At 72.4% G+C, this 108,785-nt stretch carries 117 protein-coding genes (1 of these 117 running past the window's edge); 73 read left to right on the forward strand and 44 right to left on the reverse strand.

Annotated features, from left to right (window positions below):
- From DEI81_RS10140 to DEI81_RS10155, 4 genes are all read left to right on the forward strand, one after another.
- A protein-coding gene (locus DEI81_RS10140; protein WP_181434736.1) for a BLUF domain-containing protein crosses the window boundary here: on the forward strand, nucleotides 1-215 show its 3' portion. The gene continues 211 nt to the left of window position 1, outside the view; 215 of the gene's 426 nt are visible here — the last part of the coding sequence; its start codon lies off the left edge, out of view; it ends in the stop codon at nucleotides 213-215.
- Between the two features lie 106 nt (nucleotides 216-321).
- Nucleotides 322-936 (forward strand): hypothetical protein, encoded by a 615-nt coding sequence (locus tag DEI81_RS10145; RefSeq protein WP_111010606.1) that lies wholly within the window; start codon nucleotides 322-324, stop codon nucleotides 934-936.
- 75 nt (nucleotides 937-1,011) lie between these two features.
- Nucleotides 1,012-1,440: a hypothetical protein gene (locus tag DEI81_RS10150; RefSeq protein ID WP_111010607.1), complete on the forward strand. Its 429-nt coding sequence runs from the start codon at nucleotides 1,012-1,014 to the stop codon at nucleotides 1,438-1,440.
- A gap of 158 nt (nucleotides 1,441-1,598) precedes the next feature.
- Nucleotides 1,599-1,952, forward strand: coding sequence for a hypothetical protein (locus tag DEI81_RS10155; protein ID WP_111010608.1), 354 nt, complete (start codon nucleotides 1,599-1,601; stop codon nucleotides 1,950-1,952).
- Nucleotides 1,953-1,988: 36 nt separating this feature from the next.
- On the opposite strand, the gene mgrA is transcribed toward DEI81_RS10155, so the two are convergent.
- Together mgrA and DEI81_RS16760 are read right to left on the reverse strand one after the other, a co-directional pair.
- Nucleotides 1,989-3,029 (reverse strand): L-glyceraldehyde 3-phosphate reductase, encoded by a 1,041-nt coding sequence (gene mgrA / locus DEI81_RS10160; protein WP_111010609.1) that lies wholly within the window; start codon nucleotides 3,027-3,029, stop codon nucleotides 1,989-1,991.
- The gene (locus DEI81_RS16760; RefSeq protein ID WP_111010610.1) at nucleotides 3,026-3,355 is read right to left on the reverse strand and encodes a helix-turn-helix domain-containing protein; all 330 of its coding nucleotides are present in this window, start codon (nucleotides 3,353-3,355) and stop codon (nucleotides 3,026-3,028) included. The genes mgrA and DEI81_RS16760 overlap by 4 nt, the downstream gene beginning before the upstream one ends.
- A 207-nt stretch (nucleotides 3,356-3,562) precedes the next feature.
- On the opposite strand from DEI81_RS16760, the gene DEI81_RS10170 reads away from it, so the two are divergent.
- Nucleotides 3,563-4,195, forward strand: a complete 633-nt coding sequence (locus DEI81_RS10170; RefSeq protein WP_181435380.1) for a DNA alkylation repair protein — start codon at nucleotides 3,563-3,565, stop codon at nucleotides 4,193-4,195.
- On the opposite strand, the gene DEI81_RS10175 is transcribed toward DEI81_RS10170, so the two are convergent.
- Nucleotides 4,140-4,736 (reverse strand): hypothetical protein, encoded by a 597-nt coding sequence (locus tag DEI81_RS10175; protein WP_111010612.1) that lies wholly within the window; start codon nucleotides 4,734-4,736, stop codon nucleotides 4,140-4,142. The genes DEI81_RS10170 and DEI81_RS10175 overlap by 56 nt on opposite strands.
- Nucleotides 4,737-5,000: 264 nt before the next feature.
- Here DEI81_RS10175 and DEI81_RS10180 point away from each other — a divergent pair, with 264 nt between their 5' ends.
- The 4 genes from DEI81_RS10180 to DEI81_RS10195 all read left to right on the forward strand — a co-directional run bounded on the left by DEI81_RS10180 (nucleotide 5,001) and on the right by DEI81_RS10195 (nucleotide 8,829).
- On the forward strand, nucleotides 5,001-6,188 hold the full coding sequence (locus DEI81_RS10180) for a zinc-dependent alcohol dehydrogenase (RefSeq protein WP_111010613.1): 1,188 nt from the start codon (nucleotides 5,001-5,003) through the stop codon (nucleotides 6,186-6,188).
- Nucleotides 6,185-7,207 carry an NAD-dependent epimerase/dehydratase family protein gene (locus tag DEI81_RS10185; protein ID WP_111010614.1) on the forward strand — a complete coding sequence of 341 codons (1,023 nt, stop codon included), beginning with the start codon at nucleotides 6,185-6,187 and terminating at the stop codon, nucleotides 7,205-7,207. The genes DEI81_RS10180 and DEI81_RS10185 overlap by 4 nt, the downstream gene beginning before the upstream one ends.
- Before the next feature lie 158 nt (nucleotides 7,208-7,365).
- On the forward strand, nucleotides 7,366-8,145 hold the full coding sequence (locus tag DEI81_RS16235; protein WP_181435381.1) for a hypothetical protein: 780 nt from the start codon (nucleotides 7,366-7,368) through the stop codon (nucleotides 8,143-8,145).
- Between the two features lie 27 nt (nucleotides 8,146-8,172).
- Nucleotides 8,173-8,829, forward strand: a complete 657-nt coding sequence (locus DEI81_RS10195) for a pentapeptide repeat-containing protein (RefSeq protein WP_111010615.1) — start codon at nucleotides 8,173-8,175, stop codon at nucleotides 8,827-8,829.
- Here the strand turns inward: DEI81_RS10195 and DEI81_RS10200 are convergent.
- The gene (locus tag DEI81_RS10200) at nucleotides 8,772-9,533 is read right to left on the reverse strand and encodes a TetR/AcrR family transcriptional regulator (protein WP_111012988.1); all 762 of its coding nucleotides are present in this window, start codon (nucleotides 9,531-9,533) and stop codon (nucleotides 8,772-8,774) included. The two genes, DEI81_RS10195 and DEI81_RS10200, sit on opposite strands and share 58 nt — an antisense overlap.
- Nucleotides 9,534-9,887: 354 nt before the next feature.
- On the opposite strand from DEI81_RS10200, the gene DEI81_RS10205 reads away from it, so the two are divergent.
- Nucleotides 9,888-12,080, forward strand: a complete 2,193-nt coding sequence (locus DEI81_RS10205; RefSeq protein WP_111010617.1) for an acyltransferase family protein — start codon at nucleotides 9,888-9,890, stop codon at nucleotides 12,078-12,080.
- Nucleotides 12,081-12,286: 206 nt separating this feature from the next.
- Nucleotides 12,287-12,604 carry a hypothetical protein gene (locus tag DEI81_RS10210; RefSeq protein WP_111010618.1) on the forward strand — a complete coding sequence of 106 codons (318 nt, stop codon included), beginning with the start codon at nucleotides 12,287-12,289 and terminating at the stop codon, nucleotides 12,602-12,604.
- 51 nt (nucleotides 12,605-12,655) lie between these two features.
- Here DEI81_RS10210 and DEI81_RS10215 read toward each other — a convergent pair whose 3' ends face one another.
- Genes DEI81_RS10215 through DEI81_RS10230 form a run of 4 tightly spaced genes read right to left on the reverse strand, consistent with a single transcriptional unit; the run spans nucleotide 12,656 to nucleotide 16,162 of the window.
- A complete protein-coding gene (locus DEI81_RS10215) occupies nucleotides 12,656-13,459 on the reverse strand; it encodes a metal ABC transporter permease (RefSeq protein ID WP_111010619.1) in 804 nt (267 codons plus the stop codon).
- Nucleotides 13,459-14,391 carry a metal ABC transporter permease gene (locus DEI81_RS10220; RefSeq protein ID WP_111010620.1) on the reverse strand — a complete coding sequence of 311 codons (933 nt, stop codon included), beginning with the start codon at nucleotides 14,389-14,391 and terminating at the stop codon, nucleotides 13,459-13,461. The genes DEI81_RS10215 and DEI81_RS10220 overlap by 1 nt, the downstream gene beginning before the upstream one ends.
- Nucleotides 14,388-15,239: a metal ABC transporter ATP-binding protein gene (locus DEI81_RS10225; RefSeq protein WP_220035672.1), complete on the reverse strand. Its 852-nt coding sequence runs from the start codon at nucleotides 15,237-15,239 to the stop codon at nucleotides 14,388-14,390. Before DEI81_RS10225 ends, DEI81_RS10220 begins: the two co-directional genes overlap by 4 nt.
- Nucleotides 15,236-16,162, reverse strand: a complete 927-nt coding sequence (locus tag DEI81_RS10230) for a metal ABC transporter solute-binding protein, Zn/Mn family (RefSeq protein ID WP_220035673.1) — start codon at nucleotides 16,160-16,162, stop codon at nucleotides 15,236-15,238. The genes DEI81_RS10225 and DEI81_RS10230 overlap by 4 nt, the downstream gene beginning before the upstream one ends.
- Nucleotides 16,163-16,221: 59 nt before the next feature.
- Here DEI81_RS10230 and DEI81_RS16765 point away from each other — a divergent pair, with 59 nt between their 5' ends.
- Nucleotides 16,222-16,683: a Fur family transcriptional regulator gene (locus tag DEI81_RS16765; RefSeq protein ID WP_111010622.1), complete on the forward strand. Its 462-nt coding sequence runs from the start codon at nucleotides 16,222-16,224 to the stop codon at nucleotides 16,681-16,683.
- Between the two features lie 27 nt (nucleotides 16,684-16,710).
- Here DEI81_RS16765 and DEI81_RS10240 read toward each other — a convergent pair whose 3' ends face one another.
- From DEI81_RS10240 to ykgO, 4 genes are all read right to left on the reverse strand, one after another.
- The gene (locus tag DEI81_RS10240) at nucleotides 16,711-17,130 is read right to left on the reverse strand and encodes a Fur family transcriptional regulator (protein ID WP_111010623.1); all 420 of its coding nucleotides are present in this window, start codon (nucleotides 17,128-17,130) and stop codon (nucleotides 16,711-16,713) included.
- A gap of 71 nt (nucleotides 17,131-17,201) precedes the next feature.
- Nucleotides 17,202-17,492 carry a helix-turn-helix transcriptional regulator gene (locus tag DEI81_RS10245; protein WP_258368623.1) on the reverse strand — a complete coding sequence of 97 codons (291 nt, stop codon included), beginning with the start codon at nucleotides 17,490-17,492 and terminating at the stop codon, nucleotides 17,202-17,204.
- Between the two features lie 81 nt (nucleotides 17,493-17,573).
- Nucleotides 17,574-17,729 (reverse strand): zinc transporter permease, encoded by a 156-nt coding sequence (locus tag DEI81_RS10250; protein WP_111010625.1) that lies wholly within the window; start codon nucleotides 17,727-17,729, stop codon nucleotides 17,574-17,576.
- A 96-nt stretch (nucleotides 17,730-17,825) separates the two neighbouring features.
- Nucleotides 17,826-17,948, reverse strand: a complete 123-nt coding sequence (gene ykgO, locus DEI81_RS16005) for a type B 50S ribosomal protein L36 (protein ID WP_071274734.1) — start codon at nucleotides 17,946-17,948, stop codon at nucleotides 17,826-17,828.
- Nucleotides 17,949-17,988: 40 nt separating this feature from the next.
- Here ykgO and DEI81_RS10255 point away from each other — a divergent pair, with 40 nt between their 5' ends.
- On the forward strand, nucleotides 17,989-19,059 hold the full coding sequence (locus DEI81_RS10255; protein ID WP_181435382.1) for a GTP-binding protein: 1,071 nt from the start codon (nucleotides 17,989-17,991) through the stop codon (nucleotides 19,057-19,059).
- An 8-nt stretch (nucleotides 19,060-19,067) separates the two neighbouring features.
- Nucleotides 19,068-19,385, forward strand: coding sequence for a hypothetical protein (locus tag DEI81_RS10260; protein WP_111010627.1), 318 nt, complete (start codon nucleotides 19,068-19,070; stop codon nucleotides 19,383-19,385).
- A gap of 10 nt (nucleotides 19,386-19,395) precedes the next feature.
- Here DEI81_RS10260 and DEI81_RS10265 read toward each other — a convergent pair whose 3' ends face one another.
- The 4 genes from DEI81_RS10265 to DEI81_RS10280 form a co-directional block, all read right to left on the reverse strand.
- Entirely contained in the window at nucleotides 19,396-20,805 is a 1,410-nt protein-coding gene (locus tag DEI81_RS10265) for a hypothetical protein (RefSeq protein WP_146244072.1), read from the reverse strand.
- Complete coding sequence (locus DEI81_RS10270) at nucleotides 20,795-21,607, reverse strand: TIGR03943 family putative permease subunit (RefSeq protein WP_111010629.1); 813 nt, start codon at nucleotides 21,605-21,607, stop codon at nucleotides 20,795-20,797. Before DEI81_RS10270 ends, DEI81_RS10265 begins: the two co-directional genes overlap by 11 nt.
- Nucleotides 21,594-22,619 carry a permease gene (locus DEI81_RS10275; protein WP_111010630.1) on the reverse strand — a complete coding sequence of 342 codons (1,026 nt, stop codon included), beginning with the start codon at nucleotides 22,617-22,619 and terminating at the stop codon, nucleotides 21,594-21,596. Before DEI81_RS10275 ends, DEI81_RS10270 begins: the two co-directional genes overlap by 14 nt.
- A 74-nt stretch (nucleotides 22,620-22,693) precedes the next feature.
- Complete coding sequence (locus DEI81_RS10280) at nucleotides 22,694-23,431, reverse strand: TetR/AcrR family transcriptional regulator (RefSeq protein WP_258368624.1); 738 nt, start codon at nucleotides 23,429-23,431, stop codon at nucleotides 22,694-22,696.
- A gap of 107 nt (nucleotides 23,432-23,538) precedes the next feature.
- On the opposite strand from DEI81_RS10280, the gene DEI81_RS10285 reads away from it, so the two are divergent.
- The 3 genes from DEI81_RS10285 to DEI81_RS10295 all read left to right on the forward strand — a co-directional run bounded on the left by DEI81_RS10285 (nucleotide 23,539) and on the right by DEI81_RS10295 (nucleotide 25,905).
- Nucleotides 23,539-24,402: an NAD(P)H-binding protein gene (locus tag DEI81_RS10285; RefSeq protein ID WP_111010632.1), complete on the forward strand. Its 864-nt coding sequence runs from the start codon at nucleotides 23,539-23,541 to the stop codon at nucleotides 24,400-24,402.
- Nucleotides 24,403-24,566: 164 nt separating this feature from the next.
- The gene (locus DEI81_RS10290) at nucleotides 24,567-25,103 is read left to right on the forward strand and encodes a CHAP domain-containing protein (protein WP_111010633.1); all 537 of its coding nucleotides are present in this window, start codon (nucleotides 24,567-24,569) and stop codon (nucleotides 25,101-25,103) included.
- A 94-nt stretch (nucleotides 25,104-25,197) separates the two neighbouring features.
- Nucleotides 25,198-25,905: a ThuA domain-containing protein gene (locus DEI81_RS10295; protein ID WP_111010705.1), complete on the forward strand. Its 708-nt coding sequence runs from the start codon at nucleotides 25,198-25,200 to the stop codon at nucleotides 25,903-25,905.
- Nucleotides 25,906-25,929: 24 nt separating this feature from the next.
- On the opposite strand, the gene DEI81_RS10300 is transcribed toward DEI81_RS10295, so the two are convergent.
- Nucleotides 25,930-26,106 carry a twin-arginine translocase TatA/TatE family subunit gene (locus DEI81_RS10300; RefSeq protein ID WP_258368642.1) on the reverse strand — a complete coding sequence of 59 codons (177 nt, stop codon included), beginning with the start codon at nucleotides 26,104-26,106 and terminating at the stop codon, nucleotides 25,930-25,932.
- Between the two features lie 329 nt (nucleotides 26,107-26,435).
- On the opposite strand from DEI81_RS10300, the gene DEI81_RS10305 reads away from it, so the two are divergent.
- From DEI81_RS10305 to DEI81_RS10320, 4 genes are all read left to right on the forward strand, one after another.
- Entirely contained in the window at nucleotides 26,436-27,314 is an 879-nt protein-coding gene (locus DEI81_RS10305; RefSeq protein WP_111010635.1) for an aldo/keto reductase, read from the forward strand.
- Nucleotides 27,315-27,566: 252 nt separating this feature from the next.
- Entirely contained in the window at nucleotides 27,567-28,442 is an 876-nt protein-coding gene (locus DEI81_RS10310; RefSeq protein ID WP_111010636.1) for a hypothetical protein, read from the forward strand.
- A gap of 114 nt (nucleotides 28,443-28,556) precedes the next feature.
- Nucleotides 28,557-29,498: a sugar phosphate isomerase/epimerase gene (locus DEI81_RS10315; protein ID WP_111010637.1), complete on the forward strand. Its 942-nt coding sequence runs from the start codon at nucleotides 28,557-28,559 to the stop codon at nucleotides 29,496-29,498.
- A gap of 104 nt (nucleotides 29,499-29,602) precedes the next feature.
- Nucleotides 29,603-29,797 carry a hypothetical protein gene (locus DEI81_RS10320; RefSeq protein WP_111010638.1) on the forward strand — a complete coding sequence of 65 codons (195 nt, stop codon included), beginning with the start codon at nucleotides 29,603-29,605 and terminating at the stop codon, nucleotides 29,795-29,797.
- Between the two features lie 4 nt (nucleotides 29,798-29,801).
- On the opposite strand, the gene DEI81_RS10325 is transcribed toward DEI81_RS10320, so the two are convergent.
- Complete coding sequence (locus DEI81_RS10325; RefSeq protein ID WP_111010639.1) at nucleotides 29,802-32,348, reverse strand: ATP-dependent DNA ligase; 2,547 nt, start codon at nucleotides 32,346-32,348, stop codon at nucleotides 29,802-29,804.
- 2 nt (nucleotides 32,349-32,350) lie between these two features.
- Nucleotides 32,351-33,241, reverse strand: a complete 891-nt coding sequence (locus tag DEI81_RS10330; protein ID WP_111010640.1) for an SDR family oxidoreductase — start codon at nucleotides 33,239-33,241, stop codon at nucleotides 32,351-32,353.
- Between the two features lie 135 nt (nucleotides 33,242-33,376).
- Here DEI81_RS10330 and DEI81_RS10335 point away from each other — a divergent pair, with 135 nt between their 5' ends.
- The 3 genes from DEI81_RS10335 to DEI81_RS10345 all read left to right on the forward strand — a co-directional run bounded on the left by DEI81_RS10335 (nucleotide 33,377) and on the right by DEI81_RS10345 (nucleotide 34,707).
- A complete protein-coding gene (locus DEI81_RS10335; protein ID WP_146244073.1) occupies nucleotides 33,377-34,117 on the forward strand; it encodes a S9 family peptidase in 741 nt (246 codons plus the stop codon).
- A 133-nt stretch (nucleotides 34,118-34,250) separates the two neighbouring features.
- Entirely contained in the window at nucleotides 34,251-34,433 is a 183-nt protein-coding gene (locus DEI81_RS10340) for a type II toxin-antitoxin system HicA family toxin (protein ID WP_258368626.1), read from the forward strand.
- A 19-nt stretch (nucleotides 34,434-34,452) separates the two neighbouring features.
- Nucleotides 34,453-34,707 carry a hypothetical protein gene (locus DEI81_RS10345; RefSeq protein WP_111010643.1) on the forward strand — a complete coding sequence of 85 codons (255 nt, stop codon included), beginning with the start codon at nucleotides 34,453-34,455 and terminating at the stop codon, nucleotides 34,705-34,707.
- Nucleotides 34,708-34,720: 13 nt separating this feature from the next.
- On the opposite strand, the gene DEI81_RS10350 is transcribed toward DEI81_RS10345, so the two are convergent.
- Together DEI81_RS10350 and DEI81_RS10355 are read right to left on the reverse strand one after the other, a co-directional pair.
- Nucleotides 34,721-36,082, reverse strand: coding sequence for an MFS transporter (locus tag DEI81_RS10350; protein WP_111010644.1), 1,362 nt, complete (start codon nucleotides 36,080-36,082; stop codon nucleotides 34,721-34,723).
- Nucleotides 36,079-36,702, reverse strand: coding sequence for a helix-turn-helix domain-containing protein (locus DEI81_RS10355; protein ID WP_220035674.1), 624 nt, complete (start codon nucleotides 36,700-36,702; stop codon nucleotides 36,079-36,081). The genes DEI81_RS10350 and DEI81_RS10355 overlap by 4 nt, the downstream gene beginning before the upstream one ends.
- Before the next feature lie 141 nt (nucleotides 36,703-36,843).
- Here DEI81_RS10355 and DEI81_RS10360 point away from each other — a divergent pair, with 141 nt between their 5' ends.
- Nucleotides 36,844-37,839: a Ku protein gene (locus DEI81_RS10360; RefSeq protein WP_111010646.1), complete on the forward strand. Its 996-nt coding sequence runs from the start codon at nucleotides 36,844-36,846 to the stop codon at nucleotides 37,837-37,839.
- Between the two features lie 116 nt (nucleotides 37,840-37,955).
- The gene (locus DEI81_RS10365) at nucleotides 37,956-38,723 is read left to right on the forward strand and encodes an SDR family NAD(P)-dependent oxidoreductase (protein ID WP_111010647.1); all 768 of its coding nucleotides are present in this window, start codon (nucleotides 37,956-37,958) and stop codon (nucleotides 38,721-38,723) included.
- Nucleotides 38,724-38,782: 59 nt separating this feature from the next.
- Here DEI81_RS10365 and DEI81_RS10370 read toward each other — a convergent pair whose 3' ends face one another.
- Together DEI81_RS10370 and DEI81_RS10375 are read right to left on the reverse strand one after the other, a co-directional pair.
- Nucleotides 38,783-39,304, reverse strand: a complete 522-nt coding sequence (locus DEI81_RS10370; protein ID WP_111010648.1) for a DUF6328 family protein — start codon at nucleotides 39,302-39,304, stop codon at nucleotides 38,783-38,785.
- 66 nt (nucleotides 39,305-39,370) lie between these two features.
- On the reverse strand, nucleotides 39,371-40,339 hold the full coding sequence (locus DEI81_RS10375) for a glycosyltransferase family 9 protein (RefSeq protein WP_111010649.1): 969 nt from the start codon (nucleotides 40,337-40,339) through the stop codon (nucleotides 39,371-39,373).
- 103 nt (nucleotides 40,340-40,442) lie between these two features.
- Here DEI81_RS10375 and DEI81_RS10380 point away from each other — a divergent pair, with 103 nt between their 5' ends.
- The 9 genes from DEI81_RS10380 (at nucleotide 40,443) to DEI81_RS10420 (ending at nucleotide 49,256) form a co-directional block, all read left to right on the forward strand.
- Nucleotides 40,443-41,450, forward strand: a complete 1,008-nt coding sequence (locus DEI81_RS10380; RefSeq protein ID WP_111010650.1) for a hypothetical protein — start codon at nucleotides 40,443-40,445, stop codon at nucleotides 41,448-41,450.
- Nucleotides 41,447-42,220, forward strand: a complete 774-nt coding sequence (locus DEI81_RS10385; RefSeq protein ID WP_111010651.1) for a hypothetical protein — start codon at nucleotides 41,447-41,449, stop codon at nucleotides 42,218-42,220. The genes DEI81_RS10380 and DEI81_RS10385 overlap by 4 nt, the downstream gene beginning before the upstream one ends.
- 33 nt (nucleotides 42,221-42,253) lie before the next feature.
- Complete coding sequence (locus DEI81_RS10390; RefSeq protein ID WP_111010652.1) at nucleotides 42,254-42,907, forward strand: HAD-IIIA family hydrolase; 654 nt, start codon at nucleotides 42,254-42,256, stop codon at nucleotides 42,905-42,907.
- Entirely contained in the window at nucleotides 42,904-43,962 is a 1,059-nt protein-coding gene (locus DEI81_RS10395) for a glycosyltransferase family 9 protein (protein WP_111010653.1), read from the forward strand. The genes DEI81_RS10390 and DEI81_RS10395 overlap by 4 nt, the downstream gene beginning before the upstream one ends.
- 97 nt (nucleotides 43,963-44,059) lie before the next feature.
- A complete protein-coding gene (locus DEI81_RS10400; RefSeq protein WP_111010654.1) occupies nucleotides 44,060-45,127 on the forward strand; it encodes a glycosyltransferase in 1,068 nt (355 codons plus the stop codon).
- On the forward strand, nucleotides 45,124-46,434 hold the full coding sequence (locus DEI81_RS10405; RefSeq protein WP_111010655.1) for a glycosyltransferase: 1,311 nt from the start codon (nucleotides 45,124-45,126) through the stop codon (nucleotides 46,432-46,434). Before DEI81_RS10400 ends, DEI81_RS10405 begins: the two co-directional genes overlap by 4 nt.
- Complete coding sequence (locus tag DEI81_RS10410) at nucleotides 46,431-47,069, forward strand: SIS domain-containing protein (protein WP_111010656.1); 639 nt, start codon at nucleotides 46,431-46,433, stop codon at nucleotides 47,067-47,069. Before DEI81_RS10405 ends, DEI81_RS10410 begins: the two co-directional genes overlap by 4 nt.
- Nucleotides 47,066-48,454 carry a PfkB family carbohydrate kinase gene (locus DEI81_RS10415; protein WP_111010657.1) on the forward strand — a complete coding sequence of 463 codons (1,389 nt, stop codon included), beginning with the start codon at nucleotides 47,066-47,068 and terminating at the stop codon, nucleotides 48,452-48,454. Before DEI81_RS10410 ends, DEI81_RS10415 begins: the two co-directional genes overlap by 4 nt.
- A gap of 97 nt (nucleotides 48,455-48,551) precedes the next feature.
- The gene (locus tag DEI81_RS10420) at nucleotides 48,552-49,256 is read left to right on the forward strand and encodes an SDR family oxidoreductase (protein WP_111010658.1); all 705 of its coding nucleotides are present in this window, start codon (nucleotides 48,552-48,554) and stop codon (nucleotides 49,254-49,256) included.
- A 137-nt stretch (nucleotides 49,257-49,393) separates the two neighbouring features.
- Here DEI81_RS10420 and DEI81_RS10425 read toward each other — a convergent pair whose 3' ends face one another.
- Nucleotides 49,394-49,720, reverse strand: a complete 327-nt coding sequence (locus DEI81_RS10425) for a hypothetical protein (protein ID WP_146244074.1) — start codon at nucleotides 49,718-49,720, stop codon at nucleotides 49,394-49,396.
- A gap of 139 nt (nucleotides 49,721-49,859) precedes the next feature.
- Between DEI81_RS10425 and DEI81_RS16580 the strand changes: the two genes are divergently transcribed.
- From DEI81_RS16580 to DEI81_RS10435, 3 genes are read left to right on the forward strand one after another with little or no spacing between them, the layout of a single operon-like run.
- The gene (locus tag DEI81_RS16580) at nucleotides 49,860-50,978 is read left to right on the forward strand and encodes a hypothetical protein (protein WP_258368627.1); all 1,119 of its coding nucleotides are present in this window, start codon (nucleotides 49,860-49,862) and stop codon (nucleotides 50,976-50,978) included.
- Nucleotides 50,971-51,774 carry a nucleotidyltransferase domain-containing protein gene (locus DEI81_RS10430; protein ID WP_258368628.1) on the forward strand — a complete coding sequence of 268 codons (804 nt, stop codon included), beginning with the start codon at nucleotides 50,971-50,973 and terminating at the stop codon, nucleotides 51,772-51,774. The genes DEI81_RS16580 and DEI81_RS10430 overlap by 8 nt, the downstream gene beginning before the upstream one ends.
- Nucleotides 51,775-51,833: 59 nt before the next feature.
- Nucleotides 51,834-52,433, forward strand: coding sequence for an antibiotic biosynthesis monooxygenase (locus DEI81_RS10435; protein ID WP_111010706.1), 600 nt, complete (start codon nucleotides 51,834-51,836; stop codon nucleotides 52,431-52,433).
- On the opposite strand, the gene DEI81_RS10440 is transcribed toward DEI81_RS10435, so the two are convergent.
- Nucleotides 52,399-53,580: a glycosyltransferase family 9 protein gene (locus DEI81_RS10440; RefSeq protein WP_258368630.1), complete on the reverse strand. Its 1,182-nt coding sequence runs from the start codon at nucleotides 53,578-53,580 to the stop codon at nucleotides 52,399-52,401. The two genes, DEI81_RS10435 and DEI81_RS10440, sit on opposite strands and share 35 nt — an antisense overlap.
- 199 nt (nucleotides 53,581-53,779) lie before the next feature.
- Entirely contained in the window at nucleotides 53,780-54,352 is a 573-nt protein-coding gene (locus DEI81_RS10445) for a TetR/AcrR family transcriptional regulator (protein ID WP_111010661.1), read from the reverse strand.
- Nucleotides 54,353-54,430: 78 nt separating this feature from the next.
- Here DEI81_RS10445 and DEI81_RS10450 point away from each other — a divergent pair, with 78 nt between their 5' ends.
- The gene (locus DEI81_RS10450) at nucleotides 54,431-55,333 is read left to right on the forward strand and encodes an aldo/keto reductase (RefSeq protein ID WP_111010708.1); all 903 of its coding nucleotides are present in this window, start codon (nucleotides 54,431-54,433) and stop codon (nucleotides 55,331-55,333) included.
- A 47-nt stretch (nucleotides 55,334-55,380) separates the two neighbouring features.
- Here DEI81_RS10450 and DEI81_RS10455 read toward each other — a convergent pair whose 3' ends face one another.
- Nucleotides 55,381-56,835: a cation:proton antiporter gene (locus DEI81_RS10455; protein WP_111010662.1), complete on the reverse strand. Its 1,455-nt coding sequence runs from the start codon at nucleotides 56,833-56,835 to the stop codon at nucleotides 55,381-55,383.
- A 324-nt stretch (nucleotides 56,836-57,159) separates the two neighbouring features.
- Between DEI81_RS10455 and DEI81_RS10460 the strand changes: the two genes are divergently transcribed.
- From DEI81_RS10460 to DEI81_RS10475, 4 genes are all read left to right on the forward strand, one after another.
- On the forward strand, nucleotides 57,160-58,587 hold the full coding sequence (locus DEI81_RS10460) for an aldehyde dehydrogenase family protein (RefSeq protein ID WP_375334770.1): 1,428 nt from the start codon (nucleotides 57,160-57,162) through the stop codon (nucleotides 58,585-58,587).
- Nucleotides 58,584-60,137, forward strand: a complete 1,554-nt coding sequence (rfaE2, locus tag DEI81_RS10465) for a D-glycero-beta-D-manno-heptose 1-phosphate adenylyltransferase (protein WP_111010663.1) — start codon at nucleotides 58,584-58,586, stop codon at nucleotides 60,135-60,137. Before DEI81_RS10460 ends, rfaE2 begins: the two co-directional genes overlap by 4 nt.
- Nucleotides 60,134-61,039, forward strand: a complete 906-nt coding sequence (locus DEI81_RS10470) for a glycosyltransferase family 2 protein (protein WP_111010664.1) — start codon at nucleotides 60,134-60,136, stop codon at nucleotides 61,037-61,039. The genes rfaE2 and DEI81_RS10470 overlap by 4 nt, the downstream gene beginning before the upstream one ends.
- 77 nt (nucleotides 61,040-61,116) lie before the next feature.
- On the forward strand, nucleotides 61,117-61,311 hold the full coding sequence (locus DEI81_RS10475; RefSeq protein WP_111010710.1) for a DUF2795 domain-containing protein: 195 nt from the start codon (nucleotides 61,117-61,119) through the stop codon (nucleotides 61,309-61,311).
- Between the two features lie 144 nt (nucleotides 61,312-61,455).
- Here DEI81_RS10475 and DEI81_RS10480 read toward each other — a convergent pair whose 3' ends face one another.
- The 3 genes from DEI81_RS10480 to DEI81_RS10490 are packed head-to-tail and all read right to left on the reverse strand — an operon-like array spanning nucleotide 61,456 to nucleotide 64,201.
- Nucleotides 61,456-62,457, reverse strand: coding sequence for a hypothetical protein (locus DEI81_RS10480; RefSeq protein ID WP_111010665.1), 1,002 nt, complete (start codon nucleotides 62,455-62,457; stop codon nucleotides 61,456-61,458).
- Nucleotides 62,454-63,029 (reverse strand): hypothetical protein, encoded by a 576-nt coding sequence (locus DEI81_RS10485; protein ID WP_111010666.1) that lies wholly within the window; start codon nucleotides 63,027-63,029, stop codon nucleotides 62,454-62,456. Before DEI81_RS10485 ends, DEI81_RS10480 begins: the two co-directional genes overlap by 4 nt.
- The gene (locus DEI81_RS10490; RefSeq protein WP_111010667.1) at nucleotides 63,026-64,201 is read right to left on the reverse strand and encodes a phosphotransferase family protein; all 1,176 of its coding nucleotides are present in this window, start codon (nucleotides 64,199-64,201) and stop codon (nucleotides 63,026-63,028) included. The genes DEI81_RS10485 and DEI81_RS10490 overlap by 4 nt, the downstream gene beginning before the upstream one ends.
- Nucleotides 64,202-64,327: 126 nt before the next feature.
- Between DEI81_RS10490 and DEI81_RS10495 the strand changes: the two genes are divergently transcribed.
- From DEI81_RS10495 to DEI81_RS10540, 11 genes are all read left to right on the forward strand, one after another.
- Entirely contained in the window at nucleotides 64,328-64,768 is a 441-nt protein-coding gene (locus DEI81_RS10495; RefSeq protein WP_111010668.1) for a MarR family winged helix-turn-helix transcriptional regulator, read from the forward strand.
- A 142-nt stretch (nucleotides 64,769-64,910) separates the two neighbouring features.
- Complete coding sequence (locus DEI81_RS10500) at nucleotides 64,911-65,555, forward strand: MBL fold metallo-hydrolase (protein ID WP_111010669.1); 645 nt, start codon at nucleotides 64,911-64,913, stop codon at nucleotides 65,553-65,555.
- A gap of 64 nt (nucleotides 65,556-65,619) precedes the next feature.
- A complete protein-coding gene (locus DEI81_RS10505; protein ID WP_111010670.1) occupies nucleotides 65,620-66,297 on the forward strand; it encodes an HAD family hydrolase in 678 nt (225 codons plus the stop codon).
- Nucleotides 66,298-66,301: 4 nt separating this feature from the next.
- The gene (locus DEI81_RS10510) at nucleotides 66,302-66,784 is read left to right on the forward strand and encodes a DUF2382 domain-containing protein (RefSeq protein WP_181435383.1); all 483 of its coding nucleotides are present in this window, start codon (nucleotides 66,302-66,304) and stop codon (nucleotides 66,782-66,784) included.
- Nucleotides 66,785-66,833: 49 nt separating this feature from the next.
- Nucleotides 66,834-67,322 (forward strand): GNAT family N-acetyltransferase, encoded by a 489-nt coding sequence (locus DEI81_RS10515; RefSeq protein WP_258368634.1) that lies wholly within the window; start codon nucleotides 66,834-66,836, stop codon nucleotides 67,320-67,322.
- 8 nt (nucleotides 67,323-67,330) lie between these two features.
- On the forward strand, nucleotides 67,331-68,320 hold the full coding sequence (locus DEI81_RS10520; protein ID WP_111010672.1) for a nucleoside hydrolase: 990 nt from the start codon (nucleotides 67,331-67,333) through the stop codon (nucleotides 68,318-68,320).
- 59 nt (nucleotides 68,321-68,379) lie between these two features.
- Entirely contained in the window at nucleotides 68,380-69,354 is a 975-nt protein-coding gene (locus tag DEI81_RS10525; protein ID WP_111010712.1) for a ribokinase, read from the forward strand.
- Between the two features lie 58 nt (nucleotides 69,355-69,412).
- A complete protein-coding gene (locus tag DEI81_RS10530) occupies nucleotides 69,413-70,375 on the forward strand; it encodes an SDR family oxidoreductase (protein ID WP_111010673.1) in 963 nt (320 codons plus the stop codon).
- 166 nt (nucleotides 70,376-70,541) lie between these two features.
- Complete coding sequence (locus DEI81_RS10535; protein ID WP_146244075.1) at nucleotides 70,542-74,978, forward strand: RHS repeat-associated core domain-containing protein; 4,437 nt, start codon at nucleotides 70,542-70,544, stop codon at nucleotides 74,976-74,978.
- Between the two features lie 1,251 nt (nucleotides 74,979-76,229).
- A complete protein-coding gene (locus DEI81_RS16240) occupies nucleotides 76,230-76,406 on the forward strand; it encodes a hypothetical protein (protein ID WP_181435384.1) in 177 nt (58 codons plus the stop codon).
- 183 nt (nucleotides 76,407-76,589) lie between these two features.
- Entirely contained in the window at nucleotides 76,590-76,838 is a 249-nt protein-coding gene (locus DEI81_RS10540; protein ID WP_111010675.1) for a hypothetical protein, read from the forward strand.
- A gap of 121 nt (nucleotides 76,839-76,959) precedes the next feature.
- Here DEI81_RS10540 and DEI81_RS16010 read toward each other — a convergent pair whose 3' ends face one another.
- From DEI81_RS16010 to DEI81_RS10555, 4 genes are all read right to left on the reverse strand, one after another.
- The gene (locus DEI81_RS16010) at nucleotides 76,960-77,175 is read right to left on the reverse strand and encodes a hypothetical protein (protein ID WP_111071846.1); all 216 of its coding nucleotides are present in this window, start codon (nucleotides 77,173-77,175) and stop codon (nucleotides 76,960-76,962) included.
- 1,628 nt (nucleotides 77,176-78,803) lie between these two features.
- On the reverse strand, nucleotides 78,804-78,926 hold the full coding sequence (locus DEI81_RS16585) for a hypothetical protein (protein WP_258368635.1): 123 nt from the start codon (nucleotides 78,924-78,926) through the stop codon (nucleotides 78,804-78,806).
- A 42-nt stretch (nucleotides 78,927-78,968) separates the two neighbouring features.
- Nucleotides 78,969-79,844: a glycosyltransferase family 2 protein gene (locus DEI81_RS10550; protein WP_258368643.1), complete on the reverse strand. Its 876-nt coding sequence runs from the start codon at nucleotides 79,842-79,844 to the stop codon at nucleotides 78,969-78,971.
- Between the two features lie 59 nt (nucleotides 79,845-79,903).
- Complete coding sequence (locus DEI81_RS10555) at nucleotides 79,904-80,785, reverse strand: manganese catalase family protein (RefSeq protein ID WP_111010678.1); 882 nt, start codon at nucleotides 80,783-80,785, stop codon at nucleotides 79,904-79,906.
- A 373-nt stretch (nucleotides 80,786-81,158) separates the two neighbouring features.
- Between DEI81_RS10555 and DEI81_RS10560 the strand changes: the two genes are divergently transcribed.
- From DEI81_RS10560 to DEI81_RS10570, 3 genes are read left to right on the forward strand one after another with little or no spacing between them, the layout of a single operon-like run.
- A complete protein-coding gene (locus tag DEI81_RS10560; RefSeq protein ID WP_111010679.1) occupies nucleotides 81,159-82,010 on the forward strand; it encodes a hypothetical protein in 852 nt (283 codons plus the stop codon).
- Nucleotides 82,007-82,501, forward strand: a complete 495-nt coding sequence (locus DEI81_RS10565) for a phage holin family protein (RefSeq protein ID WP_111010680.1) — start codon at nucleotides 82,007-82,009, stop codon at nucleotides 82,499-82,501. Before DEI81_RS10560 ends, DEI81_RS10565 begins: the two co-directional genes overlap by 4 nt.
- On the forward strand, nucleotides 82,498-83,091 hold the full coding sequence (locus DEI81_RS10570) for a DUF3618 domain-containing protein (RefSeq protein WP_111010681.1): 594 nt from the start codon (nucleotides 82,498-82,500) through the stop codon (nucleotides 83,089-83,091). Before DEI81_RS10565 ends, DEI81_RS10570 begins: the two co-directional genes overlap by 4 nt.
- On the opposite strand, the gene DEI81_RS10575 is transcribed toward DEI81_RS10570, so the two are convergent.
- Nucleotides 83,045-83,491: a PqqD family protein gene (locus tag DEI81_RS10575; RefSeq protein ID WP_111010682.1), complete on the reverse strand. Its 447-nt coding sequence runs from the start codon at nucleotides 83,489-83,491 to the stop codon at nucleotides 83,045-83,047. The two genes, DEI81_RS10570 and DEI81_RS10575, sit on opposite strands and share 47 nt — an antisense overlap.
- A 260-nt stretch (nucleotides 83,492-83,751) precedes the next feature.
- Between DEI81_RS10575 and DEI81_RS10580 the strand changes: the two genes are divergently transcribed.
- The 9 genes from DEI81_RS10580 to DEI81_RS10620 all read left to right on the forward strand — a co-directional run bounded on the left by DEI81_RS10580 (nucleotide 83,752) and on the right by DEI81_RS10620 (nucleotide 97,730).
- Nucleotides 83,752-84,375, forward strand: a complete 624-nt coding sequence (locus DEI81_RS10580; RefSeq protein WP_111010683.1) for a protein-tyrosine-phosphatase — start codon at nucleotides 83,752-83,754, stop codon at nucleotides 84,373-84,375.
- Nucleotides 84,368-85,363: an LCP family protein gene (locus DEI81_RS10585; RefSeq protein ID WP_258368636.1), complete on the forward strand. Its 996-nt coding sequence runs from the start codon at nucleotides 84,368-84,370 to the stop codon at nucleotides 85,361-85,363. The genes DEI81_RS10580 and DEI81_RS10585 overlap by 8 nt, the downstream gene beginning before the upstream one ends.
- Before the next feature lies 1 nt (nucleotide 85,364).
- Nucleotides 85,365-86,831 carry a sugar transferase gene (locus DEI81_RS10590; protein WP_111010684.1) on the forward strand — a complete coding sequence of 489 codons (1,467 nt, stop codon included), beginning with the start codon at nucleotides 85,365-85,367 and terminating at the stop codon, nucleotides 86,829-86,831.
- Nucleotides 86,831-87,625, forward strand: coding sequence for a WecB/TagA/CpsF family glycosyltransferase (locus DEI81_RS10595; protein WP_111010685.1), 795 nt, complete (start codon nucleotides 86,831-86,833; stop codon nucleotides 87,623-87,625). Before DEI81_RS10590 ends, DEI81_RS10595 begins: the two co-directional genes overlap by 1 nt.
- Nucleotides 87,622-88,674, forward strand: a complete 1,053-nt coding sequence (locus DEI81_RS10600; protein ID WP_111010686.1) for a glycosyltransferase — start codon at nucleotides 87,622-87,624, stop codon at nucleotides 88,672-88,674. Before DEI81_RS10595 ends, DEI81_RS10600 begins: the two co-directional genes overlap by 4 nt.
- A 141-nt stretch (nucleotides 88,675-88,815) precedes the next feature.
- Nucleotides 88,816-90,492, forward strand: a complete 1,677-nt coding sequence (locus tag DEI81_RS10605; protein ID WP_111010687.1) for a polysaccharide biosynthesis tyrosine autokinase — start codon at nucleotides 88,816-88,818, stop codon at nucleotides 90,490-90,492.
- Complete coding sequence (locus tag DEI81_RS10610) at nucleotides 90,489-91,400, forward strand: nucleotidyltransferase family protein (protein ID WP_111010688.1); 912 nt, start codon at nucleotides 90,489-90,491, stop codon at nucleotides 91,398-91,400. The genes DEI81_RS10605 and DEI81_RS10610 overlap by 4 nt, the downstream gene beginning before the upstream one ends.
- Before the next feature lie 1,615 nt (nucleotides 91,401-93,015).
- Nucleotides 93,016-96,486 (forward strand): acyltransferase family protein, encoded by a 3,471-nt coding sequence (locus tag DEI81_RS10615; RefSeq protein WP_146244076.1) that lies wholly within the window; start codon nucleotides 93,016-93,018, stop codon nucleotides 96,484-96,486.
- Complete coding sequence (locus tag DEI81_RS10620; protein ID WP_111010690.1) at nucleotides 96,483-97,730, forward strand: PqqD family protein; 1,248 nt, start codon at nucleotides 96,483-96,485, stop codon at nucleotides 97,728-97,730. Before DEI81_RS10615 ends, DEI81_RS10620 begins: the two co-directional genes overlap by 4 nt.
- Here DEI81_RS10620 and DEI81_RS10625 read toward each other — a convergent pair.
- On the reverse strand, nucleotides 97,690-98,568 hold the full coding sequence (locus DEI81_RS10625; RefSeq protein ID WP_111010691.1) for an NAD(P)H-hydrate dehydratase: 879 nt from the start codon (nucleotides 98,566-98,568) through the stop codon (nucleotides 97,690-97,692). The genes DEI81_RS10620 and DEI81_RS10625 overlap by 41 nt on opposite strands.
- Nucleotides 98,555-99,316, reverse strand: a complete 762-nt coding sequence (locus DEI81_RS10630) for a histidine phosphatase family protein (RefSeq protein ID WP_111010692.1) — start codon at nucleotides 99,314-99,316, stop codon at nucleotides 98,555-98,557. The genes DEI81_RS10625 and DEI81_RS10630 overlap by 14 nt, the downstream gene beginning before the upstream one ends.
- Before the next feature lie 130 nt (nucleotides 99,317-99,446).
- Between DEI81_RS10630 and DEI81_RS10635 the strand changes: the two genes are divergently transcribed.
- Genes DEI81_RS10635 through DEI81_RS10645 form a run of 3 tightly spaced genes read left to right on the forward strand, consistent with a single transcriptional unit; the run spans nucleotide 99,447 to nucleotide 100,962 of the window.
- Nucleotides 99,447-100,031 carry an RNA polymerase sigma factor gene (locus tag DEI81_RS10635; protein WP_111010693.1) on the forward strand — a complete coding sequence of 195 codons (585 nt, stop codon included), beginning with the start codon at nucleotides 99,447-99,449 and terminating at the stop codon, nucleotides 100,029-100,031.
- Nucleotides 100,028-100,651, forward strand: a complete 624-nt coding sequence (locus tag DEI81_RS10640; RefSeq protein WP_146244077.1) for a hypothetical protein — start codon at nucleotides 100,028-100,030, stop codon at nucleotides 100,649-100,651. The genes DEI81_RS10635 and DEI81_RS10640 overlap by 4 nt, the downstream gene beginning before the upstream one ends.
- Nucleotides 100,648-100,962 carry a hypothetical protein gene (locus DEI81_RS10645; RefSeq protein WP_111010695.1) on the forward strand — a complete coding sequence of 105 codons (315 nt, stop codon included), beginning with the start codon at nucleotides 100,648-100,650 and terminating at the stop codon, nucleotides 100,960-100,962. The genes DEI81_RS10640 and DEI81_RS10645 overlap by 4 nt, the downstream gene beginning before the upstream one ends.
- Before the next feature lie 19 nt (nucleotides 100,963-100,981).
- Here DEI81_RS10645 and DEI81_RS16590 read toward each other — a convergent pair whose 3' ends face one another.
- From DEI81_RS16590 to DEI81_RS10675, 7 genes are all read right to left on the reverse strand, one after another.
- Nucleotides 100,982-101,113: a hypothetical protein gene (locus DEI81_RS16590; RefSeq protein WP_258368637.1), complete on the reverse strand. Its 132-nt coding sequence runs from the start codon at nucleotides 101,111-101,113 to the stop codon at nucleotides 100,982-100,984.
- Between the two features lie 19 nt (nucleotides 101,114-101,132).
- Nucleotides 101,133-101,759 (reverse strand): hypothetical protein, encoded by a 627-nt coding sequence (locus DEI81_RS10650; protein ID WP_111010696.1) that lies wholly within the window; start codon nucleotides 101,757-101,759, stop codon nucleotides 101,133-101,135.
- The gene (locus DEI81_RS10655) at nucleotides 101,756-102,334 is read right to left on the reverse strand and encodes a DUF6286 domain-containing protein (RefSeq protein WP_111010697.1); all 579 of its coding nucleotides are present in this window, start codon (nucleotides 102,332-102,334) and stop codon (nucleotides 101,756-101,758) included. Before DEI81_RS10655 ends, DEI81_RS10650 begins: the two co-directional genes overlap by 4 nt.
- A complete protein-coding gene (locus DEI81_RS16015; protein ID WP_146244078.1) occupies nucleotides 102,331-102,720 on the reverse strand; it encodes a hypothetical protein in 390 nt (129 codons plus the stop codon). Before DEI81_RS16015 ends, DEI81_RS10655 begins: the two co-directional genes overlap by 4 nt.
- On the reverse strand, nucleotides 102,717-102,908 hold the full coding sequence (locus DEI81_RS10665) for a hypothetical protein (protein WP_111010714.1): 192 nt from the start codon (nucleotides 102,906-102,908) through the stop codon (nucleotides 102,717-102,719). The genes DEI81_RS16015 and DEI81_RS10665 overlap by 4 nt, the downstream gene beginning before the upstream one ends.
- Before the next feature lie 2 nt (nucleotides 102,909-102,910).
- Nucleotides 102,911-103,351 carry an Asp23/Gls24 family envelope stress response protein gene (locus DEI81_RS10670; protein WP_111010698.1) on the reverse strand — a complete coding sequence of 147 codons (441 nt, stop codon included), beginning with the start codon at nucleotides 103,349-103,351 and terminating at the stop codon, nucleotides 102,911-102,913.
- Nucleotides 103,352-103,506: 155 nt separating this feature from the next.
- A complete protein-coding gene (locus tag DEI81_RS10675) occupies nucleotides 103,507-104,211 on the reverse strand; it encodes a phosphonatase-like hydrolase (protein ID WP_258368639.1) in 705 nt (234 codons plus the stop codon).
- A 142-nt stretch (nucleotides 104,212-104,353) separates the two neighbouring features.
- Between DEI81_RS10675 and DEI81_RS10680 the strand changes: the two genes are divergently transcribed.
- The 4 genes from DEI81_RS10680 to DEI81_RS10695 all read left to right on the forward strand — a co-directional run bounded on the left by DEI81_RS10680 (nucleotide 104,354) and on the right by DEI81_RS10695 (nucleotide 108,769).
- The gene (locus DEI81_RS10680; protein ID WP_258368640.1) at nucleotides 104,354-105,538 is read left to right on the forward strand and encodes a TIGR03364 family FAD-dependent oxidoreductase; all 1,185 of its coding nucleotides are present in this window, start codon (nucleotides 104,354-104,356) and stop codon (nucleotides 105,536-105,538) included.
- A 172-nt stretch (nucleotides 105,539-105,710) separates the two neighbouring features.
- The gene (locus tag DEI81_RS10685; protein ID WP_111010699.1) at nucleotides 105,711-106,871 is read left to right on the forward strand and encodes an ABC transporter substrate-binding protein; all 1,161 of its coding nucleotides are present in this window, start codon (nucleotides 105,711-105,713) and stop codon (nucleotides 106,869-106,871) included.
- Between the two features lie 3 nt (nucleotides 106,872-106,874).
- The gene (locus tag DEI81_RS10690; RefSeq protein ID WP_111010700.1) at nucleotides 106,875-107,825 is read left to right on the forward strand and encodes an ABC transporter permease subunit; all 951 of its coding nucleotides are present in this window, start codon (nucleotides 106,875-106,877) and stop codon (nucleotides 107,823-107,825) included.
- Nucleotides 107,822-108,769 carry an ABC transporter permease gene (locus tag DEI81_RS10695; protein ID WP_111010717.1) on the forward strand — a complete coding sequence of 316 codons (948 nt, stop codon included), beginning with the start codon at nucleotides 107,822-107,824 and terminating at the stop codon, nucleotides 108,767-108,769. The genes DEI81_RS10690 and DEI81_RS10695 overlap by 4 nt, the downstream gene beginning before the upstream one ends.
- Nucleotides 108,770-108,785 lie beyond the last annotated feature (16 nt).

A 108,785-nucleotide genomic window follows, 5' to 3' on the forward strand; every position in this document is an offset into this window, starting at 1 on the left:
GTGCGGTCCAGCTCGTCGCGCAGGAGTCGATCGCCGAGCGTCGGTTCCCGGCGTGGACCATGGGGTACCGCGCGGTCGTCGACACCGGCGCCGACGACCTGCCCGGGTTCGACGACTTCTTCAGCGCCCCCGCGGCCGGTCGGACGTCGGAGACCGCGGCGCGGGTGCAGGACCTCGTCGCGCAGCTCGGTGACGAGGACCCGACCGCGGCCTGAGCCCCGGCGCAGGAGGCGGATGTCGGCGATCCTCGGCGCGCCGTCCGCGGGACGACGATGATGAACGGGTCCGTTCCGGGCCTCGGGGCCCACGCGAGGAGGCCCCATGCAGCTGTACGCCACCGATCCCGTCCGTCGTGTGCGGCAGCTGGTCGCCGACGTGGTCGCCCTCGTCGCGATCGTCCTGGCGGTCCTGCTCGGGCGCGCGGTCGGGGCGTCGATCGCCGCACTCGGTGACGTCGGTCGGCGCGTGCAGGACGCGGGTGAGGGTTTGCGCAGCACCATGTCGCGGGCGGCGGACCGCATCGCCGACCTGCCGTTCGCGGGCCGTGCCGTGAGCGCGCCGTTCCGGAACGCGAGTGACGCCGCACGGACCCTCGTCGCCGCGGGGCGCGACCAGCAGGAGGCAGCCCACCACGTCGCGGTCCTCGTCGGCGTCGTCGTGGCGGGCCTGCCCGTCCTCCTCGTCGTCGTCCTGTGGCTGCGCCGGCGGGGCGGCTTCGTGCGGCGGGCGGCCGCGGTCCGGGCGTTGCTGCGCACACCGCTCGGACTGGAAGCCCTCGCGGCACAGGCGTTGGCGCACGCGCACCCCCGCACGCTGCGTGCCGTGGAACCCACCGTGGTCGAGCGGTGGCGGGACGGGGAGCCCGACGCGGTCCGGGTCCTCGCCACACTCGCGCTCCGCGACGCCGGGGTGCCGCTCCGGCTCCTGCCGCGCTGACGTCGACCGGAGACGCAGGGAGTCAGTGCGATCCTGGTGTGTCCACAGGAAACGCACCGAGTCCCAGAAGGATCAATGCACCAGCTCCACAGCACCACCCGTTCCACCCGATTCGTGGTCGGCGCCGCGACCGCACTCGCAGCGGCCGCACTGCTCGCCGGCTGCAGCTCGAGCACCTCCGCCGGTTCCTCCGGCTCCACGTCGGCCTCCTCCGCATCGGGGTCGTCGTCCTCGTCGAAGCTGCCGGCGAACTTCCCGAAGGCCGTGCCCGTCGTCAAGGGCGACGTGATCGTCGCCCGCGGCAACGCCAGCGACGGCTGGAGCGCCACCGTCTCGCCGAAGGGCGGGAAGGGCTTCGCACAGGCGGGCCAGGCACTCGCGTCTGCCGGCTTCACCAAGCAGGGCGGCGGCACCGCCACGCAGGCGACCTACACCAGCGACCGCTACACCGTGAGCATCAGCACGCCCGGCTCGTCCGTGACGTACATCATCTCGACGCGCTGACGCGCTGACGCGCTGACGCGCTGACGCGCTGACGCGCTGACGCGCTGACGCGCTGACGCTCGATCGCGCCGACCGGATGGAGGCCCGGAGTGGCCTCCATCCGGTCCGCTTTGCGCAACCCCCCGGACGGAGATCGCTAGACCGTCTAGCTTCATGTCATGTTGATCCCCAGCGTGTTCGACTTCGAGCCGGACCGCCTCCGTAGCTACTCGGCGTCGCGCATCGACCGGCTCCTGCAGGACCGGCCCGTCGAGTACCTGGCGCACCTGTCGGTGGCGCGGCAACTCGACACGTGGATCGCGCAGACGCTGGCGGACCCCGACCCGGACGACGAACGGTTCGACGCCGGGTTCGTTGCGGCCCTCCGCGCGGTCCGTGACTGCCTGCGCCAAGGGGACTTCACGCCGGGTGGCCTCCACGGCAGCCGCCCGAGGGACGGGGCCGGAACAGGCCCCGACCCCGACCCCGACCCCGACCCGGGCGCGGCGGCGGGCGGCACCCCCGGGACCTGAACCGCCCCCGCAGCTGAGCGCAGTGACCGACGGCGCTCAGACCTCGCCGGCCCGAGCCCCCGCCCACAGGTCGATGCCGGCCGAGTCCACCGCGTGCTCGTCGATGGCGCGCAGCTCGTCCTCCGTGAAGGACAGGTGGTCGAGCGCCGCGACGTTCTGTTCGACCTGCTCGACCCGCGAGGCGCCGATCACGAGCGAGGTCACCCGCTCGTCGCGGAGGGCCCACGCGAGTGCGAGCTGGGCGAGGGACTGCCCCCGAGCGGCCGCGATGTCGTGCAGCGCCCGGAGGTGACCGACGACCTCGGGCGTGATGACCGAGGGGTCGAACGAGGTGCCGGCGGCGGCGCGGGTCCCCTCGGGCACGCCGTCGAGGTACTTGCCCGTGAGCAGGCCCTGCGCGAGCGCCGTGAACCCGATGACCCCGAACCCGAGCTCGTCCGCGGCGTCGAGGAGGCCCTCGGTCTCGATCCAGCGGTTGAGCATCGAGTACGACGGCTGGTGGATGAGCAGCGGGGTGCCGAGGTCGCGGAGGATCGCCGCCGCCTGGCGGGTCCGCTCCGTGTCGTACGAGGAGATCCCGACGTAGAGCGCCTTGCCCTGTCGGACAGCCGTGTCGAGCGCGGTCATGGTCTCCTCGAGCGGCGTGGAGGCGTCGAGGCGGTGCGAGTAGAAGACGTCCACGTAGTCGAGGCCCATGCGCTGCAGCGACTGGTCGAGCGATGCGAGCACGTACTTCCGACTCCCGCCGCCCTGCCCGTACGGACCCGGCCACATGTCCCAACCGGCCTTGGTCGAGATGACCAGCTCGTCCCGGTACGGGTGGAGGTCCTCCCGCATGATGCGGCCGAAGTTGATCTCCGCGGCGCCGTAGGGCGGCCCGTAGTTGTTCGCGAGGTCATGGTGCGTGATCCCGAGGTCGAACGCCCGCCGGCTGATCGCGCGCTGGGTCTCGAACGGTCGGTCGTCACCGAAGTTGTGCCAGTACCCGAGTGAGAGCAGCGGCAGGTCGAGGCCGGACCGGCCGGTCCGGCGGAACGGCATCGAGTCGTAGCGGTCGTCACGGGCGACGTAGGTCATGGGGATGTGCCTCCGAGCGGGGTGGGGATCAGGGGTCCAGCCTCGCACGGCGGACGGAGGGGTGGGTCTCCCCACGGATCGACGCCGGCGCAGCGGTGGACCGGACCCGGCTCGGTCCCGACGCCCTGCGTGAGCGCGGCGAGTTCTCGGAGCGCCGAGCGACGCTCGTCCTGCTCGTGCTCCTGGTCCGCGACGAGGTCACTCAGGGGTACCCGACGGTGTCGACCTGGCTTCTGGAACGGGATCGCACCCGCTTCGAGGAGCCTGACCAGGGTGGGCCGGGAAACGCCGAGCTGGTCGGCGCCTTCGTGTGTCGTCAGCTGCATCCGCGACGGGATCACGGCCACCCCGTTGCCCGCGGCCAGGGTGTTCGCGACCTGTTCCACGACATCGAAGATCTCGGCCGGTATGAGGCGTTCGCGGCCGTGTCGAACGACGCGCGGCGGGCCACACGTAGCCTGGATCGGTGCCGTCCTCCTCCCGGTCCTGTCCGTCCGTCACGCGCCCCGTCGCGATCGGTTCGGCGGACTGACGTGGCCGTCGACACCGCCGAGGACGTCCTCGGCGCACTCGCCCGCACCCCGGGCGACCTCGCCGCCGCTCGACGCGTCGCGCGCCGGTACGCGACCCTCGGTGACGGCGAGGTGGGGGCGCTGCTCTGGAGCGAGGTCGAGGACGCACGGCTCGTGGCGGTGCTGCTGCTCGTCCAGCGGTTCCGGGACGGTGACGACGCGACCAGGTCGGTCGTGGTGGAGGACTACATGGCAGCGGCCCACAGCGAGCGCGTCGACAGCGACCTCCTCGTCGAGGTCAGTGCGGAACACATCGTGGGCGCGTGGCTCGCGGACCGTCCGCGTGGCCCGCTGTTCGCGCTCGCCAAGAGCGACGTCGTCTGGGAGCGGTGCATCGCGGTCAGCGCGACCCTGGCGTTCGTGAAGCGCGGTGAGGCCGCCACCGCGCTCGACATCGTCGGCAGGCTCGTGCGGGAGCGGAACGAGCACGTGCGGCGTGCCGTGGCGCTCGTCCTGCGCGGGGTCGGCAAGTGGGCCTCGCACGAGGAGCTCGTCGCGTTCCTCGAGTCGAACGCGAGCGGGATGGACCGTGCGCTGCTCAGTGCGGCGACGGAGCACCTGTCTGCGGCTGCGCAGGTGCGGTTCCGCCGGTAGGAGCGTCGGCGGGGTAGGTCCACGAACTGCCGCGCTGCTGGAGGGTCCCGAGCACCCGGCGGATCTTCGGCAGGCGGTCGTGCACCTGCCAGGTGCTCCACGCACCGATCCCGACGAAGACCGCCGCGAACAGGATGCCGAGCGCGACCTGCCCGGTCACGACCATCGTCACGGCGAGGACGGCGAAGGCGCCGAACACCACGGGGTTCAACCAGCGGTCGCGGCGGAACTGTCGGTCCCACCGCTCGAACTGCGGGGTCCAGTGGCGTGGGTCCGCGTCGTCAGGCACGCTCCCGGTCTTCAGCGACCGCTGCATCTCGAGGAGCTGTTCCGTCCCGCCCGCTCGCCGTCGTCGAACCGCCACGCTCACGGTCACGAACACGGACATGGGGACGGCGTAGAACAACGCGGACACGAGCTGGTCGTCGGGGTTCCGGTGCGGGTGCTGGAGCGAGCTGAGCCCGTACCACAGCACGAACAGGACCACGAACGCCATCGGTGCGTAGGCCCAGAGTGGCCATCGTCGGAACAACGGCAGCATCGGTGTCTCCTTTGGGTCGGATCGACCCGATCCTGCTCTGCACTGAGGATGCGTCATCCTGCTCGTACCCCGGTTGCTCGGCCGGGCGTCAGGAGCACGGGGCCGTGCCTGAGCAGACGACCGGGAAGGGGGACGCGAGTGCTGGATGTGCCCTGCACGCACCGGGCGGCACCCGTGCTGGACGCGTACCGATGAAGTCGGCGCGGGAGGGGCCTCCCGGCCGACCGCTGCGGCACCGCCGCAGCCCGACGAGCTGGAGGAACCATGCGCGCACTCACCTGGCAGGGGACCGAGAAGGTCTCGGTCGAGACCGTCCCCGATCCCACGATCCAGGAGCCCACCGACGCGATCATCCGGATCACGTCGACGGCGATCTGCGGGTCCGACCTCCACCTGTACCGCGTGCTCGGGCCGTACATCGACAAGGGCGACGTGCTCGGCCACGAGCCCATGGGGATCGTCGAGGAGGTCGGTTCGGGCGTGACGAACCTCGCTCCGGGTGACCGCGTCGTGATCCCGTTCAACATCTCGTGCGGGCACTGCTGGATGTGCACGCACGGGCTGCAGTCGCAGTGCGAGACGACGCAGGTGAAGCAGTACGGCAGCGGTGCCGCGCTGTTCGGCTACACGAAGATGTACGGCCAGGTGCCGGGTGGGCAGGCGGAGTACCTCCGGGTGCCGCACGCCGACTACGGGCCGATCAAGGTCCCCGCGACCGGCCCCGACGACCAGTACCTGTTCCTCAGCGACATCCTCCCGACCGCGTGGCAGGGCGTGGCGTACGCCGACGTGCCCGAGGGCGGGACGCTCGCGGTGCTCGGGCTCGGCCCCGTCGGGCAGTTCGCGGCCCGGATCGGCAAGCACCTCGGGTACCGCGTGCTCGCCGTCGAGCCGGAGCTCGTCCGCCGCGAGATGGCGGCGAAGTACGGTGTCGAGACGTTCGACATGTCGGACGACGTGGTGGAGCACCTCGTGGATCTCACCGACGGACGCGGGCCGGACGGCGTCGTCGACGCCGTCGGTATGGAGGCCCACGGTGACGCCGTCGCCGGGTTCGCCCAGCGGGCGGCCGGGCTGCTGCCCGACAAGCTCGCGCAGAAGGCCATCGAGACCGCGGGCGTCGACCGGCTCGTCGCGGTGCACGCGGCGATCGACCTGGTCCGGCGCGGCGGCACGGTCTCGCTCAGCGGTGTCTACGGCGGAACGGCCGACCCGATGCCGATGATGACGCTGTTCGACAAGCAGATCACGGTCCGTGAGGGACAGTGCAACGTCCGCCGCTGGCTCGACGACCTCATGCCGCTCGTCGAGGACCCGTCCGACCCGCTCGGCACGCTCGACCTGACGACGCACCGCGTGTCCCTCGAGGACGCCCCGCACATGTACGAGGTGTTCCAGAAGAAGGAGGACGGCTGCGTCAAGGTCGTCCTGACCCCCGGCGCTCCGGCATGACCCGCGTCGCCGTCGTCGGCGCCACCGGCAACGTCGGCACGGCGCTGCTGCGCCGCCTGCAGGCCGAGGAGGCCGTGACCGGCATCGTCGGCATCGCCCGACGGATCCCGGACCGGTCGGCCGACCCGTACGCCGGGGTCGAGTGGCACAGCGTCGACGTCGGCGCCGACGGTGCCGTGGCGGCCCTGACGCCGCTCCTCGAGCACGTCGACGCCGTCGTCCACCTGGCTTGGGCGCTGCAGCCGACGCACGACATCCCGACGCAGTACCGCGTCAACGTCGAGGGGACGGCCGCTGTGCTCGAAGCGGCCGCCGCCGCGGGCGTGGGGCAGGTCGTCGTGGCGTCGTCGGTCGGCACCTACCGGGCTGCGGACAAGCGGCTGCGCGTGGACGAGTCCTGGCCGGTCGACGGCATGGCCACGGCGACGTACAGCATCCACAAGGCGCTCAACGAGGCGGCCCTCGACGAGTTCGCCGACACCCACCCCGACATCGTGGTCACCCGCCTGCGCCCGGGGTTGGTCTTCCAGCAGCCGGCGGCAGCGGAGATCCGGGGGCTGTTCCTCGGGCACCTCGTCCCCATGCGCGTCGTCCGCGCGGCCCGGTGGGCGGTGCTCCCGCTCCCGGGACCGTTCGTGTTCCAGGCGGTGCATGCCGACGATCTCGCCGACGCGTACTGGCGGACGATCGACCAGCGGGCGGCCGGCGCGTTCAACATCGCCGCCGGGCCGGTGCTCACGCCACCGCGGCTCGCCGCGGTGCTCGGCATGCGTCGCGCCGTCCGGATCCCGCTCCGACTGCTCCGCGCCGTCGTCACCCTGACGTGGCACCTGCGGATCCAGCCGACCGACGCCGGTTGGATCGACATCGCGGCGAACGTGCCGATCATGCGGACCGACAAGGCGCGCGAGGAACTGGGGTGGGAGCCACAGCACACCGCGGTCGAGGCCTTCGCCGACCTCGTCGAGGGGTTCCGGCAGGGCTCGTCCGTGCCCGCGTCGGGGCCGCTCCGCGGCTGAGGGACAGCGCGGGTGCCGCGACCGGTGACGCCTGGGAGGGGCTGTCCCCCGTTCCCAGGAGTCATGACGCACCGGGTGTGGTGCGAGCACACTGTGGGCCGGACGACGCACACCGCGTCCGACCCGGGACGGCCCGGACGGGCCCCGAGGAGGAACCCATGAGCAACGCCGATGACGGCCGCCAGACGACACCGGCGGTCCCACTCACCAACCCGAACGACGGCGAGCACGTCCCCGAGCACCGGGCGCCGGTGGACGACCGGGGTCCCGCCGACGACGGGGCCGACCTGCACGACCGTCCCGTGGCGCACGAGGACCGGGACCGTGCCGTGGCGCACGAGGACCGGGACCGTGCGCCCTTGACCCGGCAAGAGGTCGTCGGACGCCAGAAGGAGGAGTTCGGCGGCTTCAAGTTCGGATCGGCCTTCTTCGGGTGGCTCACCGCGATGGGCACGGCCGTCATCCTCACGGCGATCCTCGGTGCGATCGGCGCCGGACTCGGCCTCGGCATCACCGGCGGGAACGCGAACCAGGTCGGCAAGGCCGCCACGTCGAACGCCGGCACCGTCGGACTCATCGGCGCCATCGCGCTCGCCGTGATCCTGTTCGTCGCCTACTACTGCGGCGGGTACGTCGCAGGGCGCATGGCACGGTTCGACGGCGTCAAGCAGGGCCTCGCGGTCTGGTTCTGGGCCGTCGCCATCGCGATCGTCGCTGCGATCGTGGTCGCGATCGCTGGCACGCAGGCGAACTTCCTCCAGCAGGTGAACGCGTTCCCGCGGATCCCCGTAGACGAGGGCAGCCTCACCGTCACCGGGATCATCACCGTCGTGGTCGCCCTCGTCCTCAGCCTGGTCGGCGCGATCGTCGGCGGTCTCGCCGGGATGCACTACCACCGCAAGGTCGACCGCGTCGGGCTGGAGCGCCCCGTCGACTGACCGGTGACCGGGTGCGATGATCGGGGCATGCCCGAGCACCGCACCCGGCCGCCCCGACACGAGGACGTCGCCCCCGTCGAGCTCGAGCCCGGCGGGGGCGACGTCCTGCTCCCCGGCGATCTCCTCGAGGGGCGGGACATCCGTGACCTCGACGTCGTGGACCGTGCACTGACCGGACTCGTCGTCGAGGAGTGTCGCATCGGCACGATGCGAGCCGGCGACGCGGACCTCGGCATGCTGCGTGTCCGGGACACCGTGGTGGACGTGCTCGACGCGCCCGTGTTCCGCACGCCACGGTCCACCTGGCGGTCTGTCGTGATCCGGTCCGGCCGGATCGGGTCGGCCGAGTGGTACGACTCGACGTTCGACGACGTCCGCGTCATCGGCACCAAGCTCGGGTTCGTCAACCTGCGTGCCGCGACCCTCCGTGACGTCACGTTCGAGGACTGCACGATCGAGGAACTCGACCTCGGCGGCGTCGTGGCCGACCGCGTCGCGTTCCCGGGCTGTCGGATCCACGAGCTCTCCGCAGCGGGGTCCCGCCTCCGGGACGTCGACCTCCGAGGCGCCGACGTCGCGGTCGTCGCGGACGCGGCGGCGCTCCGCGGTGCGACCGTGTCCGAGGTTCAGTCCGCGTTGCTGGCGACCTCGTTCGCTCGCGCCCTCGGGGTCGTCGTGGACTGACCCGAGCGCCCCTGCCCGCTGCCCACGTGTTCGTACCGGCTGGCGACGCGGTCCGCACCGGTGAGCCCGGCCTCCCGGATCGCGCTGGCGGAACGACCCGCTGCCCGCAGGAGCGCGTCGGCCGACGCGCCCATCGTCGCGAAGCGGTCCAGGGTCCCGACGGCCGCGCTCGCGGCGAAACCCTCGTGGTCGCCGAGCGCGGTCGTGACCTCGCGCACGCCCGCGAACTGCGCGACGAGCATGCGGGCCTCGAACGGCACGTCGGTGCACGCCGGGAGCTGCCCGAGCGCGATCGCGCGGGTCAGGGCGTTCCGGCAGCGCCCGACCCAGCCGAGGTAGGGCGGGGGCATCCGTGTCGGGATGAGCGGCGCCTCACGTTGCAGGCGCATGGCCGCCCGTGCGATCACGTTCGACTCCTCCTGGATCGCGACGTGGACCGTCGACCGCGCCAGTTCGTCGAGGGGTGCGTCGAGGTCGACCGGGGCCGCGGCGAACACGCCGTTCTCGTACGCGATCGCGAACAGGTCGTCGACCAGGTCGGTCTTCGACGCGAAGTGGTAGCTCACGAGGCTCTTCGCGACGTCGGCGCGGGCGGCGACGGATGCGTACGAGGTGGCCTCGTACCCCCGTTCCTCGAACTCGGCGGCCGCCGCGAGCAGGATCGTCCACCGGGTGCGGCGTCGCTGGTCCTCGCGGATGCCCATGGGCAGAACGGTAGCGCGGCGACGGCCGCCGCGGCAGGGTCCCCCCGAACTGGGTGGGCGCTCGGACGGGATCATCCCCACGGAGGATTGCCCTGGACGACCGTCCTGTGGAATCCTTCCAGGACACGCAGCGGCTCGACCCGAGAGCTGCGGGACCGCGTGGACGTACCAGTGGGGGGACGTCCACGGCGGTCGTGGTGCCCCGCCCCGCGCGCGCCGTCCGAGTGTTCGGTACGCGCGGGGACGGGTGTCGAGCGCGCCGGGTGAACCGTGGGGTGACGCCCCCGTCCTCGGGACGCGCGATGCGTGGCGGAGCCGCGCCGGGCCTCCCGGTCGTGACGGAGCATCGCTGCCGTGCGTCGTGCTGTGGATCCCTCCGGGCACGTCGGCGCCGCGCCGTTCCGTCCGGACATCGAGGGGCTCCGGGGCATCGCGGTCGCACTCGTCGTCGCGGCCCACGTGCTGGATCGACCGGTCGGCGGGTTCGTCGGGGTCGACGTGTTCTTCGTCGTCTCCGGGTTCGTCATCACGACGGGGTTGCTCCGGGAGGCCCGTGCGACCGGCACGGTCGACCTCGCCGCGTTCGCGCTCCGGCGGGCACGGCGCGTGCTGCCGGCCGCGGTGCTCACCGTGCTCGTCACGGTCGCCCTGGCCTGGGCCGTCGACCACCTGGCGCGGGCGAGCGCGGTCACGTGGGACGGCGTCGCCTCGATGCTCATGGTCCAGAACTGGCATCTCATCCGCGCCGCCACGGACTACTTCGGGGACAGCGGGGCGGCCTCGCCGCTGCAGCACTTCTGGTCTCTCGCGGTCGAGGAGCAGTTCTACGTGTTCTGGCCGTGGGTCGTCGTCGGCGCGGTCGCCCTCGGACGCCGCCGGTCCCGGCGTCCCGGCGCCCTCGCCGATCGCGGCACCAGCGAGCGGATCGTCCACCGAGTGCTGTCGATCGCACTCGGGGTGGGCTGCGCCGTGTCGTTCGCGATCGCCTGCTGGGAGACCCGGGCGAAGCCCGAGTGGTCGTACTTCTCGTTCGAGTCACGCGCCTGGGAACTCGGTGTGGGAGCCGCCGCGGCGGTGGCCGAGCCGCGCGTCGCCGCTCGGCTCGGTGTCGGCGCGGCGAGCGTGGTGACCGCGGCGGGGCTGGCCGCCGTGCTCCTGGCCGGGGCCGTCGACACCCCCAGCATGCCGTTCCCCGGACCGGCCGCCGCGCTCCCGGTCCTCGGCGCCGCGGGGGTGGTCCTCTGCGGCGCGACCGCAGCGCCGCGGGTGCTCGCGGCGCTCACCAACCCGGTCAGCCGAGCGGTCGGCCGTTGGTCCTACGCGCTCTACCTCTGGCACCTGCCGGTGTGGTCGTTCCTGCACGCCGTCGCACCACGCAGCCGAGCCGTCGTGCCCACGGTCGCCCTCGGGATCACCCTGGTGCTCGCCGTCCTCACCGTCCGGTTCGTCGAGCGGCCCTTCCGGTACGGGCGCACACGCCCCAGCCCCCGTCCCGGCACGCCCGGGAGGCCCGTGCGCGCCCAGCCGGGTCGGCTGCGGACCACCCGTGGCACGCTCGTCGTCGCACTCGCCTCCGCGCTCGTGCTCGCGCTGTCGGCCGCGCAGTTCGTCGCGCCGGGGCGCCTGACGGGCGTGGACGACCTGCCGGACCCGAGCCCGCAGCACGTGGCGTCCTTCCGATCCGCGACCGCGCTGCAGCGGGCGGTGCGCGCGGCGGTCGACGACGGCGCGTGGGGCGCGACCGTCCCCGACCTGGACCAGGTGAGTGCGGCGGCCGCGGCGGCTCGACGGCTGCAGGCCGACGGCTGTCTCAACGACCCCGTGGGGACGACGCCGAGCACGCTGACCGCTGCGGCGACCCGCTGCACGTTCTCCGACGGTCACGCTGCGCGGACCCTGGTGGTGGTCGGCGACTCGATCGCCATCAGCTGGCTGCCGGGCATCGTCGACGCCGTCCGCGGTCGGGGCTGGCGCGTCGTCGGGATCGGCCTGGAGAGCTGCCCGGCATCGATCGTGACGACCACCGACGCGGGCCGCCGCCCCGCCTTCGCGACCTCGTGCGACGCCGCCCGGGAGGCCGCGCTCGCCGAGGTCCATCGGCTCCGGCCCGACCTGGTGGTCGCGTCCTCCGCCGCCGGCGGGTACGACCGGCAGCCCGCCGCCGCCCGGGGTCGTGTGTGGAGCGACGGCACGCGCCTCCTCGCCCGGCGCCTGACGGGCGACGGCGCCCGGGTCGTCCTGCTCGGGTCGCCACCGGAGGGGACGCCCATCAGCGCCTGCGCGGTCCGGGTCGCCGGCCCGGCGACCTGCCTGTCGACGCCACCGGCGACGTGGGCACCGAAGCGAGCGGCCGAGCGGCGCGCGCTGGCGGACGTGCCGCGGGCCTCCTTCGTGGACACCGCCTCGTGGTTCTGCGATCGTGCGATGCACTGTCCGGCGGCCGTCGGCGGGATCGTCGTGCGCGCGGACGGCGGGCACCTGACCGTGGCCTACTCCGTCGCCCTGGCGCGCGTGCTCCGTGCTGCGCTGATGCAGCAGAGCGGATGACGCCCGGACCGGCGGGGCGGTCAGGGAGCAGGGATACCGTCACGTGGAGCGGCATGAAAGCCTTTCACGTCCAGCGCTGCCGAAGGGTGACGTTCTCACCCACGGCCGGAGGTCGGCATGGCACGTCTCCCGTTCAGCACGAATCCCTCGCACGTCCTCGATCGGTCCGAGACCCGGAGCGGCGCGGCGACGGACGGGCGAGCGCGATGAAGCACCTCGTCCGCGGGCCGGTGTTCATCCTCGTGGCCGACGCCGTTGCTCGCACCGTGTGCGACTACGCCGATGCACTCGCTCGGAACGCCCGCACCGATCGCGTCGACGTCCCCACGTTCGACCGATGCGGCTGTGGGACGACCAGGAGCGTGCACGTGGCGTCTGGCCGTCCGCTGCTCGTCCTCGACGCGGACGACGACGAACTCGGCGACGACCTCGACGGCCCCTTCGCGGCAGACACGAGAGCGTTCGTCGCGGACATCACCGCCAGGACCGCAGCCCTGGCGGGCGGAGGGACGAGTTCACGCTGACCTGACCATCGGGGGCGGGACCACGACGGCGAGGAGCGTGTCGGAGGGACGTCATGCTGCCGTCCGGCCGCGCGTCGGTCTCACCGTGGCCAGGCGCCCGGCCAGGTACATCAGGGCGCTGATGGCGGTGACGAAGAACCCGACGGGCCAATCGGTCACGTACGCGAGAGAGATCGCTCCCCACACCGCTGCGACCGCGAGCGCGGCCGACAGCGGGATCGCGGTCGCCGGCCGTCTGGTGACGAAGCGCGCGGCCGCGGGCGGTCCGACGAGGAGCGCGAACATCAGGAGCGCCCCGACGATGGGCACGCTCATCGTGGTCGCGCAGGCGAGGATGAGGCCGAACAGGATCGACATCGCCTGCGGTGAGACGCCGCGCGACGGCGCGGTGTCCGGCAGTGTCGATGCGAGGAGCAACGGCCGGTAGGTGACGCCCAGGGTGATGAGGCAGACCGCCCCGAGGATGATCATGGGCGTGATCTCGAGGCTCGAGACACCGAGGATCTGGCCGAACAGGAGCGCGAACACCTCGGCGGAGTACTCGGTGGATCGGCTGAGGAACAGCGCTCCGAGGCCGAGCATCGAGACGAGGGTGAGCGCGGTGACCACGTCACTGCGAGCGCGCCGCCCGAGCGCCGAGATCATGAACGCGCCGCCGGCTGCGAACACGCCGAGTCCGATCAGTGGGTCGACGCCGATGAGCACGGCTCCTGCCGCTCCTGCGAATGCACCGTGGGGTACGGCGTGGGCGAGGAACGAGTTTCCTCGGAGGACGACGAAGAAGCCGACGATCCCGGCGATGAGGGCGACGATCGTCCCGGCGAGCCAGGCGTTGAGCATGAACGGTGCGAACATCAGGGCAGCACCTCCTCGGTGTCCTGCGCGCGGGACGAGCCGCGAACTGACCCGACGCGCGCCGGTTTCCACATCCGATGACGTCGCACTGCCACTCCGACGCGGATCGCGAGGTAGACGACGAGGATGATGGCGACGATGCAGAAGCTGACGGGCCAGTTGCCGTCGTGGCCCGCCCAGGAGTAGCTCTCGAAGGAGACGAAGCACCCCGCCCAGGTGCTGAGGACCGCGAGAGCGGCCGACACGAGGACCGCGGTCCCGAAGCGTCGGGTCAGCAGCAGCGCCGTCGCGGCGGGACCGATGAGGAGCGCGGTCGACAGGATGGCGCCGATCGTCAGTGACGACAGCTCCACCGCGAGGGCGAGCGCGACGAGGAACACGATGCCGGTGATGCGAACGGGGACACCGCGTGCTGCTGCCAGGCCGTGATCGAGCGATTCCATGAGCAGCCACCGGTACGTCGCCGCGACGAGGGCGAGGGCGACGACGCTGAGTCCGACCACGAGCGGGATGACGTCATGAGCGATGACGAAGAGGGATCCGAACAGCACGGACACGGCTGCGTTGCTCGAGCCGCCGATGGTGGTGCTCCAGTACAGGAACAGCGCCGTCAGACCGAGTCCGAAGCCGAAGACGATGCCGGTCGAGACGTCGCGACCCTGCAGACGACGGACGCCGATGAGCTCCATGAGCAGTGCTGCGAGGACGCCGGCACCGATGAACCCCCACACCTGGCTGATGCCGATGAGGAACGCGCCGGATCCGCCGACGGCTCCGAGGTCGGCGAGCGCGTGTCCCGCGAACGACTGGCCGCGCACGATCGTGAACACGCCGACGATCCCGGTGACCAGGGCGACGAAGCCACCGACCACCAGTGCGGTGTGGATGGTGGGGCTGCCGAGGAATCCGCCGATCACCGAGGCGGGGATCATGCGGGGGTTCCGTTGGGTCTCGACACCGACTCGAGGCCAGGGGACGCGAGGTCAGATGCGGGATCCCGGTCGTCCGCGAGCACCATCACCCGGCCTTCGGCCTCGATCACCCGGATCGGTCGACCGTACAGGCGCGAGAGGACGTCGCTCCGGACGACGGATCCGGGGTCGCCGGTGACGGCGCGGCCGTTCGCCAGGTACACCACGCGGTCCATCACCGGCATGAGGACGTTGATGTCGTGCGCGGTCATCACGATCGCGACGTCGCGATCACGGCGGAGCGTGTCCAGGAGACGGACGATGTCGTGGGCGCTGGCCGGATCGAGGTTCGCCAGGGGTTCGTCGAGGAGCAGCAGCGCCGGCTCGCTGATGAGTGCGTGCGCGAGGAGCACGCGCTGCTGCTGGCCTCCGGAGAGCTGTCCGATCCGCTGGTCGGCGAACGCGGCTGCGCCGACGGCGTGGAGGACCGCGGTCACGCGTTCCTGCACCGCGCGACGACGGATCGGGAGGCCCAACCGCCCGCCGTCGAGACCGAGTGCGACGACGTCGCGTGCCCTGAGAGGCGTGTCGGGGTCGAGCGCGACCTTCTGGGGGAGGTACCCGATGCCGTGCGTGCTCGCCTTGCGCTCGGGTCGACGCACGGCACCGTGGGTGGGTCGGAGGATGCCGAGCAGGACGCGCAGCAGCGTGGTCTTCCCCGCGCCGTTCGCGCCGATGAGTCCGACGAACTCACCGGGCTGCACGTCGAGGTCGACCCCGTCGAGGACGAGGGCCCCTGACATCACGACGCGGACGTCCCGGGCGGAGAGGACCCCGCCCGGGACGTCGCTGTCGGTCCGACCGGTCACAGCTTCTCGGTGGACGTGCCGCTGGTGAGCGCCTTCTGCAGCGCGGTCAACTCGGCTTCCATCCACTTCTGGTAGTGGTAGCCCGTCGGCATCGTCTCGTACACGCCGACGACGGGGATCCCGTTGTCGTGAGCGAGGGACAGGTAGTGCGAGGTGATCGAGTCGGTGACCTGCTGGTTGTAGAGGAACGCCTTGACGTGCTTGCCGGTGAACAGCGCGTCCTGCGCCGCCGAGTTCTGTGGGCTCGGGTCGGTGTCGTTCATGATCGCTGCCTGCAGGGACCAGGGTGTCTCGACGTCGACTCCGGCGGCCTGCAGCGCGTAGTCCGCGACGGGCTCCGTCACGGCGACGGGTGCGTTGGCGTGGGTCTGCTTGAACGACGCGAGCTGGTTCGTCCACGTCTCGAGCGACCGGTTGAACGTCGTCAGGTTGTCCTGGAAGTACTGCTTGTGCGAGGGCTGCAGCGCTCCGAGATCGGCGGCGATGCGCTTGGCGACCGCCGGCATCGTCTTCGGGTCGTACCAGAGGTGCGGATTCCGCGTGCTGTCGGGAAGGCCGAGCACGTCCTGCGCGACGATGACCTTCCGGCTCGAGTTCGGCGACGCCTTGGCGAGCTTGGTCATGAAGTCGTCGTACCCGAGCCCGTTCTGGACGAGGATCTGGGCCGAGCTGAGCTCCTTCGCCACGCTCGCGCTGGCCTCGAAGGTGTGCGGGTCGGTGTTCGGGTTGCTCATGATCGCCTTGGCCGAGACGTACTTGCCCCCGATCTGTGCGGCGACGTCCGAGTACTCGTTCTCCGCGCCGACGACGACGATCTTGCCGTCGCTCCCCCCGCTCGCCGACTGCGAGCACCCGGTGAGAGCACCGGTCACGGCCAGGGCCGCGACGCCGAGCGCCGCCAATCTCTTGATGCGCACTGACATCCATCCAATCCAGGGACCGCGTCCCACCCGCGCGCTCTGTTGAGAACGCTTATCGATAGATGCAGACTACGGCACGTTGGAGCGTGTTGGTAACGGGAGTCGTTCCCGATTGTTCCACGGACGGATGGTGTCGGTTGGTGTCGACGGAGTGGGCCGGGGATCGACCGCGCGGCCACCGGTATCGCGCGAGCGTCCTCGCCGCACTGGTCGAACATGATGCGCCGGCGTCGGCACAGTCCGTGTTCGCGCGGATCCGTGCGCGTGGGGTACGGATCGGACTCTCGACGGTCTACCGGGAGCTCCACGCTCTGGCGCGTGAGCGAGCGCTGACCGAGGCGTACGTCGGCGGCGAGGTCCTGTACCGGCTCCCCGACCGGGACCTCCTGGTGTGCGACACGTGCGGGCGCACGAGCGAGGTCGCGGACCCACGACAGCACCCCGGACCATGCCTCGCGTTCTTCGAGGAGAATGCTGCGCTGACCATACACGGGAGGTGCAGCGCCTGCTCGGTGCGCGGTTGAGCGAGACGTGCCCCGGCCCGAGGCGCCCTACGCTCCGACGCCGCGTGCGCGGCAGTCGTCGCACACCCCGAAGATGTCGACCACGTGGCGCACGCGGGAGAACCCGTGCTCAGCGGCGACCGTGTCGACCCAGTCCTCGATCGGTGCTTCGATCTCGACGGTGCGACCGCAGCTGACGCAGTACAGGTGATGGTGGTGGGCATCGCCGCAGAACCGGTACAGCTGGACGCCGGGCTCGGCCTGGAGGACGTCCGCCTCGCCGTTCACCGCCATGTCGCTGAGGTTGCGGTACACCGTGGCGAGGCCGACCGAGCTGCCGTCTGCGCGGAGGACCTCGTGCAGGTCCTGCGCGCTGATGAAGGACCGCACGCCTCGCAGGGCGTCGCGGATGGCCGTCTTCTGGGCGGTCTGCCGCTGGGGTTTCTTCCCCACGGGTGCTTCGGTCATGGACGCCTCTCGGGTCTCGGACGCTCGGTGGTGCTGAGGAGGCAGGGTCGCACGTGCAGCTGAACGGGCACTCACGCCGCGGCTTCGCCGACGTGCGTGAGCGCATCGCTGACGATGTGCGCGACGTGCTCGTCCCGGAGTGAGTACACGGCGTTCCGCCCGATGCGCTCGACCTCCACGAGCCCGGCGAGTCGCAGGGTGCGGAGGTGCTGCGAGACCAGCGGTTGCGACAGCTCGGTCTGCGCAGCGAGCGACGACACGTCGCAGGGCGCCTCGATGAGGGCGACCAGCACCCGGAGGCGGGCCGGCGAGGAGAGGGCCTTGAAGAGTTCCGCCGCGATGCTCACTCGATGATCGGTCACCTGGCGATGTAAGCAGATGTGCATACCGACGGGCAACGCCCGGGGGTCCGGCGGGTTGGCCCTACCCCCGGGCGGAGGGTCTCAGTGCTCGTCGTAGTGGTCGCCGTGCTCGGCGTGCTTGTGGCCTTCGTGTACGTAGTCCACGTGGTCCTCGTGCCGCACTGCCTCGTGACCGCAGCCGTCCTCGTGGTGGTGCTCGGTGACGGTGTGCTCGGCGACGGTTTCCTGCTCGGTCATGGTGGTGCTCCTTCGATCAGTCGGTTGACGTGACCCCGACACTAGAGCAAGCATGCACGAGTAGCAATACGTGCACGGAAGATGATCAGGTCGCACTCACCCCTGGCGCCCCTTCCCGCGCGGGTTGAGCTTGTTGATGACGAACGTGCGACCTCGGCGGCGTACGACCTGCGCGCCCGGGAGCTGCTTCAGCGACTTGAGTGAGTTCCTGACCTTCATGATCCTCCTACTGAGAACGTTTCTCACTAGAGTAGGGGCAATGGAGCCACGGAACGAACTCGGGTCTGCACATCCGGACGGCGCCGTCCTCCGGGTGACCTTGGTCAGCGGCCTGCGCGCCGCTGACCGACGACAGGTCAGCCGGCGACTGAGCGGAGCACCGCGCCGAGCACCGGTCGAGGTCGACGACGGTACCGAGGACAGCGGCGAGTTCGCCTTGGTCCTGGCCGACCGGATCCTGGAGTCGGCCCGAGCCGGTGCCACCGGTCGCTCCATCGTCGAGCTGGAGGAGGCCGCGGACGTGATGGAGATCGGGTTCGTGCTGGAGACCGAGTTCGAGAGCCGACGGGCGGAAGGGACCCCCGTGGAGCTACACGACCTGATGACGGTCGTGGCGGTGCAGGACATCGAGCGGTGGCTCCTGTCGCTCGCACCGTCCCCGCTGGACGACTACGTCACTGCGGAACGACTGGCCTCGCAGATCGAGTTCGCGACGGTGATCGTCCTCAGCGATGCGGACGACATCGGCCCCGCGTCCCTCCGCAGCGCCCTCGGCGTCCTCGAACAGCTCAACCCCGGTGCGACCGTGGTCCGGAGCCCGAGCGCGATGTCCTCCCGACGGACGGGGGCGAGCGGGCGGTGGTGTGCTCGTCGACTCGGGGAACGGATGGGCTGGATGCACGCCCTCGCCGACCCGGCCACGCAGCCGGGACCCCGGTACGGCGTCGAGGCGATCGTGTTCCGTGATCCGCGCCCCTTCCACCCCGGACGGCTCTTCGACGCCGTCGACAAGCAGTTGACGCCCGGACGAGTCGGCCGGATCGCTCGATCGCGGGGCTTGGTCCAACTCGCGACCCGCGCCGACCAGATCGGGTCGTGGCGGAGCGCCGGCGACACCGTCGCGCTCGATCCGACCGGAATGTCCACCTGGGCACGGAATGCTCCTGCCGGACAGGAGCTGGTCCTCTTCGGGGAGGACCTCGATCGCCACCGGATCATCAGCACCCTCGACCGCAGCTTGGTCACGGACGCGGAACTCCTCGCGGGGCCGATGGAGTGGGCGACATACGACGACCCCTTCCCGGCATGGCCCACGGAACACCACCACTAGGGGGTCGTATGGCGCGCAGCGGAACCCGGTTCGGGGCGGTGATCACGCGGATGTTCGGCGGCCGCGTGCCGGGTCCGCCGCTGCCGGTACCTCCTCGTCCGGCCGGACTCGACGGTCCGCGACGGACGCCGGAGCATCACGGGAGCGCTCCGTCGACGACGCATCGGGTGCGGCTCGTCGTCGTGTCGAGCGAGCGACGACTCATCGAGGCCGAGAGCGCCGACGCCCGGGGCGCACTGTTGAGCGCGCTGGGACAAGTGCCCCTCGGGTTCTCGGTGGCCTCGGTCGAGGTCATCGAGGCCGCTGACGGGGTCGACGCGACGTGAGCCCCGACCGTCACCCGGCGTCGGCGCTGGAGGGGAGCGCGGCACACCAGTCGAGGGTCACGCCGTCGAGGCTCGCCTCGAGGGCGCCGGACGTGGCGTCGACGACGCTCACCAACGACGAGTCGGCCGTCCGCGTGGTGATCGCGAGGAACTGACCGTTCGGTGAGGGACAGACCGCGGTGACGCTGGCGTCGGACGGGATGTGGACCTGCAGGTCCGAGACGTGCTCGCCGTCGACGCGGACGAGTCGGGCGGCGATGGTCCCGTCCGTGCGGACGTCGCCGACGAGGCGGACGTAGGAGGAGCCCGTGAGCGCGCCGATCCGCCCCAGGTACTGCGCCCTGGTGCTCGCGGCCGGTGCCGTGAGGGCGGCCCGGTCGCCGTCGGTCAGGTCGAGCCGGACGATGGCGTCCCCGGTCTCCACGACGGCGGTCGTGCCGGTTCCCACGAAGCCGTGGACGTACGTCGCGGACCCGAGCCGCGCCGCGTCGGTCCGTCCGCTCATGTCCACGAGCACGAGGCCGTCATCGGTCGTCCTGACGAGCGCGCTCTCGGTCCGCGGGACGTACGCCCACTGGCGCACCGTCATCGGGGTGGCACCCGTGGTGGGCCTCCCGTCCGCCGCGATCGCGGTCGGCATGTGCGTGCCGGTGAGGTCGACGTCGTAGAGCCCGACGTCCTGCGAGCGACCCGTCGTCGTGTCGGCGTACACGAAGCCGAACGACGCGCCGTCGTCGGCGGCGTGGAGCGCCGACGCGTGCCCCCGTGCGGTGGGCATGGTGATGTGCTCGACCGGGACGGCCGGGTCCTGCCGCCCGTCGGCGAGCGGCACGATGTCGATGCTCGAGGTGCCGTCGGCCGTGTCGCTGAGCACGACGAGGGACCGGGCGAGGCGTGCGAACCCGGTGATGCCGGTGCCCTGGAACACGGTGTCCGTGCCCCCGGTGGCGAGGCCACGGCTGACGATGCGATCGTGTGCACCGTTCGTGCCCGGGACGAGCGCGAGGACGTCGGTGGTGCCCGTGTGGATGGTCGTGCGCAGGTCGGACGTCGCGGCTTGCCCGGGCGCCCGGACGTGCCGCACGACGACCGCGTAGGTGCGGTCGTACGCCAACGGGCCGTCGAACTGCACCGCGACCGTGTTCCCGCTCGAGGTCACCGTGTGCGCTGCGGCGGGGGACACGACGACGTCGGACGGTGCGACCCGCTGCAGTGCCTGGTTCGCGGTGAGGATCAGGCGCTGCGCGGGACGGGAGACGAGGTCGGTCGCCGAGTACGACACGGAGCGGAGGCGCGGGCCCTGATGCGAGCCGACGATCGCCGCCAGGGCTCCGATCAGCGCGAGCACCGCGACGACCGCGACGAATCGGCGTCGGAGGGGGCGGCCGGGGGCAGGAGTACCGCGGACGTCAGTACTCATACGGATCCGATGGTCGCTGCACCTGCTCGACCGTGGCGGCGCGGATCACCAGCGGTACGTCGGACCCGGCGTCCGGGTTCGCCGCGAGCGCGCCGGACACCGTCACCCACTGGTTCGCCGCCGGCACGGATCCGTCCGTGACCACGCCCACGCCGACGGGCTGGGCGTCGACGGCACAACAGCTGATCACGAACCGGGTCAGCGTGAAGCCGCCGTCCGTGTCGGGCACGACGAACCCCGTGAGGCGGAGGCGCTTCCCGACGAGGGCGCTCGTGTCCGTCGTCTGACGGATGAGCGCGGCCCAGTCCTTCACGCCGTACTCCGACGTGTCGACGGAGCCGCTGCCGAGCAACGCGACGGCGCCGCCGGAGCCCGTGGCGGTCGAGAGGCTGCCCGAGTCGACGCTGCGCTGCTGGGCCGTCCGCGCCGACAGCGTCGTCGGCGGGAGCACGAACATCGCCGTGCTGATGCCGACCGTGACGACCACTGCGACGGCGACCGCCACGACGCGCAGGGACCGTGCAGCACCCCGCCCGCTGCTGCCGTCGGGCACGACCGTCACGTCGTCCCCGTGCCCATGACCCCGTTCGAGGTGTGGGTGCGCGCTCTGCCATGCGACCGCCGACAGACCGGCCGCGGCGGCGACGACCGCGATGGCGGCGAGCACCATCGTGAACACCCCGTACCGCGGATTGATGTAGAGGTCGAGATGACCGGCCGCTCCGAGCCAGAGTGTGGCGACGGCGAGCGCGAGCACCGAGCCGAGCCCGAACAGCACCCGTCGACGTTCAGACGAGGACATCCATCACCAACCCCACCGATGCGGCGAACAGGACGCAGATGACGGCGAGTGTGCCGATGAACCGGGTGCGGAAGGTGGTGCGGAGCAGCGCGATCATCTTGACGTCGATGATCGGCCCGATGAGCAGGAACGCCGTGATCGACCCGGGCAGGAACGTCGAGGCGAACGAGAGCGCGAAGAAGGCGTCGACGTTCGAGCAGAGCGACACCGTCATCGCCAACAGCATCATCGCCAGGACCGACAGCACCGGGTCGCTGCCGATCGCGATGAGCGTGCTCCGGGGCACCGCGACCTGGATCGCGGCGGCGACCGCTGCCCCGACGAACAGCGCGGGCATCATCGTCGCCGTCTCGCCGCCGAAGTGCGATGCGCTCTCCGCCCACCGGCTCCCACGCGCCTGCCCGCCGGCCTCCACACGACACCGGGCCTCGAACGCGGGCACCAGGAGCTCGGAGGGTCGGCGGTGCGCTGCGACGACCCATCCGACGACGTTCGCCACGACGAAGCCGCCGATGATCCGGACGGGCAGGATCCATCCCGACCACCCGAACGCCTGCGCCGTGCTGACGATGACGAGCGGGTTGAGGATCGGCGCCGCGACGAGGAACGTCGTCGCCTCCGCTGGCGAGAACCCGCGCAGCATCAACCCCCGCGCCAGCGGGACGTTCCCGCACTCGCACACCGGGAAGAGCATGCCGATCAGGGAGATCACCGCCCGACGCGGGACCGGGCGTGCCGGCAGGACCCGTTCCAGCACGCCGTGCGGCACCCACACCTCGACGACGATGGACAGGAGGATCCCCAGCACCACGAACGGCAGCGACTCGACCACGACGCTGATCGCGAGCGTCAGGAAGTCCTGCAGCTCGTCGGGCAGCCCGGCGGTGCCGTCGCCGGTGGTGACCACCCGCGCGGCGAGGAGCGCACCGACGAGCACCAGCACGAGCGCGGGGCCCGAGCCGGCCCGGGACCGGGACCGCGACCGGGGGACGCGGACGGGGGAACTCGTCACCGGGTCAGGATAGGCAGGCGGGCCATCCCGGCTCGGCAGAACCGCGGGCGGGCCGGGCTCCGGCCGGCCCGGTGCTACCGCGACGTGGCCGGGTCGTGGTCGACGATCCGGTCGAGCCACTCGGCGAGCACGCCCCGTTCGGCCGACGAGAGTGCGCCGAGCTCGTCGATGGAGGCGCGGAGGGTGATGGCGGCGGTCCGGACACCGGACGTGCCTCGGGGACCCTCGTCAGCCGGCTCCGGAGCCAGGACCTGCGTCATGACGGCGTCGAAGACGACGTCGGCCAACCGCGGGTCGCGCTCGTCCGCCGGCTCGTCCAGGATGGCGAGCACGGCGCCCAAGCCGGCCGCGTGCATGAGCCGGACCGCGTCCCGCTCGCGCACCGCGAGCCTCCCGGCCGCGGCGACCCGACGGAGGCGCTCCTCGAGCAGCCGGATCCCGGCGGCGACCGCGGGGGAGTCCCGCCCTCGACGCGGGTCGCTCATGATCACGAACAGATCCGGGTTGGCGAGTCCGAACGCGATGGTCATCGCCCACCCCGCGCGGAGGTCCGCGACGGGGTCGACACCGGTGACCGCGTCGACGGCTGCGGCCTTCGTCGCGCTGAACGTGGTCATCGCGTGCTCGGCGACCGCGTCGAGCAACCCGTCCTTGTCGCCGAAGAGCCGGTAGATCGTCGGAGCCTGGACGCCAGCTCGCTCGGCCACCGCTCTCGTGGTGACAGCGACGGCGCCTTCGTCGTGCAGGAGCTCGGCGGCTGCGGTCACGATGCGCATCCGCACGTCGAGGCGGGGCTCGGGGGCGTCGTCCACGTATCGACGATAACGCGCCGTTGCTTCCGACGTGATCCTGTTGCTACGGTGGTGGTGTTTCCAATGATACGGACACAGCGTTTCCATCGATATGAGAGGGATCCACCATGATCACCATCACCGGGGCGACCGGCGCCCTGAACGGCGCGACCGTCGACCACCTGCTCCAGCACCTCCCCGCGTCGGAACTGACCGTCGTCACGCGCGACCCGGCGAGGGCCGCACGCTTCGCCGAGCGCGGCGTGACGGTCCGCCAGGGCGACTACGACGATCCGGCGGGGCTGCCGGCGGCCTTCGCCGGCGCGGACCACTTGCTCCTGGTCTCGTCGAACGACCCGGCGGGCGACACGATCAGCCAACATCGGAACGCCGTGGAGGCAGCGATCACCGCCGGGGTCGGGCACCTGCTCTACACCAGCCATCAGGGTGCCGGTGCAGCGTCGCCGTTCGTGCCGGCGCGACACCACGCCGCGACCGAGGACATGCTCGCGTCGTCCGGGCTGCCCTGGACGTCGCTCCGGAACGGCTTCTACGCCCACAGCCTGCAGTGGCTCCTGGGACCGTGGCAGCGGACCGGCGTGGTGTCGATCCCGGCCGACGGTCCGGTGTCGTGGACCGCGCGCGAGGACGCGGCCGAGGCGGCCGCAGCGATCCTGCTGCTCGACGAACCCGTCGAGGGCCCCGTGACCATCACCGCTCCGGAGGCGCCGACGTTCGCCGACCTCACCCGGACCGCCTCGGACCTCGTCGGGAACGAGGTCCGGTTCGAGGTCGTCGATGACGACGTCTGGGTCGAGCGTGCCGTCGCCGGTGGACAGCAGGAGCCGATGGTGCGGTTCCTGCTCGGCATGTACCTGGCGGCGGAACAGGGGTGGTTCGCGGGGACGGACCCGATGCTCGGGGAGCTCCTGGGCCGCGCGCCGAGGTCCGCGCAGGACGTGCTCCGGGAGGTCGTCACCGCGACCAGGTGACGCTCGTCACCGCGGCCGGCTGACGTCGGGCCGGCTCGCCCGACCACGGTGTCGGTCGGCTCGCGCGGCCGCGTTCTCCTCATCATGTCCCTGCCGACCGTTCCTCGCCAGACGCATCTTCGGCCGACTTGTGAGCCATTCTCGCCGGTGCCAGGTTCGTGCGCATGGACGACAACACCATCACCGCAACGACCTCCGGGTCGCTCAGCCGACGCGCACTCATCCTCGGGGCGGGCGGTCTCTCCCTCGCCACCGTGGCGGCCTTCGCCGGACCCGCTCAGCGGGCCTCCGCGGCCGCTCCCACCACCCCTGCCGACGTCATCACCCTTGCCAAGAGCTACGAGGGCAACACCCTCGCGCAGATGAACGCGATCTGGACATCGAAGTACGACACGAGCGCCGACTGGTGTGCCACGTTCGTCAGCTGGTGCCTCCGCGGGACCGACACCGGGTTCAGCCGCAGCTCCGAGGCGTTCTACGACCTCTGCACCCCCGTCTCCGCCGCGAACGTCCGCCAGGGGGACATCATCTGGTACTACGGAGTCGGTCACATCGGACTGGTCCGCTCCCACAGCGACGGACACATCCGCACCGTCGAGGGGAACGCCGGCACGGGCACCGCTTCCACCAACCACGTGAAGCTGTACGAGGACCCGTGGGACAGCACCGGCAAGTACAAGTTCGCTCGGCCGAAGTACTGATCCCGCTCGCACCGGGCCTCGTCGCCGCTCGGTGCGCGAGGACGGGAGGGCCCAGGACGGACGCCATCCGTCCGGGCAGGCCATGATCGGGACCATGTCCGACATCGACGTCACCAAGCACGCGCTCGTCGTCCGCGGCGGCTGGCCCGGCCACCATCCCGTCGCGGCGACGGACGCGTTCCTCCCGTTCCTCCGCGACACGGGGTACGAGGTGCGGATCGAGGACGACCCGGAGGTCTACGCCGACGAGTCCGTGATGACTGCGGTCGACCTCGTCCTGCAGTGCGTGTCGATGGGCACCGCGAGTGACGCGGCCGTCCGGGGCCTCGCCGCCGCCGTCGAGCGGGGCACGGGATTGGCGGGCTGGCACGGCGGCGTCGTGGACTCCTTCCGGGCGAGCGCCGACTACCTGCACCTCGTCGGCGGGCAGTTCGCCACGCACCCGGGCAAACCGGTCGCTGATCGGCGGGACGACGGCGCCGACTTCTTCATCGAGCACCAGATCGTCATCGCGCCGGATCGCCGGGACCACCCGATCGTCGCCGGGCTCGACGACTTCACGCTGACCACCGAGCAGTACTGGGTGCTGACCGACGGCGCCTCGGACGTGCTCGCCACGACGACCCTGGCGGCCCGGCCGGGCGACCCGTGGCACCGACCGGTGACGTGTCCCGCGGTGTGGACCCGCGAGTGGGGCGCCGGACGGGTGTTCGTCGCGACACCGGGCCACGACCCCGAGGTCCTCGCGCACCCGAGCGTCCGGACCATCGTCGAGCGCGGCATCCGGTGGGCGAGCCGGTGACGAACGGGCGGCGGCAGGGAGCGGTCAGGCCCCGTCCTCGTCCCGCGGCGTGACCTCGGCATGGTCGTCCGCCCGGCTCTCCTGCTTGAGGATCCGCAGCGACGCGCCGAGGCCCTTCGCGAGCGCAGGCAGCCGGGTGGCGCCGAACAGCAGGACCACCACGCCGACGATGATGAGCAGGTGGAGTCCCGTGAGGCCCATGAACACAGGCGTTCCCTTCCGGTCAGCGGACGCGGCGGTCGCGCCGGGTCCTGCACGACGGTAGGTCCGCCCTGGGGCCGCGCCTGGCGTTCTGCCGGGGGTCCGGGCGTCAGCAGCAGGAGATCACCTGCCCGGTCACCACCGTCGGCAGCCGCCCGCTCGGCTGTCTCACCCGCCACGCGCGGCTCGCGCCCGGGGAATGCACCGACGGGCGACACGTTGCCCCAGGCACGGACGGTGCACCAGGAGTACACCGGACCGCGGTACCCCCGGGGCGTCCGTCGACGACGGAGCACCCGGACCGTCGACGAGAGGGAGAACCCCCGAGCATGACCACCGCAACCGACTCGAACCGCCCCGCCGCAGCGAGCGGCACCTTCCGCATCGGCGGTGACCTCGAGGTGCACCGCCTCGGCTACGGCACGATGCAGCTGACCGGCCCCGGCGTCTGGGGACCGCCGAAGGACCACGACGAGGCGATCCGCGTCCTCAAGCGCTCCGTGGAGCTCGGGGTCGACTTCTTCGACACGGCGGACAGCTACGGTCCGTACGTCGCCGAGGAGCTCCTCCGCGAGGCCCTGCACCCCTACGGTGACGACATCGTCATCGCCACGAAGGCCGGCCTCACCCGGACCGGCCCGAACGAGTGGCCGCCGGTCGGTCGCCCGGAGTACCTGCGCCAGGAGGCCGAGATGAGCCTCCGCCGCCTCGGCCTCGAGCGCATCGACCTCTTCCAGCTGCACCGCATCGACCCGAAGGTCCCGCTCGAGGACCAGATCGGCGAGCTGGCGAAGCTCCAGGACGAGGGCAAGATCCGTCACATCGGCCTCAGCGAGGTCAGTGTCGACGAGGTGAAGGCGGCGCAGGAGATCGCCACGATCGTCACCGTGCAGAACCTGTACAACCTGTCGAACCGGTCCTCCGAGGAACTGCTCGACTGGTCGGAGGAGCAGGGCATCGGGTTCATCCCGTGGTTCCCGCTGGCGACCGGGCAGCTCTCGGGCGAGGGCAGCCCGCTGTCCGAGCTCGCGAAGCAGCACGACGCGAGCCCCTCGCAGCTCGCGCTCGCGTGGCTGCTCAAGCGCTCGCCGGTGATGCTGCCGATCCCGGGCACGTCGAGCGTCGCCCACCTCGAGGACAACCTCGCGGGCGCGCTCATCGACCTGACGGACGACGAGTTCGAGGCCCTCTCGAAGGCCGGCGCGTAAGCGCGCTCCGCTCCAGGACGACGGACGGGAGGGACGGTGGCGGCTCGCCCCGTCCCTCCCGTCCGTCGTCCTGTCCCGGATCACTGCGTCACCCGCCGGGTGAACCGGTGGATGAGCGGCGGGGCGTGCCGAGCCGCCGTGGCGTGCGCCCGGACGCCGCGTGGCGCGCCGTCCGCTAGACACGTCCCGCCGGCGCGGAGGGCGCTGCAGCGTCGATGCCCGGCGGGGGAGCCGGGGACGGAGGGGGACGACATGGTGGACACGGACACGGACGCGGACACGGACACGGACGCCGTCACCGCGACCCGCAGACGACCGGGGCCCGGACGACGTCGGCTCCTCCTCGGGGCCGCCTGGGGCCTCCCCGCCATCGGCGTCGTCGTCGCGACGCCGGCCCACGCGTCGAGCCCGGCGCACACGCTCGACGTCATGGTCCCCGAGCCGACCACCCGCCCGACCGGAGCCGACCTGAGCGACGTGGCGCTGCGACTCACCCGCGAGGGCGTCCCGGTCGAAGCCGAGGTGCTCGCCGTGGTCGAGGGCGCCGGGCCCACGTTCGAGGACGGCGCCACCATCCGGACGCTCCGGACCGACGCGGCCGGCATCGCACGCTGCGCCGGACTCGGCGCGGGGACCGTGCCCGGCGTCTTCGCGGTCGTCGGACGGCACACGGCGTCCGGCTCGACCGGTCGGGGCGTGTTCACGGTGGTCGAACCGCCGCGCCCGCGTCCGTTCGTGCTCCGCGACGACGCGACCGGCGTCCACGTCGCGATCGGGCCCGACGGCGTCGTCGCCGCACGGGGTCCCCTCGCGGACGCCCTGGCGGCAGCGGCGTGCTTCCGGTTCCCGTTCGACCCGGGGCCGGTCGCCGACGCGATCGGGTCGATCCACGACGACGCCGGACGCTGCCTCACGCGCATGCGCCCGTCGAGCCCGTGGGCGAACCCGGTCGTCGACCTGCGGGACCCGGACGGCAGCGCGGACCAGACCTGGCACGTCGGGGCCGACGGGACCGCGTCGATCGGTGCTCCCGGCGTCGACGAGGTGTTCCTCGCGGACGCGGGCGGCGTGCGACTGACGGTCGTGCCGGCGGGTCGACCCGGCGTGCTCCGCATCGTGCTGCCGTGAGGCGCCTTCCCCGTCGTCTCCGGCCGCCCCAGCGGCTCCGGCTCCTGGGGGTGCTCCCGAGGCGTGGGGAGTAGCAAGGCCACGACGCCGGAGGCGCACGGACGGAGGGTCGACATGGAGGAACACGACCTGCTCGCGCGGTGCTGGGCACCCGCGGTCGCGGACGCGCGCTCGGGGACGGACGCGCTCGGCGCGCTCCCCGTCGCCGAGCGCATCCGGGCGGTCGCCCGGGCCGGGTTCTCCGGCATCGGGTTGGGACTCGAGGACCTCCACGAGACGCGCGTCACGATCGGCCTGGAGGCACTGCGCCGGGTCCTCGACGACGTCGGCCTGGTCTGGGTCCAGCTCGGGACGCTCGAGGACTGGTGGACGACGGGGGACCGACGCGCCCTGAGCGACCTGGACCGGATGGTCGTGCTCGAGGCGGCGGCCGCGCTCGGGGCGGCGCAGATCGTCGTCGCCGCGGACACGACGACGCCCATGACCTCCCCCACCACGATGGCCGACGACTGGCTCGCCCTCGCCGCACAGGCGGAGCAGGTCGGGGCGCAGGTCGTGCTGTCGGCAGCCCCGACGTCGAACCTCGGCACCACGGAACGTGCGGCGCGGTTCGTCCAGCAGGCGGGGCACCCGAACGGTGGCCTCGTGCTCGACATCGCCCACGCCGTCGCCGGCGGCTCCACCGTCGCGTCCCTCCGCGCCGCCATCGACCCCGCGTTCCTGTTCGCCGTCGAGCTCTCGGACGCCGCCGGCCCCGATTCGGTGTCGACACGGGCCGGAGACCGACGCGCGCTCCCCGGTGGCGGCCTGGGGGACCTCCCGGCGTTCGTGCACGTCGCCCGCGAGCTCGGCCACGGCGAGCCCTGGGGCGTCGAGGTCCGGACCGCGGTGACCGACGGCATGTCCGCCGCGGACGCCCTGCGGACGGCGGCCGCGGCGAGCCGGGCGGTCCTCGACGCGGCCGACGCGATCGGGGCGCCCGCCGCGCCACCGATGCCCTCGTCGTCCGCGCCCGCCTCGGCGGTGGACGCCGACCTGCCGTACACACCGATCTGACGCGGGCGCGCTCGTCCGACGCGCCCGAGCGCGCCGACACGGGCGCTGCCGCGTCGGCCCGCGTAGCGTCGACGGGGATCCAGACCGACGATCAGGAGGCCCACATGAGCGACGACCAGCACCCCGCCGAGCAGGCCGACGAGCGCCCGCTGCAGCGGAGCCAGGACGCCATCGACGACGCGAAGCACTTCGTCGCCGAACGGCTGGAGCCCACCGAGGACGACCAGACCGGCGACGACTCGGGACTGCCGGTGACCGGTGGCGGTGCCGCTGCGGAGGAACCCGCTCCCGGCGCCTGACCCGTCAGGACTCGCGGACCACGTCCCCGGGGTCCTTGTCCGTCCGCCATCCCCGCCACGAGGGCTGCCGCAGCCGGTCGCCGTTCGTCCACTCCGCGAACTCGACCTCGCCGACCCGGACGGGATCGACCCATCGAGCATCCCGGGCGTCCGCCCGGGGGACGTCGGCGAAGGGCGGGTCGGCCCGGGCCAGGGGGCCGAGGACCGCCTCGATCTCGTCGAGGTCGCGGTCCCGGAACCCGGTGCCCACCTTGCCGACGTAGCGCAGGCGGTCCCCGTCGGGGATCCCGAGGAGGAGCGAGCCCACCCCGCCCGCGCGGCGTCCGGTGCCGGGCTTCCAACCGCCGACCACGACCTCCTGCGTGGCGTGGTGCTTGATCTTCACCCAGGCATCGGAGCGGCGGCCGGTCGAGTAGCGGGAGTCGCGTCGTTTGGCGACCACGCCCTCCAGGCCGCGGCGACGGCTCTCGTCCATGGCGTCCTCGAGCGTTCCGTCGGCGGCCGGGGGGACGTCGATCGGGCCCCCGGGCTCGACGACGGTGGCCAGTGCCTCCCGGCGGTGGTCGTACGGAACGCGCGTCAGGTCGTGCCCGTCCGCCTCGAGCACGTCGAACACCTCGAACCGCACCGGGGTGGTGCGCATCCCGTGCTCGACGTCCCGGGCGCGCGACAGCCCCATGCGGTTCTGGAGGTCGCTGAAGTCCGGACGGCCACGGTCGTCCAGTGCGACGATCTCGCCGTCGAGGACCGCGTCGACCCCGACCTGGTCGGCGAGGGCACGGAGCTCGGGGTACTGGCTCGTCAGGTCGTTCCCGTTCCGGCTGGTCAGGCGGACGTGTCCGTCGCGGACCTCGGCGATCGCACGGATGCCGTCCCACTTCATCTCGAAGGCCCACCGGTCCGGCGTGAGCGCGCCCGGGGTCTTCGCCGGGCTCGCGAGCATCGGACGGAACCGCTCGGTCGCGTCGGTGTCCGCTGGCGGCGCCGTCGCCGCGGGCGGTCGGGAGGACCGGGGGGACTCCGGTGCGGACGTCGCCCCCACCGCGGCGTCGCCGTGGTCGAGCCCCTCGGGCTGCTGCTTCGTCCGGTGGATCAGCCAGTTCCGTTCGTCCCCGCCGCGCCCGCGGGTGTGCAGGAGCGCGAGTCGGCGGGTGCCGCGGCCGACGCCGTGCAGGGTGACGATGACCTCCTGGCCCTCGCGCCACTTCTCGAGCTCGTACGTGCCGTGGTCCCAGATGGTGACGCTGCCGCCGCCGTACTCGCCCTTCGGGATCGTGCCCTCGAAGCCCCCGTACTCGAGCGGGTGGTCCTCGGTCTGCACGGCCAGGTGGTTCTGGCCCGGGTCCTCGGGCTCGCCCTTCGGCAGGGACCAGCTGACGAGCACGCCGTCGTGCTCGAGTCGGAAGTCGTAGTGGAGCCGGCTCGCGTGGTGTTCCTGGATGACGAACGTCGGCCGACCGTCGGTGCGGACGGTCGGGGCGCCCTGCGGCACGGGCTCCGGCGTCCGGGAGGCGTCGCGCATCGAGCGGTAGGTGGCGAGGCGGTCCGGTGCCGCGCCTCTCGGCTGCTCGGTCCGGTGCGCGCGGTTCGGCTCGTCCTCCTTGAACGAGCCGTCCGGGTTCCGGTTGCTCTCCCAGTGGCCGTGGTCGGGCCTCCCGACCGCGAGTGCGGCGGCGGCGACCGGGTGCAGGGGGTCGCCGATGGTGTGGAGGCGCTCGACGACCTCGGCCATCGTCAGGTGCCGGAGGTCGGGGTCGTCGAGCTCGTCCCAGGTGCGGGGCGCGGCCACCGTCGGCTGGGCGCGGCCACGGAGCGAGTACGGGGCGATGGTGGTCTTGTTGCCGTTGTTCTGCGACCAGTCGACGAACACCTTGCCGTTCCGGGCAGCGCGGGACATCTGCGACAGCACGAGGTCCGGCATGTCCTGTTCGAGTGCGCGGGCGAGTTCGTGCGCCACCTCGCTGACCTGCGCGGACGTCGACGAGCCGTCGAGCGCTGCGTACAGGTGGATCCCCTTGCTGCCGCTCGTGACGGGCATCGGTTCGAGGCCGGCACCGTGCAGGAGCTCCCGGGCCGCGTGCGCCACCTCGACGCATTCGCGGAGGCCCACACCCTCGCCCGGGTCGAGGTCGAGGACCAGCCGGTCCGGGCGCATGGGCGTGCCGTCGGCGTCGAATCGCCACTGCGGCACGTGGAGTTCGAGGGCGGCCTGCTGGGCGACCCAGGTCAGGGTCGCGACGTCGTCGAGCAGCGGGTACTCGATGTCGTGGTCCTTGTGGTGGACGACCCGGTGGCGGATCCAGTCCGGGGCGCTGTCAGGCAGGTTCTTCTCGAAGAACACGGGGCCCTCGACGCCGTTCGCCCAACGCTTCCGGGTCAGCGGGCGGTCCTTCGCGTGCGGGATCATCCACGGCGCCACCTCGACGTAGTAGGCGATGACCTCGCCCTTCGTCGTCCCCGTCTCCGGGTAGAGCACCTTGTCCAGGTTCGTCAGCGTGATGCGGCGGTCGCCGACCGTGATCGTCCGGCCGCGCGTCGTCGTCCCGGCCATCGCTACAGCGCCATGCCCGTCGCCCCCGCGATCGTCAGCGTCGACCCGGACGTGTAGCTCGACTCGGGGCCGGCCAGGTGCACGTACGCCGCTCCGAGCTCGACCGGTTGGCCCGGCCGCCCGAACGGTGTGCCCTCGCCGTAGTGCTCGATCTCGGCGCTGTCGTACGACGCGGGCTGCAACGGGGTCCAGATCGGCCCGGGGACGATGCAGTTCGCGCGGATGCCCTTGCTCGCGAGCTGACCGGCGAGGCCGTTCGTGAAGGTGATGATGCCGGCCTTGGTCATGCCGTAGTCGAGGAGCCGGGTCTGCGGCTGGTACGCCGCGACGGAGGCGGTGGTGACGATGGTCGAGCCGGGGGCCATGTGCGGGACCGCGGCCCGGCAGAGCCAGAACATGGCGTAGAGGTTCACCTTGACCGTCAGGTCGAAGTCCTCGGTGCTCGTCGTCGTGATGTCCTCGTTGACCTTCTGGTGGCCGGCCACGAGCACGAGCGAGTCGAGGCCTCCGAGGGTGCTGACCGCCTCGGCCACGATCCGCTCACACGTGGCCTCGTCGGTGAGGTCCCCGGGCAGGATCACCGCCTTGCGTCCGAGGTCGCCGATGACGTCGCGGACCTCCTCGAGGTCCTCCTGCTCCTCGGGCAGCGCGTTCAGGGCGACGTCCGCGCCCTCCTTCGCCATCGCGATCGCCGCGGCCCGGCCGATGCCCGAGTCGGCACCGGTCACGAGCACTCGGTAGCCCGGCATCCGGCCGGTGCCGACGTAGCTGGTCTCGCCGTGGTCCGGCTTCGGGTCCATCGCGTTCGTGCCGCCCGGGAGCTCCTGCGACTGCGGCGGGTACGGGGGCTGGGGGAACTGTGTCCGGGGGTCCTGCTTGTCGAGCTGGCTCATGCGGCCATCGAACACGCCGGATGTGGTCGCTGCTCGGAGCCTCCGGCGCGATCGGTCGCACGACGGGGAGCGGGTGGCGCTCCGGCGTGTGCAGGACCGGTGGGGAGAGGGCGCGCCCCGAGTACGGTCGTGTCCATGCCAGAGCGTTCCGAGTACGGCGACGATCCCATGCAGTACGGCGTGTTCCACGTCGCCGAGGCCCCGGCACGCGGGACGGTCATCCTGATCCACGGCGGCTTCTGGCGGGGCACCCCGGACTACTTCGACGGACCCGCCCCGCTCGCCGAGGCCCTCGTGGGTCGGGGCTGGAACGTGTGGCGGATCGAGTACCGGCAGCTGCCGAACGGTGGCGGCTGGCCGGGCACGCTCGACGACACCGCGGCCGCGATCGAGCACCTCGTCGTCGTCGCCGCGTCACTGGCCGTCGACCCGGGACCGGTCCTGACGGTCGGCCACAGCGCGGGCGGTCACCTCGCGGTGTGGGCGCTGTCCCGCCCGGACGCCGTGCTGCCGCTCGAGGGCGCCGTCAGCCTGGCCGGCGCGCTCGACCTGCGGCTCGGCGAAGCGGACCGCATCGGCGGTGGCGCGGTGGTGGACTTCCTCGGCGGCACGTCCGCGGCCCACCCCGACCGGTACGCGGCGGCCGACCCGGCGACGCGGGTCGTCCCGGACCTGCCGGTCCGCATCGTCCACGGCGACCGCGATGACGTCGTCCCCATGAACCAGTCCGACGCGTACGTCGCCGCGGCGCGAGCGGCCGGACAGGACGCCTCGGTCCGCGTGGTCCCCGGTGACCACATGGACGTCATCGACCCCGCGCACCCGGCCTTCGCCGCGCTGCTGGCGGCGCTCGAGGAGATCCGCGCGGCAGCCTGACGCGGGCGGAGCGATCCGGTTCCGCACCAGAGAGGTCTCTGCGGCAGCTGTCCACACCGCGGTGGAATGTGATGTGTCGGAATCGGCAACGGCCGCAGACAGCCCGGTGCCGAAACCCCAGAAGGACCGCGACGTGGCCCGGTTCCTCCGGGAGCACGGGTGGGTCATCGCCCGTCAGGGCAAGGGCAGTCACGAGGTCTGGCGCGACCCCGCAGGCTCGGTGATCGTCCTACCGCGGCACGGCGAGGTCTCGGCCGGTCTCGTGCGGCAGATCATCACGAAGGTCGATGGAAAGGTGCCGTCGGGGTGGCGCTGAACGGAGGAGGAGGAACGACATGACGATCGCAGCGCATCCGGTCCGTGTCCTGCGGGCCATCGCTCGGCCCGACGGGGCGTGGTGGACCGTGGAACTCCCGGAGTTGACGTCGCCGAGCCCGCTGGGAGGGGAGCCGATCATCGCGCTGGGCCAGGTGGAGCGGGACGGCGACGTCGCGGCCGCAGCGCTCGACATCGCCGCCGTCTGGCTCGACGTCGACGAGTCGACGCTCGAGGTGCGCGTGGAGTTCGGCCGCCCGCTGACGGGCGACTGACCCCCGCGTCCGGTCAACGCTCCCTGCGGGTGACGTCGGCACCAGGGGGGAGCGTCACGAACCCGAGCGCCATCGCGAGCACGTACACGCCGGCCTGGACCTCGAGCAACGGCATCGTGCCGACGACGGCCTGGAGCGCTCCAGCCGCGAGCAGGCCGACGCCCTGCCCGACCGCGACGCCGAGACCGAGCGCGGCGAACACGGCAGGCCGTGCCGCGGCCGACGCCCCCAGTTGCAGCAGGCTCGTGAGCCCGGACCCCATGACGACCCCCGGAGCACCGACCAGGGCGAAGAGCACGACGTACAGCCAGAGCGCGTGCGTCGCGAACGACGCGTTCCAGGCGACGACGGTGAGTCCGGCGAACCCGACGAGTCCGAGCAGTGCGATCCGACGGACGCGGACCCGACCGGCGATCGCGGCGAGCACGAGGCCCGCGCCGATCGCACCGACCGCCTGGACACCCCGGAGCAGGCCGACGTCGGCGTCCGAGCCGGCGAGCCGGTCGCGCACGAAGAACACGAAGAGGACGACGAACATCCCCTGGGCGACGGATGCGGTCGTGACGACGGCGAGTGCGCCGCGCGTGGCGGGGTCGCGGAATGCGCGGAGGAGGCCCTGCGGATGACGTCGGGGCGCGGACGACGTCGGGACGCGGACCGCCGCCTCCGCCGCGCCGGCCGCCTCCGCCGCGCCGGCCGCACCTGCCGCGCGGACGGCGTGGTCCGTCGTCGCCACTGCCGGCCCGGGTCGCGGGAGCCCCGCCAGCACGACGGCCGACACGACGTACGTGGCGAGGTCCACGCCCGCGACGAGCGGCAGGTCCCCGACGACGAGGAGCACGCCGCCGAGCGGCCCGCCGACCAGCCGGCCGACGTCCTGGTTCAGCCCGACGAGCGCGTTGGCGGACACCACGCGGTCGGGACCGACGAGCGTCGGGAGCAGTGTGTTCTTCGCGGGCTCGAACACCGCACTGCACACCGCCTGCAGCACGATCACCGCGCACACGACGGTCAGCGCGGTGCCGGCCGGCAGGCCCTTCCCACCCACCAGGAGCAGCGGCACCAGCCCGCAGGCCTGGACGACGTTCACCGTCACCATCAGCCGCCGGGGGTCGGTCCGGGCGAGGATCCGTGGCACCACCGGTGCCAGGAGGATCGGTGGGAGCAGTTCGAGGAGGAACGCGACGGACGTCGTCAGCGCCGAGCCGCTGAGCCGGAGGACGACGAGCGGCAGCGCGATGAACAGGAGCCAGTCTCCGCCGTCGGACACGACGCCCGCGGTCCACAGACGTCGGAACGCGGGGACCGCGAGCGCGGAGCCCGCGAGGCGGCCTGGTGCCGGGCCTCCCGGCCGGGGCGCGGTGCGGGTGGTCATGCGGCGGGGCCGGACCGTGCGGCGGCTGGGTCGAAGCCGGGCCGCGGGAAGGCGGTGAGTGTCACGTGGACGTGCGCGGCGTCGTCGGGCGCGACGTCGCGGATCGGCGCGATGTACGGGCGCACGATCGCGTCGATCCTGGCGACGACGTCGGCGAGTTCGTCGGGGGTGATCCGGAGTCCGTACTGGGCGTGCACGTCCGCCGACCGCCAGACCTCGGGGAGCGTGTCCCGGGTGCGGAGGTGCTCGCGCGCCAGCTGGTGGTCGAGCTGGAGCGCCGCGGCGAGCATCGCGTCGAGGCCGACACGGTCGGCGGGGTCGGTGTCGTCGTTCGTGAACCCGGTGATCGTCGCGCGCCAGGGGCGGGTCCGGCCGTCGGTGGCGTGCGCAGGCTCGACGAGTCCGTGCGCGGCGAGGACGCGGAGGTGGTAGCTGCAGTTCGAGGGCGAGTCCCCGACCGCACGAGCGCACTCCGAGGCGGTCGCGGGTCCGGCGGACATGAGGTAGGCGAGGACGTCGAGGCGCACGGGGTGAGCGAGTGCGTCGAGGACGGCGGGGTCGCTGATGTCCGGGCGGTGTTCCGCCCTCGGGGCCCGGTCGGGCTGCTCGTGCTCGTCCACGTGTGCTCCGTCCTGGTCTGAAAGAGGCTTTCGGATCGTACGGTCCATCCCGCTGATCTGCAAGGGCCTTTCAGATCCCCTCCCGCTGGTGGTCCGCGGAGAACCGGTGCGCCCTGACCCGAGCACGGGCATCATGGCCCCATGAGGTCGATCTGGAAGGGTTCCATCGCGTTCGGGCTGGTCAACGTGCCGATCAAGGTCTACGCGGCGACGGAGACCCACGACATCGCGCTGCACCAGGTCCACGACGAGGACAACGGCCGCATCCGGTACAAGCGCGTGTGCGAGCTCGGTCACGACGTCGACTACGAGCACATCCAGCGCGCCTACGACGACGGCGACAAGACGGTCGTGCTCACCGCGGACGACCTGAAGACGCTGCCCGAGGAGCAGTCCCACGAGATCGAGGTGCTCGAGTTCGTGCCGAGCGACCAGGTGGACCCGATCTCGTACGAGAAGTCCTACTACCTCGAGCCGGACTCGCGGTCGCCCAAGGCGTACGTCCTGCTCCGCGAGACCCTCGATCGCACCGACCGGACCGCCATCGTGCAGTTCACGCTCCGGCAGAAGACCCGGCTCGGTGCCCTTCGGGTGCACGACGACGTCCTCGTCCTGCAGGGGCTGCTGTGGGGGGACGAGGTCCGCGCAGCCGACTTCAAGGCCCTCGACACGGACGTCAAGGTCTCGGCGAACGAGCTGAAGATGTCGTCCTCACTCGTCGACAGCATGTCCACCGACTACGACCCGAGCAAGTACACCGACGAGTACCAGGAGCAGCTGCAGCAGCTCATCGACGCGAAGCTCGAAGCGGGCGACGACGTCGACACCGCCGCGACCTTCGGTGAGCAGCCGGACGAGGACGAGGGCGACGGCGGTGACGTCATCGACCTCATGGCGGCGTTGCGCGCGTCGGTCGACCGGAACCGCGCCTCCCGGTCGAGCCGGGGTGGTCGATCGGCCGATGACGACGCGGCGGCCGAGGACGACCCCGAGCCGCGGCGGAAGGCACCGGCCGGGAAGGCGGCCTCGAAGGCGTCGTCGAAGACGTCCGCCGCGAAGGCGTCGTCGTCGACCGCGGGTGCGAAGGGCGAGAAGAAGGTGCCTGCCGCTCGGTCCCGCTCGAAGAAGGCCAGCTGAGCGGTCCTTCACCCGACGGTCGCTCGCCCGAGGTCGGGCGGCAGCACTCCGCGCGTACGTTCGGCGGCGCTGGTCCGAGCGCCTGCTCGACGGCTCGACGGAGCGAGGAGACCGAGATGTTGCTGGACGGAACGACGATCGTGGTCACGGGTGGCAACAGCGGGATCGGCGAGCAGATCTGCCTCGCCGCGGCCGCCGAGGGGGCCAACATCGTCATCGACTACGTCGTGCACCCCGAGGCGACGGACGCCCTCATCGCGAAGATCGAGCAGGCCGGTGGCAAGGCCGTCGGCGTCGAGGCGGACATCACGAAGGCCGACGACCTGCACCGCATGGTGCAGACCGCGGTCGACACCTACGGGCGGCTCGACGTGCTCGTGAACAACGCGGGTGTCGAGGACCGCAAGTCCCTGCTCGAGGAGACCGAGGAGGGCTACGACCGCGTCATGGCGATCAACATGAAGAGCGCGTTCTTCGGCTCGCAGGCGGCGGCGAAGCAGTTCGTGGCGCAGGGCGGCGGCGGGCTCATCCTCAACATCTCGAGCGTGCACGAGGACTGGCCGATGCCGGGCAACCTCGCCTACTGCGTCGCCAAGGGCGGCATGCGGATGCTCGCCCGGAGCGGTGGCGTCGAGCTCGGGCCCCACGGCATCCGCATGGTGAACATCGCGCCCGGCGCCGTGGACACGCCGATCAACACCGCGACGACCTCGGACGCCGACAAGCTCAGGCAGCTCGACGCCGCGATCCCGCTCGGTCGGCTCGCCGAGCCGAGGGAGATCGCCGAGGTCGTCGTCTTCCTCGCGTCCGGCAAGGCCGGGTACATGACGAGCACCACCGTCACCGTCGACGGCGGGATCTCGCAGGGCAGCGTCGGGCTCTGACCGCGGGGCTCTGACCGCGGGGCTCTGACCGCGGGGCTCTGACCGCGGGTCCGCCGCGATCAGCTCCGAGGCACCTCGCCGTCCTCCTGGTCGTCGTGGCGAGTCCGCCGGGCCGCCAGGGGCACCCCGATCCAGAGCACCGCGGTCGCGACGAACACGACGACGCCGCCGATCACACCCATCGTGTGTCCCAGGACGACGTCGAACACGAACAGGACCGTGCCGGCGAACAGCAGCGCGCTCATGACGAGACAGGCGATGAGGATCCGGTTGCCGAAGCGCACGAGGTCGTGCTTCTGCCGCTGCCCGAACAGGAGGCGGTGGGTCGAGACCGCGCCCAGCGCCAGGATCGTGATGCCGGCCGCGAGGATGACGAGCACGAGGTAGATCGCGATCTCACCGTCGTCGAGGATGCTGAAGCGCTGTTGGAACGGCAGCGTGAGCAGGAACCCGGCGAGGATCTGGGTGCCCGTCTGCACGATCCGCAGCTCCTGCTGCATGTCGCGCCAGTTCCGGTCGTACCGCTCCGACCGGGTCTCGTTGCGTGCCCGATCCGCTGCTCCGTCGTCGGTCGTGCTCATGGCCGACCAGGGTAGCCGAGGGGGAGCCCGCACCGGACGCAGCTGTGGGCTGGTGCCGACCCGCGGTCAGGACGCGACGCGCGCCGTGACCTCCGCCACCGCCTCCAGGACGTCGTCGACCGTGACCGCCAGGAGGGCCGGGTCGGGCTCCGTCGCGAACACGTCACCCCGGCGGACGCTCGCGTCCGTCAGCACGACGTGCGGACCAGAGGCCGGCGGGCCCCACTCCTCCGGCGGCGCCGGGCCGAACAGCACGACGCTCGGCACGTGGTACGCCGACGCCAGGTGCGCGGCGCCCGTGTCGACGGTCACGACGACGTGCGCGGCGGCGATGACCGCGGCGAACTCCTGCAGGTCGAGCCGGCCCGCCAGCACGGCGGCCGGTGCCAGGCCGGCCCCCTCGGCGACGGCGGTGGCGCGGTCGACGTCGTCCGCGCCTCCCGTCACGACGACGTCGAGTCCCTGGGCCGCGAGCGCACGGGCGACCGCGGCGAACCGCTCGACCGGCCAGTGCCGCGCGCCGTAGAACGCGCCGACGTGCACGACGGCGGCGTCCCGGACCGCGGGCTCGAGGTCCGGCACGCGGATGTCGACCTCGTCCGGGTCGCCCTCGATCCCGAAGGCGCGGACGAGGCGGATCCACCGCTCCCGCTCGTGCATGCCGTCGAGCCAGGGCAGCCCGTCCTCACCGTGCGCGGCGTGCTTGATGGTGTGCCGGGCCTCCAGGTGCGCGATGATCGCGCGGGACTCCCCGCCGGAGCCGTGCAGGTTCACCGCCACGTCGACGGTGCCGGGTTCGATCGGCATGTCGTGGTCGAGGCCCTGCTGCGCCAGGTGCACGTCGACCCCCGGCAGCAGCTCGACGATCGGGGCGAGCCACGCGGTGGTCGCGAGCGTCATGCGGTGCTCCGGGTACGCGCGGCGCAGTGCGTGCAGCGCGGGCACGGCGATGAGGATGTCACCGAGCTTGATCGCGCGGAGCACGACGAGTTCGGGGCGGCCGTCCGACGGCGGCAGGGCGGGGAGTGCGGGCACGGGTCGACGCTACCGGGAGTGGTGGCGGCGTGTGCCGGCACGGCAACCGCACGGAGTACAACCAAATACGGCTGGAGCCGGATGCAGTTGTAGGATCCGTCCCATGCCCGACCTCGCTGACGCACTGGCCCTCCTCGGGGAGATGGGTCTCGTCGCGCGCCTGGTCGGTCCCCGGACCGTCGCTTGGAACGGCCCGTCGCTGCGTGTTGCTCGAGCGATCGTCCTCGACAGCCCGCCCGCGCCGAGCCGGGTCGAGGCCGCCCTTGGGGCCCTCGACCCGGCCGACCGGACGGCGAGGCTCCTCTACGTCCTCCGACGGGCATCGCCGTCCCTGGTGCGACGCGCGGTGGAGGACCACCGTGTCGCGGTCGTGAGTGTCGACGAAGGCCACCTCGTCGTCGACGGCGACCACTGGCGCCGGGACCGAGCGGCACCGCCGGAGCGGGCGCGTCCCCGAGGTCGGACGCCGTGGGGACGGTTCGCGCTCGGGCGGGTCCTCCTGCGGACGGTGCACCCGCGGACACAGGCCGCGCTCGCCGCGGAGGCCGGGATCACACAGCAGGCCGTCGCGAAGGCGCTCCCCGCCCTCGAGGAGTTCGGAGTCTCGCGGTCGCTCGGCGGCTGGATGTGCGCAGACCCTCCGGCTCTCTGGGACCACTGCGTCGACGACTACCCCGGTCCGGGCGGCCTCCGGCAGGGGTGGATGAGCGCCGCTGCGCTCGACGAGCAAGTCGCCCGGGCCCGCGCGGTCGCGGGACGCGACGTGCTGGTCTCCGGTGATCTCGCGGCGGATGCGCTCGTCCCGTGGCGTCGCCCGGTCCGCGCCGCGGTGTGGTCGCCCGTCGGCATCGATCTCTCGGCAAGGTCCGTGGTGGCAAACCGCTTGGAGGCCACGCTGCTCCTGACGGTGCCCGAAGACCCGACCGTCGTGGCCACGGCGCGCTCCTGGGCCGAAGCCTCCCCGAGCACGACCGATCCGGTCATCACCGCTTGGGAGATCATGCAGACGCCGGGACCCGACGCGCACGAGGCGGCGCAGGTCCTCCGCGACGCGGTACTCAGCGGGCGGGATCGGAACGCGGTACTCAGCGGGCGGGATCGGGACGCGTGATCCGGATCCGCGCGACCGCCCCGTGCACCTCCGCCGCCGACGACCTGGCCTACGGCGCCTTGGCCGATGCCGTCCGTGCCACAGCCGACCTGGACGACGTGCGCGTCATCGGCGGTCACATGGTCGGTCTCCTGCTCACGGCGTTCCCGGTTCCGGGGCTCGAGGTCCGACGCACTGCCGATGCGGACGCCGGTGTGAGCACCGAGGTCGCGGCTCGTGATGTCGTCCACGCGCGGCTGCTCGATCGGGGGTACGCCACGGCTGGCGGGAACCGCCTCGTGTCGGGAGGGAAGACGATCGACCTCATCGTCGAGACGCCCTACCCGACAGCGCGGCCGAGGACGCTCGGGACGCGTCAGTTCGACAGCACGCTCGGGCTCGACCTCGCCCTCGCCCTCCCACCGATCGTGATCGACACGACGGTCGTCCACCGAGACGGACGTACCGAGCAGCTCGTGGTCCGGGAGCCGACGGTGGAGGCCGCCACCATCCTCAAGAGCGCGGCCGCGATGTCGCGGCACAGCGCGAAGGACCTGATCGATCTGTACCACCTCCTGGCGATCCGTCACGAGCACGGGGCGGAGTCGATCGGGGGATGGCGTCTGGATGAGGAGCCTGCGCGAGGGCACCGCCTCGACGCCGTACGGGTGCTCCGCTCGATCGGGGTCCGCGACAGCCGCTTCGTCGCTGCGGGGGTGCGACCGACGGACTTCGTCGCACTCGTCCGCGAGTACGTGGCGCAGGACGACCCCGACGCGCCGGGCGCGTGACGGGGACCGGCCGGACCGGGTAGGAATCGGTGCATGAGCCTGCGCACGCACCGCCCCCCTCGCGCTGTCCTCTTCGACCGCGACGGCACCCTCGTGGTCGACGTGCCCTACAACACGGACCCGGACCTCGTGGAGCCGGTGCCGGGGGCCCGCCGCGCGGTCCAAGCGCTCCGTGCCGCGGGGGTCGCGGTCGGTGTCGTGACGAACCAGTCGGCGATCGCCCGGGGGACCGCGACCCGCGACCAGGTCGACGCGGTGAACGCCCGGGTGGACGAGCTCATCGGTCCGTTCGACGTGTGGGAGGTCTGCCCGCACGGTCCGGACGACGACTGCGACTGCCGGAAGCCCCGTCCGGGGATGGTCGTCAACGCCGCGGAACGCCTCGGCGTCGCGCCCGAGGAGTGCGTCGTCATCGGGGACATCGGCGCGGACATGGGCGCGGCGCGCAACGCGGGAGCGGCCGGCATCCTCGTTCCCACCGAGGTCACCCGGGCCGAGGAGATCGACGAGGCGGACGTCGCCACGGAGTCGCTCGTCGACGCGGTCGCGCTCGTGCTCCACTCGCTGCGCCACGGCCGCCAGGGTGACCTCGCCGCACGGGCGGAGCGCGCCGGGGCGGAGCGCGCGGCGGCGGAGCGCGCGGCGGCGGAGCGCGCCGGGGCGGAGCGCGCCGGGACCGGGCGGTGACGCGCCGGGTCCTCGTCGTCCGGCTCGACAGCTTCGGAGACGTCCTCGTCGGCGGACCCGCGGTCCGGGCCGTCGCCGCGGCTCCGGACACCGAGGTGTGGATGCTCTGCGGCCCCCAGGGGGCTCCCGCGGGGCGGCTCCTGCCGGGCGTGGACGAACTCCGGGTCTGGGCCTGCCCCTGGATCACCGAGACCGACCGGCCGGTCGACGCCGCGATGCTCGCCGAGTTCGACGCGATCGTCCAGGAGGCTCGGCCCGACGAGGCCATCGTCCTCACCTCGTTCCACCAGTCGCCCCTCCCGGTCGCGCTCCTCCTCCGCCTGGCGGGGGTCGCGAGGATCACCGGGGCGTCGGTCGACCACGCGGGGGCACTGCTCGACGTGCGACTCCGGCCGGGCGAGGACTTCCCCGAGGACCAGCCCGAACCCGAGCGTGCGCTGGAGATCGCCCGAGCGGCGGGGTACGCGCTGCCGGACGGGGACGACGGCCGGCTCGCGGTCATCCACGACCCGGCGGACCTGCCCCCGGAGCTCGACGGGCTCGGACCGTACGTCGTGGTGCACCCCGGCGCGAGCGTCCCGGCGCGGTCGTGGCCGGTCGATCTGCACGCCGCGCTCGTGGAGCGGCTCGCCGCCCTCGGACACACCGTGGTCGTGACCGGCAGCCCGGGCGAGCGTGACCTCACGGCTGCCGCCGCAGGGGCCTCGGGCATCGACCTCGGGGGCCGGACGAGCCCGGCGGCACTGGCGTCGGTGCTCGCGGGCGCCGAGGTCGTCGTCGTCGGGAACACGGGTCCGGCCCACCTCGCCGCGGCCGTCGGGGTCCCGATCGTCAGTCTGTTCTCGCCGGTGGTGCCCGCGGTCCGGTGGGCGCCCTACGGCGTGCCCGTGGAACTGCTCGGCGACCAGCAGGCGCCCTGCCGACTGAGCCGCGCCCGCGAGTGTCCGGTGCCGGGACACCCGTGCCTCCGCTCCGTCGACCCGGAGGCCGTGGTCGCCGCGTGCGCGCGCCTCGCTGGCTGGGAACGGGGCACGTCCGGGGTACAACACTCCTGAGAAGCAGTCCCACCGGGAGGCGAGCAGCAGGAGGAGTGCGTATCGTCCGAATTCCCGGCGTTCCCTCAGCCGGGGACGGACGAGCAGGAGGTATGGCGTGCGGATCCTGGTGTGGCACGTGCACGGCGGCTGGATGGACGCGTTCGTCCGGGGCCAGCACGACTACCTCGTCCCCACCACCCCCGCCCGTGACGCCTGGGGCCTCGGTCGCGCCGACCGGCTCTGGCCCGAGAACGTCGTCGAGATCGCGCCCGAGGCCGTGCGCGACGCCGACGTCGACGTCGTCGTCCTGCAGCGCGCCGAAGAGCTCGCCGAGGCCGAACGCCTGCTCGGTGCCCGTCTCGGCCGCGACGTCCCGGCGGTCTTCGTCGAGCACAACGCCCCGCGGGTCGACGTCCCCGCGTCCCTGCACCCGCTGCGCGACCGGGACGACGTCCTCATCGCGCACGTCACGCACTTCAACGCCCTCATGTGGGACTGCGGCACGACCGCCACGACGGTGATCGAACACGGCGTCGTCGACCCCGGTCCGCGGTACACCGGCACGCTCGAGCGGTTCGGGGTCGTGGTCAACGAGCCCGTCCGCCGGACGCGCGTCGCCGGGACCGACCTCGTGCCGCGGTTCGCGGCGGTCGCTCCCGTCGACGCGTTCGGGATGGGCACCGACCAGCTCCCGGACGCCCTCGGACTCGGTCCGGACCGGCTCGGCGTGATGGGGGACGTCAAGCCCGACCCGATGCACACGCAGCTCGCCGAGCGCCGCGCCTACCTGCACCTCAACCGCTGGACCTCGCTCGGGCTGTCCCTGCTCGAGGCGATGCACATGGCGATGCCGGTGCTCGTCCTCGGCACGACCGAGGCGGCCCGTGCGGTCCCCGCCGAGGCCGGCGCGATTTCGACCGACGTCGAAGACCTCGTCGCCACCGCCCGACACCTCGTCGCCGACCCCGACGAGGCGCGTCGCCGCGGCCTCGTCGCCCGGGAGGCCGTGCTCGCGCGCCACTCCCTGGAGCGATTCCTCGGCGACTGGGACGACCTCCTCGACGGCGTGCAGGAGCGTCACCTCGCAGCACACCACCGATCCGCACCGGCCCCGGCACCGCTCACCGACCTGGTCGGCGCAGCCCCGGTCGCCGATGGCACCGACGGAAGGAACCGCGCATGAAGATCGCCATGGTCTCGGAGCACGCCAGCCCGCTGGCCACGCTCGGGGGCGTCGACGCCGGCGGCCAGAACGTCCACGTCGCAGCCCTGTCCGGGGCGCTCGCCGACCGCGGGCACCAGGTGACGGTCTACACGCGGCGCGACGACGCGACCCTGCCGCGCCGGGTGTCGCTCCGCCCCGGTGTGGACGTCGTGCACGTCGACGCCGGGCCGGCCGAACGCCTGCCGAAGGACGACCTGCTCCAGTACATGGGGCAGTTCGCCTCGTTCCTCGTCGCCGCGTGGACCGTCGACCGCCCCGACATCGTGCACAGCCACTTCTGGATGTCCGGGCTCGCGGCCCTCGACGCAGCACAGCAGCTCGGTGCCCACAGCGACGGGCCGCGCATCCCCGTCGTGCACACGTACCACGCGCTCGGCGTCGTGAAGCGCCGCCACCAGGGCTCGGCCGACACCAGCCCGAACGAGCGCGAGTGGCTCGAACCGGAGGTCGGGCGCCGCGCCGACCAGGTCATCGCGACGTGCTCCGACGAGGCATTCGAGCTCAAGGCCCTCGGCATCCCGAACCGCAGCATCTCGGTGGTGCCCTGCGGGGTCGACGTCGACGCGTTCACGCCGGACGGCCTGACCGAGGTCCGCAGCCGACGGCACCGGGTCGTCACGGCCTCCCGGCTCGTGCAGCGCAAGGGCGTCGGCACGACGATCGACGCGCTCGCCCGCCTCGTGCACGCGGGCCGCGACGTCGAACTCGTCATCGTCGGTGGGGCGGGGACCGCCGGGGCCGACCTCGTGGACGACCCGGAGTACCAGCGCCTCGACGCCCTGGCCACCCGGCTCGGCGTGCGGGACCACGTGACCTTCCGCGGCCAGCTGTCCCAGCGCGAGATCCCGACCGTCCTCCGGAGCGCCGACGTCGTCGTGTGTGCCCCGTGGTACGAGCCGTTCGGGATCGTGCCGCTCGAGGCCATGGCCTGCGGCGTCCCGGTCGTCGCGTCGAGCGTCGGCGGCCTCATCGACACCGTCGTCGAGGACGCCACCGGCCTGCACGTGCCGCCGCGGGACGCCGCCGCGGTCGCCGAGGCCGTCGCCGCGATCCTCGACGACCCCGACCGTCGCGTGGCGTTCGGCCGCGCCGGCCGCGAGCGGGTCGAGTCCCGCTACTCGTGGGCGCGCATCGCCACCGACTCCGAGCGGGTGTACGACCGCATCACCGGTCGCCGTTCCACCCGTCCCGGACGTCGCCGTGCCGGTGCCGTCCCCACGCTCGACCCCGCCCCCCTGGGCACCGCCGGAAGGACCCTCCGATGACCATCGACCTGCCCGCCACCACCGCACGGCCGACGTCGGACGAGCCGGCCTCGAGCGCGTCGCTCGTCCTCGACCACATCGCCGCATCCGTCCCGGTCATCGCGTCCCTCGCCGAGCACGGCGACCACATCGCGGCGTGGGCCGACGACCTCGCGTCGCGGCTCGGCCGGGGCCAGCGGCTCCTCGCGGCCGGCAACGGCGGCTCCGCGGCGGAGGCGCAGCACCTGACGAGCGAGCTCGTCGGCCGGTTCGACGGGGACCGTCCCGCCTTCAGTGCGATCTCGTTGCACGCCGAGTCCTCCGCGGTCACCGCGATCGGGAACGACTACGGCTACGAACACGTCTTCGCCCGCCAGGTGCACGCGCACGCCCGCGCCGGCGACGTCCTCGTGCTGCTCTCGACGAGCGGCAAGAGCGAGAACCTGCTCAACGCAGCCCGTGCCGCCCGCTCGATCGGCGTCCGCACCTGGGCGATGACCGGGTCGCGCCCCAACCCCCTCGCCGAGGTCGTCGACGACGCGATCTGCATCGACGGGCCCTCCGCCAACGTGCAGGAGGCCCAGCTCGTCCTCGTGCACGCACTCTGCCGGGCCATGGAGCCCGCGCTCAAGGGACTCCGGGGAGGCCGCCCATGAACGCCCGCACGGACACCACCCGCACGCGGATCGTCGTCGTCGGCGACACCCTGCTCGACGTCGACGTCACCGGGACGTCGGAGCGCCTCAGCCCCGACGCGCCCGTGCCCGTGCTCGACGTGCAGGACGAGGTCCGCCGCGCCGGTGGTGCCGGGCTCGTCGCGACCATGCTCGCGCGCGACGGCCACGACGTCACGCTCGTCACGGTGCTCGGCCAGGACGACCGCGGGGTGGAACTCCGGGACGGCATGCCCGGCGTGCGCGTCGTCGCCGGGGACTCCGGCGTCGCGACCCCCGTCAAGACCCGCGTGCGTGTCGGCGACCACGCGCTCGTCCGCATCGACGAGGCCTGCGCGACGCCGCCCGTGCCGGATGTGACCGCGGACATGACCGCCGCGCTCGAGGGCGCCGACGCGATCGTCGTCGCCGACTACGGCCGTGGCCTCGCCGCCGCTCCCGCGCTCCGGGAGGCCCTGACCCGCGTCGCCGAGACCACCCCCGTCGTGTGGGACCCGCACCCGAAGGGCGCGCAGCCGGTCCCGGGCATTGCCGTCGCCACCCCGAACGCCGCGGAGGCCCGGGGCTTCTCCGGCGCGACCGGCTCGGGCGTGCCCTTCGCCACGGCCGCCGGCGAGCAGCTCGTCGCCGACTGGTCCGCTCACGCGGTCGCCGTCACGATGGGCGAGAAGGGCGCGTTGCTCCGCACCGACGCCGGCGACTCCCGCTTCGTCCCCGCGCCCTCCGTCACCGCGGGCGACCCCTGTGGCGCCGGTGATCGACTCGCGGCCGGCGTCGCCGTCGCGCTCGCGCAGGGCGCCTCGACCGAGGACGCCGTCGCGGCGGGTGTCGCCGACGCCTCCGCCTACCTGGCCTCGGGCGGCGTCGCGTCGCTCCTCGCGCCTCCCGCACCGGTCACCGTGCCGGGCAGTGACCGGGACGCCATCCGGGTCGCCCACGACGTCCGCGCCGCGGGCGGCACCGTGGTCGCGACCGGTGGCTGCTTCGACCTGCTCCACGCCGGCCACGCCCGCACGCTGTCGGCCGCCCGAGCGCTGGGCGACTGCCTCGTGGTCTGCCTCAACTCGGACAGCTCCGTCCGCGGGCTCAAGGGCCCGGACCGGCCGATCATGACGCAGGAGGACCGCGTCGAGCTCCTCCTCGCGCTCGACTGCGTCGACGCCGTCATCGTGTTCGACGAGTCGACGCCCGACGAGGCCCTCCGCCGCTTCCAGCCCGACGTCTGGGCGAAGGGCGGCGACTACTCGGCCGACGAGCTCCCGGAGTCCCGGACCCTCGCCGAGTGGGGTGGGCGCGTCGTCACCGTGCCGTTCCACCCGGGACGCTCCACCACGCGGCTCGCCGCGGCCCTCGAACGCGTCGGGTAGCGCGAGCGCGCACCATCCCGACCACGTCCGGCCGGGAGGCGCGGCAGCCGTCCGCAGCCGCGCCTGCCGTCCGACCGCAGAACCGAAAGGAACACCCATGCCCATCCCCACCACGCCCATCGGCCGCGTGCTCGTCACCGGCGGTGCGAGCGGCCTCGGTGCCGCCGTCGCCGCCGCCGTCGCCGAGGCGGGCGGCACCCCGATCGTGCTCGACCTGAAGACCGACGCGGTCCCGAGCGAGTGGGACAGCGTGGCCGTCGACGTCACCGACACCGCCGCCACCGAGCAGGCCGTGCGCGACGCCGCCGAGCGTCACGGTGGCCTCGACGCCGTCGTCACCGCCGCGGGCATCGACAAGCCGGCCCCGATCGGCGGTATCTCGTCGGGCGACTGGGAGCGCATCGTCGGCGTCAACCTGCTCGGCACCGCCGCGACCGTGCGGGCGGCACTGCCCGCGCTCGAGGCCTCGAACGGCCGCGTCGTCATCATCTCGTCCTCGCTGGCGCTCAAGGGCGTCGGCGACGGCACCGCGTACTCCGCGTCGAAGTTCGGCGTCCGCGGGTTCTCCCAGGCGCTCGCGGCCGAGACCCGTGGCGTCGTCGGCGTGACGAACATCATCCCCGCGGGCATGCGCACCGCGTTCTTCGAGGGCCGCACCGAGCAGTACAAGCCGGGGCCGGACGCCAAGCTCATCGAGCCGGAGTACGTCGCGAACGCGATCATCTTCGCCCTGAGCCAGCCCGCCGGGTGCGAGATCCGCGAGCTCGCGATCATGCCGGCCGAGGAGCCCAGCTGGCCGTAGGCCCGGCCCCCGGCCCGGCCTCCGGCCCGGCCTCCGGTTCCGCCGAGATCGCAGAACACGCCGTTCACCTTCCGAGGTGAGCGGCGTGTTCTGCGATCTCGGCGAAACGCACATGGCGCTTCGTGCGATCTCGGCGGTCAGGACGCCGAGTCGGGCGCGTCCGGGTTCGGGACGACCAGCCGGTGTCCGAGGGTGTGGAGGACGAGTGTCACCGTCGCGGTCGCCACGGCGAGACCGAAGAACACCGCACCGACGCCGAGGTGCACCGCACTGGTCGTGAGGCTGAACGCGTCGAAGCCGCCGGACGCGTGCACCTCGTCGTACGAGCGCACCCAGAACACCACCGCGGTGACGACGAGCCCCAGCGTGAGGATCCAGAGGGCGAACACCGGCCGGTTCGCGAGCCAGCGCGGCGGCGATGGATGGGGGGACGTCGGGTCAGGCCATGAGGGTGACTCGGACACGACTGCATCCTGGCATGCGGGCGGAGGTGGGGAGAGCCTCCCGATCGGGGGGCTGTACCGGGCCGCGCGTGCGACGGCCCCTGCGGTAGCGTGCGCTGACACGACGACGCGGCCGACCGGCCGCAGAGGGGACGCCGCCGTGAGCAACGCCGACCACCGGTCCGAGACCGTCGACCGACCGGACCCGGACCACCAGTACGAGAACGCGATCGGGGAGCGACTCGGGGACCCGGTGTGGGCACGTGTCCGTCCCCTGGTGTTCCGCACGATCATCGGCGCCGTCGTGGCCGCCGGGTTGGTCGGTGTCGTCGCGGTCCTCATCGGGGAGTTCGGGCTCGTCGCGATCCAGCTCCTCCTCACCATCACGGTCGTCATCGTGTTCGCCCTGCTCTCCTGGTACGACGCCGACGTCTCCGCCAAGCGCTCCGGCGCGTTCGCGATGGTGAGCGTGGCGACCTCGATGTACCTGCTCGTGGCGGGCCTCCTGGAGGTCTGGGTGCTCCACGCCGGGCCGTACGGTGCGAACGTCTCCACCGTCGGGGAGCAGTTCTGGCAGTGGATCGGCGCGGTGCTCATCGCCCGCGCCGCACTGCTGCACGTGCACCTGCTGCTCGTCATCCACCGCCGCTACCCCACGCCGCTCCTGCAGGTGGTCGCCAAGGCGACGGTCGTCGTCATCGCGGTGATCGCCGTGCTGCTGTCGATCCCGGTGCTGTTCTCGCACACGCACTTCGCCTCGGGCTACTGGCGCCTGGTGTGGGTGCTCGCGATCCTCGATCTGCTCGGCACCGTCCTCGTGCCCCTGAGCAACGCGCTGTTCCGTCCGCGTGCCGACGATCCGTACAGCCCTCCGACGGACGGCGGCGGCGCCGCTCCGATGCAGTCGGCCGACCGATCGGCGTGGGGCGTCCCAGGCGGGGCCGTCACGCCGGTCAGCCCCGTCGGCACGAGCGATGCCGACCGGGCGGCGCGGTCGGTGCAGGCACCCGTGCCGAACCTCCCGACCGGCTGGGACTCGGTGCCGGCGCCGGTCGTGCCCGAGCAGATCGCGCCCGACTCGTCCACGAACGCAGCCGGGTCGTCGTCCATCGGAGCGGGGACACGTGTTCCGGCGGTCGTGCGCGGTCGAGACGGCCTGCGGTACGCCGCGGCCCCACCCGTCGAGCGGGTCCTCGCGTGGCCGCGGTACGTCGACGGGACGCCGCTGCCCGCGTTGCCGGACGGATCGCCCGACTTCTCGCAGGTGGTCCGTGCCTGACCTGCGGGCGGTCCCCTCGAGCCTCGACTCCTCGGTGGTCGCCGAGATCGACGCGCGACTCGCCAGGGTCGAGACCGAGCACGGGGTCGCCGTTTCGTGGGCGATCGAGAGCGGGAGTCGTGCGTGGGGGTTCCCGTCGCCCGACAGCGACTACGACTGCCGCTTCCTGTTCGTCCGCCCCCGGCATCGCTACCTGGCACTGTGGCCCGATCGAGATGTGATCGAGACCCCGCTCGACGCCGTGTTCGACGTCAACGGGTGGGACCTCGCCAAGACGGTGCGGCTCCTCGTCCGGGGCAACGCCGTCGCGATCGAGTGGCTCCGGTCGCCGATCGTCTACCGGGGCGACGAGGGGTTCCGTGACCGGATGCTCGGGTTCGCGGGCGAGGTCATGCAGCGCGGCGCGATCGGCCGGCACTACCTGCACGTCGCCCGGCAGCAGCAGACCGGTTCGCGCACGCTCAAGCGGTTCTGCTACGTCCTGCGGTGCGCCACGACGCTCCGCTGGCTCGACGACCACCCGGACGGTGTCCTGCCGCCGATGGACCTGCCGACGTTGCTCGACGAGACCACCGTGTCGGCCGAGGTCCGCGACGCGAGCGCCGCGCTGATCGCCGCGAAGGCAGTGACGCGCGAACTGGGGACCGGAGCGCCTCCCACAGTGCTCCAGCGGTACGTCGACGAGGAACTCGAGCGTTCGGCGTCGTTCGACCAGCTCGACGCGGCTGCGGACGTCGCCGATCGTCGCGCGCGTGCCGAGGCGTTCTTCCGCGCGGAGGTCGAGCGCGTGCACTGACGGCGCGGTGCCGGGTCGACGTCACGTGCGGGAAACACGGGCGCGGGATGATCGTCGTCATGACTCCAGCCGAGCCTGGGGACGCCGTCACGCCACAAGCGACCATCGGCCTCCCCGTCACCGTGTCCATCACCCGCCTCGTCGAACCCGACCGGATCCCCGAGGTCACCCGCTGGGTCCAGTCGGGCGTGAACCTCGCGAACCGCTACCCGGGGTTCCTCGGGTCGGGATGGGTCCGCTCGCACGCGACCTCACGCGAGTGGCACATGCTCTACCGGTTCGCCGACCACACGACCCTGGCGACGTGGGAGAACTCGGACGACCGGCTCCGGTGGCTCGACGAGGGGCGCGACCTCGTCGTGGAGTCCCGGGTGGAGAAGCGCACGGGGATCGAGGGGTGGTTCGACGTGCCGCGCGATGCGCCGTCGGACAGCGCACCGCCCCGGTGGAAGCAGGCGGTGTCGATCTGGCTCGGGTTCTTCCCGGTGAACCTCGTGTTCACGCTGCTCGTGACCGCGTTCGTGCCGTTCTGGCCGACGTTCCCGACCGTGCCGAAGGTCCTGCTGACGACGCTCGTCCTCACGCCGGTCATGACGTTCTGGGTGCTGCCGTTCGTGACGCGGCTCATCCGCCCCTGGTTGCTCGCGCCGCGGCGCTGACGGCCGCCGCGTGATCGGGTGCGGTCGCCAGCAGGTCCGCGACGTCGGCGAGCACCACCTCGACCCCGACCTCGGCCACGAACGACGGGTCGTGCTCGCAGCGCTCCGCGGTCCAGCCGACCTGGGTGACGTCGACGCCGCACACGGGGCAGTGCGTCGTGAAGCTCATCTCGACCCGGTGGCGCCCCCGGTCGAACGGCGCCGCGTTGACGACGTTGCCGAACCAGAAGATCCCGACCGTGCGGGTGCCGACCGCGACCGCGAGGTGCCGCGGCCCCGAGTCGTCGGCGACCATGACGTCCGCGATCGCGAGTGTCCCCGGGAGCTCCCCGAGGCCGAGCACCCCCGCGAGGTCGACGATCTGCCCGGGGCTGTCCGGACCCGCGATGTCGGTGGCCGAGCGCGCGATGGTGATCGCCGCCTCCCGGTCCGACTCGTCGCCGACGACGATGACGACGTCGCCCTGGGCCATGCGGGCGGCCGCCACCGCGGCGAAGCGTTCCTCGGGCCAACGGCGCCGGGGGTCCGTCGCGCCGGGGTGGACCGCGACGATCCGGCGCCCGGCGAGCGGTGCGCCGATCGCGTCCTCGATCCGGGCGACGGCGGCCGCGCGCTCGTCGTCGGACACGTGGACGACGGGATCGAGCACGACGGGTGCGGCACCGGCGAGCCCGGCGACCTCGAGCGCCCGGAGCACCTCGTGCTGGTAGTAGACGTAGCGGACCCAGCGCTCGAGGACCTCGGCGTCCTCGGTCGCGGTGCCGACGGTGTGTCGTGCGCCGAGGCGCAGCAGGAACGGATTGGAGTTCCGGCCGCCGCCGTGCACCTGGACGGCGAGGTCGAAGCGCCCGTGCAGTCGGGCGGTGAACGCGTCGACCTCGGCGGGGTCGGACTCCTGCCCGGCGACCTCGCGGACACCCGGCGCCACGGGGAGCACCTCGACGGCGTCGATCGACGAGGGCCGGTCGGCGAGCAGCGCGGCGGCCATGGGCGTGCCGAGGAGGGTGATGCGGGCCTCCGGGTACGCGGCGGCGAGCGCGTCGATCGCCGGCATGGCGAACAGCAGGTCCCCGAGTCCACCGCCGCGCAGGACCGCGATCTCGCGCACGTCCTCGAACGCGGGCTGTGCTTGACCGATCGGGAACACCGGGCCTCCTCGTGGTGCGGCACGCCGGACGGCGCGCGCGTGCGCCCTCCTGTCTACCGGGAGGCGCTGGGTGGCGTTCCGCGCGCCGTGGTCACGTCGCCGGCCGGCGCCGCTCCTTGATCGAACCGCCCGATGCCGGTCGAACACCCGTGTTCCGCGGTTCGAACGGACGGGGCCGGTTCCAAGTGGCGCCGCGCGGTCAGGGCCGGAGGCCCGACACGAGCAGGTCGAGCAACCGCCCGACCTGCTCCTGGTCCTCCACGCCCGCGGTCGCGAGGAACACCCCGACCAGCGCGGCGGTGACGTCGTCGGCGGGGACCGCCGGGCGCAGGACGCCGAGGGCCGCCCCGGCGGCGAGGATCGTGGCGATCGCGGCGTTGACGCGCTCGCGGGTCCGGGCGCTCCCGACGGCGTCGCGGAAGGCCCCGGCACGGAGGGTCTCTGCCATGCCGCGCTTCGTGACGACGAACGCGGCGTACCGGTCCATGAAGGTCCGCAGGGCGACGTCGGGCGTGTGGGTGGCGAGGAGTGGTTCGACGGTGGCGAGGACCGACGTGAGCTCGGTGTCGTAGACCGCGGCGACCAGGTCCTCGCGGGTCGGGAAGTGGCGGTAGAGCGTGCCGATCCCGACGCCGGCGGCGCGCGCGATCCCCTCGAGCGACGCGTCCTGGCCGGTGTCGGTGAAGGACGCGCGTGCGACCTCGACGATCCTGGCGCGGTTGCGCGCGGCATCGGCGCGCGGACGACGCGCGGGCGGGGGAGCGGACGACAAAGCGGAGGTACCTCCGGATCAGTGGTAGCGTCGCGGAGAGCGGAGGATCCTCCGTTTCCGACGGCGACAGGAGCCATGATGGCAGACCACACGACGATCCCCGGAGGGACGGCGACGCTCGCCGGGCGCGCGATCGCTCGCATCGGGTACGGCGCGATGGCGCTCGAACGGTTCGACGACGACCGGGAGGCCGGGGCGGCGTTCCTCCGTCACGCCGTCGAGCTCGGGGCGGACCACATCGACACTGCCGAGTTCTACGGCGACGGGGTCGCGAACGACGTCATCCGTCGGGCGATCGGGTCCTCGGACGCCGTGGCGGTCGTCAGCAAGGTGGGAGCGGTCCGCGTCGACGCGCCGATCCCGCTCGTACTGGCGCAGCGACCGGAGGAACTCCGTGCGCAGGTCGAGGCGAACCTCCGCACGCTCGGACGCGATCGACTCGACGTCGTCAACCTCCGCCGCCCCGAGATCGGCCCCGGTCTCACCGTGCCGGACGAGGACCTCGTCGACCTCGACGACCAGCTGGCCGAGATGACCGCGATGCGCGACGAGGGGCTGATCGGCGGGATCGGGCTCAGCGCGGTGCGGATCGAGAGCCTCCGGCGGGCGCTCCCGGTCGGCGTGGTCTGCGTGCAGAACGCGTACTCCCTCGTCGCCCGCGAGTTCGAGGCGATGCTCACGCTCTGCGTCGCCGAGGACATCGCCTGGGTGCCGTTCTTCCCGCTCGGCAGCGGATTCCCCGGCCTGCCGAAGGTGACGGACGAACCCGCGGTGCAGCGGATCGCGGCCGAGCTGGGGGCCTCCCCGGCGCAGGTCGGCCTGGCCTGGCTGCTCGGGCACGCGCCGAACACGCTGCTGATCCCCGGAACAGCGAACGCCGACCACCTCGCGGAGAACCTGGCGGCGGGCGCGGTGGAGCTCACGGCCGAGCAGACCGCTGCCCTCGATGCGCTGGCGCCCGCGGCCGGCGCGCAGCGCTGACCGGACTCACGGGCGCGCGGCCGCACCGTGCGCGGGTCGTCTCCCGCTCAGGGCGCGTCGAACAGCCGATCCAGACCGCCCTCGTCGTCCGCGAGGGCGAGGACCTCGTCACCCTCGTGCAGGACGGTGTCCCGCCGCAGCCGGATGAGCCGACCCTGCCGACGCACGACGCTGATCCAGCCGTCCTCGCCGTCGAGGAGCTCGTCGACGCGGCGACCGTCCGCCTCGGACCCGTGCTGGACGACATGGCGGTGCAGTCCCTCCGGTTCCGCCGTCAGACGCATGCCGACCGCGAAGGGCTCCGGCTCGCGCACCCGCATCGGGATGTGGAACCGCCGGGCGAAGAACGGGACGAGACCGCCCTGCAGCACCACCGAGCACACCACCACGACGAAGATGATGCCGAACAGCCGGTCCGCGTGTGCCACGCCCGAGGCGAGGATCGAGAGTCCGAGCAGGATCGGCACGGCCCCCTTGAGTCCCGCCCACAGCACGAATGCGCGCTCACCCCACCGCAGGCGCAGGGGGATGGTCAGCGCACCGACGAACAGCGGCCGGACGACGAGGATCAACAGGGCCGCGATGAGGAGCCCCGGCAGGAGGACATCGGGTCGGACGACCGCGGCCACGTCGGTGCTCAGGCCGAGCAGGGTGAACACGACGATCTCCGCCAGGTTCGAGAACCCCGAGCTGAACCGGTCGATCTCGCGCTTGAACGGCGCGCGGACGTCGCCGATCAGGATGCCGGCGAGGAACACGGCGAGGAACCCGGACCCGTGCAGGAGCGTGCCCACCGCGTAGAGCACGACCGCGAATGCGAGTGTCCAGATCGAGTGCAGCGCCTCGTTCGGCAACGCGAGGCGCTGCAAGGCCCACCGGAGCATCAGGCCGCCGAGGACGCCCACGGCCGTGCCGATCAGGAGTTGCAGCACGAACGTCAGGAGGCCCTGGGTCACCGCGTCGAGGCCGGCACCGGTCGCGGCGAGCAGGCTGACCATCAACGCGATGCCGACCGGGTCGTTCGCGCCGGACTCACCCTCGAGGATCGTGCCGGAGCGGCCCGAGATCTCGCGCTTGCCGAGCACGGAGAAGACGACCGCGGGATCGGTGGGGGCGAGTGCGGCCCCGAGCAGCAACGACTGCTGCCACGGGAGCTCGAGCAGGAGGTGTCCAGCGAGCGCGACCCCCGCCGCGGTCACGGCGGTCCCCGCGACCCCGAGCCAGGTGATGGGGCCGAGCGAGTTCCGGAACCGGGACCAGCCGATGTGCATGCCGCCGTCGAAGAGGATGAAGACCAGCGCGACGCTGACGACGTGTTCGTCGAGCACGCGCGGAACGGTCTCGAGCACGGGGAAGAAGGACGACGCCGCGACCGCGGCGATGAGGAACAGCGCGGGCGACGGAACGCGGATGAGGGTGCTGAGGCGACTCGAGACGACGGCCGCGACCGCGGCGAGTCCGGCGAGCCCGACCGCGAGGGTGAACGCGTCGTCCGCGCTCACGGGCAGCGCTCGGCTCGTGGGGCGAGTGACATGGGATCTCCTCGGGAGGGTCGGTCGACGGATCGCCGACCAGTCTTCCCGGCACACCTCACGCGAACGCTCGTCCACCGTACTCCTCGCCCGCGCACCCGCCGGATGCGGACTCCAGGGCGGGCCGTGGTCGGGGGACAGGCGAGCCGAAGGGGGCCGCGATCGCGGACAGTCCCGGGACGGAGGAGCAGTGTGGGTACGTGCGGACCGATGCCCGCGCGCGTCGACGATGACGGAACGCCCATGACCGTGCCCTCGGCCGGTCGTCCCCCTGACAGAGGAGCACCCTTGGCCCTGGACACCGCGATCGCCCCCTCCGAGCCCACCGTCGAGGACAGCCTCGCGCCCCGCGTGATCGAGGTGACGGACCCGCGCGACGGCAGCACCGCCTCCCGGGTCGAGGTCGCGAGCCCGGCGGAGATCGAGCAGGCGGTCGTGCGGGCGCGGACGGCGTTCGCGACCTGGTCCCGCACGGCGCCGGGGCAGCGTGGCGCGGTCCTCAAGGCCGCAGCGCTGCACCTGCAGGAGCGTGCCGAGGAACTCGCGGCGCTCAACACCCGCGAGACCGGCAAGGTCCCCGGCGACGCCCTCGGCGGTGTGCAGGCCGGCATCGACACGCTGATCCAGTACGCGGAGCTCGGCCCGCTGCACCGTGGCGAGGTCCTGCGGGGCTCGTTCGGCGCGACGGACACCGCGAAGCCGCACCCCCGCGGCGTGGTCCTCGCGCTGACGCCCTGGAACGACCCGGTCGCCGTCGCGTGCGGGATCCTCGGTGCCGCGATCGTCTCCGGCGACACCGTCGTGCACAAGGGGAGCGAGCGCTGCCCGGCCACGGCGGCCCTCCTCAACGAGATCCTGGCCGAGGCGCTGCCCGAGGGCGTCCTCGTCGGCATCACGGGTGACGCCGCGACGGGCGAGGCGCTGCTCGCCGAGCCCGGCATCGACGTCTACGCGCACGTCGGCTCGACCGCGACGGGTGACGTCCTCGCCGAGATGGCCCTGCGCACCCGTGCCCACGTCATCCGCGAGAACGGCGGGAACGACGCGCTCGTGGTCGACGCCGACGTCGACCCGGCGTGGGCCGCCGGTCAGGCCGCGCTCGGCGCGTTCGCCAACACCGGCCAGATCTGCACGAGCGTCGAGCGCGTGTACGTCCTCCGCGAGGTCGCGGACGCGTTCGTCACCGCGCTCGTCGCCGAGGCCGAGGCGAAGACCGCCGCCGACGCCGACGGCTACGGCCCCCTGGTCGACGAGCGGATGCGCAACGTGGTCCAGTCGCACGTCGACGACGCGGTCGCCAAGGGCGCCCGGGTCCTCACGGGCGGCAGCATCCCCGACGGCGCCGGCACGTTCTACCCCGCGACGGTGCTCGTCGACTGCACGCCCGACATGCTCGTCATGCACGAGGAGACCTTCGGCCCGATCGCGCCCGTGCAGGTCGTCGACGACTTCGACGAGGCACTGCGCCTCGCCGCCGACGACCGCTACGGCCTCGCCGCGACGGTCCTGACGAACGACATGGAGCACGCGCTCCGCGCCGGCGACGAGCTCCCGGTCGGCACCGTCAAGGTGAACGCCGTGTTCGGAGGCGCTCCGGGCGGCAGCGCCCAGCCGCGTGGTGCGTCGGGTGCCGGCTTCGGGTACGGCCCGCACCTGCTCGACGAGATGACGACGACCACGGTCGTGCACCTCGAATCGGCGCCGCGCCGGAGCGACCGGTGAGTGGGGACCTCCGCGTCGTCCGGGAGGTCGTGGACCGCACCCGGGACCGGCGACCGCTCGTCGTCGTGGTCGGGGACGTCATCCTCGACCGCTGGAGCGTCGGTGAGGCCGAGCGGGTGAGCCGGGAGGCCCCGGCCCCCGTCGTGCGCGTCACCGAGGTCATCGACGTGCCCGGTGGTGCCGCGAACACCGCCGTGAACGCGCGGGCGCTCGGCGCGGAGGTCCGCATGGTCGGCCTGATCGGCGACGACGAGGCCGGGAGGATCCTCCGCGCCCGGCTGGCGGCCGACGGTGTCGACGTGTCCGGTCTGGTGCCCGTCTCGCACGGCGTCACGACCTCGAAGGCCCGGGTCGTCGGCGGGGACCGGATCCTCGTCCGCGTCGACGAGATCGCCGATCCCCCGACCGAGCAGGACACGATCGCCCTCGCCCGGGCCGTGACCGGCAGCGTCCGCGGTGCCGACGCGGTCGTGGTGTGCGACTACGGGCTCGGGACGACCCCGGAGGCCGTGGTCCCCGCGGTGCTGCGCGACCGTCCGGCCGCCGTGGTCGTCGACGCGCACGACCTCGGCCGCTGGCACGACCTGCACCCCGACCTCGTGACGCCGAACTGTGGCGAGGCCGAGCAGCTCCTCGGCCGTTCCCTCGGGCAGGGGTCTGCACGCCCCGCGGTCGTCGAGGGCCTCCGCGACGCCGTCCTCGCCGCGAGCGGTGCCCGGAACGCCATCGTCACGCTCGACAAGGACGGCACCGTGCTGCTGCCCGGCGACACCGCCGCTGACACCACCCCGGTCCGCACCCGCGCGACGCCGGCGTCCGAGCAGCAGGCGTCCGGCGCCGGCGACACGTTCTGTGCCGCCGTGTCCGTCGCGCTCGCCACGGGGACGCCCCTCGCCGACGCCGCCCGGTTCGCCCAGGCCGCCGCCGACGTCGTCGTCCGCGAGGCCGGCACCTCGATCTGCACCGCCGAGGCCCTGGTCGCCTCGGTCTCCGCCCCGGCCGACACGATCGTCGACCACGACGACCTGGCCGACGCCGTCGCCGCCGCCCGGGCCGCGGGCCGCCGCGTCGTGTTCACGAACGGCTGCTTCGACGTCGTGCACCGCGGTCACACCTCGTACCTGCGACAGGCCCGCGAGCTCGGCGACCTGCTCGTCGTCGCGGTGAACGACGACGACTCGGTCCGCCGGCTCAAGGGGCCGGAGCGGCCGATCAACACGGCGGAGGACCGTGCCGGCGTCCTCGCGGCCCTCGCGTCGGTCGACCTGGTCACCGTGTTCCCGACCGACACCCCCGTGCCGCTCATCGAGCGGTTGCAGCCCGACGTCTACGTCAAGGGCGGCGACTACTCGCCCGAGATGCTCACCGAGACCGAGGTCGTCCGTGCCTACGGTGGCGAGGTCGTCATGGTCGACTACGTCGCCGAGCACTCGACGACCGACGTCGTCCGCCGCATCCGCGAGTCCGCGCGAGCGGCCGCCGAGCGCGCCGCGGCCGAGACGGTCACCGACGCGGACGACGCCCCCACGGCGACGGAGGCGACCCCGTGACGGCCGCACGCTGGTCGGGCGAGTGGGGACGGGCCTCCCGGCCGGCACCGGAGCCCGTGGTCGACGTGCTCGTGCCGACCGCCGGACGGGTCACCGAGCTCGCCACGACGCTCGCCGGGCTCGCCGGGCAGGACGAGCCGACGTTCCGGCTCGTCCTCAGCGACCAGTCGGTCGACGGTGCGCCGCTCGCCGACCCGAGCGTGCAGGCGATGCTCCGCGTCCTGGAGGCCCAGGGCCGCCAGCCGCTCGTCCTGCGGCACCCCGAGCGGCACGGGCTCGCCGAGCACCGGCAGTTCCTGCTCGAGCACGCGACCGCGCCGTACGTGCTGTTCCTCGACGACGACGTGTGGCTCGAGCGCGACTCGATCGCCCGCATGCTCGACGCGATCCGGCAGCTCGGCTGCGGGTTCGTCGGGTCCGCGGTGCAGGGGCTGTCGTACCTCGACGACCGGCGCCCGCACCAGCAGACGACGTTCGAGCGGTGGGACGGGCCCGTCGTGCCCGAGGTCATCCGGCGCGGCACGCCCGGCCACGACCGGTGGCAGCTCCACAACGCCGCGAACCTCGCCCACATCGCCGCGGACCTCGACGTCCCGCACGGCGGATGGGTGCCCTACCGGGTCGCGTGGGTGGGTGCGTGCGTGCTGTACGACCGCGCGGTGCTCCTCGACGCGGGCGGTTTCGACTTCTGGCGGGAACTCCCGACGGGCCACGCGGGCGAGGACGTCGTCGCGCAGTGGCGTGTGATGGAGCGCGCGGGCGGCGTCGGCATCGTGCCGTCGGGCGCAGTGCACCTCGAGTCCCCGACGACCGTGACGGACCGGTCGGTCGACGCGCCGGACGTCCTCCTCCCCCCGATCGACGCCGAGCAGGCGCTCGGTGTCGGACGACGGGAGCCCTGAGCCGCACCCGGTCCCTCCCGGGTGACGAACGGGTGGTCGTCCGACCATCCGGTGGAACGAACGACGAGGAGAACCCCATGGCAACGCCGAACCCGATCCAGATCCAGAAGTTCCTGAGCGGGATCGACTACCCCGCCTCGAAGGACACCATCGTCTCGACGGCCGAGAAGGAGGGCGCCGACGACGACGTGCTCAACGCCCTCAAGCAGATCCCGGACCAGGAGTACGACGCCCCGACCGCCGTGTCGAGCGCGGTGTCGGACGTCGACTGAGGCCGGTCCGCTCCGCGAGGGTGCACGACGCGCCGCTGCCGCTCATGGCGTGCGGCGGGTCGTGCACCCTCGTCGTTGCGGTGGCGGCGGGTCGTGCACCCTCGCCTGCGGCGCTGGTCCTCCGACCGCGCGACCGCCTGGCGGTCAGGCCGTGCGGGCCCGGCGTCCCCCGGCTGATCGGCGTGCGGCGAGGTACTCGATCCCGAACACGTCACCGTGCTCGGCGTACCCGACCCGGCCGTCCGACTCGTACCGCATGAGGCTCTGGTAGCAGACGTAGGCCGGGCTGAACTGGTGCCACGGGTACCCGCCGACGGCGCTGCCGTGGAACTCGTACCGGCGGCCGCGGACGTCCGTCGCCATGATGTGGTTGCTCACCGGCACCATGTCGACGCGGGCGGCCTCGACCGACGCGTCGGTCAGTCCGTGCAGCTCGCCGTCCTCGACGACGTAGCCGAACCGCATGCCGTCGTAGTGCACCACCCCGGCGTCGTCGATCGACATCGCCATCGCGACGTGGAGCGCGAACTCGGGGCCGAGCGTCACGTGGATCCACGCCGCGGCGGCGGTGCCGACCTCGGTACGAGGGCCCCAGCTCCGGTCCATGCCCTCCACGCAGTCGACCGCGTAGCGCTGACCGCGGAGCACGAGTTCGCCGGTCACACGCCCGACCGCGTCCATGTGCCCGTTGGCCCACACGTCGCCGAGGCCGGTGTCCATCGCTCCGTCGGGGACGACGAGGGGGTTCTGCGCGGGGTCGTGTGTGTCGAACGGGTCGGCGATCGCGGCGAACCGGAGGTCGAGCGAGCAGGCGCCGGGGGTGTTGCTCTCGTACTGGACCGAGAAGTCCCGCGGCGCTGCGTCCGCGTGCAGGGACAGCCCGCTCGGCAACGTGAAGTCGGAGAAGCGCTCGGGCGCCGGCATGTGCACCTGCGGGTCGACGAAGTCCATGTCGTGCGCGTGTGTCGCGAACCCACCGTGCACGACGACCGACGAGATCGCGGCGCCGACCTCGGGACGGACGAGCACGTAGGCGTTGCCGAGGATGCCCGCCTCGGGCACGCTGAACACGCACACGAGTGTCTCGGCCCAGTTCGTCGCGGACGGGTCGTGGGGGTGGTAGTCGAGGTCGCGGGCGGTGATCATCGCGTCGTGACCTCGCCGTCCGCCGGCACCGCGACGTCCCCGAACGAGCTGGTCGCCTGCCGCGCCAGGACCTCGGCGATCGACCCCACCGCGCGCGGGAACCCGGTCATGCGGGCCGCCGCGAGCTCGCGCTCGGTGCTCCGACGTGCGGCGTGCGCCATGAGGGCCCGTGCGGCGTCCGCCCGGTCCGTGGTGAGCAGGTCCCGGAAGCGTCGCTCCGCACGCTTCGCGGCCGCCGTGGTGCTCGCACGGAGCTCGTCGAGGTCGTCGGGCACCTCGGTGTCGTCGGAGTCGGAGTCGGCGTCCCGCACATCGCCGGTGTCGGCACCCGCGGGTGGCGCGTCCGCGGACCCGAGCGCGGCGAGTGCCCGTTCGAGCGCGGTGGCGTCGGCGTGCTCGACGACGTCGTAGCGGTACTCCGAGGCCTGCACGTCGAGCACGCGGTCGAGCGTGGCGAGGATGAGCCCGGCCTGCTCGGCGGCGAACGGTTGTGCGGGGTCGATGGCGGGCAGCACGGTCGTGGCCATGGTCCGGCGGACGGCGAGGAGCTGCTGGGCGACGGACGGGATCACGCGAGTGCTCCGATCGGTTCGGTCGCGACGATCTCGTTGACGCGGTCGATGTAGTAGGTGCCGAGGCCGGTCAGGAAGTTGCCCATGACGGCGAGGTGTGTGAGCTCCTCGGCGGCGTTGCGGGGGAGCGCCGCCGTGAGCGCGACGATGGCCCAGTACATGTTGAGCACGAGGTAGTAGCGGAGTCGTTCGCGGTCGACGCTGAGGCCCGACCGTGCCTCGTACTGCGCGATGAGGTCGTCCTCGGTGACGAGAGCCGAGCACCAGAACGTGCCGGTGGCCTCGTCCCGCTCGCCCCAGCCCTCCATCATGATGTAGGCGAGGTCGTGGTGCCGGTCGCCGAGGTACGTCAGCTCCCAGTCCAGGACGGCCGTGATACGCCCGCTCTTCTCGTCGAACAGGAAGTTGCCGTTGCGGTAGTCCCCGTGCACGACCGAGACCGTGTCGACCGTCGGTCGGTTCCGCCACAGCCAGTCGCGGACGAGTGCCACGGTGGGGTGCGGCGCGAAGGCGTCGTCGTCCCACGCCCGGTCGATCGCCGCGAGCCGCCAGTCGAGCGCGTCGGTGGTCCCCGGACGCGGGCGTTCGAACGCCTCGAGCTCGTGGGCGCTCCAGTCCACGGTGTGGAGCGCGGCGAGGTGCTCGACGAACTGCTCGGCGAGCACCGGGCGGAGCCGCGGCCCGTACGTGACGCCGAGCCCGGACGCGGTGGTCGGAGCATCGGCGGGGCCGGTGACGCCGGACACGAACTCCGAGATGAGCGACGGGGCGCCGAGCTCATCGGCGTCGTCGGTGGCCCAGTGCAGCTCGGGGACGGGCAGGACACCGTGCACCATCCGCAGGACGTCGGCCTCCCGTCGACGCGAACTCTCGACCGGCGATCCGAGGGGGTCCATCCGGAGCACGAGGCGGTCGGAGCGGGGCTCGCCGTCGACGACGCGGTCGAGCGTGAACACGAACTGCTCCTTCGAGGCGCCACCCGGCAGCCGTTCGAGGTCCCGCACCGAGAACGTCCCGTCGACGCGGCGCACGAGGAACGCGTCGAGCCGTGCGGCGAGGTCGTCGAGCTGGCTCAGGACGTACGTCGTGGTGCCACGGTGTGTGCGCTTGCGGTCGAGGGCCGCCGCGACGGCGGGTTCCAGGTGGTGTGGTGCCCAGGGATCGGTGCTCATGCCGTGCTCCTTCCGGCGCGCTGCGTCGCGGCCTGGTGGTGGTTCGACACGGTACGCGTCATCGATTGCCTCGGACCGCCCGCACCCGCGTCGCCTGGGGGAGCCGGGCGCAGTACCGTCGGACCCATGGACCGGACCGACGACCGCACCGAGGAGCTCGCGGAGCGCCTCCGGGCGGCGATCGGGACCCTCGTCCGCATCGGTCGGGGTCGCGCCGACACGCTCTCGCCGGCCCACGCGGCCACCCTCGGTCACCTCGACCGTGAGGGTCCGATGACGACGGCCGACCTGGCGCGGCGCCGCGGCGTCCGCCACCAGGGCCAGAGCCGTACCGTCATCGAACTGGAGGCCCTGGGTCACGTCGCGCGCACCGCCAGCGCGACCGATGCGCGTGCGTCGGTCATCGGCATCACGGAAGCCGGGCGGCTCGCGCTCACCGCGGACCGTCGGGCACGGACGTCGTGGATGGCGCGGGCGATCGACGCCGAGCTCGACCCGGACGAGCGGGCTGCGCTCGAGCGGATGCCCGAACTCCTCGCCCGCATCGCGCAGCACACCGACGGCTGACCCGCACCGCCCGCCTCCCCTCTGCGAGATCGCAGTCGTCGCCGCTTGGACGGTTGCCAGAACGGCGACGACTGCGATCTCGCGGGAGGAAGGTGTACAACATGGTTGTACACTTGACCAACGCCAACGACCAGGAGGACCCATGCGGCTCACGAAGTACAACCACGCGACCGTCGTGCTCGAGCAGGACGACGTGACGATCGTCATCGATCCCGGGACGTTCACGCCCGAGTCCGCCGAGCTCGTGCGTGGCGCGACGGTGGTGCTCGTCACGCACGAGCACTTCGACCACCTCGACACCGACGCCCTCCGCGCCGGGCTCGACGCCGCCCCGGAGCTCCGCGCCTACGTGCCCGAGGGTGTCGCGGACCAGATCGGCGGCGACCACGACGGCCGGGTCGTGACGGTCGGCGCGGGCGACACGTTCACCGTGGGCACCGTCGAGGTGCGGGTGTTCGGCGAGACCCACGCCGTCATCCACCCGGACATCCCGACGATCCCGAACGTCGGGTACCTCGTCGACGGCATCGTCTTCCACCCGGGCGACGCCTACCTCGTGCCCGGGGTCGCCGTGCCGACGCTGCTCATGCCGACGAGCGGCCCGTGGTCGCACATGCGGGAGGCCGTCGACTACGTCCGCGAGGTCCGTCCCGAGCGCGCCATCCAGATCCACGAGCTGCTCCTCAGCGAGCCCGGGCAGCAGTCGACCGTGCAGTTCCTCGGTGAGGACGGCCTCGGCGGCGTGCCGATGTCGATCCTGCCGGTCGGCGAGTCGGTCGAACTCTGACCGGGGGACGACGAGCCTGAGGACGCTGACGACGGGGACGACGGTCGAGGAGTTGGCTCGGAGCATGACCGACGACCCCACGACCGCCGTCCTCTTCGACATCGACGGCACGCTCGCCGACTCGAACTACCCCCACGTGGACGCCTGGTGGCGTGCCTTCCACGCCGCGGGGCAGCCCGTCGACGCCTGGCGCATCCACCGCTGCATCGGCATGGACTCGTCGAGCCTCCTCGAAGAGCTCGTGGGCTCCGCGGACTCGGACGTCGCGAAGCAGGCGAAGGAGTTCCACACGGCGTACTACCGGGAGCACTTCCAGGAGCTGCACATCCTGCCCGGCGTGCACGACCTGCTCGAGGAGGTCGCCCGCCGCGGGCACAAGGTCGTCCTCGCGACGAGCGCGCCCGAGGCCGAGCTCGCCATCCTCCGCGAGCTCCTGCAGATCGAGGACACGATCGAGGTCGTGACGAGCGGCGGTGACGTCGAGCAGGCGAAGCCGGACCCCGGGATCATCCAGCTCGCGCTCGAGCGCTCCGGGGCCGATCCCGACCACGCGATCATGGTCGGTGACTCCAAGTGGGACGTCATCGCCGCGGGCCGTGCCGGCGTCGCCGCGATCGGCGTGCTGTCCGGCGGCATCTCCGAGGCGGAGCTCCGTGAGGCCGGGGCCGTGGCCGTGTTCGACGATCCGGCCGCGATCCTCGCCGGGATCGACGACAGCCCCATCGGACAGCTGGGGGCGTGACGACGTGACCGACGTCGACGCAACGCCGTACCCGGACGACCAGGACCCCATCGACGGGACCTCCCTCGCGGGACGCGCGGACCGCATCCTCGACCCGGGCGCTGATGACGTCGCCGTGACCCGGTCGGAGGAGCGGCTCGTCGTGCGCACGGAGGCCGTGCCGGTGCGCCGTGTGCGGATCCGCAAGGTGATCGTGTCCGAGGAGCGGACCGTCACCGTCACCGTGCGGCGTGAGGAACTCCGCGTCGAGGAGGAGCCGCTCGACGGGACCGACGTCGTCGACGCGGGCACGGTCCTCCCGATCGGCTCGGCCGACGCGATCGAGCTGGTGTTGCACGAGGAGCAGGTGGAGGTCGTCACCCGCGTCGTCCCCGTGGAGCGCGTGCGCGTGGTCACGGACGTGGTGACCGAGCAGCGGTCACTCACCGAGACCGTCGGGCACGAGGAGGTCGACGTCGTCGACGAGGACCTGACCGACCGCCGCTGAGCGGCGTGCGGGTCGGGAGGGCCGCCCGCACCTGCGAGGATGGTCCGTCGTGATCACCATCGAACGCGTCGCGTGGGAGGACCCGCGGGCCGTCGCGCTCCGCGCCGCCATGGACGACGACATGCACGCCCGGTACGGGGTCGGCGACGGCACCGAGGACCCGGCGCGCGCCGCCGAGCGGGAGCGTGCCCTCCACGTCGACCCAGAGACGGTCGTCACGGCGATCCTCGCGGTCGACGAGCGCGGCGAGGCCGTCGGGCACATCGCGGTGCGGTGGCTCGGGGACGAGCTCGAGCTCAAGCGCTTGATCGTGCTCGCGGCGGCGCGCGGGCAGGGTGCCGCCACGGCCCTCCTGGCCGAGTCGGAGGCCGTCGGACGCGAGGTCGGCGCACACCGGCTCGTCCTGCAGACCGGTGACAAGCAGCCCGAGGCCGTCGCCCTGTACGACAAGACCGGCTGGCGTCGGATCCCGATCTACTCCGCGGCGTACGCGCGCACGATGCCGTTCTCGATCTGCTTCGACAAGCAGCTGGACTGAGGTCGGCCATGCCCCAGAAGATCATCCTCGACTGCGACCCGGGCCACGACGACGCCGTCGCGATCCTGCTCGCTCACGGCAGCCCGGAGATCGAGCTGCTCGCCGTGACCACCGTCGTCGGCAACCAGACGCTCGCCAAGGTGACGCGGAACGCGCTCGCCGTCGCACGGATCGCCGGGATCACCGACGTGCCGTTCGCGGCGGGCGCGGACCGGCCGCTCGTCCGGACCATCGAGCACGCCGCGGACATCCACGGGGAGTCGGGGCTCGACGGGCCCGTCCTCCCCGAACCGTCGATCGAGCTCGACCCCCGGCACGCCGTCGATCTCATCATCGACACCGTCATGGCGCACCAGCCGGGCACGATCACGCTCGTGCCGGTCGGTGGTCTGACGAACATCGCGCTCGCCGTCCGCAAGGAGCCGCGGATCGTCGAGCGGGTCCAGCGGGTCGTCCTCATGGGCGGCGGCGTCCACGTCGGCAACATGACCCCCGTCGCCGAGTTCAACATCGCGATCGACCCCGAGGCCGCGCAGATCGTGTTCACGGCGGGCTGGGACGTCGTCATGGTCGGGCTCGACCTCACCCACCAGGCGCTCGCGACCCCCGACGTCGTCGCGCGCATCGCGGCACTCGGCACCGGGCCGGCTCGGTTCGTCGACGAGCTCATGGGGTTCTTCGCCGACGCGTACCGCGACGTGCAGGGGTTCGACGCCCCACCCGTGCACGACCCCTGCGCGGTCGCGCACGTCATCGACCCGACAATCGTCCGGGCCGTGCGGATGCCCATCGCCGTCGAGACCACCGGCACCCTGACCACCGGCATGACCGTCGCCGACCTGCGAGCGCCGGCGCCCGAGGACTGCCGGACCTCCGCCGCGCTCGAGCTCGACCGCGACCGGTTCTGGGACCTCGTCGTCGACGCACTCGAGCGGATCGGCGAGGGCGGCGTGGGGGACGCGGACCCGGTCGCCGTCGCCGACGGGATCGACGCGTGACGGGCCTCCCGGCCGACGGGGCGGACACGGTCGGCACCGCTGCTCCGGATCGGGACGTCCTGGAGGCCCGCGGCCGCGTCGTCGTGGTCGGCTCGCTCAACGCGGACCTGGTCGTCCGGACCGCGCGGTTCCCCCGCGCGGGCGAGACTCTGCGCGGCGAGGACCTGCGGATCCTGCCCGGCGGCAAGAGCGCCAACCAGGCCGTCGCGGCCGGTCGGCTCGGCGGCGACGTCGCCCTCGTCGGCGCCGTGGGCGACGACGCGAACGGCCAGCTCCTGCGCGGTGCCGTGGCCGACGCCGGCGTGGACGTCGCCGGTGTGCGCGTGCTCGAGGGCAGCGCGACCGGCACCGCGGTCATCACCGTGGACGCCGCCGGCGAGAACACCATCGTCGTCTCGCCCGGGGCGAACGGGCGGCTGTCCGCCGCCGACGTCGACGCCGTCCACGGGGCGTTCGCGGGCGCGGCCGTGCTCGGACTCTGCCTCGAGGTCGACATGGAGGTCGTACTCGCGGCCGCCCGCCGTGCCCACGCCGCCGGGACCACCGTCGTGACGAACCTGTCGCCGTTCGGGCCCGTGCCCGAGGAACTCCTCGCACTGACCGACGTGCTGCTCGTCAACGAGCACGAGGCCGCGCAGCTCGTGGCGCCAACGGGCAGCACCGCGGCGGACGCGGGGGCGGACGACGGCGCGGCGGACGGCGGTGCGGAGGACGTCGGGCGGCTCGCGGGCCTCCTGGCCGATCGCGGGGTCGACCGCGCAGTCGTGACCACCGGGAGTGCCGGGTGCGTCGTGCTCGACCGCGGCGCGGAGCCCGTCCGCGTTCCGTCCGTCCGCGTCGACCCCGTCGACACGACGGGCTGTGGCGACGCGTTCACCGGCGCACTGGCGATGCGGCTGGCGGCCGGAGACGACCTCGTGACCGCTGCTCGGTTCGCGGTCGTGGTCGGCGCGTTCGCCGCCACCCGGCTCGGCGCGCAGTCGTCCTACCCGACGATCGAGGAGTTCGACGCGTTCCTGGCCGATCACGCCTGAGGTCGCGTTGTCCCCCGGGCGCTCAGGCGGCCCCAGCCGGTTCGCGTAGACGAGCGGCATGACATCCAGGTTCCGAGGACAGGTCGTCGTGGTCACCGGGGCGTCGAGCGGCATCGGCCGCGCGACCGCCCACGCCTTCGCCGAGGCCGGCGCACACGTCGTGCTCGCCGCCCGGGGACGCGAGAGCCTGGAGGCCGCGGCCGAGGAGTGCCGGGCTCGCGGAGCCGAGGCGCTCGCCGTGCCCACCGACGTGTCCGACGCCGAGCAGGTCCGGGCGCTCGTCGCGGCGACCATCGCCCGGTTCGGACACATCGACGTGTTCGTCGGGAACGCCGCGCTGTTCGCGTACGGATTGTTCGAGCAGGTGCCGGACGACGCGTTCCGCCGGGTGGTCGAGACGAACCTGTTCGGGCACGTCAACGGGATCCGGGCGGTGCTCCCGCACTTCCGGGAGCGCGGACGGGGGACCTACGTGCTCGTCGGGTCGATCCAGTCGCTCCTGTCCGCGCCCTACCAGTCGGCGTACGTGACGAGCAAGCACGCGGCGCTCGGCCTGGCGGACGTCCTCGGCGACGAGTTCCGCGGGACCGACATCCACTTCCCGATGGTGCTGCCCTCGACGATCGACACCCCGATCTACCAGCACGGCGCGAACTACACGAACCAGAACTCGCACCCCATGCCGCCGGTCGTCAGTCCGCAGCGCGTGGCCAAGGCGATCATGCGTGCCGTCGTGCACCCGAAGCGGAACACGTACGTCGGGCTCGCGCAGGCCGCCCTCGTGCCGCTCGAGTTCGCGCTGCCGCCGCTGTTCCACGCGATCACGCGCCCGGCCGTCGAGATCTTCGCGCTCCGCGGGCACGGCGCCCCGAGCGACGGCAACCTCTACGGGCCCGACGACGCGTCGAACGCCACCGACGGCGGATGGCGCGCGAGTGCCCGGCGGAAGTGGGTGCCCGTCGTGCTCGGCGCCGCTGCCGTCGGGGTCGTCGCGCTCGCGGGCGGTCGTTCGCGGCGCTGACCGCGGAGCCCCGCCTGGATCGAGGCTGGTCGCGCCGGACCCTGACCCTCGGAATGGGGGTCCTGACGATCGTTCATGTACCCGTACTGTTCGGAATGTTCTCGCTGGGACGCGCGGGGCTTCAAGGACGCGTCCGGCGATCGGGGTTCTGCCTTTGGGGGCATCCATGCGTGCGTTCGAGTCGTTGTCTGTTCGGGGTCGGATCGGCGCAGCGCTGGCGGTGCTCATCGCGTTGATCGCGGCGCTGTTGGTGGCGGTGACGCCCCCGGCTCCGGCACACGCGGATGCGACGGACACGGGGACTGGTGGTCGGTTCGTGGCGGCGTCGGGCCGGATCTTGGACACGCGGAGCGGGACGGGTGGGTACTCGACGGCGATGCCGGCGGGTGGGTACCGGTCGATCCAGGTGGGTGGCAAGGCGGGTGTGCCGACGTCTGGGGTGGGTGCGGTCGTGGTGAACGTCACGGCGGTGAACATGACCCAGCAGGGTGAGGTGCGTGGCCGGCCGGATGGTTCGACGGCGTCGGCGTTGATGCTCGTGTTCGATGGTGGTGGGTTGGGGACGACGTCGAACACGGCGACGATCGCGGTCGGTGACGACGGGACGATCCAGGTTGCATCGGACGTGGTGACGGACCTGGTGATCGACGTGCAGGGCTATTACACGGCGAACGATGACGGGACGGCGGCGGGCGGGTTCGTTTCGGTGCCGGGCACGCGGATCGTGGATTCTCGGAACGGCACGGGGGTGTCGAAGGCGCAGATCGCGGCGGGCAGTTCGGTGACGTTCCAGGTGACGGGCAACGGTGGTGTGCCGGCGGGTGCGTCGGCGGTGGTTGCGAACTTCATCGTGATCCCGGCGGCGAACGGCGGGTACATCACGCCGTACCCGGCGGGGACGAGCAAGCCGCAGCGGTCGTTGCAGTACGCGGCGGGTGTGCCGACGTCGCTGACGGCGCAGGTGGCGTTGAGCAGTGATGGCAAGTTGATCGTCGCGGATGATGTGAACGCGATCGATCTCGCGGTGGACGTGCAGGGGTACTTCACCGCGACGAACGGCGGTGGGAGCGTGTTCACGCCCGCCGCAGGCACGGTCTACGACACGCGGATCAGCCCGAACACCGCACTGGCGGGGCAGGAGACGCGCGCCATCCCGGTGTCGGGGCAGGCGGGTGTTCCGGCGGTCGGTTCGGGCGTCACCGCGGTCGCGTTGACGCTGACGGCGTTGCATGCCGCGAACAGCGGTGGGAACGCGACTGTGTACGCAGACGGCGCTGCGAAGCCGGCCACCACGTCGATCAGCTTCGCCGGTAATTCCATCCGGACGAACACCGTGATCGTGGCGGTCGGGTCGAACGGCAAGATCGATCTCGGCAACTACAGCTCGGACAGCACGGATTACGTGCTCGAGCTGCAGGGCTGGTACAACGCCTTGCCGACCGGGCCGAGCAAGACGGGCTTGACGGGTAAGCGGCCTTCGGCGACGAATCTGAGCTTCCCGATCGACGACCAGACGAGCGCCCAGGTCGACGTCGGCACCGGCAACCTCCTCATCGCGAACAAGTCATTGATCCTGCCCGGTGTGAAGGCGCCGACCAGCATCGGGGCGGCGTACAACTCCCGCGGCTGGCAGAGCGCGAGCAGTGTCAGCATCGACGCGAACCGGTGGGAGTACGCACTCGACGGCGCCGGGTCGCTCTCGGCCGGCAGCACCGGCGTCATCTACACCGGCGCCGACGGCTCCACATGGCAGTTCACGGCCAACAGCGACGGTACCTACACCTCCGTGGCGGGCCTGCAGGCCACTTTGGTGAAGACTTCCACCGAGTACAAGCTGACGTTCTGGACGTCGGCGCAGGTGGACCACTTCAACCTCAACGGGCAGCCCACGAGCGTCGTTGACAGCAACGGCAACACCGTGAAGATGACCTACAACGGTGCGACGCTCACCGGTGTCGTCACCAGCGCCGGGCCGAGCCTCGCACGTACCGCCGCCGTGTCCTACAGCAACGGCACCACGACGTTCACTCAGACCAACGGTTCCGCCACCCGCTCCTTGCACTACAGCAAGGACGGCAACGGGAACATCACCAGCTACACCGACGCCGACGGCGCCGTCACCAGCTTCGGCTACACCGGTCAGGACCTGACCTCGATCACGGCGCCGACCGGGGCGGTGACGACGATCACGTACGACAGCTCCGACCGCGTCACCGAGGTCGACCAGCAGAACACCTCGGCCGGTTCGCCCGGTACGTCGACGACGCGGCTGACGTACCCGTCGAGCTCGCAGACGCTGGTTGCCGGTCCGGACACGGACGCGACGCAAGCGGTGTCCGCGGTGCCGCACACGACCTACACCGTGGACAGCACCAACCACCTCGTCACGACCGCGGTTGACGCGGCGGGCCGCAGCCGCTCCGCGCAGTACAGCTCCGCGAACATGGCGCCGACGAGCTCCACGGTCGGCACCGGCTCAGGCGCGGGCACCAGTAACTACCAGTACAACGCCAACAGCGGGCAGTCGCTGACGCAGGCGCAGTCGCCCGGCGGCTCGTCGAGCTCCGCGACCTACCACAACACCGGCGCGACCGCCTACCTCCCGGACACGGTCACGGACGGCGCGGGGAACACGCAGAACCTCACGTACGACGGCCAGGGCAACATCAAGACCAGCAGCTCCGGTAGCGGCAGCGATGCGGCGACCGCCACGCTGACCTACAACAGCAACGGCACGGTCGCGACCGCCCTCGCACCCGGGAACGGCTCGAACACCACGAAGTACGGGTACACCAAGCCGGACGGGACGACCGACAACCAGCTCACCACCATCACCCCCGTCACGGGCGTCGGCCTCGGCACGAAGACGTACACCTACGACGCGTACGGTCGCCTCGCGACCGCAAGCGACGGTGCCACCGGCAGCAACGGCACCGCCCGCACCCAGACGTACACGTACGACAACGACGACCGGCTCCTGAGCACCGCCTACTCGGACAGCACCCCGACCGTGACCAACCGCTACGACGGGAACGGCAACCTCCTCACCGTCACTGCGCAGTCCGGCACCCAGACCAACACCTGGGACCAGCTGAACCACATGCTGCGGACGGTGAACACCGCCGGCGGCGGAGCCGAGAACTACAGCTACGACAAGGCCGGCAACGAACTCACCTCGAGCGACTCGTTCGGCACCTACGCGAACACGTTCGACGCGTCCGGCGTGCTCACCAAGACGACCTACCCCGCCAACGGCGGCACGCAGGCGATCAACTACAAGACCGACCCGGAGGGACGCCGCACCGACACCTGGCTGAACGCCAACGCGGACAACAGCACCTGGGGGGTGCACCAGCAGCAGGTCTACGACACCTCTGGTCGCGTCAGCGAGATCAAGGTCTACACGGGCACCGGGAACAGCGACAACAACCTCATCGAGGACACCCAGTACTGCTACAACTCCGCTACCGACACCAGCTCCTGCTCCACCGCGACCGGTACGGACAACGCGAAGCTGCAGTGGACGAAGGACCTCACCGACCCCAGTCAGCTGACCAAGTACAAGTACGACACCGCGGGTCGACTGCTCTCCGCGACCGAGTCCGGTGGCAGCAACGGCAACCTGACGAACACCTACACCTACGACAGCCGCGGCAACCGGCTCTCCGATGTGCACAGCGGTGACAACACCGACTCCCAGCACCAGACCTTCAACGCCGCGAACGAGACGACGAACACCGGGTGGACGTACGACGGCGCGGGGAACCGCACCGCCACCGACTCGGGTACGTACACGTACAACGCGGCCGAGCAGATGACGCAGAGCGACTTCCGCGCCACCACGACCACGTACACCTACGGCGGGTCCGACCAGAACGAGCTCCTGTCGGAGGCCACCGCCGGCGGTGACACGGCCAGCATCACCTACGGCAGGACCGATCCGCAGGGCCAGCCGGAGATCACCCAGTACGCCAAGGATTACGGCTCCGGCCACGTGTTCTCCGACCCCGTCACGGGTCAGCCGCTGCTGCTGACCAGTTCCCGCGGATCGAACAGCCTGTACCTCTACGACGGGCTCGGGAACCCCACCGCCGTGATCGCGTCCGACCCCAACAGCATCACTCCCGCGGCGTACTCGTACGACCCGTACGGGCTGTACAACCTCACCAGCAGCGAGGCGGGTGCGCCAGAGGTGTACGAGAACCCGTATACGTTCAAGGGTGGCATCACCGACGACACCACCGGCCTGACGAAGTTCGGCGCCCGCTGGTACGACGACTACTACGGCACCTGGACCCAGGAAGACACCCTCGACCAGCCCCTCGACCCGAGCAACGCCAACCGGTACGCATACGCCGGCGACGACCCCATCAATGGGACAGACCCGACCGGAGCAGCCGGCATCCCCATGAGTGGCTGCACGGCAAGTCTGCTGGGCCTAGGATTCGGTGCCATCGGGCTCGCGGGCGTCGCCGTGGCGGACGCGGCTGCAATTGTCGGGGGAGTAACGGCGCCAGCAGCAATAGGTATAACCTCTGCAGAGGTTGCGGGCGTAGGCGGTTGGGAAGTGTCGTACAACACTTGGCTTCAGAAGTGTGGCTGAAAGGAGCCCGATGCGTACAACCCTTCACGTAGCGCTGTATGTAGCGGTGGTTGCGTTCATTGGTGCTGCAGTTTTATCGCTGATAACTAGGCAAACGGTGGGGTCCATTGGATTTGGACTAGCGGCCGTTCTGCTTATCGCCTCTGAAATTTGGATTCGTAGTTCGAGGCGCAGCTGATTTCCATAGCTCAGCTGCCAATCGCAAGCCGAAGGCTGCTAGTGCTCAAGCTGAAACTCCAAAATCAGGGAATAGGCACACGCGGACCAATTGTGGAGAGACCTCTTTCCTGTCTCGGGATTTTGCATCATGGTCGCTAGCGCTGTCTGGTATTTACGTCAAGATCCCTAAGGGTGATGGTGGCGTTGTGAGGAATCCCGTAATCGTCTTCGTCGCCGATGTCATGATCCTGGCTGCTGGATTGGCGGTACCGCGACTCAACCCTTACGCCGGCCGCTGAGAGGCTTGTAGACCTCGGCTGCGCTGGGGTTGAGGTTGGTGCGGGTTCGTTGAGTTTCTAGGAGAGCGCTTGTGTTCGCAGCGGGGCTGGACCATCAGTGGTGGGTTCTCATAGCGTTACCAGTGGCGGCCGCCATAGGTTCGTCCATCAATATCTGGCGCAGGAAGAACAAGTCCTGAAGTCCGCAGAGCGCCCGACACTTGTCTTCCGTCCCAACCCAGTGTCGAGGTACGGAATGAGCGTTTGTTCATTCCTTGTGGCCGCGATAGGCGTGTTCACAGTCGTGGCGAACCGTCAACTCGTGGTGCTCGCCCTTGTGATGCTCATCCTCGGCGGCTGGGGTGGCAGCGCTTTCCTGTTCGCTCGAGTACGGTTGTTCTCGCGATACGCTCGATCAGTGGGATTCACCGGAGTCCGGACTATCCCCCGTGAAGCTGTTGTCGACGTGCAGGCGCTTCCCTTCATCGATTGGGTAGATGCAAAAGGCGTCCCGCGGCGATCCTGGCTCCTCACGTTCTTCGGCACGCCATCGGACGGATCGTCCAAGCAACAGCGCAGGACTGCCATCAGAGAACTCGAGGAATGACGGACGCATGAGTAGGTTGCTCGTCGTGACCCCTGTCGAGAGGCGATCCTGATCGAAGCGGCACCGAGCAGCGCCTCCGCAGACCATCGAGGGCTGGCTCGCGGGGCCCGCCCCTCCTCGCAAAGAGGCGTGGCGCGTGTCCCGACAGGTGCCCGGTTGCCGATTGGTACACGGAGGCCCGTGCGTCCAGCGTCCACCAGGATCCGGGTGCACCGACGACAGTCTCTCGAGTTCCTTCTCATCGCGCTTGTTGTTGTGGGGGCCGTGGGCCTCGGTTGGATGATCGCTCCTCTGGCGATTCCCCTTCAGGCGGGGATGTTCACCTGCTATGCGTTCGGATCGCTGCCGGGCATCATCGTCCTGTTCATGCCAGTTCCGCGCTGAGATGATCCAGACCGTCGGGTGGAGTAGACGCCCTAGGGCAAACGGACCGTGGTCAGCGGTGGCACGTCCCCGTGGTCCGAGTACCTGCCCTTCGGATACTCCTACGTCGTCACACAGTACTGTTCTCAGTACGACTGACTGCCGGTCTCCCTCGAGCGCCCTGTGAGTGACAGGACTGTGGCAATGAACAAATTCGTCGAAGTCTCCTTCCGTTACATAGCCCCCTTGCTCATCGCCAGCATGTCGACGATCTTCTTGTTCTCGTCCATCCGAGATATGCAGAATCATACCGGGGTGAAAAGCACTGAAGCGGCCGACGAGTGTGTTGTATGCTGCGTCGCGTTGGCCTTGTCAGTGGCGCTGTTCTTGATTGCGAATTTCACAAAGGCGCGTCATCAATGGCGACCACCGGTCGATGACGAGGAAGAGTGATCGGCGATCGTTCCGTCAACGTGCCGGTGGGGACCGCTATGGATGATCGCGAGCGCCGTCACAGGTGCTCTCTCACCCGCGTCGCTTCGAGCACTTCGCCGTACATTCACGTCGGCGCGGATCAGAACGAGCTGCCCAGCCAGACCACGCCGGGTGCGGACTCGTACACGTACGTGTACGGCATGAGCGGGCAGCTGCAGTCCCAGACCAGCAGCGCGCAGACGTCGTTCTTCTTCGACGATCCGACCGCGGGGCAGGTCCTCGACGCGATCAGCCCGGACCTGCAGGTGGGGTTGTACCTGGTGGACGGGATCGGGAATCCGGTCGGGATCCTCACCGCCGACGGCCAACGCGCCTACACGTGTCCTTCGACCCGTACGGGAACCGGACCGTCGTCAGCGGTGGCACGTCGCCGTGGTTCGAGTACCTGCTCTTCGGCTACAGGTTCGGGATCCGGATCACCGGCGACGGGCTCGTGAAGTTCGGTCTCCGCTGGTGCCTTCCATCGCGGGCGGGTGGACGCAGGAGGAACAGTCGAGGGGCTGACAACTGGAGCTATTGACGGTGATCGCGGCGGTCAGTTGGCCAGGGACGCTGCCGATGGAGCAGAAACAGGAACGGTGACCGGTTTGCTTGGACCTGCCGGAAGAATCCTCCCGGAGTTCATCCGGGCATTCAAGTAGGAGTAGAACTTGAACCGTATTGCCGGCATCTACGGGATCATTAGTTTCGTCCTGCTAGCGTTAGTTCCAGTAGCGACGCCACGACCTTTATCATACGGGCCGTACTTTTGGGTCGGGGCAGTCCTATGCCTCGCTCTCGGAATCTTCTTCCTGCTGCGAGATCGAAAACTCAAGAGACGAAAATGACGCTCTTTCGGAGCGATGCGTCGCTGGAGCGGCGCGCCGCCATATCCTTTTGCGGGTGATGACCCCATCAATGCTATGGACCTGACTGGAAGATACAGCTTGCAGCACGCTCTGGTCGTTGCGAGCGCGACTGCGGTAGGTGCTGCACTTGGCGGTTGCGTAGCAAGATCCGCCGTAAGCATCTTCTCTGCGGAGGTGGCGGGATTACCTGATGTGACGGTGTTGCGCTCGTTCATCTGGGTCGGTGGAACCGCCTCCGCGGATCACGCGCCGCGGACGGGCGCGATGTGATGCCGGGCGGAGCGGGCATCGGCCTCAGCGTCGCCCCGTGGATGAGGGACGGCCGAGGCCCCGGATCCGTCCGGGGCCTCGTACTGCGCTCGGTCAGATCGTGGGCGAGTCCTCGTCCAGGTCCTCACCCTCGGCCTGCGAGGGCGCGTCCATGCCACCGTCAACGCTGGTACCTCCCCGTCGCGGGCGGGTGGAAGCAAAAAGACACCTTCGACGCACCCCTCGACCCCGGCAACGCCAACCGATACGCGTTTGTCGGCTGCGATCCCATCAACGGCTCGGCTCCCACCGGTCGTGTTTCGCAGTGCGGCCATGCCGTCACCGGTCCCGCGTTCTCGAGCCTCGGGCTCATCGCCTCCGGTGTCGGTATTGTTGGATCGGTTGCCGCTGAGATCCCGTCCCTCGGATGGTCGCCGGCGCTGGGAGTAGCCGGCGTCATTGGATTTGGAGCGTCAGCATACGGAGTGGCAGATGGGATCGGATCGGTGGCCAGTGCCTGCTAACGGAAGGAAGCGCTATAACTCAATCGTGTGCGCAATCCTCACGCCAGTTCTCGTGATCCTCGCAGTTTTCACCGTTACCTCTGTATCCACTGGGTGGGGTTCATGGGTTGGGTTTCTTACGGCGACGGTCGCGGTGGGAGCGGGGCTGACGTTCCTCCTCGTATTCGGGCCGGCGCAACTGAGGCGACGACGTTAGGCCAGAGTCTCAAGCTGCAGCAGTCCCCGTTCGGTTGCGGGTTCAACTCGGACCGACACGTACGAGGCCCCGGATCCGTTCGGACCCGGGGCCTCGTGCTGCTCGGTCAGATCGTGGGCGAGTCCTCGTCCAGGTCCTCACCCTCGGCCTGCGAGGGCGCGTCCATGCCACCGTGCGTGGTGGCGTCCGCCTCGTCCTCGCCGCTGGCTTCCGATGTCGTGCGGGCCATGTCGGCCTCCTTCCGTGTGACGGGACGTGTGCCCGTCGAGGGTCACTGCGACGCGGCCGTGGGGGCCGCGTCACCATCCCGATGATGGCCCGGAGTGGTGTCGGTGCCCCGCAGTCTCGGCTCGTGCTCAGGGAGCCCGGGAGCCCGCGCCGTCCGAGCCGTCGCGCCCGGCCAGCCGACCGCTCGGCTCGGGATCGCGGGTGCGCGGAGCATGGTGAACCCGCGCCGGAACCACCGGTACCAGGGGAGGCCCGCACGGCCGTGGGATCCGAGCGTATGGAGCGCCTTGCGCGTGCGGACCACCAACCCGCGGCGGTCCCGCAGCGGGTCGCTCGAGATCTCGGCGCGCAACCCCGGATCGACGACGACGCGCCATGCCGGGTCGAGGTGGAGGCTCAGGTCGACATCGTCGTGGAGCGCCGGGTCACGACGCTCCACGCGTGCGGACACGCGGGTCCAGGCCGCGCGCGTGAACGCGGTGTTCGAGCCGAAGACCGGCGGTCGTGCGAGCGCGAGCCACATGAGCACGAAGTACGCCCGCATGTACGCGAGCTGCCAGAACGCGCGCGGGATCGGGCCGAGGTCTCGGAAGCGCCCTGGTCCGGTCACCGCGACCACGCGCGGGTCCTCGAAGGCCCGGAGCGCACGGTCGACCCAGTCGGGCGGCAGCACCGAGTCCGCGTCGACGCGGGCGATCAGGTCGCCGGAGGCCGCGTCGTACCCGCGTGCCGCGGCCGCCGCGATCCCCCGGACCGGCTCGTGGAGCACGGTGGCACCGGCCGCGAGGGCGACGGCGACGCTGTCGTCGGTGCTGCCGTTGTCGACGACGATGACCTCGTCGACGGGCACGGTCTGCACCGCGACGGACGCGAGGCACCGTCGGAGCACGGAGGCGTCATCGAGGACGGGGACCACCATCGACACGTGAGGTCGACGGTGGTCCCCGTCACGGCGGCGGCGTCGGCCGCCGGAGCGCGTCACTCCTTGTTTCGCCGGTCCTGCGACAGGGCGGCCTTCTGCTCGACCTTGTTCGGGGTCGGGGTGGTGCCGTAGTAGCGGGCGTCGACCAGCGTGGGCGGGGGCATCGGCACCGAGGTGGTGGGCCCGTCGTGGTACGTGTACTCGCCCTTGCCGTCGAACGAGGGGCCGCTCGCCCAGCGTCCCTCGGCCGCGGCGGCGCCGTCGGAGAAGTTGAGGTACTGGTAGTTGACCTCCTGGTCCTCCTTCTTCTGCGCGAAGTTGCTCGGGACCGGGAAGTCCTCGTAGCCCTCTTCGCGGAGCTCGGCAGCGGCGGTCGCCCACATGTTCTGGTGCATGGTGTCGCGAGCGATGAGGAACGACAGCAGGTCGCGGATCCCGTGGTCGTCCGTCATGTGGTAGAGCCGGGCGGCCTGGATGCGCCCCTGCATCTCCGCGTTCTCGTTCGCCGTGAAGTCGGCGAGGAGGTTGCCACTCGCCGTGATGTACGAGCCCTGCCACGGGTTCCCGTTGCTGTCGACCGGGCGTGCCCCGGCGCCGGCGACGATCGCGTGCTGGACGTCCATGCCTCCGATGACGGCGGCGACGGTCGGGTCGTCCTGCACGGCCTCCTTGGTGATGCCGAGCGGGGCCTTCTCGAGCAGCTGGGCGATCATCGTCGCGAGCATCTCGACGTGACCGAGCTCCTCGGCGCCGATCCCGAAGACGAGGTCCCGGTACTTGCCGGGGATGTGCATGTTCCAGGCCTGGAACTGGTACTGCAGCGCGACCGAGATCTCGCCGTACTGGCCACCGAGGACCTCCTGCAGCTTCCGTGCGTAGACGGCGTCGGGCTTGCTCGGCGTGGACTTGAACTGCAATTCCTGCTTGTGGAAGTACATCCTGTGTCTCTCCTTCAGCTCGCGTCGGTGCCGGGCGGGTCCCGGCGCTCACGACGCGTGGACTGGACGGTAGGCCGCGTTCCCTCGCCACCCATGCAGGTTGTCCCCCTCGGACGGGAGGTGCGGTACGCCCCCGCCCCGGCCCTCCCGTCCGGATTTCCGGGAGTCAGCGAGGCCCACCTGGGCGTCCGGGGGACGAATGGTGCGTCATCCGGCCGCCTCGTGGCGGCGGGATGGGCCCAGAACGGGGGACAAGATCCCTGTCCCACCCCTGAGAGTCCGAACGCTCCCAGGCGAGAACGCGCACGGTGGGTGACACGCCAGACCGGGATGACGCCTGTCCTCCCGGACCCGCGAACAGGGAAGGAACGTCATGAGCACATACCCACCGGAGAACGACATCCCGAACGACACCCCGATCTACGACCGGGCCGTGCCGACCGGGTCGCTCGCCGACGACGACCTCATCGACGACGAGCTCGTCGTCGACGACACGACGGACACCACCTACTCCGGCGTCCACGTCCCGTCCTACGGAACGGACAGCGCGAGCGACTCCGGCGGCTCCGGCAAGGCCGACGCCGCCAAGGGCGCAGCCCAGAACGTCGCCGGTGACGCCAAGCAGTCGGCCGCGCAGGTCGCGGGCGTCGCCAAGGAGCAGGCGTCCCGAGTCGCCTCGGAGGCCACGGACCACGCCAAGGAACTCCTCGGCCAGGCGACGTCGAGCCTCAAGGACCAGGCGGGCCAGCAGCAGCAGCGCGCCGCCGGCGGACTCCGCACGATCAGCGACCAGCTCTCGTCGATGGCCGAGAACGCCGACGACGGCATCGCGGGCAAGGTCGTCCGCGACCTCTCGAACCGCGCCGGCAGCGTCGCGGGCTACCTTGAAGGCCGTGACCCGGGCTCGCTGATCGACGAGGTCCGCTCCTTCGCGGCCCGCCGTCCGGGCACCTTCATCGCCATCGCCGCCGGAGCGGGCATCCTCGCCGGTCGCCTCACCAAGGCGCTGACGACGGAGATCAAGCACGAGAAGGAAGCCGAGGCCTTCGGTGGCGCCACCGGCGGCGACTCGTCCTCGTACGACGCCACGTCGACGAGCACCTACTCGACCGTCACCGACACGGACTACGGCACGACCGGCGCTGCGTACGGCACGACGGACCCGGTCGAGACCGAGTACGACCGCGGCACGGGTGCCGGGTACGGCACCGGAGGCGTGGCATGAGCCAGACCACCCCGGGTGGCGTCCCGGGCGGTGTGCCCGGCGCGGGCTACACCGCCGGCGCCACCGCTGCATCGCGACCGAACGAAGCCGCCGAGGAGCGCGCCGCCACGACGCCGCTCGGTGAGCTGCTGACGGATGTCTCGAAGGACCTGTCGAACCTGTTCCGCCAGGAGGTCGCGCTCGCCAAGGCCGAGCTGACCGAGTCGGCGAAGAAGGCCGGCAAGGGCGCTGGGATGTTCGGTGGAGCCGGTCTGACCGCGCTCTTCGCCCTCCTCTTCATCTCCATCGCCGCGTGGTGGGCCCTCGGGTTCCTCGTGAACAACGCCTGGTCGGCGCTCATCATCGCGGTGATCTACGGCATCATCGCCGCGATCCTCGCGATGCAGGGCCGCAAGTCGATGAAGGAGATCCAGGGCGCCCCGCAGACGGTCGAGACCGCCAAGGAGATCCCCGACACCCTCAAGCCGCACACCAACGGGAGGAACGCATGAGCACCCCAGACGAGATCCGCGCCGAGATCGAGCGCACCCGTGGCAACCTCGGGTCGGACGTCGACGCACTCGCCGACAAGGTGAGCCCGTCGTCCATCGCCCACCGCCAGACCGAGAAGGTGCGCGAGCGCATCGGCTCCGTCCGCGACAGCGTGATGGGCACGGTCGACGCCGCCAAGAGCAAGGTCCAGTCCGGCACGAGCAGCGCCTCGGGCTCCGTCTCGGGCGCCTCCGACTCCGCCAAGGGCGCTGCCCGTTCGGCCGTCGGCAAGGCCAAGGGCAACCCGCTCGCCGTCGGCCTCATCGCCTTCGGTGCGGGCTGGCTCGCCTCGTCCCTCATCCCGGCCTCCTCGAAGGAAGAGGACCTCGCCGGCCAGCTGAAGGACCAGGCCGCACCGCTCGTGGACAAGGCCAAGGGCGTGGGGCAGGACATCGCCTCCGACCTCAAGGACACCGCGCAGGAGCACGTGCAGGACCTCAAGGGCACGGCGCAGGACGCCGCGTCGACGGTCAAGGACGAGGCGCAGTCCTCGGCCTCGGACGTCAAGGACAGCGCCCAGAGCGCCAAGGACGACGTGCAGAACGCGTAGTCGTCCCGACGCTCCACCCCCACGGACCGGCCCGGGTGCCGTGGTCAGACCGGATGGTCTCGACCACGGCCCCGGGCCGGTCCGTTCGTGTGTCCGGGACGGGCTCGACCTCGACGAGCCCCGCGGCGGCGAGTTCCCCGAGGAACGCCGCCACCTGCCCCGCCACCGTCTCCGGGTCGACGTCCGGGTACCACCGCGCCACCCGGGTGGCCACGTCCTCGACGGTCGTGCCCTCGTCCAGCTCGGACCAGACGACCGCAGCAGTGCCGGCGAGCACATGCAGGTCGCACCGCGCGGGATCGGTGACCACCACCCGCTCGGCGTCGCCGACCGCCGCGACCCGCGCCCGTCGGCGGACCCAGCGACGGGGCGGCCCTGCGGTCCGTTCGTCGTCGTCCATGCGGACCTCCCTCCTCGGCTGCGCATGCTAGCGCCGACCTCCCGGTCAGCCGTGGGCGCGCTCCGGGGGGTGAGTCCGCGCGCCGGGCCCTCATCACGGCCGCTCCGGTGAGCGGACGACGGCACCCGCGCCGCGGGACGTGAACTGACGGGTGACCCGGTGCCGGGCCTCCCGGACGCCCATCGCGCACGCCCCTGATCGAGCCGCGTCGTGACCGTACGGTCACCGCGACCGACCCGATCGAGGAGGGGATCGTCGCGATGACCACACCGCCGTCCACATGCACACGGCCGTCGCCGTGGGAGCGTGCCGCGCCGCCCGGGCCGAGCGACGAGCGGACGCGTGTCGTCGTGGTGTGCGCGGCGAACCTCGCGCGCTCCCCACTCGTCGAGCGTCTGCTGCAGGCCGAGCTCGACGCCCGGGCCCCCGGGCGCTTCGCGGTCTCGAGCTGCGGGGTGCGGGTGCTCGAGCGCGGCGCGATGGTGCCGGGTGTCCGTCGGATGTTGCGCGACCGGGGGCTGGACGCGTCCGGCCATCGGGCGTCACCGCTCCAGGCGACCCGGCTCCGGGGTGCGACACTCGTGCTCACGGCCGAGGAGGCCCACTCCGTCGCCGTGCTCGAGCGCGTGCCGGCGCTGCTCAACCGGACGTTCACCGTGCTCGAGTTCGCGGCGATCGCGCGTCACCACCGCGCACGGGGGCTCGACCCGGCGGGGCTCCTCCAGCGAGCGAGCTCCCTGCGGGCCGCGGTGACGGCGGAGGGCGGCGATCGCGATCTCATCGACCCGGTCGGTCCGGACCCAGCGCGTCTCGGGGCGCTCGAGGCACAACTCGGTGACGCCGTCACGGTGATCGCGGACGCACTGGCGGCGACCCGTGGCTGAGCGGCGGCGGGTCCTGCGCCGGGTGTCGTTCGCGGTCGTGATCCTCGTCGTGCTGCCGCTCGTCACGGCGGCCGCGGTCGTGCTGCTGGTGCAGACCGGGTACCGGTCCGACGTCCGGACCCTCGACTCCGACCCGTTCCCGAGAGGGGAGCGTCCGGCGGCGTCCCGGGCCTCCGAGAACGTGCTGCTCATCGGCTCGGACACCCGCGGACGCCTCGGCGACATCGCGGGCGGCGGTCCGACCGGGCAGCGCTCGGACACGCTCATGCTCGTCCACCTCCCGGCCGACGGCGAGGACGTCCAGGTCATGTCGATCATGCGCGACCTCTGGGTGCCGATCCCCGGGCACGGCGAGGGCAAGGTGAACGCCGCGTTCTCCCTCGGCGGGGTCCCGCTGACGATCCGCACCGTGGAGGCGCTCCTCGACGTCCGCATCGACCACGTCGCGGTCGTCGACTTCGCCGGGTTCGCGGCCATGTCGTCGACGCTCGGTGGTGTCGACGTCGTGTCGCCCAAGGCCTTCACGAGCCGGAACATGCCGGGCTACCGGTTCACGGCCGGCATCAACCACGTGGCCGGGCAGCGCGCGCTCGCCTTCGTGCGCGAACGGTACGCGTTCCCCGACGCGGACCACCAGCGCGTGCGCAACCAACAGTCGTTCCTCCGCGGCGTGGTCGATCGGCTGGCCGACCGGGACGGCCTGCACGACCTCGGCCGGGTGCGGGCGTTCCTGGGTGCGACGGGACGGTCCGTGACGGTGGACCCCGGCCTCACGTTCACCCGCGCAGCGCACATCGGCTGGCGACTCCGATCGGTCCGACCGGACGACGTGGCCTTCTTCACGCTGCCGACGCTCGGCAGCGGGACGAGCGCGGACGGTCAGTCGATCGTGCTGCAGGACCGGACCGCGGTCGCCGAGATCGGTCGCGCCCTGCGGCACGACACCCTCGGCGACTGGGTCGACCACCACCACACCGAGGAGCGGTGACGTGGCGCACACGATCGCGACGGCCGCGGTCGGCGGACACCGGGAGGCGCGACCCGGCACCGCGACACCGCTCCCGACCCGGACGATGGCCGCCACCGAGGCCGTGAGTCTGCTCGCCGCGACCCTCGGATCGCAGTTCCTCCGGTTCGGGTTCGACGGGAACGGCGTGCGGATCGGGTTCGTCGGGCTCGACTACACCGAGTTCTCGGTGCTCCTGTCGGGGCTGTGGTTCGTCCTCCTCCTCGTCGTCCGGGCCGGGCGGTCCCCCGAGGACCGCTTCGTGTCGTCACCCGGCGCGTTCCGCGACCTCACCCGCACCACGGTCGTCGTCGTGCTCGTGCTCGCCGTGTCCTCCGCGATCACGCAGACGGAGATCTCGCGGGGGTACCTGCTCGTGGCCGTCCCGCTCGGCCTCGTCGCGCTCGTCGCCGACCGGGTGGCCTGGCGCGCGTGGGTCCGTCGGCTGCGCGAGCGCGGCCGGATGTGCCGCTCGACGCTCGTCATCGGTCCGTCCGACTCGGTGGCGGCCGTCCGTGACCTGGTCGACCGCGACCCGGGTGCCGGGCTCCGCGTCGTCCGGACGTTGGTCACCGACGGCCCCGTCGGGGCGAGTGCGCGCCGCGCCGGACCCGAGGCGCTGCACGCGCGCGTCGAGCAGCTCGTCGACGAGCTCGGCCCGGACGCGGTGCTCGTCGTCGGCGGGCACGGTGACGAGTTCGCGCGCGAGCTCTCCTGGGCCCTCGAGGCCGACGGCGTCCAGCTGCTCGTGGCGCCGCAGGTCGGACCGGTCGCGACGCAGCGCCTCCAGACGGTCACGCTCGCCGGGCACGCCCTGATCGCCGTCGAACCGCCCCCGCGGTCCGGTCTCCCGCACGTGGCGAAGCGGGCGTTCGACGTCGTGGCGAGTGCCCTGGGGCTGGTCCTCGCTGCGCCCTTCATCGTGCTCGTCGCCCTCGCGGTACGACTCGACAGTCCGGGGCCCGCGTTCTTCACCCAGCAGCGCGTCGGCCAGGGCGGACGGCCGTTCACGATCGTCAAGTTCCGGACGATGGTGCCGGGCGCGGACCGACTGCAGGGCGACCTCCGCGCCGAGAACGAACACGGCTCCGGACCGCTGTTCAAGATGCGGGACGACCCGCGCGTGACCCGGCTCGGCCGCCTCCTCCGGCGCTGGTCGGTGGACGAGGTCCCACAGCTCGTCAACGTCCTGCTCGGTCACATGAGCCTCGTGGGGCCGCGGCCACCACTGCCGTCCGAGGTGGCGACGTACGGGGACCGGGCACGACGGCGCCTCCTGACGAAGCCGGGGCTGACGGGCCCGTGGCAGGTCGGGGGTCGCTCGGACCTCCCGTGGGAGGACGGCCTCCACCTCGACCTCCTGTACGTCGAGAACTGGTCCCTCATGGGCGACCTGGTCGTCCTGGCCCGGACGGTCGGTGCCGTCCTCCGCGCACGGGGAGCCTACTGATGGCGTCGGGACGCACACCGCTCCTCCGGGTCGCGCCCGACGCCGTCCTGCTCGCCGACGAGCCGCTGTTCCGGGGGGACGTGCGCGACCTCCTCGACGAGGTCGACCGGCGGCGGGGTACCGGTCGAACGCTCGTGACGACGCCGAACGTCGACCAGGTGCTCGTGCTGCGGAACGACGAGGCGGCGCGCCGTGCGCACGCGCGGGCGGACCTCCGGACGGTCGACGGCCTCCCGATCGTCGCGTTGGCGCGACTGCTCGGCGACCACACCGTGCGCCGGGTCACCGGGGCGGACCTCCTCGTCGCGTGCAGCGCGGCCTCCGCCGAGCGGGGGTGGCGGATCGTCGTCACCGGTGGAGCACCGGGCACGGCCGTCCGCGCGGCGGAGCGACTCCGGACGCAGCACCCCGGCGCGGACGTCCAGGACGTGCCGTTCCCGGACCTCGTGGGCGGCGAGGACGGCGGCACGGTCGTCGAGCGGCTCCGGGCGATCCGCCCCGACGTCGTCTTCCTCTGCCTCGGGTCGCCGAAGCAGGAGGCGTGGTTCCTCCGGTGGGAGGACGCACTGCCCGACGCGGTCTACGTCGGGGCCGGCGCGGCGGTCGACTTCGCCGCAGGCGCCCGGCGCCGTGCACCCGTGCTCGTCCAGCGCCTCGGTCTGGAGTGGTCGTGGCGGCTGCTGCAGGAACCGCGCCGCCTCGCTCACCGCTACCTGGTCCGGGGCCCGGCGTTCCTGCTCGTGGTCGCGCGGTCGCTCCTGGCCGCACGCGGGCGTCGACCGGACCGGGCATGAGCGCTCGGCCCACGGACGCCGTGCCCGACGTGACCGTCGTCGCCGCGCTGTTCCGGCCCGGTCGGTTGCTCGACGGGTTCCTCGACCGAGCCGCGGCCCTCCTCACCGCGGGCGTCGAGCTCGTCCTGGTCGACGACGGGTCCGGTGACGGCACCGCCGAGCGCCTCCGTCGGTGGGCGGTCGACCGCCCCGACGTGCAGGTGCTCGAGAACGCGACGAACTCCGGGGTGGCCGCGAGCCGCAACCGCGCGGTCCGGCTCGCCCGCGGTACGTGGGTGTGGTTCGTCGACCACGACGACCGGTGGGAGCCAGGAGCACCGACGCGGCTCCTCGACGCGGCGACCGACGACGTCGACATCGTCGTGTGTCGGGCCGACTTCCGCACCGACCCGCTCCGCCCCGGCCGGATCGTCGACGGTGTCCCCGTGCCGCGCGTCGCGACCGGTCCCGAGGCGCTCGTCATGCTGCTCGAGGGCACCATCGACGGCTTCCTGTGGTCGAAGCTCGTCCGCCGCTCGGTCCTCGGGGACGCCCCCTTCCCGCACCTGCCGTCGCAGAGCGACGTCGCGGGTCTCGCCCCGGTGCTCGCCGCCGCGCGACGGGTCCGGTTCGTCCCGGACGTGCTCTACCACTGGGTCCACCGTCCCGGCTCGGTCTCGCGGTCCAGGACGCCCGCGCTCGACGCCCTGGAGGCCGCCCACGCCGCCGTCGTCGCGGCCACGGACTCCGTGGCGCCGGTCGACGCACCGGCGCTCGCCGACCCGGGACGCCGCGAGGAGCTCCTGACGTGGTTCACGTGCTGGTTCCGGTGCCGCGGGCTCGTCGTCACGCCGGGGCGCCAGCACGCGCCCTGGTCGGTCCGGCGCGCCGGGGTGCGGTGCGCCCGACGAGCCCTGCACGGTCGTCGGCTCGGTGGCGTCCGTCTGCGGTCGACCTCGGTGTGGCTCCTCATGTGGGCGATCCGCGTCGCACCGCTCCTGGTGGTCGGCGTGCTGCCCCTGCTCTTCGCGGTGCACGACGCCCGGGTGGCCGGACGAGCCGGCGGGTGAGGCCGTGTCCGTGGCGGGTGAGGCCGTGGGGGATCCCACCGCCCGGCGATCGGCGGGAACGTGCGTGCGCCCGGGCGGGCCACGCACGCCGGGACGGAGACTGCCCTGATCCCGCCCCGACCACGACCCGGAGGACCACGCATGGCTCCCGACGCACGTCCCGACGAGCGGACCTCCCGGACCCTGGCCGACTACGTGCGCATGTTCCGGACGTACTGGTTCGGCGCGGTGCTCATCGTCCTGGCCTGCGTCGCCGCGGCCGGTGCGTGGACGCTCACGCAACCGCGGGTGTACACGTCCGAGGCCTCCGGTTTCGTGCGGGTCGCGGGCAACGGCGACGCCAACCTCGACTACGCCGCCGACCAGTTGTCGAAGTCCCAGGCCGAGACGTACGTCGAGCTCGGTGGTTCGCTGGCGGTCGCGAAACGGGTGGTCCGGGCGACCGGCACCAGTGCATCACCGCAGGAGCTGCTCGGCCGCGTGCAGACCCGCCTGCCGGAGGGCACGGCGATCATCGACGTCACCGCGAGCGGCGCGACCCCGCGCGAGTCCGCCGACCTCGCGGACGCGTGGATCGCGGGCATGGGGCGGCAGATCGCCGCGATCCAGTCGTCGGGGGAGGCACTCGCCTCGGCCACGACGAAGCTCGTCCCGTTGGCCTCCGCCACCGTCCCGACGTCGCCGACGTCGCCGGACGTGCGCGCGGCGGTGACGCTCGGGGTGCTCGTCGGCCTGCTCCTGGCGTCGGTGTACGTCCTCGTGCGGCAGGCCCTCGACCGGCGCATCCGGTCGGCCGCCGCGATCGAGGCCGCGTTCGGTGTCCCCGTGCTCGGGACCATCCCGCTCAATCCAGCCCTGACCGACCACCGGCAACTCGTCGACGCCCTGCCGAACCGCACGCCCGAGGAGCGACGGGTCAACTTCGCGACGTCCGAGGCCCTCCGCGAGCTGCGCACGAACCTGTCCTACGTCCACGTCGACGAGCGCCCGAAGGTCCTCGTCGTCACGAGTCCGCTCCCGGGCGACGGCAAGTCGACGATCGCGGCGAACCTCGCCCGGTCCCTCGCCGTGACGTCCACCGGGCGGGTCGTGCTCATCGACTGCGATCTCCGGCGACCCGTGCTGTCGGCGGTCTTCGGCGTGGCCCGGGGCGCGGGCCTCACCGACGTGCTGTCCGGACGCGCCGACCTCGCCGACGTCATGCAGCAGACCGACGACGTCGGCAACCTGTGGATCGTCGGGTCCGGCCGCGTTCCACCGAACCCGAGCGAGCTGCTCGGGTCACGGATGTTCCGGGACATCCTCGCCTCGCTCGGGGAACACGCGACGGTGGTCCTCGACGCGCCGCCGATCCTCGCCGTCACCGACGCCGTCGTGCTCGCGACCGGTGCGGACGGCCTCGTGGTGACGGTCTCGGCGCAGGGCACCACGATCGACCAGCTCGGACGGGCGCTGCAGCTCGTGGCCCGTGGTGGGGGGACCGTGCTGGGTGCGGTGCTCAACCGGGTCCCGACGCGCGGGCAGGACGCGCGCGACTACGGCTACTACGGCGGCGCGTACTACGCGGGGGACGACGACGGGTCGGAGTCCGCTCCCGGCACGGACGGCGGCGCGGAACACGGCACGGACGGCGACGCGGAAGCGCGCGCAGCCCGCGCGTCCGGCGGGTCCCGGCTCACGCCCTCCCTGCCCGACCGGGACGCCTCGGTCCCACGCTCGCCCGTGGTGTCCCCGTACGACCCGTCCCTCGAGCTCCCCTCGCGGCGGAGCCGGCGGCGGGCGGCCGCGGTCGGCGGGACCGACGACACCCGGCCGTGACGGCCGCAGCACGGCTGGACGCGCGTGCCACCGTCGAGCTGGCGCACGCCGTCGTGGCGGACGCCGCGGCCGTCGCCGGTGTCCCGTTCCTGGTCCTCAAGGGTCTCGGCGCTCAGCACCACGGCCTCCAGGACCGACACCGGGTCCCGGCGGACGTCGACGTCCTCGTGCCACCGCGCGGCGTTCCGGTGATGACCGCCGAGCTCGAGCGCCGTGGGTGGCGCCGACGGCCCGCGGACGCCGACGACGTGACGTTCAGCCGCCACTCCGTCACCCTGTTCCGCAGCGGGTGGAGCTGCGACCTGGACGTGCACGACCGGTTCCCGGGCTTCGGGACGGACACCGACGCGGTGTTCGCCCGGCTCTGGAGGACCCGGTGCACGCTCGTCGTCGCCGGGGCGTCCGTCCCGGTCCCGGACCTGCCCGAGGCGGTCCTCGTGCAGGCGCTGCACTGCCTCCGGAGCATCACCGTCCCCCGTCACGCGGAGGAGTACGCGCACCTCGTCGAGCGGACGGCCGGCGACGGGAACCCGGCCCTGCTCGCGCCGACCGTCCTCGACGCGGCCCGCGCGCTCGGCGCGGTGCCCGCGGCGCGGCCGTTCCTCACCGACGCGTTCGGCATCGAGCTCGACGACTGGGGTGTGCCCGACCTGCGGTGGCGCCTGCTGACGGCCGCGTCGTCACCCCACGCGCGGCGGCTGCTCGCGCTCGTCGAGGCGCCGTGGCGCGAGCGACTCCGCGTGGTCCGGGTCGCCCTGCTCCCACCACGGGAGACGCTGGAGAAACGGGGACTCGGAGGGCTCGACCGCTTCGGCCTGCTCGCGGCCTACGCCCGCCGACTGTGGCGTGGCGTGCGGTTCCTGCCGTCCGCGGCCCGGGAGGCCCGACGCGCGCGGGACCGCGGCTGACGGTCCGGCGCCGGCCTGCTCGGGCACCGTCTCCAGGCCGCCTCCGCCCGGCCCGTCGGCACGGTCGAGGCGGGGCAACGCGAACGTGAACGTCAGGAGGATCCCGGCCTGCAACCACACGAGGAGGTCGAACGAGAACCCCATCCCGAACCAGAGCAGGACGAGGGCCCGGCCCTGCGCGTCCGCCCGGACGGCCACGACGACGACCACGGCGAGGAACACGGCCAGGCCGGCGACGCCGGTGGTGCCGAGCAGGTACACCGGGAGGTCGTCCACCACCTGCAGCCCGTACGTCGTCTCGATGAGGTGGTCGGCGAACAGCCGGGTCTCGCTGCCGAACCCGGTGCCCCAGAGCGACTCGGCCAGGGGACGGGCGAGCAACCGGGGGACCGCGGCGATCGAGGTCGAGCGGTGGATCCAGGAGCCGGAGGACAGGAGCTCGGTCGTGACCGTGGAGATCCCGAAGTCGAGCACGGCCACGATGCCCCCGACGATCGCCGTGAGGACCACGTTCCTGGCCCACCGGCCGATCCCGCGTCGGTGGACCGCGTGCAGGAGGACCCCGAGGACGGCGCAGAGGACCGCGCTGCGGGTACCGGAGAGGAACACGCCGACCGCGGCGACGAGGAGCGCGACGCTCCGGACGGCGCCGGACATGCCGATGCGGTTGCTCCACGCCACCACGACCGCGATCGCCTCGAACGTCCCGAACACGATCGGCTGCCCCATCGACCCCTGGCCGCGTTCCCACACGTCGCCCGTCAGGGGGTTCGGGCGGGAGACCCCACCACGCTGACCCCAGATGGGCGTGGCACCCGTGACCAGGTCGACGGCGGTCCACGCGACCTCGACGGCGGCGATGACGAGCACGGCGATGAGGACGATGCGGAGGCCGCGGGCGTCGAGGTGCGCCGTGACGAGGGCGACCACCACGGCGGTGCCGAAGTACACCGTGAGACGCGAGGTCGAGTACGACCCCGCGAGGAGGGCGCCGACGCCGATCCACACCCAGAGGGCGGTCGGGACGAGGAAGCGCGGCGCGGTCAGGTCCGACACCGCCCCGACCCGGGCGACGGCGACGAGCAGGACGACCGCGCAGAGCGCGAAGGCCGGCACCCAGACGGTGCGCGGCGCACTGTTGTTGCCGACCACGGCCGTGACCGCGAGCGTGAGCACGAGTGCCCAGGCGCGCACGGTGGCCGCCGGCACGAGCACGAGGAACGCGACGACGACCAGGAGCCCGGCGGACGCGGCCAGGGCGAGGACGGTGACGGGTGGCACACCGTTTCCTATCGCCCCGGGAGCGCCGCACTCGCGCCCTCCCGAGGGCCAGCGGCCGTCCGGGAGGCCCGGATCACCGCCGCGGTCACCCTCCTGCCGCCGACATGGTCCAGGCCCTCACCGGCACGTCGCGGGTGGCACCGAGGCGGCGCACCGGGTGACGCGGCGTGCCGCCAGGTGAGTCCGCCCCGGGGACGGGTGACCGCGGAGGCGAACCGGGACCGGCGGAGTCCCGGACAGCCGTGGCCCTGACCCTCGGGACCGGACGCGGGGACCGATCATCGGCGGGGTGCGACCGGCAGCGGGGTCGCCCGGGACGAGGGACGGGGACGCGGTGACGGATCGACCAGGGAAGCGACGCGACGTCCAGGGACTCCGGGCGGTCGCGGTGCTCGCCGTCGTGGCGGACCACACCCTCCACGCACCGCGCGGCGGCTTCGTCGGGGTCGACGTCTTCTTCGTGATCAGCGGGTTCCTCATCACCGGGTTGCTCCTGCGTGAGCACGGACGGACCGGGACGATCTCGATCGTCGGCTTCACCCGACACCGCATCCGGCGCATCCTGCCGGCGGCGGTCCTCGTGCTCGCCGTGACCGCCGCCGCGACGGCCCTGGTCCTCGGTCCGGCACGGTGGGACACGGTGCGGTGGGACGCACTCGCGGCGGCCGTCCTCGTCGCGAACTGGCACTTCGCCGCCACGGGGACCGACTACTTCCAGGCAGACGGGCCGACCTCGCCGCTGCAGCACTTCTGGTCCCTGTCGGTCGAGGAGCAGTTCTACCTCGTGTGGCCGTGGGTGCTCCTCGGTGTGCTGACCCTCGCCGCGCGTCGGCGACGGGGCGTCGGCACCGGCCGGACCGCGGTGCCGGCGGCCGTGGCGGTCGCGGTGCTCGGCGCCGCGTCGGTCGCCTGGTCGGCGTACGAGACGGCAGCGTCCCCCACGGTCGCCTACTTCTCGACGCCCTCCCGGGCGTGGGAGCTGCTCCTCGGGGCGGCTCTCGCGGTCGTCGCGCCCGCACTCGAGCACCTGCCGACGGCCGTCCGGCACGTCCTGGCGTGGGCCGGACTCGCCGCGATCGCGACCGCGCTCGCCCTCACCGACGCGGACCGGGGATTCCCGATGCCCGGCGCCGTCCTGCCCGTGCTCGGTGCCGTCGCGGTCCTCGCCGCCGGGATCGGGCGGGACCGTCGGCGGTGGGCACCGCTCACCGATCGGGTGTCCGGGTCCCTCGGCGACCTGTCGTACTCGATCTACCTCTGGCACTTCCCCGTCGTCGTCGTGTTCGGGCCGTACCTGCTGTTCGTGCTCGGCGAGGACCGGCCGGACGTCCGGTGGGTCGCGGGCGTGCTCGCGCTCACCGCGGTGACGTCGGTGCTCGGGTACCACCTGGTCGAGCGGCCGGTGCTCCGGAGCGCGTGGCTCGCCGACCGGGCGGCGTCCCGGCGACGGCGGCGGCCCTCCCGGCTCGTCTGGTCGGCGACGGCGATCGCGATCACCGGTGCCGTGGTGCTCAGCGCCCTGACCCTGAACGGCGCCCAGGGTGCGGTCGACGTCCGCACGGACGGTGCGGGCGCGGCTGCGGCCGACGGCGGATCGTCCGGCACCGCGTCCGGCGGGTCGTCCGGTGCGCAGGCCGCGCTCAGCCGCGCGATCACCGCCGCACTGCGGGCCCGGTCCTGGCCGGCCGACCTGACGCCCTCGGTGTCCCGTGCCGCCGACGAGACCCTGCCCGGCAACACGGCGCGCTGCGGCTCGGCCGCTTGGCTCCCGGCCGCCGACTGCACGTTCGGCGACCCCGCTGCGCCGCACCACGCCGTGCTCGTGGGGGACTCCATCGCCCAGGCCTACGTCCCGGCACTCGCCGCGATCCTCGGGACGGGGGACTGGTCGCTCCGGATCACGTCGATGTACGCCTGCCCGTTCATCGACCGCGAGGTCGGCAACGTCGCGAAGCAGACCGCCATCTGCGCCGACCGACGGGCGAAGGAGGTCCAGGTCGTCCGGGACACCGAGCCGGACCTCGTCGTCGTCGCGAACACGGTCGTCCGCGGAGCCGACCGCAGCACGGGCTCGACGACGAGCGCGGCCGCCTGGAACGAGGCGTTCCGCGCGGAGTTGGAGCAGATCCTCCCCGCTGCGGACCACGTCGTCGTGCTCGCCCCGCCGCCGCCCGACAAGGACATCGAGGACTGCTACAGCAACTTCGCCGGCCCGAGCGCCTGCGTGAGCTCGGTGTCGGCATCCTCATGGTTGTCCATGGCCTCGGACCAGATCGTCCTGATGAAGGCGCTGCACGGGTCGTTCGTCGACACGCGCCCGTGGTTCTGCGACGACGACGGCGCATGCCCGGCGTTCGTCGGGAACCTGCTCGTCAAGAAGGACCAGGCGCACCCCACCGCGGCGTACGTCGAACACCTCACACCCGTCATCCGCGCCGCGCTCGAGCGCGCGGGCGTCCTCGAGACCCCCGCGTCGTCGTCGCCCTCACCGACGGCCACGACCGCCGGAGCGTCCACGCCTGCCCCGGGTGACGACACGCGGGATGCGGAGCCCGGGAACGCGACGCCCGGGGTGAACGCCAGGGACCCGCGGGCGACCGACGTCCGGTCCGGCCACGGTGGCGCACTCCGTCGGTCGTACCGTCCCGCCATGACCACCACCGGCACGGCTCCCCACCGGCTGCTCCCGCGCGGCGCCGACCCCGGCGCCGACCTCGGCGCCGACCCCGGCGCACACCACTGCCCGGACGCGGACCGGCGGCTCCGCGTGCTCCACGTCCTCGACGCCTTCACCGCGGGCGGCGCGCAGCGCGTCGCGCTCGACCTGGCCGCCTGGACGGGACGGCGCGGCGTCGAGAGCGCCTTCGTCGGTCGTCCGGGGCCCCTGGTCGACCGCGTTCCGCCGGGCGCCGACGTCCACGTCGTGACGGGCGCCGGCCCGCTCGCCGAACTGCTCGGCATCCGCCGCGCGGTGGCGTCCGTCCGACCGGACGTCGTGCACGCGCACCAACGCCGGGGCGCGCTGCTCGCGCGGATCGCGGTGGCCGGCACCGGCGCGCACGTGGTCGAGCACGCGCACACCTGCCTGCCCCACGCACGGATGCGGCACCTCTCGTTCCGGAGCGAACGGGTCTTCGCCGTCAGCGAGCAGGTCCGCCGGATGGTGCTCGACCTCGGCACGCCGGCCGACCGCGTCACGATCGTCGGCAACGTGCCCTCCGCACTGGTGGACGCGCCGGTGCGTCCCTGGGACGTCCACGCCCCGCTCCGGGTCCTCGGCGTCGGTCGCCTCACCGAGCAGAAGGACCCCCGCCGCTTCGTCCGGGTGGTCGCGGCCCTGGCCCGGCACCGTCCGATCCGGGCGACGTGGCTCGGCACCGGTCCGCTCCGCGACGACGTGGTGTGGCTGGCGCAGGTGCTCGGCGCACCGGTCGCGTTCCCGGGTGCCGTCGACGACGTCACGGCGGCCCTGGACGCATCCGACGTGCTCCTCATGACCTCGGCTTGGGAGGGCCTGCCGCTCGTCGTGCTCGAGGCCTTCGCCCGCCGTCGGCCCGTGGTCGCGACCGCTGCGGTCGGGTCCCCCGGGGTCCTCGACGGCGGCCGCGCGGTCGTGGTGCCCGATGACGCCGACGACGAGACCGTCGCCCACCGGGTGCTCGCCGCGATCGACGACCCAGCCGAGATCCACCGCACCCTCGCGGCGGCGGCCCGACATCTCGACAACGCCGCCCGACCCGAGCAGGTGTTCGGCCCCGTGCTGTCCGCGTACCGCGCGCTCGCCGGTGCGGGAGACCGGCGGTGACCGGGCCCACCCTCGGGGCGCTCAGCGTCGCGACCGTCGACGAGCCGATCGTCCTCGACGTCCTCGGCGCCCGGGTGGCGCTCCGCCTGCACGGACTCGACGAGGACGGCCGCGATCGCGTCCTCGCGGACTGGTCCTGGTGCCGGACCCCGCACCGCGCGTCGGCGACGTCGACGACGGTGCACGCCGTGCTCGCGGCACCGGCGCCCGCCCCCGGTGCCGCCGCGGTCCCGGACGGCACCTCCGGGGCCCCGGACGGGCCCGGATCGATCGTCGTCCGGGCCGCGGACGTGGACACGCTCCGTGACCGGCTGGCGCGGGCGCTCACCCTGCACGCGATCGACGCCCGTGCCGCGGACCTCCTGCTGCTGCACGCCGCCGCGGTGTGTGATCCCGTGACCGGCGCGACGGTGGCGCTCGTCGGACGCTCCGGCAGCGGCAAGACGACGGCCGCGCAGGTACTCGGGCGCACCTTCGCGTACGTCACGGACGAGACGCTCGGCGTGCAGGACGACGGGACGGTGGTGCCGTACCCCAAGCCGTTGTCGGTGGTGCGGGCCGGATCGCCGAAGGCGCAGGTCGGGCCGGACGTCGCCGGTCTCGTCCGGTCGGCGGGACCGGCGCCCTGGCTCGCCGCCGTGCTGCTGCTCGACCGCGATCCGTCCCTGCCGTCGGCGCTGCTCGAACCCGTGCGCGTCACCGAGGTCGTCGAGCCGCTGTTCGGGCAGATCAGCTACCTGTCCCGCCGCGGACGTCCGCTGTCGCGGCTCCGGCGCATCGTCGACGCGACCGGCGGCCTGCGGGTGCTCCGGTACGCGGAGGCCCGGGACCTCGCGCCGGTCGTCGGTGGCGTCCTCGCCGGCGTGTCGGGGCGTCCGGCGGCCACGCTCGGGGCGGTCCGTGCGGTCACCGAGGCGTCGTCGTCCGGACTCGCCGATCCCGGGGCGTCCGTCCGCCGCGCCGCCGTCACGGACTGGGTCGGCGACGGGGACGACGTGCTCGTCCTGCACGCGGACCGACTCCACGTCCTGCAGGCCGTCGGCGCCGCGGTGTGGACCGCGCTCGCCCGGCCCCGGTCCCTGGAAGCCCTGGTGCGGCACGCGGTCGAACGGTTCGGCACCCCCGAGGGCGCGGACCCGTCGCTCCTCGTCGCCCGTGTCGTCGAGGAGCTCCGGGCGTCCGGGCTCGTGGAGACCGGTCCGGCTACGCCCCGTGCTCCACGAGCACCCGCGGCAGCTCCGTGACGAGTTCGCTCGCCAGGTAGCCCATCGGACCGACCTGCACGGCGAGTCGGTCCCCGGCCGCCGCGTGCACGTGGGTCGCCCACACGGCCGCCTGGACGGGGGTGGCCCCCCGTGCCGCGAGGCCCGCGATCGCGCCGGACAGTACGTCCCCGCTCCCGCTCGTGCCGAGACCACCGGTGCCGGTCCCCATGGCCCAGGTCGTGCCTCCCGGTTCGGCGATGACGCTCTGGCAGGAGACGACGGCGCCGAACCGGTCGGCGATCTCGGCGAGGTCGGAGGCCAGGTCGTCCTTGTCGACGTCGCGGCCGAGGAGGCGCCCGGCCTCCGACGTGTTCGGGGTCATGACGAGCCGCCCCCGGAGCGGCGCGAGGTCCTCGGCGACCGACGGGGCGACGCCGAGTGCGAACGCGTCGAGCACGACCACGGTGTCGTCACCGACCAGGCCCGGGAGGCGCCGCACCAGTTCCCGGGTCCCGTCCGGCTCGTCGAGTCCCGGCCCGAGCAGCACGGCGTCCGCGGCGGACAGGTCGTCGCCCGCGCCGTCGAGCGCGTCGCCGCGGACGTGGCCGTCGTCGTCCTCGACGAGCGGGACCACCCCGGACTCCGGGATGGCGACGGCGACGTCGGGCGCGACCGACTCCGCGATGGCGAGGGTGAGCCTCCCGGCCCCGACGCGGAGCGCGGCGAGCGCGGAGAGCATGGCGGCGCCGGGCGTGCGCGCGGCCCCACCGACGACGACCACCTGGCCGCGGCCGTACTTCGAGCCGCCCGGAGCGGGCAGCGGCCAGTCGCGCAGGACGTTCGGGGTGACGATCTTCGAATGGTCAGTGGCCGGCATGGGCGTCCTCGCTTCCGCGGTTGGGGATGGAGCCCTCGTGCTCGGTGACGGGCGTGTCCAGGTCGTCGAGGTGGTCGACGGCGGAGAACTCCTCGAGCCGCCAGGGGGCGCCGACGCGGTCCCGGGTCAGGCGCGTGAGCGACGCGTTCGCGACGGTGTGGGTCCGGGCGAAGTCGAGGAGGGCGGCCTCGTCCATCCCCGTGCAGATCGCGACCGTGAGCATGACGACCGCGTCGTGGGCGGCCAGGACGAGGCGCTGCGCGTCGTGCTGCGCGTCGACGTCGTGCAGGACGGAGCGGAGTCGGAGCATCACGTCCACCCAGGACTCGCCGCCCGCAGGCCGGTGGTAGTACTTGCCGAGCCAGCGTCGCCGCTCCGCCTCGTCCGGGAACAGGTGGCGCACCCCGGTGCTCGTGAGCAGGTCGAGCACGCCGAGCTCGCGGTCGCGGAGTCGTTCGTCCACCTGCAGGACCGCGGGCACCTCGGCGGTGTCGAGGGCGATCCGGATCGTCTCCTGCGCGCGGTGGTACGACGACACCCAGACGGCGAACGGAACGCCGTCGACCTGCCGGTCGGTCAGCCCCGCCCCGAGCGCCCGTGCCTGCCGCTCGCCGAGCGGGCTGAGCGGCACGTCGGCGTCCCGGTGGTCCACGACGATGCGGTCCTGCCCGGCCCGCTCGGCCTCCGCCGCCGCGACGTTCGCCGTCGACTCGCCGTGCCGTACCAACCAGAGCTCCGTGACGTCCATGCGTCCCACCGTAGGCCGCGACGTCCGCCGGGGTTCCCGGCGCCCGGACAACCCGCGGGACGGGTGGCAGCATCGGCCGGGAGGCGCGGCACCCGTCCGCCTCGCCCCTCACCACCGGAAGCGGGTGTGCATGGCCGACGCCCTCGATCCCGTCGCACCCGTGACCCGACCGGTCGTCCTCGAGGACGTCGATGACGGACTCCTCGCCGAACGCGCCGGAGACGGGGACGTCCGCGCGTTCGAGGTCCTGGTCCGTCGGCACGGCCCCCTCCTCCGGGCGGTCGCGTTCCGCGCGCTCGGCCGGACGGACGAGGTGGACGACGTCGTGCAGGACGCCTTCGTGGCTGCCTGGCGGCAACTGCCCACGATGACGGACCCGTCCGCGATCCGTGCGTGGTTGCTCCGGGTCGTCGCACGCCGCGCTGCGGACCGGCACCGGGCCTCCCGACCGCACGGCGAGCTCGACGACGACGTCGCGGCCGAGGAGCACGCGACCCCCCACCGGATCGTCGAGGCGCGGTCGGCGACCGAGGCGATGGCCGCGGTGCTCGCCGACCTGCCGGAACGGCAGCAGCGGTGCTGGCTCCTCAAGGAGGTCGTGGGCGAGTCGTACGAGGAGATCGCGGAGGACCTGGGCGTCCCGGTGTCGACCGTCCGAGGGCTACTCTCGCGGGCACGGAGGACCATGATGAGCCGGATGGAGGCGTGGCGATGACCGATGCAGCGCCGCCCGACGACCCCGCCGTCCTGGCGCTCGAGCCGGACCAGCTCGACGGCCACAGCGTGGACGAGCTCGTCGACTACCTCGACCGCGGCATGGAGCCGCCGGATCCGGCCATCGACGACTCGCCCGCGTGCCAGAACGCGCTCGCGGCGATCGCGCGGCTCCGCGCGGTGTCGACCGCGCTCCTCGAGGAGGAGGGTCGGGTCGCGTCCGACCGGGACGACTCGTGGGTCGGGAACGTGATCGCCGCCATCACGACAGAGGCCCAGGCCGGTCGTGACGTGCCGCTCGCGCCCACGGCACCCACCGAACACGCTGCGCTCACCGAGGGTGCGATCCGTGCGCTCGTCCGTCGCGCCGCGGACGGGGTGGACGGGTTGGTCGTCGGACGGTGCTCCCTGGTGGGCGACGTCACCGAACTCGACGCTCCCGTGACCGTCAGCGTCACCGCGTCGCTCGTGTGGGGGCGGTCGGTCCCCACGGCCGTGACGGACCTGCGCCGGGCGGTCGGCCGGGAACTCGCCGCGCACACCGAACTGCGGGTGGCCGGGATCGACGTCGTCGTGCGCGACGTCCACGTCCCTCGGGACGGCCAGGAGGCGGACCGATGACCGGCAGCGGACGACCGGACCTCGAAGCCGAACTCGCGACCCTGGTGTGCGCGGTGCCCGGCGTCGAGCAGGTCTACCGTCGCGGCGTCGTCCGTGCGGCGGCGGCCGGTGCACGCCGACTGGTGGGTGCGGGGGCCGCGGACGCATCGGTCGAGGTCAGCCGCGACGGAGTGACCATGACGATCGCCGTCGACGGGATCCGGCCGACCGTCGAGGTCGTCCACGCGGTCCACGACGCGGTCATGGAGCATCTGACGCAGGTCGGACTCGCGGTCCCCGTGATCGTCGTGCGGGTCGGCCGGATCGGGTGAACGGACGACCCGCAGGGGGTCAGCGGCGGCGTCGGGACGCCGCAGCGCGACGCTGCTTCGCCTTCGCCAGCGCGCGCTGGACCTGGGGGTCGCGCCGCGCGTGGCGGACGATCCCGATGATGACCGGCAGGTACCGGAGCAATGCGAACACGGGGGCCTCGTTCCTCGGGTCAGTCGACCCGTGTGGTCGCGGCGGCCATGCGTGCGCGGAAGCCGCCGGTGAGTTCGATGAGCGCGGGGACCTCGTGGCCGACCGCGCGGTCGAGCCGACGGAGTGCCGACTCGATGACGGCCTGCGCGTCGGTCGGGGCGACCCCGCGCCGGCACGTCGCCGCGATCCGCAGCACCGGAGTGCGTCGGACCCGGTACGTGGTGACGCTACTCGTGACGAGTTCCGGGCGTCCGGACAGCGCGTCGCCGAGCAGGTCACGAGCGACCGCGGTGTCGATGACGATCCGGTCGCCCTCCTGCCCGGATGCCACCGCCTCGCCGCGGGTCTCGAGCAGCACCGACGTGTGGCCGCCGCCCTGACGGACGATGAACACGACGAGCAGCGCGACGACCACTGCGAGGGCGACGAGCACCGCGATCCCGATCCAGTCGGCGCGGGTCCCGGGGATCGTCGTCGTGGCGAACGCCTGGTCCAGGCCCCGCCGGACCCCGGGTGCGTCACCGCTCCAGGCGTGCGTGACGGCCGGGACCGCGCCGAGCAGGACCCCGACGAGCCCGAGCGCGACGAGCACGATGCCGACGACGAGGAGGAACAGCCGGTTGGCCGCGCGGTTCGTGGCGTTCATGCGCCCACCTTCCCGGTGCGTTCGATGGTGGTGCGCGACCGGAGGGGCGGACGCGCGTCGGAGCGGGCGATCTCGTCGTCGACGGCGGTGACCACGGCCTCCCGGTCGACCGGCAGACCGCTCGTGGGCGTGAGTCGGACCTCGGCGGTCCGGCGCCCGACGGTGACGAGGGTCGCGTCGGGGTCGACGCCCGCGGCGTCGGCGGCGCGGCGCGCGAGCGCCGAGGCGATCACGCGGTCGTCGACGACCACGACGGTGCGGTCGGAGTGGAGCGTGCGTCGCGGACGCCGGGAGGCCCGGAGCGCGACGACGACGAGGAGGACCCCGATGAGGGCCACCACCACGCCGCCGACGATGAGCCAGGCGGCGGCCACCGTGCTCGCGGCGACGAGGGCGGCGCCCATGTCACCCGGGGCGGCGAGCAGCGGCCGCATCCCGAGCATCGCCAGGACGACCTCCCTGCCGGCGTACGCGCAGGCCAGGATGACCAGCACGGCGGTGACGACGGCGGGGACGGCCTTGGACGAGTGCGTCTCGCGGCGGGCGACCCGTCGGAGCAGGTGGTCGGTGCTCATCGGACCCGCCGTTCTGCGCGGATGACCGCGCCGGTCAGATGGAGCGTGACCTGCGCGAGGTGCCGGCCGGTCAGCGCGGGGACACGGTCGCGCAGCGTGCGCTGCGCGGCGGAGCAGCGCTCGACGAGGCTCGGGGCGTCGTCGTCGGCGTCGAGCCCGCGGACGCCGATCGGCGTCCGCAGGATCGCGGCGAGGGCGCCGTCTCGGTCCTCGAGGTCCACGTGGACGTGGTCGGCGTCCACGTCGAGCTCCTCCGCCGTCAGCGCGGCGACGACCCGGGACAGGGCGCGCGCGGTGACCCGGGTCCGTCCCGGCGTGTCGGTGCGGTCGGGTCGGACCCCGGTCGAGGTCCGACCCGCCGCGGTCGTGGCGGTGGCGGTCGTCACGAGGACGACCGCTTCCCGCGGACGGCGTCGCTCAGGGCACGGACGTCGAGCTTGCCCTCGGTGATCCGCCCGACGACGGCACCGATGGCCATCGCGGCCGCGACACCGATGAAGGGCCAGAACCCGGCCCAGATCCACACGATCGCGAGTGTCGCCGCGACGAGGATCCCGAAACGCGTTGCGGTCATCGTCACGCCTGCTGCTCGTCGTCGGCCGTCGGGATGTGCACGTCGGTGACCTTGACGTTCACCTCGGTGACCTGGAGCCCGACGTAGTCCTCGATGGCCCCGGCCACGGCGGTGCGGACACCGTCGGCGACGGCCTGCAGGTCGGTCGGGTACTCCGCGACGATGACGACGTCGGCCGCGACCTGGGTCTCGCCGACCTGGACGCTGATGCCCTGGCTGAGGTCGGTGTTGTTCGCCAGGCCGCGGATCGCGCCGATGGCACGGGCCGCTCCGCCGCCGAGCGCGAAGACGCCCGGGACCTCACGGGCCGCGATGCCGGCGATCTTCGCGACGACCGCGTTGTCGATGTCGGTCTTGCCGCCGACCGTGCCGGTGCCGGTCGAGCTCAGCGTGGTGGCCGTCGCGGCCGTGGCGGGTGTGGTGGCGCTCGCAGTGGTGGCCATGGTGTTCCTCCCTGTCGTGGGTCCGGACGGACCCGCACTCCGTGGTGCTGCAGGGGAGTCGTGTCGACCGGGCCGATCGTCACGTCGGGAGGGCTGGGAGATCGCTCACGGATCGGGGGACGTCGTCGGTCCGGACCACCGCGGGACCGGGGCGTTCAGGCGACGCCGACCCGGGCCTCCCGGCCGGCGAGCAGCGCGGGCACGTCCGCGACGCCGTCGAGCACGTGGTCGTGGGGTTCGGCCTCGAGCTCCGCGCGGGACAGGGCGCCGGTGCACACGCCGACGGCGACCACGCCCGCGTTCCGCGCAGCGCGGACGTCGACGACGGTGTCGCCGGCGGCCAGGACCTGGCGCACGTCCTCCACGCCGAGCAGCTCCATGGCGTGGTGGATCATGTACGGCGCAGGGCGGCCGGCCCGGACGTCGGACGTCGTCACGACCGCGTCGACGGTGTGTGCCGGGCCCCGGCCGACGGTCCAGCCGAGCGAGGCGAGGAGCGACCCCACGACGGGTTCGTCGAACCCCGTGGTGAGCGCGACCCGGACGCCCCGCGCCCGGAGGTCCGCCAGCGCGGCCTCGACGCCGGCCATCGGTACGGGCGGGTCGGCGCGGTACAGGTCGTCGAGGGTCGCGCGGAAGGCGCGGAAGGTCGCGGACACGATCGACGGCGTCGGCTGCACGCCCCCGAGCTCGAGGAGGGCCGTGATCGCCTCCTCCTTGTCGGTGCCCATCCACCGTTGCAGGTCCGCGTCCGCGACGGGCGCGCCGGCGTCCTCCACGGCGGATCGCAGGGCTCGGTACACCGCGCCCCGGTCGTCGATCGTCGTCCCGGCCATGTCGAACACCACTGCGCTGATCACGGGCAGAGCGTAGGGGAGCGGTGCGACGCGGCGTCGTCGCGCCCGTGAACGGCAGTCGAACGCGCCAGGGCCGGGATGAACCGTCGGTGAACGCCGCCGCGGACGGTCCTGCGATGCTGGCGCTCGCGGACAGGATCGGGCCGTGGACACGACGACGCCCGACCTGCACGACACCGCCTCCACCGCCTCGGGCGGCCGGCCCGACCGGTACGACGTGGTGGTCGTCGGGGCCGGGGTCATCGGCCTCGCGCACGCCGCCGAGGCCGTCGACCGGGGGCTCCGGGTGCTCGTCGTCGAGCGCGACCACCGGGCCACCGGCGCCTCGGTCCGCAACTTCGGGCACGCGTGCGTGACGGCGCAGTCGGGCGACATGCTCGAGCTGGCGCTCGCCGCCCGTGAGCGGTGGCTCCGGCACGCCCACGACGGCCGCTTCCCCGCGGTCGCATCCGGCGCGGTGGCCGTCGCGCGGAGCCGGGCCGAACTCGCGGTCCTGGAGGAGCTGGCCGCGTCGCGCGAGTCGGGTCAGGTCCGGCTCCTCGCCGCTCCGGAGACCGTCGACCGGATCGGTGGGGTCGGCGACCCGACGATCGTCGGCGGGGCGTTCCTCCGTGACGACGTCCGCGTCGACCCGCGCGCTGCCGTCGCGGGGCTCGCCGCACTGCTCGCGTCGCGCGGTGTCACGTTCCGGTGGGGCACCGCCTACCTCGGATGGGAGGACGGCCTCGTCCGCACCTCGCGCGGCACGGTCCGGGCGGACCGCACGATCGTCTGCGTGGGGCACGACGTCGACCAGCTGTACCCGGACCTCGCCGAGCAGCACGGGATCCGTCGCTGCGGCCTGCAGATGGCACTCGTGGAACCGCCCACCGGGCTGTCGATCACCCCGGCCGTGCTCACCGGCACGAGCATGCTCCGCTACCCCGCGTTCGCCGAGACCGCCGCGGCGACCGTGCTCCGGCAGGAGATCACGCGCGAACGACCGGACCTCGTCGCCATGGACGCGAACGTCATGCTGACGCAGCGGCCGGACGGCAGCCTGGTCGTCGGGGACAGTCACCGGTACGACCTCACGCTCGACCCGTTCCTCGACGAGGGCGTCAGCGCGACCCTGCTCCAGGACGTCGCGACGCTGCTCGGGGTCGGAGGGCTCCGGGTGCGGCAGCGCTGGATGGGCGTCTACGCGCACGCGCCCGAGCCGTACCTCGTCGCCCACCCCGCGCCCGGGCTCACGGTCGTCAGCGTGACGAGTGGCGTGGGCATGACGATCTCGCACGGGCTCGCGGCCCGCACGTGGGCCGGCCTGGAGGCGCTTCCCGCGCCCGTCTGACGGCCGCGGTCCCCGACACGCACGCGCTGTTCCCCATCCGTTCACGGACGGGGCACGAGTGCGTCACCGCCCCGGGTCACGATGACGTTCGTCCAGCGGCCGGTACCCCACGTTCCGACTCCCACACCCGTCCCACAGTGAACGGCCGGTCGCCCCCAGGAAGGGAACACCCGTGCTCTCCAAGCGCTCATCCGCCGGCATCGCGCTGGCCGCCGCGGCACTCGCCGCCCTGACCGGTTGCTCCACCACGAGCAGCGCCGCGACCACCGACTCGTCCGGATCCGCCTCAGCCTCCGGTGACTGGTCGACGGCGACGTCCGCGTCGTCGAACGGTGGCATGGACGCCCTCGTCAAGGCGGCCGACAAGGAGGGACAGCTCAACGTCATCACGCTGCCGCCCTCGTGGGCCAACTACGGCAAGATCATCGCCGGGTTCGAGAAGAAGTACCCGGGCATCACGATCAACTCTGCGAACCCGAACGGCTCGAGCGCCGACGAGGTCTCCGCGGCGAAGTCGCAGAAGGGCCAGTCCACCGCCCCCGACGTCTTCGACATCGGCACCGCGGTCCTCAGCCAGAACCTCGACCTCGTCGCGCCGTACAAGGTCGCGAACTGGGCGGACATCCCCACGGCGGACAAGGCCGCCGACGGCGGGTGGTACTACGACTACACCGGCCTCATGTCGATCGGGTACGACTCGTCCGTCATCAAGACCGCCCCGAAGAGCATGAAGTCGCTGCTCGGCTCCGCCTACAAGGGCAAGGTCGCGATCAAGGGCGACCCGACGCAGGCGAACGAGGCCGCCAGCGCCGTCTACCTCGCCGCGCTCGAGAACGGCGGCTCGGCGAAGGACATCCAGCCGGGCATCGACTACTTCGGCAAGCTCAAGGCCGCGGGCAACATGCTCAACGTCCTGCCGACGCAGGCCACCGTCAACTCGGGTGAGACCCCGGTCGTCGTGCAGTGGTCGTACAACAACCTCGCGTGGGGGCCCGCGGGCGGATCGGCCGGCAACCCGAACTGGAAGACGGTGATCCCGAAGGGCACCGCGCTCGGCAGCTACTACAACCAGGCGATCAACGTCGACGCGCCGCACCCGGCGGCCGCGCGCCTCTGGGAGGAGTACATCTACAGCCCGAAGGTGCAGAACCTGTACCTCGCGTCCGGCGCGTACCCCGCCACGCTCGCCGCGATGGAGAAGAACGGCACGGTCGACAAGGCCGTCCTGGCGAAGGTCGGCGACGCACCGAAGAGCCTCGTCCAGCTGTCGAGCACGGAGGCGGCGACCGCGGCCACCCTGCTGACCAGCAAGTGGTCCTCGACGGTCCGCTGACCCATGGCCACCGCTGACGCGACCACGACCACCACGCTGCCCCGTGCGGCGCAGGCACACGGCGCCGCGCGGGGGTTGACCACCGCAGGCCGCGGCGCCGGGGGAGGACCTCGGCGCCGCGGCGTCGCGTGGCTCGGTCTCACCCCGTTCGCGCTCTACGTGCTCCTCTTCCTCGCCGTTCCCGCGGTCATCGCGGTCGCCAGCGGGTTCTCCACCGCCGCGGGCGTCCCCACGCTCGCGAACCTCCGGGCGTTCACCGATCCGGCGGTCCTACAGGCCTTCGCCGGTTCGGCCGGGCTGTCCGCAGCGTCGGCGGTGCTCGGCGCGGCCATCGGTGCCGTTGTGTGCTGGGCGCTGACGACTCTCCGCCCCGACGGGCTCGTCCGGTCCATGGTCGACGCCGCGGCGAGCGTCCTCGCCCAGTTCGGCGGGGTCATGCTCGCCTTCGCGTTCATCGCCACGATCGGCGTCCAGGGCATCGTGACCGTCTGGCTCCGCGGCGTCGGGATCGACATCAACGCGAACGGCCCGTTCCTCTACACGGTGGCTGGACTCGTCGTGCCGTACCTCTACTTCCAGGTGCCGCTCATGGTCTTGACGTTCATGCCGGCGCTCGAGGGCCTCGGCGTGCAGTGGGGCGAGGCGGCGGCGACGCTCGGGGCCTCCCGGTCCGTGTACTGGCGCCGGATCGCGATCCCCGTGCTCGCACCCGCGTTCTGGGGCAGCCTGTTGCTCCTGTTCGCCAACGCGTTCTCGTCGTACGCCACGGCCGCGGCGCTCATCGCCCAGGGCGGCATCGTGCCGCTGACGATCCGCCAGGAACTCACGAGCGAGACCATCGTCGGCGTGCAGAACGTCGCCGGGGTGCTGGCGCTCGGCATGGTCGTGGTCATGGTCGCCGTGATGGCGGGGTACTCCGCGCTCGAGCGTCGCGCCTCGCGGTGGCAGCGATGAGCTCGGCACGCGGGTACGGCCCCGCACCCTCGAAGACGGTCGGTACCGTCGTCCTGGTCGTCGTCGGGCTCGTGTTCGCGGTGCCGATCGTCGCGCTGGCGCAGTTCACCCTCCGGCAGGGTGCGGGGGCCGGGCTGACACTGTCGCACTACACGGCGCTCGCGGATCCGGTCAACCGGGCCACGTACCAGCCCCTGTTCGACGGCCTCGTGAACTCGCTCGTCATCGCGGCGATCACCGTCGGCATCGTCCTGTTCGTGCTCCTGCCCGCCCAGATCGTCACGACACTCCGGTACCCCCGGCTCCGGCGCGCGCTCGAGTTCGTGTGCATCCTGCCGATCACCGTGCCGACCGTCGTGCTCGTCGTCGGGTTCGTCCCCGTGTACCAGGTGATCGCGCAGGTCCTCGGGTCGGGTGCGTGGACGCTCGCCTTCGCGATCGGGGTGATCAGCCTGCCGTTCGCGTTCCGGCCCATCGCCACCGCACTCACCACGGTCGACGTCGTCGTGCTCGCCGAGGCCGCTCGATCACTCGGGGCAGGCTGGGCGACGGTCGTCATGCGGGTGCTCCTGCCGAACCTGCGCCGCGGCATCCTCGCCGCGTGCTTCCTCACCGTCACGGTCGTGCTCGGCGAGTACACGCTCGCGTCATTCCTGTCGCGGACGACCTTCCAGACGGCGCTCGTGCTCATCCAGCAGACGGACCCGTTCGTCGCGGCGATCTTCTCGCTCGCCGCGCTCGTGTTCGGGTTCGTCCTGCTCGTCGTGATCGGCCGCGTCGGGTCGGCTCGACCTGGCGCGCGCCGCATCCGTCGTGGAGCAGGCGGCGCGTCCGGTGCCGGGAGCACGGGCACCGGGTCCAGTGGCCCGGCCGACGCCGCCCTGCGCTCGCACGTCCTCGACGGTGTCGCCGTCGCCGCCCCCACCTCCCAGGAGCCCGCATGACCCGCACCTGTCTCTT

Source organism: Curtobacterium sp. MCBD17_013 (genome assembly GCF_003234565.1).
Taxonomy (GTDB): domain Bacteria; phylum Actinomycetota; class Actinomycetes; order Actinomycetales; family Microbacteriaceae; genus Curtobacterium.

Excerpts from the sequence above, each read along its gene's own strand:
- DEI81_RS10415 (WP_111010657.1), top strand. The coding sequence starts at position 47,066 with ATGAACGCCCGCACGGACACCACCCGCACGCGGATCGTCGTCGTCGGC.
- DEI81_RS10300 (WP_258368642.1), bottom strand. The coding sequence starts at position 26,106 with ATGGGCCTCACGGGACTCCACCTGCTCATCATCGTCGGCGTGGTGGTC.
- DEI81_RS10665 (WP_111010714.1), bottom strand. The coding sequence starts at position 102,908 with ATGACCGCAACGCGTTTCGGGATCCTCGTCGCGGCGACACTCGCGATC.
- DEI81_RS16760 (WP_111010610.1), bottom strand. The coding sequence starts at position 3,355 with ATGCAGCTGACGACACACGAAGGCGCCGACCAGCTCGGCGTTTCCCGG.
- DEI81_RS16235 (WP_181435381.1), top strand. The coding sequence starts at position 7,366 with ATGAGCAACGCCGATGACGGCCGCCAGACGACACCGGCGGTCCCACTC.
- DEI81_RS10580 (WP_111010683.1), top strand. The coding sequence starts at position 83,752 with ATGACCACACCGCCGTCCACATGCACACGGCCGTCGCCGTGGGAGCGT.
- DEI81_RS10575 (WP_111010682.1), bottom strand. The coding sequence starts at position 83,491 with ATGGACGACGACGAACGGACCGCAGGGCCGCCCCGTCGCTGGGTCCGC.
- DEI81_RS10690 (WP_111010700.1), top strand. The coding sequence starts at position 106,875 with ATGGCCACCGCTGACGCGACCACGACCACCACGCTGCCCCGTGCGGCG.
- ykgO (WP_071274734.1), bottom strand. The coding sequence starts at position 17,948 with ATGAAGGTCAGGAACTCACTCAAGTCGCTGAAGCAGCTCCCGGGCGCG.
- DEI81_RS10625 (WP_111010691.1), bottom strand. The coding sequence starts at position 98,568 with ATGCCGGCCACTGACCATTCGAAGATCGTCACCCCGAACGTCCTGCGC.
- DEI81_RS10215 (WP_111010619.1), bottom strand. The coding sequence starts at position 13,459 with ATGTTCGCACCGTTCATGCTCAACGCCTGGCTCGCCGGGACGATCGTC.
- DEI81_RS10185 (WP_111010614.1), top strand. The coding sequence starts at position 6,185 with ATGACCCGCGTCGCCGTCGTCGGCGCCACCGGCAACGTCGGCACGGCG.
- DEI81_RS10595 (WP_111010685.1), top strand. The coding sequence starts at position 86,831 with ATGGCGTCGGGACGCACACCGCTCCTCCGGGTCGCGCCCGACGCCGTC.
- DEI81_RS10495 (WP_111010668.1), top strand. The coding sequence starts at position 64,328 with ATGGACCGGACCGACGACCGCACCGAGGAGCTCGCGGAGCGCCTCCGG.
- DEI81_RS10250 (WP_111010625.1), bottom strand. The coding sequence starts at position 17,729 with ATGACCGAGCAGGAAACCGTCGCCGAGCACACCGTCACCGAGCACCAC.
- DEI81_RS10290 (WP_111010633.1), top strand. The coding sequence starts at position 24,567 with ATGGACGACAACACCATCACCGCAACGACCTCCGGGTCGCTCAGCCGA.
- DEI81_RS10695 (WP_111010717.1), top strand. The coding sequence starts at position 107,822 with ATGAGCTCGGCACGCGGGTACGGCCCCGCACCCTCGAAGACGGTCGGT.
- DEI81_RS10420 (WP_111010658.1), top strand. The coding sequence starts at position 48,552 with ATGCCCATCCCCACCACGCCCATCGGCCGCGTGCTCGTCACCGGCGGT.
- DEI81_RS10640 (WP_146244077.1), top strand. The coding sequence starts at position 100,028 with ATGACCGATGCAGCGCCGCCCGACGACCCCGCCGTCCTGGCGCTCGAG.
- DEI81_RS10350 (WP_111010644.1), bottom strand. The coding sequence starts at position 36,082 with ATGACCACCCGCACCGCGCCCCGGCCGGGAGGCCCGGCACCAGGCCGC.
- DEI81_RS16765 (WP_111010622.1), top strand. The coding sequence starts at position 16,222 with ATGCAGACTACGGCACGTTGGAGCGTGTTGGTAACGGGAGTCGTTCCC.
- DEI81_RS10570 (WP_111010681.1), top strand. The coding sequence starts at position 82,498 with ATGAGCACCCCAGACGAGATCCGCGCCGAGATCGAGCGCACCCGTGGC.
- DEI81_RS10345 (WP_111010643.1), top strand. The coding sequence starts at position 34,453 with ATGACGATCGCAGCGCATCCGGTCCGTGTCCTGCGGGCCATCGCTCGG.
- DEI81_RS10195 (WP_111010615.1), top strand. The coding sequence starts at position 8,173 with ATGCCCGAGCACCGCACCCGGCCGCCCCGACACGAGGACGTCGCCCCC.
- DEI81_RS10270 (WP_111010629.1), bottom strand. The coding sequence starts at position 21,607 with ATGTCCTCGTCTGAACGTCGACGGGTGCTGTTCGGGCTCGGCTCGGTG.
- DEI81_RS10605 (WP_111010687.1), top strand. The coding sequence starts at position 88,816 with ATGGCTCCCGACGCACGTCCCGACGAGCGGACCTCCCGGACCCTGGCC.
- DEI81_RS10260 (WP_111010627.1), top strand. The coding sequence starts at position 19,068 with ATGGCGCGCAGCGGAACCCGGTTCGGGGCGGTGATCACGCGGATGTTC.
- DEI81_RS10475 (WP_111010710.1), top strand. The coding sequence starts at position 61,117 with ATGGCAACGCCGAACCCGATCCAGATCCAGAAGTTCCTGAGCGGGATC.
- DEI81_RS10410 (WP_111010656.1), top strand. The coding sequence starts at position 46,431 with ATGACCATCGACCTGCCCGCCACCACCGCACGGCCGACGTCGGACGAG.
- DEI81_RS10380 (WP_111010650.1), top strand. The coding sequence starts at position 40,443 with ATGCCCGACCTCGCTGACGCACTGGCCCTCCTCGGGGAGATGGGTCTC.
- DEI81_RS10230 (WP_220035673.1), bottom strand. The coding sequence starts at position 16,162 with ATGTCAGTGCGCATCAAGAGATTGGCGGCGCTCGGCGTCGCGGCCCTG.
- DEI81_RS10305 (WP_111010635.1), top strand. The coding sequence starts at position 26,436 with ATGACCACCGCAACCGACTCGAACCGCCCCGCCGCAGCGAGCGGCACC.
- DEI81_RS10265 (WP_146244072.1), bottom strand. The coding sequence starts at position 20,805 with ATGAGTACTGACGTCCGCGGTACTCCTGCCCCCGGCCGCCCCCTCCGA.
- DEI81_RS10150 (WP_111010607.1), top strand. The coding sequence starts at position 1,012 with ATGCACCAGCTCCACAGCACCACCCGTTCCACCCGATTCGTGGTCGGC.
- mgrA (WP_111010609.1), bottom strand. The coding sequence starts at position 3,029 with ATGACCTACGTCGCCCGTGACGACCGCTACGACTCGATGCCGTTCCGC.
- DEI81_RS10370 (WP_111010648.1), bottom strand. The coding sequence starts at position 39,304 with ATGAGCACGACCGACGACGGAGCAGCGGATCGGGCACGCAACGAGACC.
- DEI81_RS10435 (WP_111010706.1), top strand. The coding sequence starts at position 51,834 with ATGACTCCAGCCGAGCCTGGGGACGCCGTCACGCCACAAGCGACCATC.
- DEI81_RS10600 (WP_111010686.1), top strand. The coding sequence starts at position 87,622 with ATGAGCGCTCGGCCCACGGACGCCGTGCCCGACGTGACCGTCGTCGCC.
- DEI81_RS10655 (WP_111010697.1), bottom strand. The coding sequence starts at position 102,334 with ATGAGCACCGACCACCTGCTCCGACGGGTCGCCCGCCGCGAGACGCAC.
- DEI81_RS10390 (WP_111010652.1), top strand. The coding sequence starts at position 42,254 with ATGAGCCTGCGCACGCACCGCCCCCCTCGCGCTGTCCTCTTCGACCGC.
- DEI81_RS10530 (WP_111010673.1), top strand. The coding sequence starts at position 69,413 with ATGACATCCAGGTTCCGAGGACAGGTCGTCGTGGTCACCGGGGCGTCG.
- DEI81_RS10310 (WP_111010636.1), top strand. The coding sequence starts at position 27,567 with ATGGTGGACACGGACACGGACGCGGACACGGACACGGACGCCGTCACC.
- DEI81_RS10180 (WP_111010613.1), top strand. The coding sequence starts at position 5,001 with ATGCGCGCACTCACCTGGCAGGGGACCGAGAAGGTCTCGGTCGAGACC.
- DEI81_RS10405 (WP_111010655.1), top strand. The coding sequence starts at position 45,124 with ATGAAGATCGCCATGGTCTCGGAGCACGCCAGCCCGCTGGCCACGCTC.
- DEI81_RS10320 (WP_111010638.1), top strand. The coding sequence starts at position 29,603 with ATGAGCGACGACCAGCACCCCGCCGAGCAGGCCGACGAGCGCCCGCTG.
- DEI81_RS10330 (WP_111010640.1), bottom strand. The coding sequence starts at position 33,241 with ATGAGCCAGCTCGACAAGCAGGACCCCCGGACACAGTTCCCCCAGCCC.
- DEI81_RS16585 (WP_258368635.1), bottom strand. The coding sequence starts at position 78,926 with ATGGCCCGCACGACATCGGAAGCCAGCGGCGAGGACGAGGCGGACGCC.
- DEI81_RS10295 (WP_111010705.1), top strand. The coding sequence starts at position 25,198 with ATGTCCGACATCGACGTCACCAAGCACGCGCTCGTCGTCCGCGGCGGC.
- DEI81_RS10535 (WP_146244075.1), top strand. The coding sequence starts at position 70,542 with ATGCGTGCGTTCGAGTCGTTGTCTGTTCGGGGTCGGATCGGCGCAGCG.
- DEI81_RS10650 (WP_111010696.1), bottom strand. The coding sequence starts at position 101,759 with ATGAACGCCACGAACCGCGCGGCCAACCGGCTGTTCCTCCTCGTCGTC.
- DEI81_RS10555 (WP_111010678.1), bottom strand. The coding sequence starts at position 80,785 with ATGTACTTCCACAAGCAGGAATTGCAGTTCAAGTCCACGCCGAGCAAG.
- DEI81_RS10490 (WP_111010667.1), bottom strand. The coding sequence starts at position 64,201 with ATGAGCACCGATCCCTGGGCACCACACCACCTGGAACCCGCCGTCGCG.
- DEI81_RS10360 (WP_111010646.1), top strand. The coding sequence starts at position 36,844 with ATGAGGTCGATCTGGAAGGGTTCCATCGCGTTCGGGCTGGTCAACGTG.
- DEI81_RS10480 (WP_111010665.1), bottom strand. The coding sequence starts at position 62,457 with ATGATCACCGCCCGCGACCTCGACTACCACCCCCACGACCCGTCCGCG.
- DEI81_RS10210 (WP_111010618.1), top strand. The coding sequence starts at position 12,287 with ATGAAGCACCTCGTCCGCGGGCCGGTGTTCATCCTCGTGGCCGACGCC.
- DEI81_RS10500 (WP_111010669.1), top strand. The coding sequence starts at position 64,911 with ATGCGGCTCACGAAGTACAACCACGCGACCGTCGTGCTCGAGCAGGAC.
- DEI81_RS10200 (WP_111012988.1), bottom strand. The coding sequence starts at position 9,533 with ATGGGCATCCGCGAGGACCAGCGACGCCGCACCCGGTGGACGATCCTG.
- DEI81_RS10240 (WP_111010623.1), bottom strand. The coding sequence starts at position 17,130 with ATGACCGAAGCACCCGTGGGGAAGAAACCCCAGCGGCAGACCGCCCAG.
- DEI81_RS10540 (WP_111010675.1), top strand. The coding sequence starts at position 76,590 with ATGAACAAATTCGTCGAAGTCTCCTTCCGTTACATAGCCCCCTTGCTC.
- DEI81_RS10285 (WP_111010632.1), top strand. The coding sequence starts at position 23,539 with ATGATCACCATCACCGGGGCGACCGGCGCCCTGAACGGCGCGACCGTC.
- DEI81_RS10175 (WP_111010612.1), bottom strand. The coding sequence starts at position 4,736 with ATGCTGCCGTTGTTCCGACGATGGCCACTCTGGGCCTACGCACCGATG.
- DEI81_RS10155 (WP_111010608.1), top strand. The coding sequence starts at position 1,599 with ATGTTGATCCCCAGCGTGTTCGACTTCGAGCCGGACCGCCTCCGTAGC.
- DEI81_RS10220 (WP_111010620.1), bottom strand. The coding sequence starts at position 14,391 with ATGATCCCCGCCTCGGTGATCGGCGGATTCCTCGGCAGCCCCACCATC.
- DEI81_RS10565 (WP_111010680.1), top strand. The coding sequence starts at position 82,007 with ATGAGCCAGACCACCCCGGGTGGCGTCCCGGGCGGTGTGCCCGGCGCG.
- DEI81_RS10520 (WP_111010672.1), top strand. The coding sequence starts at position 67,331 with ATGCCCCAGAAGATCATCCTCGACTGCGACCCGGGCCACGACGACGCC.
- DEI81_RS10635 (WP_111010693.1), top strand. The coding sequence starts at position 99,447 with ATGGCCGACGCCCTCGATCCCGTCGCACCCGTGACCCGACCGGTCGTC.
- DEI81_RS10315 (WP_111010637.1), top strand. The coding sequence starts at position 28,557 with ATGGAGGAACACGACCTGCTCGCGCGGTGCTGGGCACCCGCGGTCGCG.
- DEI81_RS10325 (WP_111010639.1), bottom strand. The coding sequence starts at position 32,348 with ATGGCCGGGACGACGACGCGCGGCCGGACGATCACGGTCGGCGACCGC.
- DEI81_RS10255 (WP_181435382.1), top strand. The coding sequence starts at position 17,989 with ATGGAGCCACGGAACGAACTCGGGTCTGCACATCCGGACGGCGCCGTC.
- DEI81_RS10645 (WP_111010695.1), top strand. The coding sequence starts at position 100,648 with ATGACCGGCAGCGGACGACCGGACCTCGAAGCCGAACTCGCGACCCTG.
- DEI81_RS10630 (WP_111010692.1), bottom strand. The coding sequence starts at position 99,316 with ATGGACGTCACGGAGCTCTGGTTGGTACGGCACGGCGAGTCGACGGCG.
- DEI81_RS10670 (WP_111010698.1), bottom strand. The coding sequence starts at position 103,351 with ATGGCCACCACTGCGAGCGCCACCACACCCGCCACGGCCGCGACGGCC.
- DEI81_RS10505 (WP_111010670.1), top strand. The coding sequence starts at position 65,620 with ATGACCGACGACCCCACGACCGCCGTCCTCTTCGACATCGACGGCACG.
- DEI81_RS10450 (WP_111010708.1), top strand. The coding sequence starts at position 54,431 with ATGGCAGACCACACGACGATCCCCGGAGGGACGGCGACGCTCGCCGGG.
- DEI81_RS10550 (WP_258368643.1), bottom strand. The coding sequence starts at position 79,844 with ATGGTGGTCCCCGTCCTCGATGACGCCTCCGTGCTCCGACGGTGCCTC.
- DEI81_RS10335 (WP_146244073.1), top strand. The coding sequence starts at position 33,377 with ATGCCAGAGCGTTCCGAGTACGGCGACGATCCCATGCAGTACGGCGTG.
- DEI81_RS10560 (WP_111010679.1), top strand. The coding sequence starts at position 81,159 with ATGAGCACATACCCACCGGAGAACGACATCCCGAACGACACCCCGATC.
- DEI81_RS10365 (WP_111010647.1), top strand. The coding sequence starts at position 37,956 with ATGTTGCTGGACGGAACGACGATCGTGGTCACGGGTGGCAACAGCGGG.
- DEI81_RS10145 (WP_111010606.1), top strand. The coding sequence starts at position 322 with ATGCAGCTGTACGCCACCGATCCCGTCCGTCGTGTGCGGCAGCTGGTC.